97 protein-coding genes and 1 tRNA gene (2 of these 98 cut by a window edge) are annotated in these 115,343 nt (G+C 66.3%); 60 read left to right on the top strand and 38 right to left on the bottom strand.

Going from position 1 to position 115,343, the window contains the following annotated elements; genetic code table 11:
* The 6 genes from AC1PLS_RS07455 to AC1PLS_RS07430 all read right to left on the bottom strand — a co-directional run.
* Nucleotides 1-474, bottom strand: partial view of an NADPH-dependent FMN reductase gene (locus tag AC1PLS_RS07455; protein ID WP_054591582.1) — the 5' portion only. It extends 81 nt beyond the left edge of the window; the window shows 474 of its 555 coding nt (coding positions 1-474); its start codon is at nt 472-474; the stop codon falls past the left edge of the window.
* 76 nt (nt 475-550) lie between these two features.
* Nucleotides 551-2,491: an asparagine synthase (glutamine-hydrolyzing) gene (gene asnB / locus AC1PLS_RS07450; RefSeq protein WP_481104307.1), complete on the bottom strand. Its 1,941-nt coding sequence runs from the start codon at nt 2,489-2,491 to the stop codon at nt 551-553.
* Between the two features lie 31 nt (nt 2,492-2,522).
* Nucleotides 2,523-3,167 (bottom strand): glutathione S-transferase family protein, encoded by a 645-nt coding sequence (locus tag AC1PLS_RS07445; RefSeq protein WP_180968761.1) that lies wholly within the window; start codon nt 3,165-3,167, stop codon nt 2,523-2,525.
* A gap of 124 nt (nt 3,168-3,291) precedes the next feature.
* Entirely contained in the window at nt 3,292-5,862 is a 2,571-nt protein-coding gene (locus AC1PLS_RS07440) for a DUF3857 domain-containing transglutaminase family protein (RefSeq protein ID WP_481104481.1), read from the bottom strand.
* A gap of 58 nt (nt 5,863-5,920) precedes the next feature.
* Nucleotides 5,921-7,096 carry an acyl-CoA dehydrogenase family protein gene (locus AC1PLS_RS07435; protein ID WP_016902712.1) on the bottom strand — a complete coding sequence of 392 codons (1,176 nt, stop codon included), beginning with the start codon at nt 7,094-7,096 and terminating at the stop codon, nt 5,921-5,923.
* Nucleotides 7,097-7,255: 159 nt separating this feature from the next.
* On the bottom strand, nt 7,256-8,047 hold the full coding sequence (locus tag AC1PLS_RS07430) for a glycine zipper 2TM domain-containing protein (protein ID WP_006451921.1): 792 nt from the start codon (nt 8,045-8,047) through the stop codon (nt 7,256-7,258).
* A 145-nt stretch (nt 8,048-8,192) separates the two neighbouring features.
* Between AC1PLS_RS07430 and AC1PLS_RS07425 the strand changes: the two genes are divergently transcribed.
* Together AC1PLS_RS07425 and AC1PLS_RS07420 are read left to right on the top strand one after the other, a co-directional pair.
* Complete coding sequence (locus AC1PLS_RS07425) at nt 8,193-8,408, top strand: DUF6116 family protein (protein WP_039528164.1); 216 nt, start codon at nt 8,193-8,195, stop codon at nt 8,406-8,408.
* The gene (locus AC1PLS_RS07420; protein ID WP_054591586.1) at nt 8,408-9,175 is read left to right on the top strand and encodes a TatD family hydrolase; all 768 of its coding nucleotides are present in this window, start codon (nt 8,408-8,410) and stop codon (nt 9,173-9,175) included. The genes AC1PLS_RS07425 and AC1PLS_RS07420 overlap by 1 nt, the downstream gene beginning before the upstream one ends.
* A 38-nt stretch (nt 9,176-9,213) precedes the next feature.
* Here the strand turns inward: AC1PLS_RS07420 and AC1PLS_RS07415 are convergent, their stop codons facing one another.
* Nucleotides 9,214-10,044 carry a tRNA threonylcarbamoyladenosine dehydratase gene (locus AC1PLS_RS07415; RefSeq protein WP_054591587.1) on the bottom strand — a complete coding sequence of 277 codons (831 nt, stop codon included), beginning with the start codon at nt 10,042-10,044 and terminating at the stop codon, nt 9,214-9,216.
* A 73-nt stretch (nt 10,045-10,117) separates the two neighbouring features.
* Here AC1PLS_RS07415 and AC1PLS_RS07410 point away from each other — a divergent pair, with 73 nt between their 5' ends.
* Entirely contained in the window at nt 10,118-10,546 is a 429-nt protein-coding gene (locus AC1PLS_RS07410) for a hypothetical protein (RefSeq protein ID WP_054591588.1), read from the top strand.
* A gap of 167 nt (nt 10,547-10,713) precedes the next feature.
* The gene (locus tag AC1PLS_RS07405; RefSeq protein ID WP_016902706.1) at nt 10,714-11,196 is read left to right on the top strand and encodes a glycine zipper 2TM domain-containing protein; all 483 of its coding nucleotides are present in this window, start codon (nt 10,714-10,716) and stop codon (nt 11,194-11,196) included.
* A 221-nt stretch (nt 11,197-11,417) separates the two neighbouring features.
* On the opposite strand, the gene AC1PLS_RS07400 is transcribed toward AC1PLS_RS07405, so the two are convergent.
* Nucleotides 11,418-11,633 (bottom strand): cold-shock protein, encoded by a 216-nt coding sequence (locus AC1PLS_RS07400; protein WP_003483561.1) that lies wholly within the window; start codon nt 11,631-11,633, stop codon nt 11,418-11,420.
* A 227-nt stretch (nt 11,634-11,860) separates the two neighbouring features.
* On the opposite strand from AC1PLS_RS07400, the gene AC1PLS_RS07395 reads away from it, so the two are divergent.
* Nucleotides 11,861-12,346, top strand: a complete 486-nt coding sequence (locus AC1PLS_RS07395; protein ID WP_046342196.1) for a DUF456 domain-containing protein — start codon at nt 11,861-11,863, stop codon at nt 12,344-12,346.
* A 206-nt stretch (nt 12,347-12,552) separates the two neighbouring features.
* Nucleotides 12,553-13,686 (top strand): phospholipase A, encoded by a 1,134-nt coding sequence (locus AC1PLS_RS07390; RefSeq protein ID WP_102252300.1) that lies wholly within the window; start codon nt 12,553-12,555, stop codon nt 13,684-13,686.
* Nucleotides 13,687-14,023: 337 nt separating this feature from the next.
* On the opposite strand, the gene AC1PLS_RS07385 is transcribed toward AC1PLS_RS07390, so the two are convergent.
* From AC1PLS_RS07385 to AC1PLS_RS07375, 3 genes are all read right to left on the bottom strand, one after another.
* The gene (locus tag AC1PLS_RS07385) at nt 14,024-14,662 is read right to left on the bottom strand and encodes a carbonic anhydrase (RefSeq protein WP_024938923.1); all 639 of its coding nucleotides are present in this window, start codon (nt 14,660-14,662) and stop codon (nt 14,024-14,026) included.
* 187 nt (nt 14,663-14,849) lie between these two features.
* On the bottom strand, nt 14,850-15,485 hold the full coding sequence (locus tag AC1PLS_RS07380; RefSeq protein ID WP_024938922.1) for a glutathione S-transferase family protein: 636 nt from the start codon (nt 15,483-15,485) through the stop codon (nt 14,850-14,852).
* Nucleotides 15,486-15,746: 261 nt separating this feature from the next.
* Complete coding sequence (locus AC1PLS_RS07375) at nt 15,747-17,264, bottom strand: fumarate hydratase (protein WP_024938921.1); 1,518 nt, start codon at nt 17,262-17,264, stop codon at nt 15,747-15,749.
* Nucleotides 17,265-17,515: 251 nt separating this feature from the next.
* Here AC1PLS_RS07375 and AC1PLS_RS07370 point away from each other — a divergent pair, with 251 nt between their 5' ends.
* Together AC1PLS_RS07370 and AC1PLS_RS07365 are read left to right on the top strand one after the other, a co-directional pair.
* Nucleotides 17,516-19,396, top strand: coding sequence for an ABC transporter ATP-binding protein (locus AC1PLS_RS07370; RefSeq protein ID WP_184434059.1), 1,881 nt, complete (start codon nt 17,516-17,518; stop codon nt 19,394-19,396).
* 200 nt (nt 19,397-19,596) lie between these two features.
* Nucleotides 19,597-20,376 (top strand): ferredoxin--NADP reductase, encoded by a 780-nt coding sequence (locus AC1PLS_RS07365; protein ID WP_024938919.1) that lies wholly within the window; start codon nt 19,597-19,599, stop codon nt 20,374-20,376.
* A 131-nt stretch (nt 20,377-20,507) separates the two neighbouring features.
* Here AC1PLS_RS07365 and AC1PLS_RS07360 read toward each other — a convergent pair whose 3' ends face one another.
* Complete coding sequence (locus AC1PLS_RS07360) at nt 20,508-20,996, bottom strand: glutathione peroxidase (protein WP_024938918.1); 489 nt, start codon at nt 20,994-20,996, stop codon at nt 20,508-20,510.
* A gap of 440 nt (nt 20,997-21,436) precedes the next feature.
* Here AC1PLS_RS07360 and AC1PLS_RS07355 point away from each other — a divergent pair, with 440 nt between their 5' ends.
* The gene (locus AC1PLS_RS07355; protein WP_172837930.1) at nt 21,437-23,635 is read left to right on the top strand and encodes a M3 family metallopeptidase; all 2,199 of its coding nucleotides are present in this window, start codon (nt 21,437-21,439) and stop codon (nt 23,633-23,635) included.
* A gap of 97 nt (nt 23,636-23,732) precedes the next feature.
* On the opposite strand, the gene AC1PLS_RS07350 is transcribed toward AC1PLS_RS07355, so the two are convergent.
* The 3 genes from AC1PLS_RS07350 to AC1PLS_RS07340 form a co-directional block, all read right to left on the bottom strand.
* Nucleotides 23,733-24,233: a MarR family winged helix-turn-helix transcriptional regulator gene (locus AC1PLS_RS07350; protein WP_481104306.1), complete on the bottom strand. Its 501-nt coding sequence runs from the start codon at nt 24,231-24,233 to the stop codon at nt 23,733-23,735.
* A 66-nt stretch (nt 24,234-24,299) separates the two neighbouring features.
* Complete coding sequence (locus AC1PLS_RS07345) at nt 24,300-25,145, bottom strand: DUF3298 and DUF4163 domain-containing protein (RefSeq protein ID WP_160954880.1); 846 nt, start codon at nt 25,143-25,145, stop codon at nt 24,300-24,302.
* 48 nt (nt 25,146-25,193) lie between these two features.
* The gene (locus tag AC1PLS_RS07340) at nt 25,194-25,478 is read right to left on the bottom strand and encodes a GNAT family N-acetyltransferase (protein WP_184434053.1); all 285 of its coding nucleotides are present in this window, start codon (nt 25,476-25,478) and stop codon (nt 25,194-25,196) included.
* A gap of 216 nt (nt 25,479-25,694) precedes the next feature.
* Between AC1PLS_RS07340 and AC1PLS_RS07335 the strand changes: the two genes are divergently transcribed.
* Nucleotides 25,695-25,895, top strand: a complete 201-nt coding sequence (locus tag AC1PLS_RS07335; RefSeq protein ID WP_046342190.1) for a hypothetical protein — start codon at nt 25,695-25,697, stop codon at nt 25,893-25,895.
* Nucleotides 25,896-26,038: 143 nt separating this feature from the next.
* Here AC1PLS_RS07335 and AC1PLS_RS07330 read toward each other — a convergent pair whose 3' ends face one another.
* Complete coding sequence (locus tag AC1PLS_RS07330; RefSeq protein ID WP_046342189.1) at nt 26,039-26,647, bottom strand: rhomboid family intramembrane serine protease; 609 nt, start codon at nt 26,645-26,647, stop codon at nt 26,039-26,041.
* Nucleotides 26,648-26,654: 7 nt separating this feature from the next.
* Nucleotides 26,655-28,220, bottom strand: coding sequence for a POT-type proton-dependent oligopeptide transporter (locus tag AC1PLS_RS07325; RefSeq protein WP_167762813.1), 1,566 nt, complete (start codon nt 28,218-28,220; stop codon nt 26,655-26,657).
* A gap of 291 nt (nt 28,221-28,511) precedes the next feature.
* Between AC1PLS_RS07325 and AC1PLS_RS07320 the strand changes: the two genes are divergently transcribed.
* The 4 genes from AC1PLS_RS07320 to AC1PLS_RS07305 all read left to right on the top strand — a co-directional run bounded on the left by AC1PLS_RS07320 (nt 28,512) and on the right by AC1PLS_RS07305 (nt 33,946).
* Complete coding sequence (locus AC1PLS_RS07320) at nt 28,512-30,281, top strand: M14 family metallopeptidase (RefSeq protein WP_184379989.1); 1,770 nt, start codon at nt 28,512-28,514, stop codon at nt 30,279-30,281.
* A 122-nt stretch (nt 30,282-30,403) separates the two neighbouring features.
* Nucleotides 30,404-32,641 carry a beta-glucosidase family protein gene (locus AC1PLS_RS07315; protein WP_126965544.1) on the top strand — a complete coding sequence of 746 codons (2,238 nt, stop codon included), beginning with the start codon at nt 30,404-30,406 and terminating at the stop codon, nt 32,639-32,641.
* 142 nt (nt 32,642-32,783) lie between these two features.
* A tRNA-Leu gene (locus tag AC1PLS_RS07310) sits at nt 32,784-32,870 on the top strand.
* 203 nt (nt 32,871-33,073) lie between these two features.
* Complete coding sequence (locus tag AC1PLS_RS07305; protein WP_184434050.1) at nt 33,074-33,946, top strand: DUF2884 family protein; 873 nt, start codon at nt 33,074-33,076, stop codon at nt 33,944-33,946.
* Nucleotides 33,947-33,967: 21 nt separating this feature from the next.
* Here the strand turns inward: AC1PLS_RS07305 and AC1PLS_RS07300 are convergent, their stop codons facing one another.
* From AC1PLS_RS07300 to AC1PLS_RS07280, 5 genes are all read right to left on the bottom strand, one after another.
* A complete protein-coding gene (locus tag AC1PLS_RS07300) occupies nt 33,968-34,144 on the bottom strand; it encodes a hypothetical protein (protein WP_167708700.1) in 177 nt (58 codons plus the stop codon).
* 281 nt (nt 34,145-34,425) lie between these two features.
* A complete protein-coding gene (locus AC1PLS_RS07295; RefSeq protein ID WP_024938907.1) occupies nt 34,426-36,006 on the bottom strand; it encodes a DHA2 family efflux MFS transporter permease subunit in 1,581 nt (526 codons plus the stop codon).
* 6 nt (nt 36,007-36,012) lie between these two features.
* Complete coding sequence (locus AC1PLS_RS07290) at nt 36,013-37,206, bottom strand: HlyD/EmrA/EmrK family protein (protein WP_024938906.1); 1,194 nt, start codon at nt 37,204-37,206, stop codon at nt 36,013-36,015.
* A 10-nt stretch (nt 37,207-37,216) separates the two neighbouring features.
* Nucleotides 37,217-38,704 (bottom strand): AdeC/AdeK/OprM family multidrug efflux complex outer membrane factor, encoded by a 1,488-nt coding sequence (locus AC1PLS_RS07285; protein WP_311736855.1) that lies wholly within the window; start codon nt 38,702-38,704, stop codon nt 37,217-37,219.
* 23 nt (nt 38,705-38,727) lie between these two features.
* On the bottom strand, nt 38,728-39,168 hold the full coding sequence (locus AC1PLS_RS07280) for a MarR family winged helix-turn-helix transcriptional regulator (protein WP_016904051.1): 441 nt from the start codon (nt 39,166-39,168) through the stop codon (nt 38,728-38,730).
* 123 nt (nt 39,169-39,291) lie between these two features.
* Between AC1PLS_RS07280 and AC1PLS_RS07275 the strand changes: the two genes are divergently transcribed.
* From AC1PLS_RS07275 to AC1PLS_RS07265, 3 genes are all read left to right on the top strand, one after another.
* The gene (locus AC1PLS_RS07275; RefSeq protein ID WP_047124219.1) at nt 39,292-40,143 is read left to right on the top strand and encodes an AraC family transcriptional regulator; all 852 of its coding nucleotides are present in this window, start codon (nt 39,292-39,294) and stop codon (nt 40,141-40,143) included.
* A 60-nt stretch (nt 40,144-40,203) separates the two neighbouring features.
* Nucleotides 40,204-42,447 (top strand): DNA topoisomerase IV subunit A, encoded by a 2,244-nt coding sequence (gene parC, locus AC1PLS_RS07270; protein ID WP_184434045.1) that lies wholly within the window; start codon nt 40,204-40,206, stop codon nt 42,445-42,447.
* Nucleotides 42,448-43,017: 570 nt separating this feature from the next.
* Nucleotides 43,018-43,674, top strand: coding sequence for a thiopurine S-methyltransferase (locus AC1PLS_RS07265; RefSeq protein WP_184434042.1), 657 nt, complete (start codon nt 43,018-43,020; stop codon nt 43,672-43,674).
* Nucleotides 43,675-43,949: 275 nt separating this feature from the next.
* Here the strand turns inward: AC1PLS_RS07265 and bfr are convergent, their stop codons facing one another.
* Nucleotides 43,950-44,435, bottom strand: a complete 486-nt coding sequence (gene bfr, locus AC1PLS_RS07260; protein WP_039511630.1) for a bacterioferritin — start codon at nt 44,433-44,435, stop codon at nt 43,950-43,952.
* 146 nt (nt 44,436-44,581) lie between these two features.
* On the opposite strand from bfr, the gene AC1PLS_RS07255 reads away from it, so the two are divergent.
* The 3 genes from AC1PLS_RS07255 to hpaM all read left to right on the top strand — a co-directional run bounded on the left by AC1PLS_RS07255 (nt 44,582) and on the right by hpaM (nt 50,633).
* A complete protein-coding gene (locus AC1PLS_RS07255; RefSeq protein ID WP_184434039.1) occupies nt 44,582-46,975 on the top strand; it encodes a penicillin acylase family protein in 2,394 nt (797 codons plus the stop codon).
* A 222-nt stretch (nt 46,976-47,197) separates the two neighbouring features.
* Entirely contained in the window at nt 47,198-49,342 is a 2,145-nt protein-coding gene (locus AC1PLS_RS07250; protein ID WP_184434036.1) for a TonB-dependent siderophore receptor, read from the top strand.
* Nucleotides 49,343-49,583: 241 nt separating this feature from the next.
* Nucleotides 49,584-50,633, top strand: coding sequence for a type III secretion-associated outer membrane-bound protein HpaM (gene hpaM / locus AC1PLS_RS07245; protein WP_065031783.1), 1,050 nt, complete (start codon nt 49,584-49,586; stop codon nt 50,631-50,633).
* A 68-nt stretch (nt 50,634-50,701) separates the two neighbouring features.
* Here the strand turns inward: hpaM and asnB (AC1PLS_RS07240) are convergent, their stop codons facing one another.
* The 7 genes from asnB (AC1PLS_RS07240) to map all read right to left on the bottom strand — a co-directional run bounded on the left by asnB (AC1PLS_RS07240) (nt 50,702) and on the right by map (nt 59,330).
* The gene (gene asnB / locus AC1PLS_RS07240; RefSeq protein WP_184434033.1) at nt 50,702-52,396 is read right to left on the bottom strand and encodes an asparagine synthase B; all 1,695 of its coding nucleotides are present in this window, start codon (nt 52,394-52,396) and stop codon (nt 50,702-50,704) included.
* Between the two features lie 295 nt (nt 52,397-52,691).
* The gene (gene dapE, locus AC1PLS_RS07235) at nt 52,692-53,825 is read right to left on the bottom strand and encodes a succinyl-diaminopimelate desuccinylase (RefSeq protein WP_184434030.1); all 1,134 of its coding nucleotides are present in this window, start codon (nt 53,823-53,825) and stop codon (nt 52,692-52,694) included.
* Nucleotides 53,826-53,935: 110 nt separating this feature from the next.
* Nucleotides 53,936-54,292, bottom strand: coding sequence for an arsenate reductase (locus tag AC1PLS_RS07230; protein WP_104608003.1), 357 nt, complete (start codon nt 54,290-54,292; stop codon nt 53,936-53,938).
* Complete coding sequence (locus AC1PLS_RS07225; protein WP_104608002.1) at nt 54,289-54,762, bottom strand: hypothetical protein; 474 nt, start codon at nt 54,760-54,762, stop codon at nt 54,289-54,291. Before AC1PLS_RS07225 ends, AC1PLS_RS07230 begins: the two co-directional genes overlap by 4 nt.
* Entirely contained in the window at nt 54,759-55,925 is a 1,167-nt protein-coding gene (gene dapD, locus AC1PLS_RS07220) for a 2,3,4,5-tetrahydropyridine-2,6-dicarboxylate N-succinyltransferase (RefSeq protein WP_104608001.1), read from the bottom strand. The genes AC1PLS_RS07225 and dapD overlap by 4 nt, the downstream gene beginning before the upstream one ends.
* Before the next feature lie 22 nt (nt 55,926-55,947).
* Nucleotides 55,948-58,557 (bottom strand): [protein-PII] uridylyltransferase, encoded by a 2,610-nt coding sequence (locus AC1PLS_RS07215; protein ID WP_184434027.1) that lies wholly within the window; start codon nt 58,555-58,557, stop codon nt 55,948-55,950.
* A complete protein-coding gene (gene map / locus AC1PLS_RS07210; protein WP_039520326.1) occupies nt 58,554-59,330 on the bottom strand; it encodes a type I methionyl aminopeptidase in 777 nt (258 codons plus the stop codon). The genes AC1PLS_RS07215 and map overlap by 4 nt, the downstream gene beginning before the upstream one ends.
* 318 nt (nt 59,331-59,648) lie before the next feature.
* Here map and AC1PLS_RS07205 point away from each other — a divergent pair, with 318 nt between their 5' ends.
* From AC1PLS_RS07205 to bamA, 16 genes are all read left to right on the top strand, one after another.
* The gene (locus AC1PLS_RS07205; RefSeq protein ID WP_039530071.1) at nt 59,649-60,173 is read left to right on the top strand and encodes a Csu type fimbrial protein; all 525 of its coding nucleotides are present in this window, start codon (nt 59,649-59,651) and stop codon (nt 60,171-60,173) included.
* A gap of 8 nt (nt 60,174-60,181) precedes the next feature.
* Nucleotides 60,182-60,952, top strand: coding sequence for a fimbrial biogenesis chaperone (locus AC1PLS_RS07200; protein WP_104577344.1), 771 nt, complete (start codon nt 60,182-60,184; stop codon nt 60,950-60,952).
* A gap of 16 nt (nt 60,953-60,968) precedes the next feature.
* Nucleotides 60,969-63,320 carry a fimbria/pilus outer membrane usher protein gene (locus AC1PLS_RS07195; RefSeq protein WP_184434025.1) on the top strand — a complete coding sequence of 784 codons (2,352 nt, stop codon included), beginning with the start codon at nt 60,969-60,971 and terminating at the stop codon, nt 63,318-63,320.
* The gene (locus AC1PLS_RS07190) at nt 63,317-64,351 is read left to right on the top strand and encodes a Csu type fimbrial protein (RefSeq protein ID WP_054591607.1); all 1,035 of its coding nucleotides are present in this window, start codon (nt 63,317-63,319) and stop codon (nt 64,349-64,351) included. The genes AC1PLS_RS07195 and AC1PLS_RS07190 overlap by 4 nt, the downstream gene beginning before the upstream one ends.
* A 48-nt stretch (nt 64,352-64,399) precedes the next feature.
* Nucleotides 64,400-64,732 (top strand): hypothetical protein, encoded by a 333-nt coding sequence (locus tag AC1PLS_RS07185; RefSeq protein WP_046342169.1) that lies wholly within the window; start codon nt 64,400-64,402, stop codon nt 64,730-64,732.
* Nucleotides 64,733-64,734: 2 nt separating this feature from the next.
* Nucleotides 64,735-65,442, top strand: a complete 708-nt coding sequence (locus tag AC1PLS_RS07180; RefSeq protein WP_046342168.1) for a fimbrial biogenesis chaperone — start codon at nt 64,735-64,737, stop codon at nt 65,440-65,442.
* A gap of 413 nt (nt 65,443-65,855) precedes the next feature.
* Nucleotides 65,856-66,677, top strand: coding sequence for a 30S ribosomal protein S2 (gene rpsB / locus AC1PLS_RS07175; RefSeq protein WP_026064294.1), 822 nt, complete (start codon nt 65,856-65,858; stop codon nt 66,675-66,677).
* A gap of 169 nt (nt 66,678-66,846) precedes the next feature.
* Nucleotides 66,847-67,725 (top strand): translation elongation factor Ts, encoded by an 879-nt coding sequence (gene tsf / locus AC1PLS_RS07170; RefSeq protein WP_184434023.1) that lies wholly within the window; start codon nt 66,847-66,849, stop codon nt 67,723-67,725.
* A gap of 283 nt (nt 67,726-68,008) precedes the next feature.
* A complete protein-coding gene (locus AC1PLS_RS07165) occupies nt 68,009-69,532 on the top strand; it encodes a sensor domain-containing diguanylate cyclase (RefSeq protein WP_024940373.1) in 1,524 nt (507 codons plus the stop codon).
* Nucleotides 69,533-69,638: 106 nt separating this feature from the next.
* Complete coding sequence (gene pyrH, locus AC1PLS_RS07160; protein WP_024940374.1) at nt 69,639-70,361, top strand: UMP kinase; 723 nt, start codon at nt 69,639-69,641, stop codon at nt 70,359-70,361.
* Between the two features lie 197 nt (nt 70,362-70,558).
* Nucleotides 70,559-71,116 (top strand): ribosome recycling factor, encoded by a 558-nt coding sequence (gene frr, locus AC1PLS_RS07155; protein ID WP_016902392.1) that lies wholly within the window; start codon nt 70,559-70,561, stop codon nt 71,114-71,116.
* Between the two features lie 17 nt (nt 71,117-71,133).
* Nucleotides 71,134-71,895, top strand: a complete 762-nt coding sequence (uppS, locus tag AC1PLS_RS07150; protein ID WP_024940375.1) for a polyprenyl diphosphate synthase — start codon at nt 71,134-71,136, stop codon at nt 71,893-71,895.
* Nucleotides 71,892-72,719 carry a phosphatidate cytidylyltransferase gene (locus tag AC1PLS_RS07145; protein WP_016902394.1) on the top strand — a complete coding sequence of 276 codons (828 nt, stop codon included), beginning with the start codon at nt 71,892-71,894 and terminating at the stop codon, nt 72,717-72,719. The genes uppS and AC1PLS_RS07145 overlap by 4 nt, the downstream gene beginning before the upstream one ends.
* A 2-nt stretch (nt 72,720-72,721) precedes the next feature.
* Complete coding sequence (locus AC1PLS_RS07140) at nt 72,722-73,912, top strand: 1-deoxy-D-xylulose-5-phosphate reductoisomerase (RefSeq protein ID WP_184434021.1); 1,191 nt, start codon at nt 72,722-72,724, stop codon at nt 73,910-73,912.
* A gap of 26 nt (nt 73,913-73,938) precedes the next feature.
* Nucleotides 73,939-75,285, top strand: coding sequence for an RIP metalloprotease RseP (rseP, locus tag AC1PLS_RS07135; RefSeq protein ID WP_481104305.1), 1,347 nt, complete (start codon nt 73,939-73,941; stop codon nt 75,283-75,285).
* Between the two features lie 83 nt (nt 75,286-75,368).
* Nucleotides 75,369-77,735 (top strand): outer membrane protein assembly factor BamA, encoded by a 2,367-nt coding sequence (gene bamA, locus AC1PLS_RS07130; protein WP_481104304.1) that lies wholly within the window; start codon nt 75,369-75,371, stop codon nt 77,733-77,735.
* 71 nt (nt 77,736-77,806) lie between these two features.
* Here the strand turns inward: bamA and AC1PLS_RS07125 are convergent, their stop codons facing one another.
* The gene (locus tag AC1PLS_RS07125; protein ID WP_046342163.1) at nt 77,807-78,001 is read right to left on the bottom strand and encodes a hypothetical protein; all 195 of its coding nucleotides are present in this window, start codon (nt 77,999-78,001) and stop codon (nt 77,807-77,809) included.
* 128 nt (nt 78,002-78,129) lie between these two features.
* Here AC1PLS_RS07125 and lpxD point away from each other — a divergent pair, with 128 nt between their 5' ends.
* The 8 genes from lpxD (at nt 78,130) to AC1PLS_RS07085 (ending at nt 88,292) form a co-directional block, all read left to right on the top strand.
* Nucleotides 78,130-79,143, top strand: coding sequence for a UDP-3-O-(3-hydroxymyristoyl)glucosamine N-acyltransferase (lpxD, locus tag AC1PLS_RS07120; RefSeq protein ID WP_046342162.1), 1,014 nt, complete (start codon nt 78,130-78,132; stop codon nt 79,141-79,143).
* Nucleotides 79,140-79,601 (top strand): 3-hydroxyacyl-ACP dehydratase FabZ, encoded by a 462-nt coding sequence (gene fabZ, locus AC1PLS_RS07115; protein WP_016902400.1) that lies wholly within the window; start codon nt 79,140-79,142, stop codon nt 79,599-79,601. The genes lpxD and fabZ overlap by 4 nt, the downstream gene beginning before the upstream one ends.
* A 21-nt stretch (nt 79,602-79,622) precedes the next feature.
* Nucleotides 79,623-80,414, top strand: coding sequence for an acyl-ACP--UDP-N-acetylglucosamine O-acyltransferase (gene lpxA / locus AC1PLS_RS07110; protein WP_054591616.1), 792 nt, complete (start codon nt 79,623-79,625; stop codon nt 80,412-80,414).
* Between the two features lie 29 nt (nt 80,415-80,443).
* Nucleotides 80,444-81,715, top strand: coding sequence for a lipid-A-disaccharide synthase (gene lpxB, locus AC1PLS_RS07105; RefSeq protein ID WP_065031796.1), 1,272 nt, complete (start codon nt 80,444-80,446; stop codon nt 81,713-81,715).
* The gene (locus tag AC1PLS_RS07100; RefSeq protein ID WP_065031797.1) at nt 81,712-82,434 is read left to right on the top strand and encodes a ribonuclease HII; all 723 of its coding nucleotides are present in this window, start codon (nt 81,712-81,714) and stop codon (nt 82,432-82,434) included. The genes lpxB and AC1PLS_RS07100 overlap by 4 nt, the downstream gene beginning before the upstream one ends.
* Nucleotides 82,435-82,723: 289 nt before the next feature.
* On the top strand, nt 82,724-86,311 hold the full coding sequence (gene dnaE / locus AC1PLS_RS07095) for a DNA polymerase III subunit alpha (protein WP_065031798.1): 3,588 nt from the start codon (nt 82,724-82,726) through the stop codon (nt 86,309-86,311).
* Between the two features lie 180 nt (nt 86,312-86,491).
* Nucleotides 86,492-87,451, top strand: coding sequence for an acetyl-CoA carboxylase carboxyltransferase subunit alpha (locus AC1PLS_RS07090; RefSeq protein ID WP_016902405.1), 960 nt, complete (start codon nt 86,492-86,494; stop codon nt 87,449-87,451).
* Nucleotides 87,452-87,536: 85 nt separating this feature from the next.
* Nucleotides 87,537-88,292: a tetratricopeptide repeat protein gene (locus AC1PLS_RS07085; RefSeq protein WP_167762836.1), complete on the top strand. Its 756-nt coding sequence runs from the start codon at nt 87,537-87,539 to the stop codon at nt 88,290-88,292.
* Between the two features lie 288 nt (nt 88,293-88,580).
* Here the strand turns inward: AC1PLS_RS07085 and AC1PLS_RS07080 are convergent, their stop codons facing one another.
* On the bottom strand, nt 88,581-89,027 hold the full coding sequence (locus AC1PLS_RS07080) for a CopD family protein (RefSeq protein ID WP_016902407.1): 447 nt from the start codon (nt 89,025-89,027) through the stop codon (nt 88,581-88,583).
* Between the two features lie 74 nt (nt 89,028-89,101).
* On the opposite strand from AC1PLS_RS07080, the gene AC1PLS_RS07075 reads away from it, so the two are divergent.
* Both AC1PLS_RS07075 and AC1PLS_RS07070 read left to right on the top strand, forming a co-directional pair.
* Nucleotides 89,102-89,704 carry a methyltransferase gene (locus AC1PLS_RS07075; RefSeq protein ID WP_039530076.1) on the top strand — a complete coding sequence of 201 codons (603 nt, stop codon included), beginning with the start codon at nt 89,102-89,104 and terminating at the stop codon, nt 89,702-89,704.
* Nucleotides 89,705-90,192: 488 nt separating this feature from the next.
* Complete coding sequence (locus AC1PLS_RS07070) at nt 90,193-91,500, top strand: polyhydroxyalkanoate depolymerase (protein WP_065050133.1); 1,308 nt, start codon at nt 90,193-90,195, stop codon at nt 91,498-91,500.
* Between the two features lie 843 nt (nt 91,501-92,343).
* On the opposite strand, the gene AC1PLS_RS07065 is transcribed toward AC1PLS_RS07070, so the two are convergent.
* Nucleotides 92,344-93,255 carry a sensor domain-containing protein gene (locus tag AC1PLS_RS07065; protein WP_440584358.1) on the bottom strand — a complete coding sequence of 304 codons (912 nt, stop codon included), beginning with the start codon at nt 93,253-93,255 and terminating at the stop codon, nt 92,344-92,346.
* Nucleotides 93,252-93,614 (bottom strand): PadR family transcriptional regulator, encoded by a 363-nt coding sequence (locus AC1PLS_RS07060; RefSeq protein ID WP_016904272.1) that lies wholly within the window; start codon nt 93,612-93,614, stop codon nt 93,252-93,254. The genes AC1PLS_RS07065 and AC1PLS_RS07060 overlap by 4 nt, the downstream gene beginning before the upstream one ends.
* Nucleotides 93,615-93,999: 385 nt before the next feature.
* On the opposite strand from AC1PLS_RS07060, the gene AC1PLS_RS07055 reads away from it, so the two are divergent.
* Nucleotides 94,000-95,559 carry an alginate export family protein gene (locus AC1PLS_RS07055; RefSeq protein WP_180968785.1) on the top strand — a complete coding sequence of 520 codons (1,560 nt, stop codon included), beginning with the start codon at nt 94,000-94,002 and terminating at the stop codon, nt 95,557-95,559.
* A 128-nt stretch (nt 95,560-95,687) separates the two neighbouring features.
* Here AC1PLS_RS07055 and AC1PLS_RS07050 read toward each other — a convergent pair whose 3' ends face one another.
* On the bottom strand, nt 95,688-97,046 hold the full coding sequence (locus AC1PLS_RS07050) for a hypothetical protein (RefSeq protein ID WP_434982509.1): 1,359 nt from the start codon (nt 97,044-97,046) through the stop codon (nt 95,688-95,690).
* 154 nt (nt 97,047-97,200) lie between these two features.
* On the opposite strand from AC1PLS_RS07050, the gene AC1PLS_RS07045 reads away from it, so the two are divergent.
* The 3 genes from AC1PLS_RS07045 (at nt 97,201) to AC1PLS_RS07035 (ending at nt 99,479) form a co-directional block, all read left to right on the top strand.
* Nucleotides 97,201-97,875, top strand: a complete 675-nt coding sequence (locus AC1PLS_RS07045; protein WP_024940643.1) for a DUF502 domain-containing protein — start codon at nt 97,201-97,203, stop codon at nt 97,873-97,875.
* A gap of 4 nt (nt 97,876-97,879) precedes the next feature.
* Nucleotides 97,880-98,656, top strand: coding sequence for a queuosine precursor transporter (locus tag AC1PLS_RS07040; protein ID WP_024940642.1), 777 nt, complete (start codon nt 97,880-97,882; stop codon nt 98,654-98,656).
* 220 nt (nt 98,657-98,876) lie between these two features.
* Nucleotides 98,877-99,479 carry a LysE family translocator gene (locus AC1PLS_RS07035; RefSeq protein WP_481104303.1) on the top strand — a complete coding sequence of 201 codons (603 nt, stop codon included), beginning with the start codon at nt 98,877-98,879 and terminating at the stop codon, nt 99,477-99,479.
* On the opposite strand, the gene AC1PLS_RS07030 is transcribed toward AC1PLS_RS07035, so the two are convergent.
* Nucleotides 99,443-100,240, bottom strand: coding sequence for an AraC family transcriptional regulator (locus AC1PLS_RS07030; RefSeq protein WP_172454423.1), 798 nt, complete (start codon nt 100,238-100,240; stop codon nt 99,443-99,445). The genes AC1PLS_RS07035 and AC1PLS_RS07030 overlap by 37 nt on opposite strands.
* A gap of 226 nt (nt 100,241-100,466) precedes the next feature.
* On the opposite strand from AC1PLS_RS07030, the gene AC1PLS_RS07025 reads away from it, so the two are divergent.
* Nucleotides 100,467-102,407, top strand: a complete 1,941-nt coding sequence (locus tag AC1PLS_RS07025) for a DUF885 domain-containing protein (RefSeq protein WP_481104302.1) — start codon at nt 100,467-100,469, stop codon at nt 102,405-102,407.
* Nucleotides 102,408-102,413: 6 nt separating this feature from the next.
* On the opposite strand, the gene mmuM is transcribed toward AC1PLS_RS07025, so the two are convergent.
* Both mmuM and mmuP read right to left on the bottom strand, forming a co-directional pair.
* Entirely contained in the window at nt 102,414-103,376 is a 963-nt protein-coding gene (gene mmuM / locus AC1PLS_RS07020) for a homocysteine S-methyltransferase (RefSeq protein WP_481104301.1), read from the bottom strand.
* Complete coding sequence (mmuP, locus tag AC1PLS_RS07015; RefSeq protein WP_481104300.1) at nt 103,373-104,770, bottom strand: S-methylmethionine permease; 1,398 nt, start codon at nt 104,768-104,770, stop codon at nt 103,373-103,375. Before mmuP ends, mmuM begins: the two co-directional genes overlap by 4 nt.
* 305 nt (nt 104,771-105,075) lie before the next feature.
* Here mmuP and gloA2 point away from each other — a divergent pair, with 305 nt between their 5' ends.
* The 9 genes from gloA2 to AC1PLS_RS06970 all read left to right on the top strand — a co-directional run.
* Entirely contained in the window at nt 105,076-105,465 is a 390-nt protein-coding gene (gloA2, locus tag AC1PLS_RS07010; protein ID WP_024940636.1) for an SMU1112c/YaeR family gloxylase I-like metalloprotein, read from the top strand.
* Nucleotides 105,466-105,608: 143 nt separating this feature from the next.
* The gene (locus AC1PLS_RS07005) at nt 105,609-106,502 is read left to right on the top strand and encodes an ABC transporter ATP-binding protein (RefSeq protein ID WP_184434000.1); all 894 of its coding nucleotides are present in this window, start codon (nt 105,609-105,611) and stop codon (nt 106,500-106,502) included.
* Nucleotides 106,503-106,514: 12 nt separating this feature from the next.
* Nucleotides 106,515-110,105, top strand: a complete 3,591-nt coding sequence (locus AC1PLS_RS07000) for an ABC transporter permease/M1 family aminopeptidase (RefSeq protein WP_481104299.1) — start codon at nt 106,515-106,517, stop codon at nt 110,103-110,105.
* Between the two features lie 105 nt (nt 110,106-110,210).
* On the top strand, nt 110,211-110,660 hold the full coding sequence (locus AC1PLS_RS06995; RefSeq protein WP_016904108.1) for a DUF2147 domain-containing protein: 450 nt from the start codon (nt 110,211-110,213) through the stop codon (nt 110,658-110,660).
* A 233-nt stretch (nt 110,661-110,893) separates the two neighbouring features.
* Nucleotides 110,894-112,981, top strand: a complete 2,088-nt coding sequence (metG, locus tag AC1PLS_RS06990) for a methionine--tRNA ligase (protein WP_184379937.1) — start codon at nt 110,894-110,896, stop codon at nt 112,979-112,981.
* A 197-nt stretch (nt 112,982-113,178) separates the two neighbouring features.
* A complete protein-coding gene (locus tag AC1PLS_RS06985; RefSeq protein ID WP_184379935.1) occupies nt 113,179-113,769 on the top strand; it encodes an HAD family hydrolase in 591 nt (196 codons plus the stop codon).
* A gap of 1 nt (nt 113,770) precedes the next feature.
* Complete coding sequence (rnfB, locus tag AC1PLS_RS06980; RefSeq protein WP_049818222.1) at nt 113,771-114,202, top strand: Rnf electron transport complex subunit RnfB; 432 nt, start codon at nt 113,771-113,773, stop codon at nt 114,200-114,202.
* Between the two features lie 195 nt (nt 114,203-114,397).
* The gene (locus tag AC1PLS_RS06975) at nt 114,398-115,186 is read left to right on the top strand and encodes a hypothetical protein (protein ID WP_184379932.1); all 789 of its coding nucleotides are present in this window, start codon (nt 114,398-114,400) and stop codon (nt 115,184-115,186) included.
* A gap of 85 nt (nt 115,187-115,271) precedes the next feature.
* On the top strand, nt 115,272-115,343 hold the 5' end (the start) of the coding sequence (locus tag AC1PLS_RS06970; protein WP_024940530.1) for a DUF4345 family protein. It continues 297 nt past the right edge of the window; only the first 72 of its 369 coding nucleotides appear in the window; it begins with the start codon at nt 115,272-115,274; its stop codon lies beyond the right edge, outside the window.

Raw genomic sequence — 115,343 nt, 5'->3', positions numbered from 1 at the left:
CTGGTCGTCGGCGCCGAACAGGCCGTCCTTGTACTGCAGGAAGACTTCCGGCTGGCCAAGCACCCGCATGTCCAGATACGACAGCACATTACGCAGGTGCTGCTGCGCGGTGGCGGTGCCGATCGCCCCGACCGAGATGCCGACCACGGCGGCCGGCTTGCCCGCAAACGCGCTGTCGCCGTAGGGGCGCGAGCCGGTATCGAGGGCGTTCTTGAGCACGCCGGGAATCGAGCGGTTGTACTCCGGGGTGACGAACAGCACCGCGTCAGCCGACCGGATCTGTTGCTTCAGCCGCGTGCCCTCAGCCGGGTAATCGCCATCATGGTCCTGGTTGTACAGCGGGATGTCGCCGATCTCCACATACTCGAACACGGCCTTGTCGCCGGCCAGATGCTCCAGCGCATGCGCCAGTTGGCGGTTGTAGGACGCGGCACGCAGGCTGCCGACCAGCACGGCGATGGTGATCTTGCTCATGGGGAACGCTCCATTGGGGGAATCAGCGCCCGACTCTAGTGAGCCTGGCGCTCAGACCCGGTGAAGCGCGCCTGCCTCAGCGGCCGATCGCGGCGCGTTGGGCGCGCCAATGCACCTGCCAGGCCTGGAACATCAGCACCGTCCACAGGTGCGTATGCCATTTGCGCTCGCCGCCGTTGAAGTCCCGCCACAGCCCGGCCACGGTGTCGGCGGCGAACACGCCGTCGCGCTCCAGCGTGGCGTGCGCCAGCAGATCGTCGGCCCAGCCGTGCAGGTCGCCACGCAGCCAGGCACTGACCGGCGCGCCGAACCCGCGCTTGCCGCGGTAGACCATCGGGTCGGGCAGATAGCGGCACAGCACGCGCTTGAGCAGGTACTTGCTGACCCCGTCGCGGTACTTCAGCGACAGCGGCAGCGACCAGGCGAACTCGGCCACCCGCCAGTCCAGCAGCGGCGCGCGCGCTTCCAGCCCCACCGCCATCGTGGTGCGGTCCACCTTGCACAGCAGATCGTCGGGCAGATAGGCGGCAAAGTCGGCCAGCATCATCGCGTCGGCCGGCGTGCCGGAACCGTGCAGCGGGTCGGCCAGGCTGTAGAAACTGTCTGGCTCGGTCGCGCCCAGCACCACCGCGGCCGGATCGCGCCAGCGCGAGATGCGGTTGCGGTAGATGTCGCCGATGCCGCGTGCGCCGGCCTCGGCCACCAGCGCGGCCAGGCCGCCAGTGCGCGAAGACTCGCCGTTGCGGCGTGCCGCCAGCGCCATCAGCCGCCGCAGCGGCCCCGGCACCAGCCCATGCATGCGCCAGTTGCGCAGCGCACGCTGGTACCGGCCGTAGCCGAAGAACAATTCGTCGCCGCCATCGCCGGACAGCGCCACCGTCACCCCGCCGCGCGCCAGCCGTGCGACCAGCGCGGTCGGCACCTGCGAGGCATCGGCGAAGGGCTCGTCGAACATGCCCGGCAGGGTCGGCACCACCGCCAGCGCGTCGGCGCCGCTGACATACAGCTCGGTGTGGTCGGTGTGCAGATGCGTGGCCACTTCGCGCGCCAGCGGCGCTTCGTCGTGATGCGAACCTTCGAAGCCGATGCTGAAGGTGTGCACCGGCTGGGTGCTCTGCGCCTGCATCATCGCGGTGACGATCGACGAATCGGTGCCGCCGGACAGGAACACGCCCACCGGCACGTCGGCCACCATGCGCAACGCCACCGCATCGCGCAGCAATGCGTCGAGCTGTTCCTCGGCCTGTGCATCGCTGCCGGTGAACGGCGCCGCCAGCGCGCGCTGCATCGCCTCGCGCGCGTTCCAGAACGGCTGCTGCGCCTGGTCCGGCCGATGCGCCGCCGCGCCGGCCGCCACCATCTGCGCATCCAGCCGCAGCACCCGCCCTGGCATCAACTTGAAGGTGCGCTCGTGGATGCAGGCCGGCGCCGGGATGTAGCCCAGCCGCAGCAGCAAGGTCAGCGCATTGCGATCGACCCCATTATCGAAGTCCGGGTGCTGCCACAGCGCCTTGAGTTCGGACCCGAACACCAGGGTGTCGCCGGCCCAGCCGTAGTACAGCGGCTTCTTGCCGACGCGGTCGCGGGCCAGATACAGGCAATTGTCGCGCTCGTCCCACAACGCCAGCGCGAACATGCCGTTGCAGCGGGTCAGGGTGTCGTCCAGCCCCCACTCCACCACCGCCGCCAGCAGCACTTCGGTATCGGAATGACCACGGAAGCGGTGCCCGAGTGCGGACAGCGCCGCGCGCAGTTGCGCGAAGTTGTAGATCTCGCCGTTGTAGGCCAGCACATAACGGCCATCGGCCGAGCGCATCGGCTGATGGCCCAGCGGAGACAGATCCAGGATGCTCAGGCGTTGATGCGCCAGCGCCACGCCGGCCTGCGCATCGCACCAGGTGCCGGCATCGTCGGGGCCGCGATGACGCAAGGCCGCGCCCATCGGCCGCACCAGCGCATCGAGTTGTTCGCCATGCATGCGTGGCGAGGCCAGCAGCAGTCCAGCCAATCCGCACATCGTCAGTGCTCCTGCCGGCAGCGCATGCCGCTCATGCCGTCACCGCGCCGGGCGCAGGCGCCGGCATCGCGATAAAACCGGGTACTGCCTGCACGCGCTGCAGCCAGGCACCGATCGCCGGCCAGCGCTCCAGATCGAAGCCGCCGTCCTCGGCGCAATGGGTGTAGGCAAACAGCGCGATATCGGCGATGCCGTAGTCGCTGCCGGTAAACCAGCGGTGCTGCTGCAGATGCTGCTCCATCACGGCCAGCGCCTGCTCGCCGCGGGCGCGCAGCTGCGGCAGTTCGGCGCGGCGCGCGGCATCGCGCGGCGTCCACAGGCTGATGAACCGCGCCACCGCGACATACGGCTCATGGCTGTATTGCTCGAAGAACATCCAGCTCAAGGCCTGCGCGCGCTGCCACGCGTCGGTGGGCAGATACGGAGTGCCTTCGGCCAGCCAGAACAGGATCGCGTTGGATTCGGTCAGCACGCGGCCGTCGTCGCGCTCCACCATCGGCACCTTGCCGTTGGGATTCTTGGCCAGATACGCGGGCGTGCGGGTTCCGCCGGCGACGCTGTCGACCTCGACCCAGTGATAGCGGCTGCCCAGTTGCTCCAGCAGCAGGCGCACCTTGTAGCAGTTGCCGGAACTGGACATGCCATGGACGGTCAACGGGGGACGCACGGTCGACATCAAGCTGGCTCCGCGGCAGCAACGAGGGGCTGGCAGTGTCACAGCCCCGGGGGCCTTTGCAAAGCCCTGCACCGATTCTGCTGCAAGGCGTGGCCGCGGTTGCGTGCGCTGCCGGCAGCGCGGCTCAGCGCATCACCACCAGCGCCACCGGCACACCCAGCACGGCGACCAGCATGCCCAGCACCGACAACGTCAATGCCAGCGCACCGAAGGCCCGCGCGCGTGCGCAGCCGGTCGCACCGGCAACCGCCTGGACCGCAGCGATCGACCACCACAGCCCGCCCAGCAGCAGCATCAGCACCGCCATGGTCACCTGCGCCAGCCCGGCCGGATCGTGCACACCGGTTCCGAACAGGACGATATCGCCGCCAACCGCGGCCAGTGCCGCCAGCAGGCAGACCAGCCATGGCAAGGCACTGCCCAGCAGCGCCGGCAGCAACACCGCAAACTCCGCAGTGCCGCCCATCCAGCGCAGCATCCACTGCAACAGCACGCAGCCCGCCAGCGCGATGGCCAGCATGATCGCCACGGCGATGGCGTGCACCCACAACGGCTGCGGAGACACCCACATCCAGCTCGAGAGCACCAGGATCAGGCCGAACACGCACCACGCGCTCCAGCGCGCGCCGGCCTGCGTGTGCAGGCGCTGCGCAACGGTGTGCGGATCGAACAGCATCCCGCCCAAGCCGCCGCCGCGCCACCAGGCCAGGCATGCCAGCACCAGCACGATCAGCGCCAGCAGCGCGGCCAGCGGATAGACGAAGAAGTGCATCTCCAGCGGCTGTCTGCGCGGCTGCGGCTTGAGGTCGTGATTGAAGTACAGCAGGTCGCGGGCACGCTCCATGTCGGCGGCTGCACGCTTCACGCCGCTGGCGGGAATGCGGTCGGACAGCCGCTGCCACTCGCCGACGATGACGATGCGTCCTTCGTGCGTGGAGACCGTGCGCGAGAACCGGAACCACGGGTTGGCGACCACCTGCGTATCGGCTTGCACCCGTACCGCCGGGTCGACCCGCACCCGCACCGTCTGCCGCGCCAGCCGCGGGCCGCCCAGCGCCAGCGGGCTCTTGCGCGCCGCCGTGGGCAGGGCGTCCATCCATTCGCCGAGCTGGAACAGCGGAAAGCCCAGCTCGTCGCCCTCGTCGGTCGGCCACTCCAGGCGGTAGGCCTCGTGCGTACGCACGTTCAACACATCGGCCGCGTCGATGGTCGGCACGCCGACCTGGGTCAGCGCGGTGTAGTACTGCTGCATGAATTCCAGGTAGTGCTCGCCGACCGCCTGCGCACCGTTGTCGTCGAAGCTGGTCGCCACGCGCTCGCCGCGTCCCTGGCGATACGTGGTGTCCACGGTGAAGGTCGCCACGCGCTGCGGCTTGCGCAGCGAGATCACGACCTCCTCGTCCACCTCGACCTGCGGCAGCGTCGGCATCGGCGATGGCACCGCCACCAGATCGCGCTGCCCGGCCGCGACCGGCAGGCCACGCACGAACGGCAACGGCCGGCGTTGCGCCAGCGGGCCCTCTTCGCGGTCGCGCGTGGCATCCACCCATAACTCGCCCTGCGGCAGGTGCGCGCGCACCACCACGTGGTCGAACGCGTAGGGACTGGGCAAGCGCAGATCCAGCCCGTGGCCCTTGTCGCTGCTGACCAGCACCGGCTCGGCGCGGATGCCGGCCAGCTGCAGCAGCGCGATCAACAGCGTCGCCTTGTCCTTGCAGTCGCCGTAGCGATTGCGCAGCGTCACTTCCGGTGTATGCGGCGCGTGGGAGTTCTCGCCCATGTCCAGGCCGACGTAGCGGATCTCGCCCTGCACGAAGGCCACTGCACGCAGCAGTGCACCCTGCGGGTCGTCGCGGCGCAGCTGCAGGTTCTGCACCATCCCGTCGGCAACGCGCGCGTCCTTGAACGCGTGCGGATACAACTGCGCTGCCCATGCCGCCACTGCCGCCCAGTTGCCGGCAGTGGAGACTTCGATCCGGCCATACGGATCGACATCCTCCGGGGTGTCCTTTTCCTCCTGCACGGCGGGCAGGTCGCGTGCGGAGATGTCCAGTGTCGCCACATCGCCGGTGCGGCTGACGTTGCGGCTGAAGCCGGGCGCAGTCACCCGCCACTGCAATCCCATGCCGGCCGGATGCCGCACCCGCACCCGGCGCTCGCCCAGCGCTACGCCATAGCGCGCATCGAACACGTCGTAATAGCCCTTGCCGAACACCGGATTGCTGCCGGTGATGGTCACGCCGTAATCGACCCGGTCGCCCACGCGCAGGTCCGGCAAGGTGATCGACAGCGTCAGCGCGCCATCGATCAGACCGTCTTCCAGTCCGCTTTCGCGGCGCAACCGGGCGTAGTGCGCCTGTTTGCGCATGTCGATACGCTTGCCGTCGCGCCAGACCTCCAGGCTGTTGAGCGCCAGCTGCTGGTACTGCGGCTGGTAATCGATGGAGATCTGCCCGGCCTCGTCCAGACTTTTCGCACGCTGCACGGTGTAACTGAGGCGGCGATACGCCTGCGGCGCCGCGCCGGTCAGATCAACCTGGTCGGATACCAGCTCATAGCGCAGCCCGCTGGCACCGGGCACCTTGTCGGGCACCGCATCGGCGATGACCCAGTCCGGTGGCGGCGCCATGCGCGGCGCCTCGCTGGCCTGTGCCGGTGCGATCACGCTCGCAACCACGGCCAGCACGCAACTCATCCAGAACACGCCACGCAGGCGTCGCCTCCCATCCCTGTCGATCAACACCCACTCCTCGTCAAAACGCATTGAGTCCCGTCAGCGCACGCCCGACCACCAACTGATGCACGGTCTCGGTCCCCTCGTAGGTGATCACCGATTCCAGATTCAGCGCATGCCGGATCGCCACATGTTCGGTGGTGATGCCGGCCGCGCCCAGCAGATCGCGGCACTCGCGCGCCACATCCAGGGCCATGCGGCAATTATTCCACTTTGCCAGAGAGATCTGTTCCGGCCGCAGCTGGCCGGCCTGCTTCAGGCGCCCGAGCTGCAGCGCCAGCAGCTGCGCGGTGGAAATCCGCCGCGCCATGTCGGCCAGCTTGATCTGCGCGCTCTGCGTGGCTGCCAGCGGCCGGCCGAACAGGATGCGTTGCCCGCTGTAGGCCAGCGCCTCGCGCAGGCACGCCACCGCCGCACCGATCGCGCCCCAGGCGATGCCATACCGCGCCTGATTGAGGCACCCCAGCGGCGCCTTCAGACCGGCCGCGTTCGGCAGGCGCATCTGCTCCGGCACGTAGACGTTGTCCAGGAACAAGCCCGAGGTCACCGATGCGCGCAGGCTCATCTTGTGCGCAATGTCCTGCGCACTGAAGCCGGCGCTGCCGGTCTCCACCAGAAAGCCGCACACGCCGTCATCGGTATGCGCCCAGATGATCGCCAGGCCGGCAATGCTGCCGTTGGTGATCCACATCTTGGCCCCGTTCAAGCGCCAGCCGTCGCCCTGCCGTACCGCGCGTGTGGTCATCGCGGCCGGATCCGAGCCGCCCTGCGCTTCGCTCAGCCCGAAACAGCCGATCAGGCGGCCGGCGGCCATCTCCGGCAACCAGCGCTGGCGCTGCTCGTCGCTGCCGTAGGCATGGATCGGGTACATGCACAGCGAGGACTGCACGCTGACGAAGCTGCGCAGGCCGCTGTCGCCGCGCTCCAGTTCCTGGCAGATCAATCCGTACGCCACCGCGCCCAGGCCCGCGCCGCCATCGCGGACCGGCAGGCTGGCGCCCAGCAGGCCGAGCTCCGCCAGTTCCGGTACCCATTCGCGCGGAAAGCGCCCTGCATCGAAGGCATCACCGATCGCCGGCAGCACCCGCGTATCGGTGAAGCGCGCCACCGCATCCTGCACTGCCCGCTCTTCGTCGGTCAGCAGCGCACGCACATCGAACAGATCATCGGGGCGCACCGGCATGTCGGCTTCCACTCCAGGAGAAGTGGCGATTATCAGCCAGTTGCCGGCCGAACATGGCGGCGACCTGTTCAGCGCACGGACCTCGTCACCAGCGCCTGAAAACGAAAAGAGCCGGCAATGCCGGCTCCTTTCCTGCCAACCAGCGATCCTGGGCGGATCGCTGCCAGCGGTTTACTGACGCGTGCTGCCCGCATCCACACGAACGCCCCTGTCACCGGCGGTCGAAGCGGTCTGGGTCACCAGCTGACCGTCGACCACCGGCAGGCGATCGCTGGCCGGCTTGTCGTTCATGCGCACGGTCTTCTCGAAACCGTCGTAGCGGTAGGTCACGTCGTAGGCCACCACGTTGTCCGCATCGCCCAGCGAGATGCGCTCGCCCGGCTTGCTGTCCATGCGCATGGTGCCGGTGGTGCCGTCGGCATTGCGGTAGGTCACGTCATAGCCGACCACGCGCGAGGACTGCGAATTGGCATTTTCGGTATGGCACTGGCGCTCGGTGCGATCCACCACGCGGCCGCCGACATGGTTGCGGTCCACCCGGTTACCGACCATGCCGCCACCGACCGCACCGGCCACCGTGGCCAGCTTGCGGCCGTTGCCGCCGCCGACCTGGTTGCCGAGCAGACCGCCGATCACCGCACCGGCGACGGTGCCGCCGACGTTGCCATCGCGCTCGGGCAGACGTTCCTGCACCACCACGTCTCGGCAGACTTCGCGCGGCGAGGAGCTGGTGGTGGTTTCGCGGATGGCCGCGCTGTTGACGACCTGCGCGTACTGCGGCTCGCGCTCGGTGATCGGGGCGACCTTGACCACGTCGGCATATTCCAGACCACGCGGTGCCGGCTCGCCGTTGGCGACGAAATCGCCGGACGACGGGCGATTGTTCATGAAGGCGGCCGTGGCCACGCCTCCAACCAGCAACGCACCAGCAGCGACCAGTATAGTTGTCGTATTGCTCTTCATGATCCAGCTCCGTGCGGACACGCCGCGTTGTTGACGGCGTGATTCCAGCACGCGAACCCTGAACAAAAACGCCCTCGCTCATGAACGCCGCAGTTAAGTTCAGCTAGCGGTTATTTCATGCACTTCTAACAGCCGGAGCATCCGCATGCGCAATCCCGTCACCTCGCGCGCCCTGGAGTGGGCCAGCACCCTGCGCTACCCCACCTTGTTCAAGCTGGCGGCGGCGCTGTTTCTTGTCGACCTGGTGATGCCCGATCCGATCCCGTTCCTGGACGAGCTGCTGTTCGGCCTGACCACGCTGCTGCTGGCCAACTGGAAGACCCGCAAGGCACCGCTGCCAGCGCCGGTGCGCCGCGATTGATGCAGTTGGTCGATAGCCACTGCCATCTGGATGCCGGCGAGTTCGACCACGACCGCGCCGCGGTGATCGCACGCGCGCGGGCAGCCGGTGTCGTACAGCAGGTGATCCCGGCGATCACCGCCGCCAGCTGGCCGGCGCTGCGCTCCGTCTGCACCCAGGCCCCCGGGTTGCACCCCGCCTACGGGCTGCACCCGATCTTTCTCGATCAGCACCGCCCCGAGCATCTGGAGCTGCTGGCTGAGTGGATCGAGCGCGAGCGGCCCTGCGCCATCGGCGAGTGCGGGCTGGACTTCTATCTGGACGGGCTGGACGAGCAGATGCAGCGCGATTATTTCGACGGGCAACTGCAGCTGGCCAAGCGCTTCGAGCTGCCGCTGATCGTGCATGCGCGGCGCGCCACCGAAGAAGTCATCGCCCGCATCAAGGCCGTGGGCGGCCTGCGTGGTGTGGTGCACAGCTTTGCCGGCAGCCCCGAACAGGCGCAGCAATTGTGGAAGCTGGATTTCATGATCGGCTTGGGCGGCCCGGTGACCTACCCGCGTGCCAATCGCCTGCGCGGCCTGGCTGCAACGATGCCGCTGGACTGGCTGCTGCTGGAAACCGATGCACCGGATCAGCCCGACGCCAGCATCCGTGGCCAACGCAACGAGCCGGCCTACCTGCGCACGGTGCTGGACTGCATCGCACAGCTACGCGGCGAGGCGGCCGAGCACATCGCCGCGCAGACCACCGCCAACGCACGGCGGTTGTTCGGGTTGCCGGGCTGAGCGCACTGCCCGTTGCCGCATGACACGGCAACGCGCACTCACCCCGCCGAGGCAGCCTCGGCAACAGGTCTGGCAGCAGCCACCTTCGGCTTGAGCAACATCTCCAGCGCCTTGCCCACCGCGACAAACGCAAAGGTGCCGGTGATATGCGTGGCTGCGCCCAGCCCGGCCCCGCAATCCAGCTTGAGCGTGGCGTCGGCATCCAGCTGCGGGCGGATGCCGCAGACGCTGCCATCGGCCTGCGGGTATTTGACGTTCTCCAGCGAGTACACCGCCGGCACGCCGAAATAGCGCTGCGGATTCTTGGGGAAATTGAACTCGCTGCGCAGCTTCTTGCGGATCAGCGCCAGCATCGCGTCGTGTTCGGTGCGCGAGACATCGCGTACCCGCACCAGGGTGGGATCGGTGCGCCCGCCAGCGGCGCCCACCGTCAGCAAGGGCAACTTGCGTCGGCGACACCAGGCGATGGTTTCCACCTTCACCCGGAAGCTGTCGCAGGCATCGATCACCAGGTCGAACGTATCGCCGAGCAGCTGTTCGATATTGCCGGCGGTGAGGAACGACTCCACCGCATCGGCGTCGATTTCCGGGTTGATCGCCACGCAGCGTTCGGCCATCGCGCGCGCCTTGTTACGTCCGTACTGCCCGGCCAGCGCCGGCAGCTGCCGGTTGGTGTTGGACACACACAGGTCGTCGGCATCGATCAGGCGGATATGGCCGACGCCGGTACGCGCCAGCGCCTCGACCACCCACGAGCCCACGCCGCCCATCCCCACCACCGCCACGCGGCAGGCAGCCAGCCGCTCGACCGTGCCGACTCCGTACAGCCGGTCGATACCGGCAAAGCGTTCACGCCATTGTGCTTTCATCGGCCTATTTTACGCGCGCCGCTCAGCGCGCGCCCATCGACCTATTGAAGCCCGCGTCCACGGAGGTCCGTCCATGCCCGCCCCGCCCACCGAACAATCGCGCGCGTCCCGCTATGCCTTCCTGCTGGTGCTGGGCATCCTGATCGGGCTGGTGTGCACGGTGATGGTGGCGCGCGTGCTGCAGGCCAGACGCAACCCGGTGCCGGACAGCCTGATGCAGGTGATGGCTTACCAGCTGCGCGCCCTGCAAGCCGATACCGATGGTGGCTGCAACTCCACACGCCAGCGAGCGCGACTGCAATCGTTGCGCCTGCTTGCCGGCGAACTGGAGCCGGCCTTTCCGGACATCGGCGAGGACCGCCGCTTCGGCGAGCATGCCAGCGCCCTGCGCACGGTCCTGGACCAGGCACAGCGCACGCCGCCGGCGGATTGCGCCGCGCTTGCCGCACTCAGGCCACAGATCAATGACGCCTGCGAGGCCTGTCATCGCGACTTCCGCTGACCCGCCATCGCACCGCCGCATCGATGCGCACGGCGGCGGTGGTGAACAGGACGCTCGGGTTTCGTTAAGCCTGGAGTGATCCAGTTGGCAGACCGTTCACCCTGACCAACCCAGGATGACGTCGCCGCGGCCCTGACCGCTTTTTCGAACCACCCCGGAGAGACCTCATGAAGACCCGACTGCTCGTCATTGGCCTGGCTGCAACCGCGACGCTGGTTGGCTGCGCCACCTCCCAGCCCCAGTACGGCAGCTACCGCGGCGACCGCGGCTACGACCAGGGCTATTCGCAGCCGCAGGCACGCTGCGTGGATTGCGGGATCGTGACCCGCATCGATGAAGTCGGCCCGACCCGCAGCGCTCCCACCGGCACCGGTGCGGTGCTCGGCGGCATCGTCGGCGCGGTGGCCGGTCGCCAGATCTCCAAGGAGACCGGTGGCAGCAAGGGCAACAAGAACGTCTCGGCCGTGGCCGGTGCCGCCGCCGGCGCGCTGGCGGGCAATGCGATCCAGAACAACGTCACCAGCGACAGCTTCGATGTGCAGGTGCGCATGGACGACGGCCGCGTGATCGTGGTGAACCAGCGCGACCTGGCTGGCGTGCGCGAAAATGCCTATGTGCGCGTGGTCAACGGCAAGGTCGTGCTGCGCTGATCGGCGCACTTACCAGTAGCAGTCAGGAAAACCACTGCGCTCACCGCTAGGACCGCGCAGTCGGCACCCGGAATCGACATGCATCCACGTGTACTTCGATTTCTTCGTGCCCGCCTGACGACTGCTCGCTACGTTCGATGCGCCAGTGTTGGCGAATGACAGAAAGGCCCGGCGACGGGCCTTTCTGCTGTCTGCACGATGGCCGCGGTGTTGCGCCGCGCTCAGACCACCTGCACCGCATCGGCCTGCAGGCCCTTCTGTCCCTGTACCACGGTGAAGCTGACCTTCTGGCCTTCCTTGAGACTCTTGAAGCCCTGGATCTGGATCGCACGGAAGTGGACGAAGACGTCCTCGCCGTTTTCGCGACTGATGAAGCCAAAACCCTTGGCGTCGTTGAACCACTTCACGACACCATTCTCGCGTTCGATATTGGACATCTCGGCTGACTCCCTACGACACTGTGATGGACTGACGGTGGTGGCTGTGATTGCAAGGAGGAAGCGAGGTACAAGGATGTAGCGGATCGAACGATCTACCGCATCAGGCCACGATTCACGGTGACCGTTGCAAACAGCAGCGCTGGCAACTTAACCCGCACCAAACGAATTTTCAAGCACCTCTTGCGCAATTTTGTCAAGCCTGAAACAGGACATTTTTAAACATCATGGACATCACCGTCGTCTACTACATCCTGGCTGGCGTGCTGGTCCTGATCGGCCTTGCCGGGGTCGTCCTGCCGGCGCTGCCAGGCCTGCCACTGGTGTTCGCGGGACTGCTGGTGGCCGCCTGGGCCGATGGCTTTGCCCATGTCGGTTGGGTGGCGCTGGTGATTCTGGGCTTGATGACGGCGTTGTCGTTTGCGATCGACTTCCTCGCCACCGTGTACGGCGCCCAGCGGGTCGGCGCCAGCAAGGCGGCACTGTGGGGCTCGGTGATCGGCTCGGTCGTCGGCATCTTCTTCATGCCGATCGGCTTGTTCGTCGGGCCGTTCGCCGGCGCGTGGCTAGGCGAGTATTGGCAGACCCGCAAATCCGACCAGGCCACCAAGGTCGGCTTCGGCACCTGGCTGGGCATCGTGTTCGGCACCGCGACCAAGCTGGCACTGGGCCTGTGCATGCTGGGCGTGTTCGCCATTGCCTGGTTTTTCTAGCGGATCTCCGGCGTTCACAGACGGTGATTGGGTCGACTTGTCTCCCGGACACTGACGACGCAGGCACCCACGCGGTTACAGACAGCTGCCGATTGCAGGCGTCGCCCGGATGTTATGCCACCGTGTACACACCGCGTATGCAGGCGCGACCGTTAAGCTTCGCATCTGACGCGCCTGCCTGGCGCCTTTATTCGGCCAGACTGCCCATGTCCAAGCACCGCACCCGTCCCTTGATGCTGATTGCCCTGGCGGCGGCGCCACTGGCGCACGCACAGGAAATCGCCCCCACCCCCGCTTCGCCGCAGGCCTGCACCTCCGTCACCTCGGACGCGGCACGCCTGGCCTGCTACGACCAGGCGCTGGGCTATACCCCACAGCTGACCGCCGAAGCCGATGCCGCCGCGCAGATCGCCAAGCAGAAAGAGTCCAAGCCGCAGGACGAACGCGCCATCAGCCGCGTCGGCGACTTCTTCCGTGCCGACGGCCAGGATCAGCCCAAGGCCGAGGCGGTCGCCAATGCCGGCCGCGGTTCGTTGCTGGACCGCCGTTGGGAGCTGGCCAAGGACTCCAAGCTGGGCACCTTCCAGTTGCGCGGCTACAAGCCGGTGTATCTGCTGCCGGCATTCTGGACCAGCGACTCCAACCGTACCCCGCAGTCGCCGAACCCGGCCAACTCGGTGTCCACCCCGCAGCAACTGGACAGCACCGAACTGAAGTTCCAGCTCAGCTTCAAGACCAAGGTGGTCGAGGATCTGTTCGGCGACAACGGCGACATCTGGATGGGCTACACCCAGAGCTCGCGCTGGCAGGCCTACAACACCGATGCCTCGCGCCCGTTCCGCGAAACCAATTACGAGCCGGAAGCGATGCTGGTGTTCCGCAACAACTACAGCCTGTTCGGCTGGAAGGGCCGCATGAGCGGCATCAGCATCAACCACATGTCCAACGGCCGCGAAGATCCGCTGTCGCGCTCCTGGAACCGGGTCATCCTCAACATCGGGCTGGACCGCGAGAACTGGGCACTGACGCTGCGCCCGTGGTTCCGCATCAAGGAAGACCGCGCCGACGACAATAATCCCGATATCGAGGATTACATGGGCCGTGGCGACGCCACCCTGGTCTACAACAAGGACGGGCACGAAGTGGCGTTGATTGCGCGGCATTCGCTGCGCGGCGGCGACCGCTCGCATGGCTCGGTGCAGCTGGATTACGGCTTCCCGATCACCAACCTGCTGCGCGGCCACGTGCAGGTGTTCGACGGCTACGGCGAAAGCCTGATCGACTACAACCACAAGGCCACCTACATCGGCGTGGGCGTGTCGTTGCTGGAGTGGTTCTAAGCACATCGCACCGCTGCGCTGAGCAACGTCGAGACCATTGAAAAGCCGGCATGCGCGCATGCCGGCTTTTTCGCGTCCGGATTGCAGGCCTGGAGCGGTAGACGTGGCAGGCAGTCGTCAGCTCGGCGCGCAGGAATTGCAGCGCATGCCGATTCCGGACATGGCCCACGCCTGCCTGGCGGTGAAAGCAGCAGCTTGATAGCCGCTTCTGGTTCCGCAGCGCTGACGATCACGCTGCCCCGCGCATATATAGGCTGCTCCGCACCCTCCGCACATATAAAAAAGACAGCGCAGGAGATCATCCTGCGCTGTCTTCATGAAACGGTTTTGGCAGCGATCAGACGTCGAAGAAATCGACCTTGCCGTCCTTCAAGGTGTAGTACGCACCGACGACGCGGACATTGCCCGCGCGCAGCGGTTCGAGCAGCGCCGGCTCGGACGCGCCGCGCAGGCGGTCGACGGTGCGCTTGACGTTGGCTTTGACCGAGGCCGCCAGCAGGTCGTCGCCGCCCTTGCTCTTGGCGGTCAGCACGGCCGGGACGATCGGCTCGATCATCGCGCCGATCGCGCCCGGGAAGAATGCGTTCTTTTCCACCACCGACACCGCCGCGGCGACCGCGCCACAGCTCTCGTGGCCCATCACCACCACCAGCGGCACGCCAAGCTGGCTGACCGCGTATTCGATCGAGCCCAATGCCGTGGTGTCGACGGTATTGCCGGCATTGCGGACGATGAACATCTCGCCCAGGCCGCGCCCGAACAGCAGCTCCGGCGGCACGCGCGAATCCGAGCACGACACCAGAATCACGAACGGGGTCTGCCCCAGCGCCAGTTCCAGACGGCGCTTGCTGTCGGAAATGACCTTCTTGGGGCGGTTTTCCACGAAGGCGGCGTTGCCGTCACGCAGCACCTGCAATGCCTGCTCGGCATTGAGATCGGTCTTCTTCGACGGCGCCGCACCGACGGCGAACGGCAGTGACGCGGCGGCGGCCGCGATCGGCGCACAACAGGCACATTGCAGCAGTTTTCGACGGGATGCGGAATGCGACATGGACGAGCCCCTGCTCTCTGGTTGTGGCGCGATCGTACACCGCGGCAGGCGCGGCACCACGGCGTGGCTGGAGCTTATGTCGACACGATTTCGCAGCCCGCGCCCCCCGGGTTCAGGTCCAGTCCGTCAGCCCCTCGCGGCGATAGGTTTCCTGAAATGCCGGGCGGGCTTTCATTCGCTGCGCATGCGCCTGCAAGGCCGGCCAGCTATCGCTGGGACGGGGCATGTTGCGCGACCAACGCATCATCATGGTCAGCATGAAATCGGCCGCCGACAGGGTCTGCCCGAGCAGATACGGGCCGTTGGCCTGCAGGTGCGTATCGACCCGGGCCCAGGCCGCCTCCAGTCTGGCGCGCGCCTGGGATTGCGCGGCTTCGGCGTGCGCGGCACCGGCCGGCTCGTCCGGATAGAACCAGGCCCGGTACGCCGGCTGCAAGGTGTTGGCGCAGAAGAACATCCACTGGTAGTACGCCGCGCGCTCGGGAGTACCGAGCGGCGGTGCCAGCCCAGCCTGCGGATGCAGGTCGGCCAGATGCAGCACGATCGCGGCCGCCTCGGTCAGCACGTGTCCGTCGAGCACCAGCGTCGGCACCACGCCGGCCGGATTCAGCGCCAGATACTGCGGCGATTTTTGCTCGGCGCGTTCGAAATCCAGCGGATGCAGTACGTGCGGTACGTCGAGTTCGATCAGCAGCCAATGCACGACCAGGGCTGCGGTGCTGGGGGTGTGGTACAGCGTGGCGCTCATACGGATTCCTGAGTCGGTTGGTGCAGGCGAGCTTACGTGGTTCACAGCGATTGTCCTCGCCCTGGTGGATGCCATCGAAGACCCGCGCGAGGGCAGTTGGCCCGCTGCGACGGATTCCGTACATCGTCGCAGCGGTTTCAGCGCGGCGCCACCGCGGCGCTGCACCTGCGCTCGCCGGCCCAGTCGGTGCGGCATTGCCTGGCACTCTGGTTGCACTGCGCGATGCAACAGCCCGCACTGCGGGCGCGCTGGCTGGCGCCCTTATTCCACCACCACCGGAATCTTGCCGATGCGCGATTGCCATTGCCGCGGGCCGGTCTTGTGCACCGATTCGCCGGTGGAATCCACCGCGACGGTGACCGGCATGTCCTTGACCTCGAATTCGTAGATCGCCTCCATGCCGAGGTCTTCGAATGCCAGCACGCGTGCGGCCTTGATCGCCTTGGACACCAGATAGGCCGAGCCGCCGACCGCCATCAGGTACACGGCCTTGTTGTCGCGGATCGCCTCGATCGCCGCATCGCCGCGCTCGGACTTGCCGACCATGCCCAGCAGGCCGGTCTGCTCCAGCATCTGGCGGGTGAACTTGTCCATGCGTGTGGCGGTGGTCGGGCCGGCCGGGCCGACCACTTCATCGCGCACCGGGTCGACCGGGCCGACGTAGTAGATGAAGCGGTTGGTGAAGTCGACCGGCAAGGTTTCGCCCTTGTTGAGCATGTCGATCATGCGCTTGTGCGCTGCGTCGCGGCCGGTCAGCAGCTTGCCGTTGAGCAGCACCACCTCGCCCGGCTTGAAGCTGGCCACTTCCTCACGGGTGATGGTGTCCAGGTTGACCCGGCGCGCATTGGTCGGGTTGTAGGTGAGCTTGGGCCAGTCTTCCAGCGACGGCGGGTCCAGCATCACCGGGCCGCTGCCGTCCAGGGTGAAGTGCGCATGGCGGGTGGCCGCGCAGTTGGGAATCAGCGCCACCGGCAGGTTGGCGGCGTGGGTCGGGTAATCCTTGACCTTGATGTCCAGCACCGTGGTCAGGCCGCCCAGGCCTTGGGCGCCGATGCCGAGCGCGTTGACCTTTTCGTAGAGTTCCAGCCGCAGCTCTTCGGCGCGATTGGAGGCGCCGCGCGCCTGCAGATCGACGATGTCGATCGGCTCCATCAGCGCTTCCTTGGCCAGCAGCATGGCCTTTTCGGCAGTGCCGCCGATGCCGATGCCGAGCATGCCCGGCGGGCACCAGCCGGCGCCCATGGTCGGCACGGTCTTGAGCACCCAGTCGACGATGGAGTCGGACGGGTTGAGCATGGCGAACTTGCTCTTGGCCTCCGAACCGCCGCCCTTGGCCGCGACGATCACTTCGACATGGTGGCCAGGCACGATCTTGGTGTTGACCACCGCCGGGGTATTGTCGCGGGTGTTGCTGCGCTTGCCGGCCGGGTCGGCCAGCACGCTGGCGCGCAGCTTGTTGTCGGGGTGGTTGTAGGCGCGGCGCACGCCTTCGTTGACCATATCTTCCACGCCCATCGTGGCGTCGTCCCAGCGCACCTGCATGCCGATCTCCAGGAACACGGTGACGATGCCGGTGTCCTGGCAGATCGGGCGATGGCCTTCGGCGCACATGCGCGAGTTGATCAGGATCTGCGCGATGGCGTCCTTGGCCGCCGGCGACTCTTCGCGCTCGTAGGCAGCGGACAGGTTCCTGATGTAGTCGACCGGGTGGTAGTAGCTGATGTACTGCAACGCGTCGGCGACGGACTGGATGAGGTCTTCCTGCTTGATCGAGGTCACGGCTGGCTCTACGGCTGGCGGGGGCAATCCGGCCATTTTAGTCGAAACTCCCGGCGTGTCCGGGCGTCGCGTCAATCGGGGCGATTGATCGGGCCTGCGATCGCGCGCGTAGCTGCCCCGCAGTATGGGCACGCTGCAGGCCATCGACCGCATTGCCTTGCACGCGTGCAGTCGGCAGCGCACGCAGTCCGCCGTAGGCGCGGCGCACCTCCAACACCCCGCGCCGACGCGTGGCGCTGCACACTAAGCCGATGTCAGCCTCCCGTTCCGGCGCCCCTGCGCCTGCCGCTCCCCGTACCGGCCCCACCCTGCGCGAGCGCCTGGATGCGCTGCGCAACCTGCCGCCCTTCCTGCGCCAGATCTGGCAGACCAGCCGCTGGCTGAGCGCCAGCAGCATTGGCTTGCGCGTACTGCGCGCGTTGATGCCGGTGGCCTCGTTGTATATCGGCAAACTGATCATCGACGAGGCCATCCACCTGGTCGGTCAACCGCCGGCCTTCGACTCGCTGGCGCAGGCGCTGGGCAGCGGCCGGCTGAACCGGCTGCTGGAATTGCTGGCGCTGGAACTGGCCCTGGCGATCGGCTCGGACCTGCTCGGCCGGCTGGTCGGCTACGCCGATGCCTTGTTGTCGGAGCTGTTCAACAACGCCGCCAGCGTGCGCCTGATGGAGCACGCCGCGCAGCTGGATCTGGAGGACTTCGAGGACCCCGACCGGCAGGACAAGCTGGATCGCGCGCGGCGCCAGACCATGAACCGCATGAACCTGATGAGCCAGCTATTCGGCCAGGTGCAGGACGCCATCACCGTGGTCAGCCTGGCGGTGGGCCTGGTGGTGTACGCGCCGTGGTTGATCCTGCTGCTGGCGATCGCGCTGATCCCGGCCTTCATCGGCGAGGCGCATTTCAATGCGCTGGGCTATTCGCTCAACTTCCAGTGGACACCGGAGCGGCGCCAGCTCGACTACCTGCGCCAGGTCGGCGCGAGCGTCGAGACCGCCAAGGAAGTCAAGATCCTCAACCTGCACCGCTTCCTGATCGCACGCTATCGCCGGCTGGCCGACAAGTTCTTCCAGGCCAATCGCGCGCTGGCGCGCAAGCGTGCGCTGTGGGGCGCATTGCTGGCTGCGCTGGGCACCCTGGGCTACTACATGGCCTATGGCTACATCGCCTGGCGCACCGTGCGCGGCGATTTCAGCATCGGCGACCTGACCTTCCTGGCCGGCAGTTTCCTGCGCCTGCGCCAGTTGCTCGAAGGCCTGCTGATCGGGTTCTCGCAGGTCGCCGGCCAGGCCTTGTATCTGGACGATCTGTATTCGTTCTTCAACATCGTGCCGGAGATCCGCTCGCGCCCGAACGCGCTGCCGGTGCCGCGACCGATCCGCCAGGGCTTCGTGTTCGAGGACGTGGGCTTCCGCTACCCGGATGCCGAACAGTGGACGGTGCGGCATCTGGATTTCGAACTGCATGCCGGCGAAGTGCTGGCGCTGGTCGGCGAAAACGGCGCCGGCAAGACCACCCTGGTCAAGCTGCTGGCGCGGCTGTACGACCCGGACGAGGGCCGCATCCTGCTCGATGGCCGCGACCTGCGCGACTACGACCTGGACGATGTGCGCGCCAACCTGGGCGTGATCTTTCAGGACTTCGTGCGCTATCACCTGAGCGTGGGCGAGAACATCGGTGTCGGCCAGGTCGATGCGATGGACGATGCGCCACGCATCCGCGCCGCTGCGCAGCGTGCGATGGCCGGCGAGCTGATCGACAGCCTGCCCGATGGCTACGACCAACTGGTCGGGCGCCGCTTCAAGAACAGCGTGGACCTGTCCGGCGGGCAATGGCAGAAGATCGCCATCGCACGCGCCTACATGCGCGATGCGCAGCTGATGATCCTGGACGAACCCACCGCCGCCCTGGACGCGCGCAGCGAGTTCGAGGTGTTCCAGCGCTTCAAGGAGCTGTCGGACAACCGCACCGCGGTGCTGATCTCGCACCGCTTCTCCAGCGTGCGCATGGCCGACCGCATCCTGGTGCTGGCCGCGGGCCGCATCGAGGCCAACGGCACCCATGCCGAACTGATGGCCCAGGGCGGGCGCTATGCGGAGCTGTTCGAATTGCAGGCGGCGGGGTATCGGTGAGGCCGGGGATTGGGCATTCGGGATTGGGGATTGGTAAGAGCTGCCGGCTCATCCGCGAGCCCGATGCGTCCAGAACCCAGGATCTGCTCTTGCGAATCCCCAATCCCGACTCCCCAATCCCGGCACCCAAATGAGAGCCCCTCTCATTTGGCCGGCTTGAGGTAGAATTGCCGGGTACTCTTCCCACGACACTTACCGGTATGTCTTCCGCTTTCGGCGCCGAAACGGTGCTTGAGGTCCGTCACTGGACCGATGCCTACTTCAGCTTCACCACCACCCGCGATGCCGGCTTCCGCTTCGAGAACGGGCAGTTCGTGATGATCGGTCTGGAGACCGAGACGCGGCCGCTGCTGCGCGCTTACTCGATCGCCAGCGCCAACTGGGAAGAACACCTGGAGTTCTTCAGCATCAAGGTGCCGGACGGCCCGCTGACCTCGCGGCTGCAGCACATCCAGCCGGGCGACAAGGTACTGGTCGGCAAGAAGCCCACCGGCACGCTGCTGATCAGCGACCTGCACCCGGGCCGCAACCTGTACCTGCTGGGCACCGGTACCGGTCTGGCGCCGTGGTTGTCGGTGATCAAGGACCCGGAAACCTACGAGCGTTTCGACAAGGTGATCCTGACCCAGGGCGTGCGCTTCGTGCAGGATCTGGCCTATCGCGATTACTTCGAGCGCGAGCTGCCGCAGCACGAATTCCTCGGCGACATCCTGCGCGAGAAATTGCTGTACTACCCGGCGGTGACGCGTGAGGCGTTTGCCAACCAGGGCCGCCTGACCGAGCTGATGGCCGACGGCCGCATGCAGCAGACGCTCGGGTTGCCGCCGCTGGATCCGGCCAACGACCGCTTCATGATCTGCGGCAGCCCGCAGATGCTGGCCGACCTGCGCAGCCTGCTGGATGCACGTGGCTTCCAGACCTCGCCGCGCATCGGCACGCCGGGGCATTACGTGTTCGAGCGCGCCTTCGTCGAGAAGTGATGCGGCGCGCGTGAGCCCTCAGGGCGAGGCGGCGTTTACGCAGACCGCGACGCCGGCATGCACTATCGTAGGAGCGCACCCGGGCGCGACGAAGCGTTCCCGGGAAGGCTTCATCGCGCCCAGGTGCGCTCCTACGATTCAACTAGCGCGCGCTCGATGTCCGCAGCCAGCGCGTCCGGTTTGGTGGTCGGGGCGTAACGCTCCAGCACCGTGCCATCTCGGCCGATCAGGAACTTGGTGAAATTCCACTTGATCGCCTCCGATCCCAGCACGCCGCGCTGTTCGCGCTTGAGCCATTGCCACAACGGATGCGCACCGCTGCCATTGACCTCGACCTTCTCGGCCAGCGGAAAATCCACCGCGTAATCGAGCGAGCAGAACTGGCGGATCTGCGCGGCATCGCCCGGCTCCTGATGACCGAACTGATCGCAGGGAAACCCGATCACCACCAGACCACGCTCGCGATAGCGCTGCCACAGCGCCTGCAGGCCTGCGTACTGCGGAGTAAATCCGCATTTCGAAGCGACATTGACCACCAGCACCACCTTGCCGGCGTAATCGCGCATCGAGCGGGGCCGGCCTTCCAGGTCGGTGAATGCGAACGTGGAGATATCGCTCATGGCTGCCCTGAAGTGTGCGAGACGGGCAGCGTAACCCAGCAGCCGGCAGCGTCGCATCGCGGTCGCCGAGCGCGTCATCCGGAAGAGGCGTTTTTCAACGGATGCGTCGCCGCAGCCATCTGGCCCTTCCTGCTGGTCCCGACCGTTGCCGGACGCTACCACGGCGCGCTATCGGCCAGCATCCGTCAGGCGGACCGATCGAAACATCGCTGCCCGCCGAGCAGCCGGAATGCAGCCTGGTGGAACACGCCGCACCGTAGACAGGCAGCGCCCGCCCGGCGGCGGCACGCGCATGGTGTCATCGGTCGTGTGCCCACAAGACCAGCACCGCTCGTGCCCGCCTGATGGCATCGTAATGACCGTGCAGCCATGCCTTTTGTCACACGCCTGTCCGGCCCGGCTGGGGTAGCCTCGGCGGTTCGCACTTTGGAGCCATCCTCTTGACCACCCGTCTCGCTTTTGCCCTGGCCGCCTCCCTGGGACTTGCCATGCCGTCCTACAGCATCGCCGCACCCGCCACCACGCAGGCCGCCACCCAAGCCAACCCCTTCTTTGCCGACAGCACGCTGCCGCTGCACTACCCGCAGTTCGACAAGATCAAGGACAGCGATTTCGCACCCGCCTTCGACGCCGGCATGACCGAGCAGTTGAAGGAAGTGGAAAAGATCGCCAACCAGAAGGCCAAGCCGAGCTTCGACAACACCCTCATCGCGCTGGAAAAAAGCGGCGCCACGCTGGATCGCGCCACCACGGTGTTCTTCAACCTGGTCGGTGCCGACACCAACGACGCGCGCAAGAAACTGCAGGCCGACTATTCGGCGAAGTTCGCCGCGCACCGTGATGCGATCTCGCTCAATGGCAAGCTGTTCGCGCGTATCCAGACCCTGTACGACCAACGCAGCAAGCTGGGCCTGGACGCCCAGGGCGTGCGCCTGGTCGAGAAGTACTACAGCGATTTCGTACGCGACGGCGCCAAGCTCTCCGATGCCGACAAGACCACGCTCAAGGCGATGAATGCCGAGCTGGCCAACCTGGGCACCACCTTCAGCCAGAACGTGCTGGCGGAAGTGAATGCCGCCGCCGTTGTCGTCGATGACGTCAAGCAGCTCGATGGCCTGTCCGAAGAGCAGATTGCCGCTGCCGCCGAAGCCGCCAAGGCGCGCAAGCTCGACGGCAAGTACGTGATCGCGCTGCTCAACACCACCGGCCAGCCGCCGCTGACGCAGCTGAAGAATCGCGAACTACGCAAGAAGATCTACGACGCCTCGGTGTCGCGTGGCAGCCACGGTGGCCAGTACGACAACACCGCACTGGTGGCGCGCATCATGAAGCTGCGTGCCGACAAGGCCAAGCTGCTCGGCTTCCCGACCTACGCTGCCTATTCGCTCGAAAACCAGACCGCCAAGACACCGGAGGCGGTCAACGCGATGCTGGGCAAGCTGGCGCCGGCGGCGGTGGCCAATGCCAAGCGCGAGGCGGCCGATCTGCAGGCGATGATCGACAAGGAGCAGAAGGCCGCGCGCAAGCCGACGTTCAAGCTCGAAGCCTGGGACTGGGCCTACTACAGCGAGAAGGTGCGCCAGGCCAAGTACAACTTCGACGAATCCCAGCTCAAGCCGTACTTCGAGCTGAAGAACGTGCTGGAAAACGGCGTGTTCTATGCGGCCAATCAGGAATACGGCCTGACCTTCAAGCAGCGCACCGACCTGCCGACCTACCGCGACGACATCACCGTCTATGACGTGTTCGACGCCGACGGCAAGCAGCTGGCGATCTTCATCGCCGACATGTATGCACGCGAATCCAAGCGCGGCGGTGCCTGGATGAACTCCTACGTGTCGCAGTCGGCGCTGACCGGTTTCAAGCCGGTGGTCGCCAATCACCTCAACATCCCCAAGCCGCCGGCCGGCCAGCCGACGCTGCTGACCTGGGACGAGGTGACCACCATGTTCCATGAGTTCGGCCATGCGCTGCACGGCATGTTCTCGGACGTCAAATACCCGTATTTCTCCGGCACCAGCGTGCCGCGCGACTTCGTCGAGTTCCCCTCGCAGGTCAACGAGATGTGGGCCGACGAGCCGTCGATCCTGAAGAACTACGCCAAGCATTACCAGAACGGCACGCCGATGCCACAGGCGCTGCTGGACAAGGTGATTGCCGCCTCCAAGTTCAACCAGGGCTTTGCCACCACCGAGTATCTGGGTGCGGCCATGCTCGATCAGAACTGGCACCAGATCAGCGCCAGCCAGGTGCCCGACGCAGCAGGCGTGATGGCATTCGAAGCCAAGGCCCTGCAGCAGGACGGCATCGCCTACGCGCCGGTACCGCCGCGCTACAAGACCCCGTATTTCAGCCACATCATGGGCGGCTACGCGGCCGGCTATTACGCCTACATCTGGTCGGAAGTGCTCGACGCCAACACCCAGCAGTGGTTCAAGCAGCACGGCGGGCTGAGCCGCGCCAACGGCGACCGCTTCCGTCAGACCCTGCTCTCGCGCGGCGGCAGCGTCGATGCGATGGAACTGTTCCAGAACTTTGCCGGCCATGCGCCGCAGATCGAGCCCCTGCTCGAGAAGCGCGGCCTGAGTGCGCAAGGTGGCGATGGCGCCACGCCGGAAGCGCCACAGTCCAAGCCGTAATCGCACTGCGTTGAAACCAAGACGCCGCCCGGAGCGATCCGGGCGGCGTTTTTGATGGTCGCGATGAAGCGGGCTGCGCGAGCCGCAGACGCTGTGCTCAGAGCTCGACCGAATCCACGCCGTCGAGCAATTTCCTCAACAGCTTTTCCAGCCGCACCTGCTCGGCATCACTGATGCTGGAGGTCTCTGCATTGAGCAGCGTGCAGGCGTCGGGAAGCAGGCTGTTGATCAACGCCAGGCCTGCCGGCTGCAAGGTCAGCATGATCTTGCGCCGATCGTCCGGGCTGCTGCCACGCGCGATCAGGCCCTTCTCGCACAACTGGTCGGTGAGCCGGGTGATGTTGGCCGGCTTTTCGCTGGCGGCTTCGGCCACTTCGGTGGGCGTGATCGCCTGCTCCGGGGTGCCGTAGAGCATCATCAGAATCTCGTATTCCGGCGGGCTGATGCCGTATGGCTTCAACCGCGCGCACCCCTGCGTATGCAGTCGCTTGTAGAGGTGCTTGATCATCCGCACCAGGACGGCCGGTTCACGCGGAAACGCCGGATAGCGCACACAGGTGTGGTCCACGCGACTTGCGGTTGGATCGAAACTACTCATATCACCCGTTTGCTTACATTACTGAATGGCCAAGCCATTCAATCACATCATCTGTGGGGTGACACCTCAGCGTGCGAAGAGATGTACATATTCCGGCGCGACCGAGGCCAACACTGTCGAGGCAGCGACCTCGGCCGTTTGCGTCCCATCCGAATACGGCCCCACCTGATATGGCGGAAACACGAACCGAAGCGCGGTGATCTGCCCTGCCGGATTGAGCACCGGTACGAACTGGGCAAAGTTGTCGACCTGCGCGGCAGTGCCTTCGGCAATCATGCGATCGGCAGAGGCCAGCTGCTCGGCCTGTTCTTCGACCGGCACGCGATCGGCCTCCACGCGCTGGCTGGCGGCGTTGTGCAATTGCACGGCCACCTCGCGCCCGATCCTTTCCCAGCCTGCCGGATCCGGAATCAAGGCCTGCGCGGTCAATTGCTTGCGCTCCTTGACCAGCCAGACGAAGCGCGCCACCAACGGCTCGCCATGTGCACCACCGGTATAGCGGCTGCCGTCGGCGGATACGACGATCAGGTCCGGTGTCTGCAACACGGTCTCGAACGCCAGCGACAACTCGTAGGGTGCGGCCGGCTTGTCGTTGCCGAGCCCGGAGACCGCTTCCATGAGCTCGGTACGTGCTGCCTGCGCATAGCTGCGGATCAGTGCGGTCAGCTCGGGAAACGCGTCCAGCCCGCGCGGATAACTGATACCCACCATATAGGCGGGCGCGTGCTCGATCACATCCTCCAGCGGGCCGCTTTGCACCAGCACGGGCTCGGCCGGCGGTGCCGCGGCGGCGGCGGCGTCAGCGGCCGGCTGTGCCGATTCGGCCGTCGTCGGCTCGCGCTGCGTACATCCTGCCAACACGGCCAGCACCAGCAAGCCCCGGACTGCGTTCACTCCTGACAACCGCCCCATTCCCACCTGCTCCCCATCGATACATCTGCAAAGACACGCTGCCGGCGATCAGGCCAGCAGATCCTGAAACTGTTGGTGCCGCCGGATATACGCCTCGGCGTAACTGCAGGCAGGCACGACCTTGTAGCCCTGCTGGCGCGCATGTGCCAAGGCAGCCTCCACCAGCACTGCGGCAATGCCGCGTCCACCGATCGCGTCAGGCACATGCGTATGCGTGATGGTCATGTGCTCACCTTCCAGACGGTATGCCAGTTCGGCATGCTGTCCATCGGTGTCTACGCTGAAGCGCTGCTGCGTGGAATCGTGGTCTGCCTGCACTGTCGCTGCCTCCATGGTGGTCTGCACGAGGCAGTGACGATGGCGAGCAGTGTGACCAGCGTGGCGCGGCGCCTGCGTGAAAATGAATCGATGCTGTGAACGCCCGCGCAGCCTGCCGAACTGGCACTTAAGTTCGCTCGCGCCGCGCCGATAGCTCAGCCGAAGGCGCCCGTTGCAAGCCGGGCCGGCGCGACCGCCGATGCCTTCGCCTTATCTACGAGGAGTCACCGCATGCACAACGATTCGGCAGGACACGGCGCAGACAGCGATAGCTCGCTGCTGGAAGGCCTGTTCCAGTTCGCCATCAAGGGCGACACCCACAACCCCGACTTCGCGCAGCTCAACGACACGGTGTACCAGCGCCTGCAGCAGGCCTACGGGTCGGTGCCCACCGGCAGCGTCGCCGGCGACCAGAACCGCGACGCGGCCTGAGCCGGCATCGCATCACTCGCCAGGACCGCTCGCGCACTCGCCGCGATGGTCCTGGTCCGGTCGCCGAAGGCGACCCGCTCATCCCGACACCTTTGACCTAACCGCACGTGCCACCGGCGACCGGCGCTCGGTTTGCCAACCGGTCAGCCGAAACGCGGATGGGACAGCTGCTCCAGGAATACCTGCAGCACGCGCGGCTCCATGATCAGCATGAACATCACGCCGAACGCGGCACCGGCCAGGTGCGCGCTGTGGTTGATGCGATCGCCGCCGCGGCGGTCCATCCACAGGCTGTAGCCGACATAGAACACCGCATAGATGATCGCCGGCGCCGGAATGAACAACACCAGGATGATGGTCCACGGCTGCAGCAGGATGAAGGCAAACAGCACCGCCGACACCGCGCCGGAGGCACCCAGGCTGAGATAGTTCGGGTTCTTCTGGTTCTTCAGATAGCTGGGCAGGATCGAGACCACCAGCGCCGCCAGATAGAACAGCGGATAGGTCAGCACGCTGCCGGTCAGCTGGGTCATCACGTTTTCGATCACCCGGCCAAAGAAGAACAGCGTGATCATGTTGAAGACCAGGTGGCCCAGGTCGGCATGGATGAAACCGTAGGTGACCAGGCGGTCGTACTGCTTGTGCTTGTCCAGCGCCGGCGGCCACAGGATCAGGCGGTCGGCCAGCTTGCGGTTGTTGAACGCCATCCACGAGACGATGCCGGTGATGGCGATCAGGATCAGGGTAATCATGCGGACCTCAGGCAGAACGGTAATTGTCGACCATGCGATACCCGCGCGCGTACAGGCCGAAGGCCAGTGCCGCCAGGAACGCGAAGGCCGCGAAGAAGAACATCAAAAATGCCGCTTCGCTGAGCCCAGTATCGGCGATGTGGGAGGTCACCGTGGCGTTGCGCACTGCCACGTTCGACAGCAGCACCCATAGATTGCCCACCGTGGTGGTCAGATACCAGAAGCTCATCACCACGCCCTTCATGGACGGCGGCGCCTGGCTGTAGGCGAACTCGATCCCGGTGGCCGACACCAGCACCTCGCCGAAGGTCAGCAGCGCATAGGGCAGGATCTGCCAGGCGATATGCATCGGCTCGCCGCCGTCCATGCTGATCTGGATGGCACCGACCGCGATCCAGGCCAGGCCGCTGAACGCGATGCCGCAGGTCATGCGGCGCAGCGCGGTGGGCTCCCAGCCGCCACGCCGCAGCAGCGGGTACAGCACCAGATTGTTGAACGGGATCAGCAGCATCACCAGCAGCGGATTGAGCGCCTGCATCTGCGAGGCGGTGAACCAGGCCGGCATCGTCATCTCGCGCCCCTGCAGGACCCAGGTCGAGGCCTTCTGGTCGAACAGTGAAAAGAACGGCGTCACCAGCGCGAAGATCACCAACACCCGCAGCAGCGCGCGCACGCCTTCGACCGCGGTATCGGGATGGATGCCGCGCGCGCGCTCCAGCTGCCACCAGGTGCCGCCGCCGATGCCGGCCAGCAACAGCACCAGCGCCATGCACAGGCAGATGACGATGCCGAGCTGGTCGACCAGCGCAAAGCAGGCCAGCGCCAGCAGTACCGACAGCACTGCCAGCAGCAGGCCCGGGCGGCCCTGCCCCGGCGTCTGTGTCAGCAGTGCGGTGCGCACCACCGCACCGAAGCCGTGCGGGTCCTTCGGCGGCAACGGCACCCGCACATAGCGCCTGCGGCCCAGCCAGAACACCAGCGTGGCCACGAACATCAGGATGCCGGGAATGCCGAATGCCCACGCCGGGCCCAGGTTCTTCAGCGCCAGCGGGATCAACAACGAGGCGAACAACGAGCCGAAGTTTATGATCCAGTAGAAGCCGTCAAACACCACCTTGGCCAGGTGCTTATTGGACTGGTCGAACTGGTCGCCCATGAACGAGGCCACCAACGGCTTGATGCCGCCCGCACCCAGCGCGATCAGGCCCAGCCCGAGGAAGAAGCCGTTGCGGCTGCCTTCGAACAGCGCCAGGCAGGCATGCCCGGCGCAATACACCAGGCTGAACCACAGGATGGTGTTGTATTTGCCGAAGAAGCGATCGGCCAACCAACCGCCGAGCAACGGGAAGAAAAACACCCCGATCATGAAGCTGTGCAGGATGTGCTTGGCCTCGGCCTCGCGGCCGGGTCCGCTGACCTCCTGCAACAGCAGCGAGGTGATCAGGAACTGCACCAGGATGTTGCGCATCCCGTAGAAGCTGAAACGCTCGCAGGCTTCGTTGCCGATGATGAAGGGTATCTGGCGCGGCAGCCGCGCACCGGCAGTGGGGCCCGGCAAGGTGGAAGTGGTCAAGGGCAGTCCGGTCGAGCAGAAAACACGCGCTATCGTACCGGCGGCCGCCGGTTGGCCGCCATCGCGACCATGGGATAAGGCCTTGGATGCGCGCTGCATGCATCGACGCCGCTGCGCTCGTTGCCGCCGTTGCGGTGCGCCTGACACGTCGTCCGGCCCAGGCGTGCCAAAAAAACCTGTCGGTACGCCGCAACCACGCCGATCACACGCAAGTCATGACGCAGTGCAGATTGGCCTGCTGCGCCGGCTCGGCTACATTGCAAACGTTTTCCTGGAACACTGGACCGCTGGATGCCCCGCTTCACCCGCCTGGCCCTGAGCCTGTTGCTGCTGACCACCGCCCCTGCCGCACTGGCCGCCGAACCGCTGACCACCCAGGCCGAGCGCAGCGGGTTTGTGCAAACCGGACGCTACGATGAAGTCATCGCGCTCTGCGATGCCTTTGCGCAGCGCTACCCGCAGGCGGTGCGCTGCATCGAGTTCGGTACCACCCCGGAAGGCCGGCCGATGAAGGCGCTGATCGTCTCCACCAGCGGCGCACTGGATGCCGACAGCGCTGCGCAGCGCAAGTTGCCGGTAGTGCTGGTGCAAGGCGGCATCCATGCCGGCGAGATCGACGGCAAGGACGCGGGCTTTCTGGCCTTGCGTGAATTGCTGGACGGCAAAACCGGCAAAGGTGTGCTCGACAAACTGGTCTGGGTGTTCGTGCCTGTGTTCAACGTCGACGGCCATGAGCGCTTCGGCGCCTGGAACCGGCCCAATCAACGTGGCCCCGAGCAGATGGGCTGGCGCACCACCGCGCAGAACCTCAATCTCAATCGCGACTACCTCAAGGCCGACGCGCCGGAAATGCAGGCGATGCTGCGGCTGGTGCAGCAGTGGGATCCGTTGATGTACGTGGACCTGCACGTCACCGATGGCGCCAAGTTCGAGCACGACGTGTCGGTGCAGGTGGAGCCCGTGCACGCCGGCGATGCCACGCTGCAACGCGACGGCACGCGCTGGCGCGATGCGGTGATTGCCGACCTGTCCAGACAGGGCTCGCTGCCGCTGCCGTATTACCCCTCGTTCGTGCACGAGGACGACCCGACCTCGGGTTTTGCCGACGACGTGTCGCCGCCGCGGTTTTCGCATGGCTATTTCCTGCTGCGCAACCGCTTCGGCATGCTGGTGGAAACGCACTCGTGGAAAACCTACCCGGTGCGCGTACGCGTCACCCGCAACGCCATCGTGTCGGTGCTGCAGCAGGCCGCGCGCAACGGCGCCCGCTGGCGCGCCGATGCGCTGGCGGCCGATCAGCGCGCCACCAGGCTGGCCGGCGAAATGGAGCCGTTGAGCTTCGCTGCCGGCCCGGCCGCACGCACCGTGGCCTTCCGTGGTTACGCCTACACGCGGACGCCCTCGCCGATTTCCGGCGCGTTGATGACGCGCTACGACGAGACCAGGCCACAACTCTGGAAGGTGCCGTTACGCGATCAGATCAAGCCGGACGTGGTGGTCGATGCGCCACGCGGCGGCTACCTGGTGCCTGCCGCGCAAGCGGCGCTGGTGGCGGAGAAACTGCGCCTGCACGGCATCGCCTTCGACACCATCGCCACCACTGCCGCCCATCCGGTGCAGAGCTTCCGTGCCGACAAGGCAACGTTTGCCGCGCGCTCCAACGAAGGCCACCAGAACCTGGAGATCACCGGGCAATGGCGCGATGAAACCCGCACCGTGCCGGCCGGCTCCTTGTTTGTGCCGATCGCCCAGGCCAGGTCGCGCCTGGTGATGGCGATGCTGGAACCGCAGGCGCCGGATTCGCTGCTGCAGTGGGGCCTGTTCAACACCGCATTCGAGCGCAAGGAATACATGGAGGACTACGTCGCCGAAGAGGTCGCGCGCGACATGCTCGAGCGCGACCCGGCAGTGAAGGCGCAATTCGAACAGCGTCTGGCCAGCGATGCGGCCTTCGCGGCCGACCCGAAGGCACGCCTGGAATTCTTCGCGCGCCTGCACGCCTCCTGGGACGAGCGCTACCGCCTGTATCCGGTGCTACGCACGGCACAGACCCAGTTCTGAGCCGGCGCCCGCTTCCGGCAAACACCTGATTCGGCGCGCACGCGCGCCTTTCGAACCCGGGCACCGCGGTGCCCTCCCTGATTGCAACCGCACCACAAGGACCACCCGTGCCACATCTCGATATGAAACCGTTTACACACTCCAGTCCACGCCGTCTTGCGTTGGCCATCGCCCTTGGCGTCAGCACCGCGTTTGCCGCCCCGCTCGGCGCACAGACCGCCGCCGCAGCGCAGCCGTGGATGGACACCGCGCTGACCGCGGACCAGCGCGCCGACCGTCTGCTCGCGCAGATGAGCGAGGACGAAAAATTCCAGATGCTGCGCAGCTACTTCGGCCTGGGCACCGACAAGATTCCCAAGCCCGAGGGCGCGCTGGGCTCGGCCGGCTATGTCCCCGGCGTCCCACGGCTGGGCATCCCGGCGCAGCAACTGGCCGATGCCGGCGTGGGCGTGACCAACCCCGGCGGCATCCGCAAGGGCGACTTCGCCACCGCGATGCCGTCCGGCCCCTCGACCGCGTCGAGCTGGAATCCACAGCTGGCCTATGCCGGCGGCAAGACCATGGGCCGTGAATCCTGGCAGCAGGGCTTCAATGTGCTGCTGGCTGGCAGCGTCAACCTGCAGCGCGACCCGCGCAACGGACGCAATTTCGAATATGCCGGCGAAGACCCGCTGCTGGCCGGCACCATGGTCGGCGAGTCGATCCGCGGCGTGCAGAGCGAGCACGTGCTGTCGACGATGAAGCACTACGCGCTCAACGACATGGAGACGCGCCGCAATTTCCACAGCGCCGAGATTGGCGAGCAGGCGATGCACGAATCGGACCTGCTGGCGTTCGAGATCGCCTTGAAGATCGGCGACCCGGCCTCGGTGATGTGCTCCTACAACAAGATCAACGGCATCTACGGCTGCGAGCACGATTACCTGCTCAACCAGGTGCTCAAGCAGGAATGGAAATACCCCGGCTACGTGATGTCCGACTGGGGCGGCGTGCACAGCGGCTCCAAGGCGGCCCTGGCCGGGCTGGATCAGCAATCGGCTGGCGAAGTGTTCGATGCGGCGGTGTTCTTCGACGCGCCGTTGCGCATGGCGGTGTCGGCCGGCGTGGTGCCGCGCGCGCGCTTTGACGACATGGTCAAGCGCGTGCTGCGCAGCCTGTTCGCGCATGGCGCGTTCGATCATCCCACCCAGCGCCAGCCGATCGATGGCAAGGCCGGGCAGCTGTCCGCGCAGCATGTTGCCGAGGAAGGCAGCGTGCTGCTGCGTAACGAGCAGGCCACCTTGCCGCTATCCAAGGAGGTGCGCCGCATCGCGGTGATCGGTGGGTATGCCGACAAGGGCGTGATGTCCGGCGGCGGTTCCTCGCGTGTGGACTACACCATCAACGGTGGCAACGCCGTACCCGGCCTCAACCCGACCACCTGGCCCGGCCCGGTGATCATCCATCCGTCCTCGCCGCTGCAGGCACTGCGCGCCGCGTTGCCGAACGTGCAGATCGATTATGTCGACGGCAAGGACCGCGCTGCCGCGGCACGCGCGGCCAAGGCCGCCGATGTGGCGATCGTGTTCGCCACCCAATGGTCGGCCGAATCGGTGGACCTGCCAGACATGCAATTACCCGACAACCAGGATGCCTTGATCGAGGCGGTGGCCAAGGCCAACCCCAAGACCACCGTGGTGCTGGAAACCAACGGCCCGGTGCGCATGCCCTGGGCCGAGCGCGTGCCGGCGGTATTGCAGGCGTGGTATCCGGGCATCGGCGGCGGTGAGGCGATCGCCAACCTGCTGACCGGCGCGGTCAATCCGTCCGGCCATCTGCCGGTGACCTGGCCGGTGGACGAATCGCAGCTGCCGCGTCCCTCGATCCCGGGCCTGGGCTTCAAGCCGGCCAAGCCGGGCGAAGACAGCATCGACTACGCCATCGAAGGCGCCAACGTCGGCTACAAGTGGTTTGCCGCCCGCAAGCTGACCCCGCGTTATCCATTCGGCCATGGCCTGTCGTACACGCAGTTCCGCATGGGCGGGCTGCGCGTGGAAGCCAACGGCAGCCAGCTCACGGCGAACTTCGAGGTGGAAAACATCGGCCAGCGCGAAGGCGCCGCCGTGCCGCAGCTCTACGTCACCCTGCCCGACGGCCATGCCACCCCGCTGCGCCTGATCGGCTGGCAGAAGCTCACGCTCAAGCCGGGCGAAAAGCGCGCCGTGCAGGTGATCGCCGAACCCAAGACGCTGGCCGACTTCGATGCCAAGGCGCGTCACTGGACGATTGCCGCCGGCACCTATCGCGTGCAGCTGGCACGTTCGGCAGGCGAACCGGTGCAGAGTGCGGAGGTCAGCTTGCAGGCGGCGCAGCTGCCGTAATCCGGTGTGGTGGCGGGCATGCAGTGCGCATGTCCGCCACGCTGTCTTCTCCCGTCGCCGGCAGGCACCGGCCACCACGAAAAATTTGTGCCGGATGCGTTGACAGCGTCGCGCGCAACTTGCACAATTCGCGTCCTGAGTCGCCCAGGTGGCGGAATTGGTAGACGCACTAGCTTCAGGTGCTAGCGGGGGCAACTTCGTGGAGGTTCGAGTCCTCTCCTGGGCACCACGACTCACGGTAGATCGTAAAAAACCCCGCTCTGGCGGGGTTTTTTGCGTCTGGGCCATACGATTGCACGATGGTGTGCGGCATCGGTGATGTCTGCAGATCGGCAGCGTCGCAAGGGCGCGGCGTCAGTGACTTTCGACACGCGACCACCTGTTGCCGCTGTGGCGACCATGCGCAACGCCTCCACGACGGCAGCACGCCCCATGCGCATCCTCCTCTGGCTTGCCCTGCTGCCGGCCGTTGTCAGTCCGCATGCACAGGCACAGCAGACCGACAAACGGGATGCCGCGCGCCATCGCGCGCAGGTGTCTTCGCAGCAATGCGGTCTCGGCACGTCGTTCAACGTGCTCGCCGACAGCGGCGGCATCTGGCTTTACCGCGATAGCGATTGGCCACGCGAAATTTTCTTCCACGGCGGCGAACTGAGCATCGACCACAAGCTGCAGCAGACCAGCACGGCCGATGCACGACGCCTCTGGGAGATGGAACAGCGCACCCGCGCACTGATGCCGCACGTTGCCGGCATTGCCTATCAGGTGATCGACCTCAGTTACGACGCACTCGGCGGTGTCATCGAGGTCATGACCGGCAGTGCGCTCAACGCCCGCAAGATCGAACGGCTGCGCAAACGCGCACGCGCGTATGTCGACGGCACCCTGGGCAAGGGGCGTTGGGAGCAGAAGGCCTTCAACGGCAACTTCGCAAACTACGTCGAACACGAAACCGAGCAATTCAAGGGCAGCATCGCGCGCCACATGCTCTGGCAAATCGTCACCGGGCGTTCGGACGGAATCGACAAACGCGCCCAACAGATGGAGGGCCAACTGGATGCAAGGCTGGATGCCCAGGCGTCCACCATCGAGGCCAGCGCCAACGCGCTGTGCACCCAGGTGCAGGCACTGCGTCAGTTAGAGGACGCGCTCGAGTTCCGTTACCAGGGCAAGCGGCTGCAACTGCTCGCACCCCTGCAGGACGACACGCCGCGCCATGACACCGAACATGCCGAACCGAAGTCCGACAGCGGCGACGCACCACCGAGCCGCGCAGTCGGGCTGCAACCAGCAACAAACAGCTGAGGCCTCACGCCCTCGGTCGAATCACTGTCTCCCGGGCGGGGCGGGCATGTCCTTGATGCCCTGCCGGATGGCGCTCGAACGGGCGAGATCTCCGCTTGCCTCATACGCCTCGGCAAGGCTGTCCAGCGCATTGCGGGACGCCGGAAACAGCAACACATTGAGCGCGAACACACGAATCGCCGCATCTGCGTCGGTCAAGGCTGCAGCGCCCTCACCGCTCCAAACGGTTTGCTGGTTGCTCTGCGAAGCGCTACGCACACCGACCATCCCGACTGGCTCTTGCCCGCCCACCGTCGCGGGACTTTACGCGGCATGGATGCCGCGTAAGCGCCTACAAGAACGTAGTTGCGGCGTGTCCCGCGAGGGTGGGCGGGCAAGAGCCCTGCAGCCAAGTCGCAGATCACCCGCTCTGCAGTAGACCGGCTTGAAGTCGTGGTCTTAGCCGATGTTAGAGCGGCCAAGCACCTTGTCACCCGCGCTCAATGCCCACCCGCCGCCGCTGCGCCACCGGCGCCCGCACCGAACGGCGGCTTGGCCAGCCACAGGAAGAAGATGATCGCCAGGAAGGTCCAGCCGAGCAGGTAGAAGATGTCGTTGAAGCCCATCTGCGAGGCCTGGTGGTTGATCATGTTGTTGAGCGAGGCCGCGCCGCGTTGCAGGTCGCCCTGCCCCATCGCGGTGACCTGCTCCTGCATGCCCGGGGTGTACACCGAGATGTGTTCGGTGATGTGCGCGTGGTGCACCTGGGTGCGGCGTGCCCACAGATAGGTGGTCAACGATGCGGCAAAGCTACCGCCCAGGGTACGCAGGAAGGTGGCCAGGCCGGAACCTGCCGCGATCTCGCGACCATCCAGGTCCGAGAGCAGAATCTGCAGCACCGGCATGAAGAACAAGGCCACACCCACGCCCATCACCAGCTGCACGGTGGCCACATGGCTGAAGTCCACCTGCAGGTTGAAGTTGGAGCGCAGGAAGCTGGTGAACGACAGGAAGATGAAGGCGACGGTGGCGAGCATGCGCAGGTCGAAACGCAGCGCGTACTTGCCCACGAATGGCGTCATCAGCACCGGCAGGATGCCGATCGGCGCGGTGGCAAGGCCGGCCCAGATCGCGGTGTAGCCCATGTCGCGTTGCAGCCATTGCGGAATCAGCAGGCTCACGCTGAAAAACGCCGCATAGGCCACCACCATCGCCAGCGTGCCGGCGCGGAAGTTGCGATGCCGGAACAGCTTGAGATCGACGATGGGATCCTTGTCGGTGAGTTCCCAGATCACGAACACCACCAGCGCCACGGCAGCGACGCAAGCCAGCACCACGATCTTGTCGGAAGAGAACCAGTCCTCGTCGTTGCCCAGGTCCAGCACCAGCTGCAGCGCACCGACGCCGACCACCAGCAGGATCAGGCCGATGTAGTCCATGCGCGGCTTTTCCAGCTGCTCGGGGCGATGGCGCAACTGCGAACCCACGATACTGCTGGCGATGATGCCCAGCGGTACGTTGATCAGGAAGATCCATTCCCAGCTGTAGTTGTCGGTGATCCAGCCACCCAGGATCGGCCCGGCGATCGGTGCCACCACGGTGATCATCGCCAACAGGGCGAGCGCCTGCCCGCGTTTTTCGCGCGGGTAGATCGACACCAGCAGGCTCTGGGTGATCGGGTACATCGGCCCGGCAACAAACCCCTGCAGCGCGCGCGACACCACCAGCATGCCCATGCTCTGGGCCAGGCCGCACAGCAACGAGGCCACGGTGAAGGCCAGCGTCGACCACACGAACAACTTGGTCTCACCGAAGCGGCGGCTCAGCCAGCCGGTCAGCGGCAGGGCGATCGCGGTGCTGACCGCGAACGAGGTGATGACCCAGGTGGCCTGCTGCGAGCTGGCGCCGAGATTGCCGGCGATGGTCGGCAACGAGACGTTGGCGATCGTGGTGTCCAGCACCTGCATGAACGAGGCCATCGCCAGGCCCACGGTGCACAGCGCCACGCTCGCCGGACGAAAGCCGGCGGCGGGCGCAGGTGCCGAGGGACCGCCTGGCGCGGTGGGAGCTTGCGAAGACATGCTGGCTTAGCCCGCCTTGGACGCAGCCTGCGCAGGCAGGTTGTCCTGGATGATGCGTTGGATGTCCGCGTCGGCGGCCTGCAACTGCTGCGCATACACGTCGGTGGAGAACACCGCGCCATTGGCGAACTTGGTCGGCAGCACGCTGCCCTGCTGGTCGTGCAGGTTGACGTCGACCTTCATCGACAAACCGATGCGCAGCGGATTACCGGCCAGTTGCTTGGCATCGACCGCAATGCGCACCGGCACGCGCTGCACGATCTTGATCCAATTGCCGCTGGCGTTTTGCGCCGGCAACAGCGAGAACGCGCTGCCGGTGCCCAGGCCCAGGCTTTCGATGCGGCCGGTGTAGTCCACGCCGCCGCCGTACAGATCCGAATGCAGTTCCACTTCCTGGCCCAGGCGCATGTGCTTGAGCTGGGTTTCCTTGAAGTTGGCTTCCACCCACACCTGCTCCAGCGGCACCACTGCCATCAGCACGCTGCCGGGCTGCACACGCTGGCCCAGCTGCGCCGAGCGACGCGCCACGTAGCCGGACACCGGCGCGATGACACCGGTGCGCGCATGGTTGAGATAGGCCTGACGTAGCTGCGCGGCGGCAGTCTGCACGTCCGGCTGGTTGGCCACCGCACTGTCGTCCACCAGTGCGCGGTTGCGTTCGAAGCTCTCGCGCGAACCGCTCACCGCCGCTTCGGCAGCGGCCAGTTCCTCGCGGGCATGCGCCAGTTCTTCATTGGAGATCGCGCCGCTGGCGGCCAGATCCTTGCGGCGTGCGAAGTCGGCACGTGCGCTGCGCAGGCTCACCTCGCGCGAGGACAGTTCGGCCTGCGCGCCTTCCACGCTACGGTACAGACCACGCACCTGGCGCACGGTCTTGGCCAGATTGGCCTCGGCCTGCTGCAATGCGACTGCGGTGTCGGCCGGGTCCAGCTGCACCAGCAACTGGCCGCGCTCCACGCGCATGCCGTCTTCGGCGCCAATGCTGACCACGGTGCCGCCGACCATCGGGGTGATCTGCACCTGGTTGCCCTGCACGTAGGCGTCGTCGGTGTCCTCGTGCCAGCGGCCGACCAGGAAGTACCACACCACAAGACCGATGATCGCCAGGATCACCACAATGGCCACGATGCGCAGCGCCGCACGGCGCTTGCTGGGCGCGGCCGGCGCAGGTTGGGAAGAAGTTGGAGTCGTCTGGCTCATCGTCGCTGTCTCAGGAATTCGGTTGTGCGGAAGTGGTCGCGGCGTGTGCGGTATCGCGCGCAGGTTCCGGCGTGAATCCGCCGCCCAGGGCACGCTGCAACCTCACCGAGGCCAACAGTTGTTGCGATTGCAGGCTGGCCATGCGCTGGCGTGCGAGCAGCAATTGCTCCTGCACGCTGAGCACTTCCAGGTAGCTGCCGATGCCGGCGCGGTAGCGCTGCTGCGCCAGTTCGAAGGCGGCGGTCACGGTCTGCACGGCGTCGTCCTGCGCGCGCGCACGCTGCTCCAGCGAACGCACGGCGTTGACCTGGTCGGCTACCTCGCGCAGGGCGTCGATCACCTTCTGGTTGTAATCGGCCACCGCCAGGTCGTATTGCGCATCGCTGCCGGCCAGATTGGCGCGCAGCTTGCCGCCATCGAAGATCGGCAGGCTCAGCGCCGGCGCAACCACGCCGAACACCGAGGCGCTTTCCAGCAACTGGCCGACATCGCGATTCACCACACCGCCCAGCGCCGTGATGTTGAAACTGGGGTAGAAGCGGGTCTTGGCGGCGGCGATATCCTGATCGGCGGCCTCCACGCGCCAGCGCGCGGCGACCACGTCGGGGCGGCGGCCCAACAGGTCGGCAGGCAGGTTGCTCGGCAGCTGCGTGGCGATGGCCGCCCCCAGCGTCGGGCGCGCAATCTCCAGCCCGCGATCCGGGCCCTGCCCGGCCAGCGCGGCCAGGGCGTTGCGGGCCTCGTCGATCTGCTGCTGCGCGGACTGCAGCTGCTGCTGCGCCGACGGTACGCGGGCCTGCGCCTGGCGCACCTGCAGATCGCTGTCGATGCCGGCGCCGCGGCGTTGCCGGGTGAGCTCCAGGGTCTTCTGCACGCGGGTCAACTCATCGTTGGCCACGTCGTGCAGGCGCCATGCGTAGTCGAGCTGCGCATAGGCTTCGGCGATCGCCGCCGACAGGTTCAGGCGTGCCGCCTGTGCGTCCACCTCGGCCGCATGCGCCTGGTCCACCGCCGCTTCCCAGGTGGCGCGCTTGCCGCCCCACAGGTCCACGCCATAGCGGAAGTCCAGCACCAGTTGGCCGTTGCCGCCGAACTTGCCGCCGCGCTCATCGCCCACCATCGATTCAGGCAACTGCACGCCCGCATAGCCACCGGACACCGACAGGCTGGGGCCGCGATCGGCCTGCGCGCTACCGATGCGTGCCTGCGCCTGACGCAGGCGCGCATCGGCCGCCGCCAGGCTGGGACTGTGCTGCAGGCCTTCGGCAATCAGCACGTTCAATTGCGCATCGCCCAGGGCGCGCCACCAGTCGCTGGCCGGCCAGGCGGCCGGGCTCAGGTTGGCCTGCGCGAGGGTGCGCTCGGCATGCACTGCGCCCGGCTCCAGCATGGTGCCCTGCGGGGCAAGCCCGCGGCTGCTGGCGCAGGCGGCCAGCGCCAGCGTCAGCGCAGTGAGGACGAGCGGCCGCGCAAGCTGCGTGGAGCGCAGGCGCAGTATCTGGATCGGGGAACTAGCAGCGTTCATGAGTTGAGTGCATCGCGGACACGGATGAGAAGAGAGGTGAGTTGCTCGCGCTCGGGCGGGGCCAGATCGCGCAAGCCATGCTCGATGGCGCGCTCGCCGCGCAGCTTCAGGCGCTCCCACAGCGCCACGCCCTGTTCGGTCATGACGATCTGCAGCGCGCGCCGGTCCTGCGCGTGTGGCTCGCGTCGCACCGCACCGAGCGCTTCGAGCTTGTCGAGCAGGCGGGTGACCGCGCTCGGGGTCTGGTCCAGCGCCAGCGCCAGTTCGTTGGCCGTGCAGGGCGAGCGCACCGCCAGGATCTTCAGGCCGACGTAGTGGCTGAAGCCGAAGTCCGGCAGCTCGCCCTTCATTTCGGCATCGAGCTGACGCATCAGCGCATCGCGCACCTGGCGCAACAGCAGGCCGAACGACGGCGAGGCGGTGGAGAGGTCATTCATGGCGGGCTATTTTCTTCCGAAAAATATATTTGTCAACGCAAATATTTCTAACGGGATTAAACCGCCGGCAAGGATCGCCACCTTACGCGCCTGTGCCCCTGGCCTGGTAATACAATTGCGCCAATGACTGTCGAAAACCCGCCAACCACGGTCGATGCCCTGCCACCCGGTGTGCGCGCCAGCTTCGAATGGGCCGACGGACCGGAGGTGATCGCGTTCCTGGCCGATCTGCGCGCCGTATGGGCGCCGGAGACGGTTCGGCATGCGCATGTCCGCGGGCAGCTGATGTATGTGGAGCACGGCGTGCTGACGGTGCACACCGAGCAGGGAACCCTGTCGCTACCGCCGGGCTGCGCCGGCTGGATGCCGCCCGGCCAGCAGCACACCGTGGAACTGGCTGGACCGCTGCGCGGCTGGGGCGTGGTGGTCCGGCCGGACGCCTGCGCCGCGTTGCCCGCGCAAGGCGGGGTGATCCGCCTGACCGGGCTCGCCCGCGAGGTGATCATGCGCGCGGCCGACTGGCCGCTGGGCCAGCCGCTCGACCCCGCCCGGCAACGCCTGGCCGCGGTGCTGCTGGACGAATTGCATCAGGTGCAGATCGACCACCTGCACCTGCCGATGCCGGCCGACCGGCGGCTGCTGCGCATCGCCCGGCAGTTGCTCGATACCCCGGCCGACCCGCGCCCGCTGGACGCCTGGGCCGACTGGGGCGGGCTGTCGGCGCGCAGCCTGAGCCGGCATTTCCGCAGCGAGACCGGGCTGAGTTTCGCGCAGTGGCGGCAGCAGGCCCGGCTGGCAGAGGCGCTGCGGCGGCTCAGCCAGGGCAGCCCGGTCGCCCAGGTCGCCGACCAGCTCGGATACAGCAGCCCCAGCGCCTTCGTCAGTGTGTTCCACCGCCATTTCGGCGCTCCACCCACGCGTTATCTGGCCGGCACGCATGCGCGCGGCTTGGCATCCCCCGCCGCATCCGGATAATCGGCGCTCTTCGAGCTCGCGCCACGGCGCGGGCTCCTCTTTCGTAGGACCTGGCTTTACATGACCGATCTGACCCGCCCCACCTTCCACGGCTTCGAGCAGCTGCCGCTGCGCGAGTACGCCGAACGCGCTTATCTCGACTATTCGATGTACGTGGTGCTCGACCGCGCCCTGCCGTTCCTGGGTGACGGCCTGAAGCCGGTGCAGCGGCGCATCATCTTCGCGATGAGCGAGCTGGGCCTGAATGCCGCTGCCAAGCCGAAGAAATCTGCGCGCACCGTGGGTGATGTGATCGGTAAGTACCATCCGCACGGCGACAGCGCCTGCTACGAAGCACTGGTGCTGATGGCGCAGCCGTTCTCGTATCGCTACCCGCTGATCGAGGGCCAGGGCAACTTCGGCTCCACCGACGACCCCAAGTCGTTCGCGGCGATGCGCTACACCGAATCCAAGCTGACCCCGATCGCCGAGGTACTGCTGGGCGAAATCGGCCAGGGCACCACCGATTGGGCGCCCAACTTCGACGGAACCTTGGAAGAGCCGACCTGGCTGCCGGCGCGCCTGCCGCACCTGCTGCTCAACGGCACCACCGGCATCGCGGTGGGCATGGCCACCGACGTGCCGCCGCATAACCTCAACGAGATCGTCAGCGCGCTGCTGCGCCTGCTCGACAACCCCGATGCCACGGTCGCCGAGCTGTGCGAACACGTGCTCGGCCCGGACTACCCGACCACCGCCGAGATCATCACCCCGGCGGCCGATCTGCGCGCAATCTACGAGACCGGCCACGGCAGCGTGCGCGCACGCGCCACCTACAAGAAAGAACACGCCAACATCGTCATCGATGCGTTGCCGTACCAGGTCTCGCCGTCCAAGGTGATCGAACAGATCGCCCAGCAGATGCGCGCCAAGAAGCTGCCATGGCTGGAAGACATCCGCGACGAGTCCGACCACACCAGCCCGGTGCGGGTGGTGCTGGTGCCCCGCTCCAACCGTGTCGATGCCGAGCAGCTGATGGGGCACCTGTTCGTCACCACCGACCTTGAGCGCAGCTACCGCGTCAATCTCAACGTGATCGGCCTGGATGGCCGCCCGCAGGTCAAGAACCTCAGGCATTTGCTGAGCGAGTGGCTGAGCTTCCGCAGCGACACAGTCACCCGCCGCCTCAACCATCGCCTGCAGAAGGTCGAGCGCCGCCTGCACCTGTTGGAAGGCTTGCTGATCGCCTTCCTCAACCTGGACGAAGTGATTCGCATCGTCCGCAGCGAGGACGAACCCAAGCCGGTGTTGATCGCGCGCTTCGCGCTCAGCGAGGAACAGGCCGAATACATCCTGGAAACCAAGCTGCGCCAGCTGGCGCGCCTGGAAGAAATGAAGATCCGGGGCGAGCAGGAAGCGCTGGCCAAGGAACGCGCGCAGATCCTGGCCATCCTGGAAAGCAAGACCAAGCTGAAGAAGTTGATCAAGGACGAGCTGACCGCCGACGCCAAGAAGTTTGGCGACGCACGCCGCTCGCCGCTGGTGCAGCGTGGCGCCGCGCAGGCGATCGACGAAACCGAGATGGTCGCCAGCGAACCGATGACCGTGGTGCTGTCGGAGAAGGGCTGGGTACGCGCGGCCAAGGGCCACGAGGTGGACCCGGCCGGCATGTCCTACCGCGAAGGCGACAGCCTGCTGGCGGCGGTGCGCAGCCGCAGCACCCATCAGGTGGCGTTCCTGGATTCGGAAGGCCGCGCCTATTCGACCGCGGTGCATACCCTGCCCTCGGCACGCGGCAATGGCGAACCGTTGACCGGACGTTTCTCGCCGGCCTCGGGCGCGGCGTTCCAGGCCATGGCCAGCGCCGACAACGCCACCCGCTTCGTGCTGGCGTCATCGCACGGCTATGGCTTCGTCACCCGCTTCGAAAACCTCACCGGCCGCAACAAGGCCGGCAAGGCGATGCTCAACCTGACCACCGGCGCGCATGTGCTGACGCCTGCGCAGGTGACCAATCCGCAGAGCGACCGCATCGTCGCTGTCACCAGTGCCGGCAATCTGCTGGCGGTGACCGCCAGCGATGTGCCCGAGCTGGACAAGGGCAAAGGCAACAAGATCATCGACATCCCCAAGGCCAAGCTCGGCACCGAGCGCGTGGTCGCGGTGGTGGCGGTGGCTCCGGGCAATACGCTGCTGGTGCGCAGCGGCGCACGCACCATGAGCCTGTCGTTCAAGGATCTGGATAGCTATGTGGGCGCGCGTGCGAGTCGCGGTGCATTGTTGCCGCGAGGGTGGCAAAAGGTGGACGGGCTGGAAGTGCAGTAACGGCTGTTCACCGACGTGGCGCGCAGCGGCGCGTTCGACGCTGCCGCTGCCTCGATTTACTGAGGCGCGGCAAAAGGTGGACGGGCTGGAAGTGCAGTAACGGTGATTCGCTGACGCACCGCGCGATGGCGCGTTTGCCGTGCGGTTTTGAGCGACCCACAAAACTACCGCCAGCTGGACGCTGCCGGCATTACGGCATCGTGCCCTCGGCCAGGTTGGCTTGCAACGGCGAGGCTACGCTAGGCTCAAGCTCTGCATCGCCTTGAGAGGTAATCGAACGGTGCGGATGCGTCGGCTGTAGAGCGAGAGACTGCGGCCTTGCTGCGGGGCCCTTGCCCGCCCACCCTCGCTGGACACGCCGCAAGTACGTCCCTGTAGGCTCTTACGCGACGGTGGGCGGACAAGGACCGGTCGAGATGGTCGGTATGGGTGGTTGCGAGCGCGGCGTGCGTGGTTGTGCGCAGTGCATGTCGCGCGGCGGTGCGGTGTGAGCGGCTCCTTTCGATCTGCAGTGTCAGTGCCATTGGCTGCATCACGGCACTCGTCAACGCAAACCAACAAGACAACATCATGGACACAGATTTCTGGCTGCAGCGTTGGCAGAACGGTCAGACCGGCTTCCATCAGGACCAGGTGATGCCGTTGCTGCAAAAGCACTGGCCGGCGTTGCAGCTGCCGAAGGCTGCCCGCGTGCTGGTGCCGTTATGCGGCAAGACGCTGGACCTGCACTGGTTGGCCGCACAAGGCCATCGCGTGCTGGGCGTGGAGATATCGCCGCTGGCGGTGACGCAATTCTTCGCTGATGCCGGCCTGCAACCGCAGCGCCACAGCAGCCGCGCGGGCGAGCACTTTATCGCCGGCCCGATCGAAATCATCTGCGGCGACGCGTTTGCACTGGAGCCAAGCGTGCTGGCCGATTGCAGCGCCGTCTACGACCGCGCCGCATTGATCGCCCTGCCGGCCGGCTTGCGCCAGCAGTATCTGCACACCACGTACGCGCGCCTGCCTGCGGGATGCCGCGGGCTGTTGATCACCCTGGAATATCCGCAGGCCGAAAAGGCCGGGCCGCCGTTTTCGGTGGACGCTGCCGCGGTGCACGCACTGTTCGACACGCAATGGCGGGTGCAGCCACTGGAACGCCGCGACATCCTCGATCAGGAGCCGCGCTTCCGTGCCGATGGCGTTACTGCCCTGTCGACCGGCGTCTATCGTCTGCAACGCAACTGACGGTCACGGGCGAACTTTGTCATCGACGATCGCTGCCGCCGCCCCAGTCGGGCACAGCAGGCGTTGCACAGCTAGCGCCGCGCGAGCCGCTCAGGACCGCGCGGCGTTGCGCCACGCGCTGGTTCGCACAACAGCGCAAGGCGCCGAGCAACACCGCCGCAGACCGCCGGCAGCTGACGCAGACCACGCAGCAAGGCGATGCCCCGCGCGGCACCTGCCGATTCCAAATCTGTGCTGCGCACACTCAGCGGCTACGCAGCGCCCAGTCACCGGGCTCAGCCGGCGACGTGGCCCTTGTCGATCTTCGAGGTCTGGTACAGCTCCAGGCCGATCCGCTTGATCAGGCCCAACTGCTGCTCCAGCCACCAGGCGTGGTCTTCTTCGGTGTCCTGCAGCTGCTTGAGCAGGATGTCGCGGCTGACGTAATCGCCGTGTTCTTCGCACAGCTTCATGCCGGCGGCGAGATTGGCGCGCACTTCGTATTCCACCACCAGATCGCGCTCGAGCATCTCCACCACGGTCTTGCCTGGCGCAAACTCGGCCGGCCGCATGTCCGGGTCGCCTTCCAGGAACAGGATGCGCCGCAGCAGCGCATCGGCGTGCTCGGTCTCCTCTTCCATTTCGTGGTTGATGCGCTCGTACAGCGCCATCAGGCCCTGGTCCTCGTAACGGCGCGAGTGCAGGAAATACTGGTCGCGTGCCGCCAGTTCGCCGCGCAGCAGCTGCTTGAGGTAGTCGACGACTTCGGGATGGCCTTTCATGATGTGCTCCAGCGACGCAATGCGCGCATGGTGCCCTAAGCCGCGGCGCAATGATCTAATCGGAATCACTTTCAGTTGCGCTTGCGGCCAGACCCGCCATGGTCATGAGCGGCCGCCACACTGTGACCGAACTCAAGGACTCGACAATGCGCAAATGGCTGGGCCGGCTGCTGCTGGCAATCGTGGTGTTGATCGTGGCGGCCGTGCTGGCCGTGTATCTGCTGATGCGTGGCAGCCTGCCGCAGCTGGATGGCAACAGCGCATTGCAGGGCCTGGCGGCACCGGTCAGCGTGCAACGCGACCGGCGTGGTGTGGTCACCATCGATGCGGCCAGCCAGGTCGATGCCATGCGCGCACTCGGCTATGTGCACGCGCAGGAGCGCTACTTCGAGATGGACCTGATGCGCCGCGCACCGGCCGGCGAGTTGTCCGAGCTGTTCGGCGCCGCAGCGCTGGACCTGGACAAACGCAATCGCGTGCACCGGCTGCGCGCCCGCGTGCATGCCAGCCTGGATGTCGCCGCCGGCAGCCAGCGCGCCGCGCTGCAGGCCTATACCGAGGGCGTCAATGCCGGGCTGGCTGCACTGCGCGTGCGCCCTTGGCCGTACCTGTTGCTGCGGCAGACACCGCGCGCGTGGACGCTGGACGACTCCATCCTCACCGGCATGGCGATGTATGCCGACCTGCAGGACAACGACAACCAGACCGAACTGGCAGCCGCCCGCATCCGTGCGGTGGTGCCGGCGGCGCTGGCGGCATTGCTCGACCATCAAGGCTCCAGCTGGGATGCGCCGCTGTTCGGCCCCGCGCAAGGCGACGCCGTGCTGCCCGACGCCGCCACGCTGGATCTGCGCCGCCTGCCGCATGCAGCCGCCACCGCAGGCGCCGAGTCGCCGACGCCGGGCAGCAACAACTTCGCCGTGGACGGCAGCCTCACCAGCGACGGCCGCGCCATCGTCGCCGACGACATGCACCTGGGCCTGCGCGCGCCCAACATCTGGTTCCGCGCACGCCTGCGTTACCCGGACACCAGTGCGCCCGACGGCAAGGTGGACGTCACCGGTTTCACCCTGCCCGGCTTGCCGGCGGTGGTGGTCGGCAGCAACGGGCATGTGGCCTGGGCCTTTACCAACAGCTACATCGACACCGCCGACTTTGCGCGGATTGCGCCGGCCACGCCGGGTCATCCGCAAGTACTCACCACCCATGTCGAGACCATTCGCGTGGCCGGCGCCGCGCCGGTGCGTTTTGCGGTGCGCGAGAGCGCCTGGGGCCCGGTCCTGCACGACAACGCCGATGGCAGCCTGCTCGCGCTACGCTGGGCCGCGCAGCTGCCCGGCGCGATCCGGCTGGACTTTGCGCAGATGAGTACGGCGGCCGACGTGCAGGCCGCCTTTGCAGTGGCCGATCGCTCGGGCATTCCGGCACAGAACCTGTTGCTGGCCGATCGCAGCGGGCGCATCGCCTGGCGGTTGATCGGTGCGCGCCCGGTGCGCAACGCCGGCTGTGGCCCGAGCGGCATCGCCGAACTGGCAAGCTCGGCGCAGGGTGCGGACGCGGCATCGCCTTCGGTTGCGGCATCGGCGCAGGGCGGCTGCCTGCCCTGGCCGGTGCGCAGCGACGCTGCCCCCGCCCTGATCGATCCTCCGTCGCACCGGCTCTGGACCGCCAACAGCCGCGTCGTCGATGCGCAGCAGTTGGCCACGCTCGGCAATGCCGGCTACGACCTGGGTGCGCGTGCGCAGCAGATCCGCGACGACTTGTTCGCCAGGCAGCGTTTCAACGAGCTGGACCTGCTCGCCATCCAGCTCGACGATCGCGCCGTGCTGCTCACGCGGTGGTGGCAGTTGTTGCGCAGCGTGGTCGAGCACAGCAAGGACCCGGCCTTGCAGCAGATCGAAGCCGCCACCCGGCAGTGGGACGGGCACGCATCCACCCGCTCGACCAGCTACCGCATCGTGCGCGGCTTTCGCGGCATGACCATCGACGCAGTGGAAGCCGGCCTGCTGGCGCCGGCAAAAGCCGCCCTTGGCAAGGACTTCCTGCCGCCGCGTCGCGCGCAGCTGGAAGGCATCGTCTGGCCGTTGCTGCAGCAGCGCCCGGCGCATCTGCTGCCGCCCGCCTACGCGAACTGGGATCAGCTGCTTGCCGCGGCTGCACGCAATGCGCAGACCGATCTCGCTGCGCAGGACGGCGCCTTGAGCGAACGCACCTGGGGCGAACGCAACACCGCCGCCATCTGCCACCCGATCGCCCGGGCATTGCCTGCGCTCGCCAAGCGCTGGCTGTGCATGCCGCCCGACCAACTGCCAGGCGATCGCGACATGCCGCGCGTGCAAGGCCCGGCCTTCGGTGCCTCCGAACGCATGGTGGTGTCGCCCGGCCACGAACAGGACGGCATCGTGCACATGCCGGGCGGCCAGAGCGGACACCCGTTGTCGCCGTTCTGGGGCGCAGGGCACGACGATTGGGTACACGGCCGGCCAACCCCATTCCTGCCGACCGCAACCCGCTACACGCTGCAATTGCAGCCGAAATAGGCGTGGTCATTGCTGTCTCGTCTGTCGACACAGGTTTCGACAGTCGTTGGGGGCTGGACGAACGCAAAATCGGTGTCTGCGTTCTGCCGATCGCACCCCGCACCTCGCACCTCGCACATCTATATACCCAAGTATCCGCAGCCACGCCCACCCACCGATCTGCCCAATCAAGCGAGCACAACATGCTAAGATGCATTTGATAACCATTCCCATTAGTAACCAATGCGCCCCACGCTCCTTGTCACCGCGCTCGCCGCTGTCTTGGCGTCACCCTCGCCCCGCGCCTTCGCCCAACAACACACCAGCACCCCGGCAACCGTCACCGACCTCGATGGCGTCGACGTCGTCGGCCGTGCGCAGACGCTGTACAAATCCGACGACGCCGCGGTGGCCACACGCACCGATACGCCGTTGTCGCTGGTGCCGCAGTCGGTGCAGGTGCTGCCGCGCGAACTGATCGACGACCAGGCCGCGCGCCAGATCACCGATCTGTATCGCAGCATCAGCGGCATCAGTTTCTTCAGCTATGCCGGCGTCACCCTGCGCGGATTCCGCCAGGAGAACGTGCTGTACGACGGATTGCGTGGCGATCCGTATGCCGGCTTCTCGGTGCCGCAGCTGTTCAATATCGAACGCGTGGAAGTGCTCAAGGGCCCGGCCGGTGCGTTGTACGGCGGCGGCGAACCCGGTGGCGTCATCAATTACGTCACCCGCAAGCCCGGCCATCAGGCCGCGCGTCGGGTCGAGCTGCAGGTGGGCAATCAATCCTTTGGGGCGGCCTCGTTCGAGGCCACCGGGCCGGCACGCGAAGACGGGCGCATTCGCTACCGCATCGGCGCCTATGCCGATGGCGAGGATGGCTTTCGCCGCAACACCGATAGCCAGAGCCAGATCGGCGATGCGTCGGTGGCGTTCGACATCGGCCAGACCGGCGAGCTCACGCTGCAGTACACCGACATCACCCAGAACCTGGGCGGCAATCGCCTGCGCGGCGTGCCGGTGGACGACGACGGCAACTTCCTCACCGACCGTCGCTGGAACCACAACGAGCCCACCGATTTCCTCGACATGCGCGCCAAGGTGGCGTTCGCGCAATATCGTTTTGCGCCATCGGATGCGTGGGATGTGGACATGGCGATGCGCTGGTTCAAGAACGACGAGCATCAGATCTATCACGAGCCGATGGGCCTGATCGACCGCGATGGCGACGGCACCGCCGAATGGATGACGCGGCAGCTGCGCAACCAGTTCCGCGACAACGATGCGATCTCCAGCAACGTCAACGCGGTGTTCCGCACCCGCATCGGCGCGATCGAGCACAAGCTGCTGATGGGCGCGGACTACTATCGGCTGGATGCGGATTTCCGCGCGCAGACCGCCAACACCGCAGACACCGGCCGCGTGCGTGGGCCGGTGCCGGGCATCGACCTGTTCAACCCGGTGTATGGCCGCAGCGGCTTCTACGACTACGGCCTGGGCAGCCTGCCCTGGCGCGCCACCAGTACCCGCAGCCAGCGCTATGGGGCGTATCTGCAGGACGAACTCACGCTGACGCCGCGCTGGTTTGCGATGGCCGGACTGCGTTGGGATGGCTTCAAGGACGACAACCGTCTGGACGGCTCGCGCGTCACCGGCAACGATCTCAGCTGGCGTGTGGGCAGCACCTTCGTGCTGCGCGATGGCATCAACGCGTACGCGAGTTATGCCAGCGGCTTCCTGCCGCAGGATGCGGCCAATCAGGACAGCAGCGTCGGCGGGCCGTTCGATCCCGAACGCAGCACGCAGTGGGAAGTGGGCCTGAAGACCGCGCTCAACGATGGCGGGCTGACGCTCAACACCGCGCTGTATCGCATCGAACGCAGCAATATCGTGCAGGCCAACGGCAGTATCGTCGATGGCGTCAATCAGCTCTCCGCGCTCGGCCTGGTACGCAGCGAAGGCCTGGAGGTGGATCTGCTGGCCGACCTCACCGAACGCTGGGTGCTCAACCTGACGTACGCCTACAACGATGCACGCGTGCTCGATGCCGGCACCAACGGCATCACCAATGCGTCCGGCGACCGCTTCGCCAATGCACCGCGCAACACCTTCGGTCTGTGGACGCGCTACGACCTGCCGGCCTGGAATTCGGCAATTGCCTTCGGTGCCGACTACGTGGGCGAGCGGGTCAGCCTGGAAGGCCAGCGCGTCAAGCCGTACGCCATCTTCGACATCAGCTGGCAGACGCAGTGGGATGCCTGGAAACTGCAGGTCAACGTCAAGAACCTGTTCGACAAGGTCTACGCCGCCAGCGGGTTCACCGAACGCACCGGGCACTTTCCTGGCGAACCGCGCCGTATCTACGCGCAGCTGGCCTACAGTTTTTAAGCGGGGCGAACGGGCGCCTGCCCGAGCCTTGAGCAATGCTGCAACTGTGACGCTGGTCGGCCAAAGCGGCCACTGCACGCACAGTTGCGGCCCTGACCAAGGCAGTGCAATGAACCTGCGCCGAATCAGGCAGGCCGGAATCAGCCAGACTTTAACGTCCGGTGGGACACACTAGAGGCCGTCGCGATCTGCAGCGTATTTGCGCACGATCGCCCTCCTCCCCCCACTGACCGGAATCCGCATGCCTCAGCTTGCCCGCTCCGTTTCCGCCCTGTTGCCCCTGCTCGTTGCCACTGCCTGCTCGGCAGCGCCGCCCGCCAAATCCGGCCCGCCGGATGCGCCGGTCGCCGCCTGTACCGCCAAGCTGCGCCCCGGGCAGGATCTGCAGAAAGCCATCGACAAGCTCCCGCAAGGCGATGCGCCTGCGGTGCTGTGCCTGGAAAAAGGCGAATTTCCGCTCAATGGGCTGGTCTCGATCCACCGCGGCAATCTCGTCTTGCGCGGCAAGGGCCCGACCACGGTACTGCGCATGGCCGATGGCGTGCAGCAACCGGCGCTGGTGGTCGGCGACTACGAAAACCAGCAGCCGACCGGCGTGATCCGCAATGTCAGCATCGAAGACATGCAGATCGTCGCCAGCACCGGCGACAAGGAATTCATGCCCGAGCGTCCGTACCTGAGCAATAGCGCGGTGGTGGTGCGTTCCGGCCAGGGCATCCGGCTGGCCGGCCTGCAGGTCAACAAGTGCCGCAGCGCCTGCCTGCTGAGCGAGTACGACACCCGCGAGATCACCATCGAAAACAACGATGTGTCCGGCGCGATCTGGGACGGCGTGTCGTTCAACCGCACCGCCAAGGTCACCATGGTCAACAACTACATCCACGACAACGTGGCTGCAGGCCTGACCACCGAGCATCTGGAAGACAGCGAGATCCGCAACAACCGCTTCGAGCGCAACGGCAGCCAGGGCATCTATCTGTCCGACGCGCGCCGCAACCGCTTCAGCAACAATCAGTTCGACGGCAACAAGGTCGCCGGCGTGTTCCTGGCCTGCGCCATCCGCTATCGCACACCGGAAATACTGTGCTGGGACAACAGCATGAGCCAGGACAACGTGTTCGAGAACAACAGCTTCTCCAATACGCCGTTCACCTACACCATCGGTGTGGACCGCGCTGCCAACTGCACGGCGGCCGACTTCAAGCCGAATCTGTGGCGCAACAACCAGGCCGACGTGGCAGGCGTGGATATCGAGCCACAACGCTACGGATACTGCGTGCGCCACGAGTGATCGCAGCAGCGGCCGGCAGCGCGTGAGCGCATGCCGGCCGCTGGAGTTTCAACTTCGATGCAGCAGCGTTACGACGCCAAGGCCTGTTCGTGCACGCCGGCAATCGCACGGCCGGATGGGTCGGCCATCGCGGCGAAGCTGGCATCCCAGGCGATCGCGGTCGGCGACGAACACGCGATCGACTTGCCGCCCGGCACCGTCTCCGCAGCCGCCTGGCTGGGAAAGAACTGCTCGAACAGCGTGCGATAGAAATAGGCTTCCTTGGTCTGCGGCGGATTGACCGGAAAGCGCTTGGAGGCGGCAGCCAGTTCGCGGTCGCTGACATGCGCGGCGGCGTGCGCCTTGAGTCCATCGATCCAGCCATAGCCCACACCATCGCTGAACTGCTCTTTCTGCCGCCACAGGATCGATTCGGGCAGATAGCCGGCAAACGCTTCGCGCAACACGCCCTTTTCCATCCGCGTGGCGCCGCTGCTGGTCTTGTCGATCATCTTGAAACTGGCGTCCATGCGCATGGCCACGTCCAGGAACTCGCGATCCAGGAACGGCACGCGTGGCTCCACGCCCCAGGCCATCATCGACTTGTTGGCGCGCAGGCAATCGTAGCTGTTGAGTGCATCCAGTTTGCGTACCAGTTCCTCGTGGAATTCGCGTGCGTTGGGTGCCTTGTGGAAATACAGGTAGCCGCCGAAGATTTCGTCGCTGCCTTCGCCCGACAGCACCATCTTCACGCCCATCGCCTTGATGCGTCGCGCCAGCAGGAACATCGGCGTGGACGCGCGAATGGTGGTGACGTCATAGGTCTCGATGTGGCGGATGACCTCCGGCAGCGCATCCAAGCCCTCCTCGAAGCTGTACTCGAAGCCGTGATGCACGGTTCCCAGTGCGGCGGCGGCGACTTCGGCGGCGGCCAAGTCCGGCGAGCCTTTCAAGCCGATCGCGAACGAATGCAGGCGTGGCCACCAGGCTTCGGTGGTGTCGTTCTCCTCGATGCGATGGCGTGCATAGCGTGCCGCCACCGCCGCGACCAGCGACGAATCCAGCCCGCCGGACAGCAGCACGCCGTACGGCACATCGGTCATCAACTGACGGTGCACTGCGCGCTCGAAGGCCTCGCGCAACTCCTGCAACTGCACCTGCACGCCTTCCACCTCGGCGTATTCGCGCCAGGAGCGCTCGTAATAGCGACTCAGCGCACCGGTGGCGCTGTCGTACCAGTGGCCGGGCGGAAACTGCGCCGCATCGGCGCAATCGTCCACCAGCGACTTCAGTTCCGAGGCCACCCGCAGCCGGCCTTCGCGGTCATGGCCCCAGTACAGCGGCACCACGCCGATCGGGTCGCGCGCGATGAGCACCCGCCCGGCCGCCTTGTCCCATAGCGCGAACGCAAAGATGCCATTGAGGCGGTTGAGGTAGGAGGCCGGCGCATCCTCGCGGTACAGCGCATTGATCACCTCGCAATCGGAGCCGGTCTGGAAGGCGTATGCCTGCACCAGCTCCTGCTTGAGCTCGCGATGGTTGTAAATCTCGCCATTCACCGCGAGCGCAAGCGCGCCATCTTCTGACAACAAGGGCTGCGAGCCGCCAGCCGGATCGACGATGGCCAGCCGCTCGTGCACCAGGATCGCACCGGCGTCGACATAGACGCCGCTCCAGTCCGGGCCGCGGTGACGCTGCCGCTGCGAACATTCCAGCGCCTGCCGGCGCAATACCTGCAGATCGTCACCGGGTTGCAGGCCGAAAATACCGAAGATGGAACACATGGAAACACTCCTGGATGAAACTGCGGGGGTTGGCGGCCGGTGGAAGAGCGTGCTGCACGAGAATGACACCCATAAAAAAACCCGCATCGGCCGATGCGGGTTCTCTGATTCCTGGGCGTTTGGTTTTACTTCGCCTAGTCGCAGACCCGCATCGGCCGCGCACGATTGTTCGCGCGCAGAGTGTTGCGGTTGGCGTTATTGAGGTTGGCGAGCTGGAAGACCATGTGACCGACGCTAACCGTTCGTTTTCGATGGCGCAACTGTTTCAGCGGCAACGACGGCGGCAACTGCTCCGTCAATCGACCAGCAGCCGCTCGATCAGCGTGCGATACAACGCCGGCAGCGCTTCCAGATCGGCCACGCGCACATGCTCGTCGACCTGATGGATGCTGGCGTTGACCGGGCCGACCTCGATGCATTGCGCGCCCAGCGGCGCGATGAAGCGGGCATCGGAGGTGCCGCCGCCGGTGCTTTCTTCCGGCGGTGCGCCGGCGAACTGGCCCAGCACCTCGCGTGCGACGCTGCGCAGGCGGCCTTCCGGGGTGTAGAACGGCTCGCCGCTGCGATGCCAGCGCAGCGCATAGTCCAGCCCGTGGCGATCCAGCAATGCGGTGATTTCCGCTTCCAGCCGCGGCGCATCCCACAGCGGGGTGTAGCGCAGATTGAAGGCCACCTGCAGCTCGCCCGGAATCACGTTATTGGCGCCGGTGCCGGCATGGATGTTCGACACCTGCAGGCTGGTCGGCGGAAAACTTTCGAAGCCCTCGTCCCACTGCCGCGCCACCAGCTCGGCCAAGGCCGGCGCGGCCAGATGGATCGGATTGCGCGCTTTATGCGGATACGCCACGTGCCCCTGCACGCCTTTCACCGTCAGCGTGCCGGACAGACTGCCGCGGCGGCCCACGCGCAGCAGGTCGCCCAGCCGTTCGGTGGACGACGGCTCGCCAGTGATGCACCAGTCGATCGCCTGCCCGCGCGCACGGAAAAGCTCGGCCACGCGCCGCACGCCGTCGATGGCATCGCCTTCTTCATCGGAGGTCAGCAACACCGCCAGCGTGCCGGCATGCTGCGGATGGGCGGCGACGAACTGTTCGGCAGCGATCGCGAAGGCGGCCACGCTGCCCTTCATGTCGGCCGTGCCGCGTCCGTACAGCACACCATCGCGGATCTGCGGATCAAACGGATCGCTGGTCCAGGCCTCGCGCGGCCCCGGCGGCACCACATCGGTGTGGCCAAGCAGCACCAGCACCGGCGCACCGCTGCCATGCGTGGCCCACAGATTGTCGACCTGGCCCAGGCGCAGATGCTCGCAAGCGAATCCGGCAGCCTCCAGGCGCTGTGCAAGCAGCACCTGGCAGCCGGCGTCGTCCGGTGTGACCGAGGCACGTGCGATCAGCTCGCAGGTCAGTTGCAGTACGTCGCTGGTCATGTTCGTCCTTCCGGTAAAGATGCAGCTGGGCCGCGGGCATCAGCAGCTCGCCTGCCGTCCACGCGCCCGCCCCGCACAGGCCTGTGCCAACCGATGGCGCGGTGGCGCCATCAGGCGATGTTGAAGCGTGCCTTGAACCCGTTGTCGGAGAAGCCCTGGCTGAGCGCGCCATCGTCGCTCACCACCACCGGGCGGCGGATCAATTGCGGGTATTCGCGCAGCAGCAGCTTCCATTCGGCGTCCGAACCCGGCGTCTTCTTGTTGTCGGGCAACTGGCGCCAGGTGGTCGAGGACTTGTTGATCAAGGCCTCGAATCCGCCGGCCTTGCCGGCCCAATCCAGCAACGTCTCCGGCGTGGGCGTGTGCTCGCGATAATCGACGAAGCTGTAGGCCACGCCGAAGCGGTCCAGCCACTTGGTCGCCTTCTTGCAAGTGTCGCAGTTCTTCAATCCGTAGAGCGTGGTCATGTCGTCGCCTTTTCGACTCCGCGGCGCGCGTTTGCACGCGCCAACAGGGTGGTTACCAGTTGATCGTGTTCCTGCCCGTGTGCGGGCAGGAACACTACATCGGCGCGTGTGCCGTGGAATTTCAGCGCCATCCGCCGCGGCGGGATCAGCGATGCCGCATCGACCGAGCGCAACTCGGCCAGGTCCACACGCTGCGATCGTCCCTGCTGCACGATCTCCAGCGCATCGCCCGCATCGCGGACCTGCGCCCAACGGGAGGATGCCCATGCCAGACGCAGGGTCATCAGCACCACCAGCACAGGCGCCAGCCACCGCAGGACCTCCAGCTGCTGCGGCACGCCATCGCGCGCCAGCGAGCCGGCCACGTAGAGCGCTACCCATCCCAACCACAGGGCCGGGATGCCCCAACGGACCCAGCCACTGAGCGGACGCGACAGCATGGTGCCGCGCGCAGGCTGCGCAGTGCTCAATCGGCCAGGCCGCGCAGCAGCTCGTTGACGCTGGTCTTGCTGCGCGTCTTGGCATCCACCTGCTTGACGATCACCGCGCAATACAGCGAGTGCGAGCCATCTTTCGACGGCAGCTGGCCGGACACCACCACGCTGTAAGGCGGCACGTAGCCATAGGAAATCTCGCCGGTGGCGCGGTTGTAGATGCGCGTGCTCTGGCTGATGAACACGCCCATGCCGATCACGCTGTGGTGCCCGATGACCACGCCTTCGACCACTTCCGACCGCGCACCGATGAAGCAATGATCCTCGATGATGGTCGGGCTGGCCTGCAGCGGTTCGAGCACGCCGCCGATGCCGGCGCCGCCGGACAGATGGCAGTGCGCGCCGATCTGCGCACACGACCCCACCGTGGCCCAGGTATCGACCATGGTGCCTTCGCCCACATACGCGCCGATATTGGTGAAGCTCGGCATCAGCACTACGTCCTTGCCGAAATAGCTGCCGCGCCGCGCCACCGCACCCGGCACCACGCGCACGCCGGCCTTGCGGAACTCGGCTTCGCCGAAGCCGGCAAAACGCGACTCCACCTTGTCCCAGAACGGTGCCGGCTGCGCGTCGATCACGGCCATCTCGTTGACCCGGAAATACAGCAGTACGGCCTTCTTCAACCACTCGTTGACGCTCCAGCCGCCCTGACCGTCCGGCTCGGCGACGCGGAACTCGCCGCTTTCCAGGCCGTCGATGACGCGGGCGACGATGGCACGGGTGGAGCCGTCGATCTCGTCGACGGTCAGGCTGGCGCGGCGCTCGAAGGCGCTTTCGATGCCGAACTTGAGTTCGTCAGTACCCACCGGCGTTGCAGCGCCGCGCACGGTCTTTTCGGCGATCGGCAGTTTCTTCGCGGCTGCAGCCTTCTTGGCGGCCGGTGCGGACACCACGCTGGCCGGCTGCTTGGCCACGCGCGGGGCCGCACTGGTCGCCGGCTTGGTGGCGCTTTTCCTGGTCACCTGCTTGGTAACGCTTTTGCTGGCGGCCACGGGCTTAGCAGCCGCCGTGGTGGCCTTGCGCTTGTCGACGGCCGGCGCCTGGGGCGCCTTGCCGCTCTTGCTCGGCGCGCGCTTGGGCGCTGCGCCGGTGGGGGTCGCGCCCTGCTTGCGCGCGGTCTTCTTGCTGGTGGCCATGGGGGGTCTCCGAACGGACTACTCAGGTGGGATCGAGGCAGGCGCACAGCGCATCGCGCAGCGCCTGCCGGGCGGATTCGGGCAACGGGCGGTCGTGCTCGTCGGTGATCTGGAACTGGTCTTCGGCGCGCTCGCCGAAGGTGGCGATGCGCGCATCGTGCACACGCAGGTGTTGCAGGCGCAGCACATTGGCCACATCGGCCAGCAGGCCGGGGCGATCGGGCGCGACCAGACTGATGCGGGTGCGGCGGCCACCGGCGCTTTCGCTGAACTCCACGCGCGGCGCAAAGCGGAAGTGGCGCAGCTGGCGCGGCACCGCACGCCGCGAGGGCCGCACCTTGTGCAGGTCGCCGGCCAGCACCTGGCGCAAGGCCGCTGCCAGGCGCTGCGGGTCGCCATCGGCGGAACTGTCCTGCGGCAGCACCTCGAACACGTCGAAGATCGCATCGTGCGGCGCATCCAGCACGCGGGCGCGATGGATGCCATACCCCTTGCGATCCAGCGTGGCGACGATCGCGGAGAACAAACCGTCGCGATCGGGCGAATACACGAACACTTCCAGCGCATCGTTATCCGGCACCGCGCGCCGCGCCTTGACCAGGGTCTGGCCGATCTGCACCTCGATCAGCGACACCGCCTGCCAGGCCAGTTGCTCGGGACGGAAGCGCAGGAAGTTTTCATCCGGCATGCCGGCGAACTGGCGGTCGATGGTGGCATCGTCGTGGCCTTGCGCCTGCATCAGCGCGCGGGCGGACTCGCGCGCTTCGCGCAGGCGCTCTTCGCGCGGCGGCGGATGCTCCAGGCCCTCGCGCAGCGCGCGCCGCGCGGCGAAATACAGGTCGGCCAGCAGCCGGTCCTTCCACGCGTTCCACAGCTTGGGACTGGTGCCGGCGATATCGGCGCAGGTCAGCAGATACAGGTAATCCAGGCGCTCGCGCGTGCCGACCAGGGTGGCGAAACGGTGGATCACCTCCGGGTCGGAGATGTCCTGCTTCTGCGCGGTGACCGACATGCGCAGATGCTGCTCGACCAGCCAGGCCACCAGCGCGGTATCGCCTTCGCTGAGCCGATGCGCCTGGCAGAACGCGCGCGCATCCACCGCGCCCAGCTCGGAATGATCGCCGCCGCGGCCCTTGGCGATGTCGTGAAACAGGCCGGCCAGCAGCAGCAATTCCGGCTTGCGCAGGCGCGGCCAGACTTCATGGGTGATCGAAAAACGCTCGTCGGCGCGACCGGCGGCAAACAGCGAGATGTTCCGCAGCACCATCAAGGTGTGCTGGTCCACCGTGTAGACATGGAACAGATCGAACTGCATGCGCCCGGACACGCTGGCGAACGCCGGAATCCACTGGCCCAGCACGCCCAAACGCGCCATGCGGTTGAGCGACTCCACCGCCCGCGGGCCGCGCAGCAGCGCCATGAAGCGGTCGCGCGCGGTCGCATCGGCGACGTCGTAGGCCGGCAACTCGCGCAGCACCTCGGCCAGCGCGCGCGCCGTCAGCGAATGCAGCCCGCGTACCTCGCGATGCGCCGCCCATTGCGCGAACAGCGCAAAGACCTGCAGCACGTCGCCGGCCGGCCAGTCCTCTGCATCCGCAGCCAGATAGCCGCGGCGCAGACTGAAGCCCTCCCCGAGCGGCTCCGGCACCGCCTCGCCGTCGAACTGTTCTTCGAAACGCTGCAGCAAGCGGTCGCTGATGCGGCGGATCAATGCAGCGCTGCGGTAGAAGCGCTGCATCATCTTTTCCACGCCCAGGCTTTCCGGGTCGTCGGCAAAGCCCAGCCGCTCGGCAAGCGTCTTCTGGTAATCGAACCCCAACCGCTCTTCCGGCCGGTTGGCCACCAGGTGCAGGCCGAAGCGCAAGCGCGCCAGCTCCTCGCGCTCGCGCCGCAGCGCTACGGCCTCGTCGAAACCGACATGGCCGAGCCCGACCAGGGCCTCCAGATCCTTGACCCCGAACGCGCGCAGCGCCATCCAGCCCAGCGTCTGCAGATCGCGCAGGCCGCCGGGGCCGTCCTTGATGTCCGGCTCCAGATTGTCGGCGGTATCGCCGAAGCGCTGATGCCGCGCCAGCAGCTCTTCGCGCTTGGCCTGAAAGAATTCGCGCGCCGGCCACACCTGTTGCGGCGAGATCGCTGCCGCCAGCGCGGCGCGCGCCTGGCTGCCGGCCACCAGCGGGCGCGACTCGATCAAGGCGGTCAGCACCGTCTGATCGGCCGCCGCGGCGGTGCACTGCGCCGGCGAGCGCACCGCGTGGCTGATCGGCAGGCCCACATCCCACAGCAAGGCGAACAGCCGCGCCAGGGCCTGCTCGTGCTGTTGCTGCATGCCGGTCTCGCCCAGTACCAGCACATCCACATCCGAGCGCGGGAACAGTTCGCCGCGCCCATAGCCACCCACGGCATGCAACGACAGCCCGGCATCGGCCGGAATGCAGCGCGTCCACGCATTGCGCATCAATTGATCGACCGCGCGGGCGCGCAAGGCCACCAGGCGCTCGATCGGCTCGCCCTGGTCGAAGCGCTTGCACAGGCGCATGTCGGCATGCACCAGCAGCGGGCGCGCTTGCGCGGCCCACTCGGCATCGCCGGCGACACCCGGGTCGGGTCGGTCCGCCGGCGTGGCCGTCATACCGGAGCGGGAGCGTTCGGCGACAGCGTCAGCACATCCACGCCGTCTTCGGTCACCGCGACCATGTGTTCCCACTGCGCGGACAACTTGCGGTCCTTGGTCACCACGGTCCAGCCGTCCGGCAGGGTCTTATGGTGGTAGGTGCCTTCGTTGATCATCGGTTCGATGGTGAAGGTCATGCCGGGCTTGAGCACCAGGCCTTCGCCGGGGCGGCCGTAATGCATTACCTGCGGCTCGTCGTGGTAGACCTTGCCGATGCCATGGCCGCAGTAATCGCGCACCACGCTGAAGCGCTCGGCTTCGGCAAATTTCTGGATCGCGTGGCCGACATCGCCCAGCGTTGCACCCGGCTTGACCGCACGGATGCCGCGCCACATCGCCTCGTAGGTGGTTTCCACCAGCCGCTTGGCCATCACCGACGGCGTGCCGACGTAATACATGCGGCTGGTGTCGCCATGCCAGCCGTCCTTGATGACGGTGACGTCGATATTGACGATGTCGCCGTCCTTCAGGACCTTGGCCGCGCTCGGGATGCCGTGACAGATCACGTTGTTGACCGAGGTGCACACGCTCTTGGGAAAGCCGCGGTAGCCGACGTTGGCAGGAATGGTGCCCTGCACGTTGACGATGTGGTCATGGCAGATGCGGTCCAGCTCGGCCGTGGTCACGCCCGCCTGCACGTACGGCGCCACGACATCGAGCACTTCGGCGGCCAGACGGCCGGCGACGCGCATCAGTTCGATTTCTTCTTTGGTTTTCAGATTGACGCTCATGGCAGCGATTATCGCCGATTCGGGCTGAATCTGAACGACCCGCGCCGTTGTTTTTCATGCCGCAGCCGATCAAGCGCCCAGACGGACCGGGCAGCAGGAATCTGGCGGCACCGCGCATTCATGTGTGACGCACTACCGCGCGCGTCAAAAACTCAATGAACGGGGTCATCCGAGAGACATCGCAATTTCGGGAAAACTCTGAGGATAAACAGCGAGATAGCCAAATCATTCAGGGTAATCTTTGGCACAGCTGATGCATTGGAGGCAGGGCGACGAGTCGTCGCGTCACCAATGACCAGACCGGTCAAGGAAATGTCCATGCGTACTGTCCGCCCTGTCCTGCTGTCCCTCGGCCTGCTCTCGACCATTGGCGTTGCCACCGCAGCAGATACCACCACATTCAACGTCAAGATCGCCGTCACCAAGGCCTGCACCATCACCGCTGCCTCGGCGACGGACGTCGACTTCGGCTCGGTGTTGTCCACCTCCACCGCCAATGCCGACGCCAACGGCAGCGTGACCGCGCAATGCACCGCACTGACGCCGTACAACATTGCGTTGAGCGCGGGCAGCAATGCCGGCACCGCCAACGACGTCACCACCCGCCGCATGAAGAACACCGATGCGCTGGTCACCACCAACAACTTCATCGCCTACCAGCTGTACCAGGATCTGGGCCGCAGCACGGTATGGGGCAGCACCACCGGCACCAATACGCTGAGCCGCACCGCCACCGGCATCAACCAGGTCTATCCGGTCTACGGCCGCGTGACCAACCCGTCGGCCAACAATCCCGCGACCGGTACCTACCAAGACACCATCACCGCCACGATCGTCTACTGAGCGCGCGCATGCCACTGCACCACCGCCTGTCGTACCGGATGCCGGCCTGGCTGGTCACGGCCGGATTGAGCCTGATGCTGGCGCTTGGCAGCGGCGTGCCGTTGCAGCCGGCCCATGCGGCCAGCCTGCAGCTGGCGCCGACCTCGCTGACGCTGAGCGCACAGCAGTCCGCCGACGGGCTCTGGCTGAGCAACAGCGGCAGCGCGCCGGTGCAGGTGCAGACCCGCGCCTATCGCTGGACCCAGCGTGACGGCAAGGATCAACTCGACCCCACCCAGGAACTGCTGGTCAGCCCGCCGATGCGCACGCTGGCCGCCGGCGAGCGCCAGCTGATTCGGGTGATTCGCGCCGGGCCCGCGCCGACCGGCGAGGAAGCCTGCTACCGCATCATCGTCGACGAATTGCCCAACGCCGATGCGGATCGCAAGGGCATGCAGTTCGTGTTGCGCTACTCGGTGCCGATCTTCCTGCTGCCGCCGGGCAAGACCGAATCCACCCCGACCCTGAGCACGCAGGTGATTGCCGGCAGCGACGGCAATGCGCAGATCCAGATCAGCAACACCGGCAATGGGCACGCCCAGGTCGCCGACCTGCAGCATCGGGTCGATGGCACGACCAAGACGGCATTGAACGGGCTGGTGGGTTATGTCCTGCCCGGCCAGACCATGCGCTGGTCGCTGGGGGCACCGCTGGCCCAGTTCGGCCGCGGCACCATCATCGCAAGGATCAATGGTGAGGCGGACGAACGCACCTTGTTGGCCGCGCCAGCAGCGCCGTGATGCGGGCCGGCTGGCGATGACGCTGCTTGCGGCCGCCACCTGCCTGGCACACGCCGCCTCCGGCGATCTGGCCGACATGGCGCCACTGTCCGATCAGGCGCCGCAGAACGTGGCGGCCCTGCCGCAGACGCTGTACCTGGATGTCAGCCTCAACCAGGCCGAGCGCGGCCTGGCACCGTTCGAACTGGTGGACGGCCACCTGCGCGGCTCCGTCGACACGCTGCGCAAGCTGGGTTTCCTCCTGGCCGACCGCCCCGCCAGCGAGCTGGTCGATCTGGATCGCCTGCCCGATGTGGAGGTGCGCTACGACGCTGCGCTGCAACGGCTTGCGTTGCAGGTGCCGCTGGCGCAGCTGTCGCTCTCCACCACGGTACTCAAGGCCGAACAGGTCTCACCGCCCAGCGCCACTGCCTCGCCGGGCATGCTGCTCAATTACGACTTCTATGCCACGCGCAATGCCGGGGCCAGCAGCGTGTCGCTGGCCACCGAAGTGCGCGGCTTCGGCATCGGCCGCGGCATGGTCGACACCACCGCGGTGTTCCTGGCCTACGACCGCCCGCAGGACCAGCGCTGGCGCAGCGAAGCGGTGCGTCTGGACAGCGCCTGGCAGATGGATTTCCCCGACAGCGCCACCAGCCTGACGGTCGGCGATTTCTACAGCGGCTTTGTCGACTGGAGCCGCTCGATCCGCCTGGGCGGGATACAGATCGGCCGCAATTACGCCCTGCAGCCGTACCGCGTGCTCACCCCCACACCAAGCTTCCTGGGCGAGGCGGTGGTGCCGTCGACGGTGGAGCTCTACGTCGATGGGCTGCGCCAGTACAGCGGCCAGGTGCCGGCCGGCCCGTTCCAGCTGGCCGCGCAACCCGGCATCAGCGGCACCGGGCAGGCGCAGATCGTGGTGACCGATGCGTTCGGCCAGGTGCGCCGGCTGGACTTCGCGTTCTATGGCACGCCGCAACTGCTGGCGCGCGGCATTTCCGAATGGTCGGCCGGCATCGGCCATCTGCGCCAGGACTACGGCGTGCGCTCGTTTTCCTACGAGTCGCGCACGGTCGCCAGCGCCACGCTGCGCAAGGGCCTGCGCGATGACTTCACCATCGAAGCGCATACCGAGGCCGGCGGCGGCGTGGTCAATGCCGGTGCCGGCGGCGTGTGGCTGCTCGGCGCGGGCGGCGTGGTCAACGCGGCCTACGCGCATAGCCGGATGGATGCGCTGCGCGGCGGCCAGTACGTGCTGGGGTATGCCTGGAACAACCGTCGCTTCAACTTCACTGTCGGCACCCAGCGCACCCACGGCGACTATCGCGACCTGGGCGCGCTGCAGGGCGCGTTGCCGGCGCGCATCAGCGACCGCGCGGTGTTCGGCGTCAACGTCAATCCGATCGGCTCGCTGGGCACCAGCTATGTGCGGCTGAGCTACCCGCAAGGCGACACCTCGCGGTATGCGAGCCTGTTCTGGTCGCGCAGTTTCGGGCGCAACTGGGCGGCCAATCTGTCCGGCAACCAGAACCTGGATGTGCGCAGCGACCGCAGCCTGTACCTGTCGCTGTCGACCACGTTCGGCGAGTTGCGCCAGGCCAGCGCCTCGATGCAGCGCAACGGCAACCGCACCGGGTTCGTGGCCGATCTGAGCCAGCCGCTGCCCGGCGACGGCGACCTGGGCGGGATCGGTTGGCGCCTGCAGGGGCGTGCCGGCGACGATGCCAACGGCGGCCTGGCCGAGCTGGGGTGGTTGAACCGCATCGGCCGCTACAACTTCGGCGTCGCCAACCAGGATGGCGCCAACTTCGGCTATGCCAGCGCCAGCGGCAGCCTGGTGTGGATGAATGGCCGCGGCTTTGCCGCGCGCGATATCCAGGATGCCTTTGCGGTGGTCTCCACCGACGGCCAGCCCGGCATTCCGGTGCGGCTGGAGAATCGCCTGATCGGCGTCACCGATGCGCGCGGGATGCTGCTGGTCACCCCGCTGCAGTCGTGGCAGCGCAACCAGTTGTCCATCGACACCCTGAACCTGCCGGCGGACCTGCGCGTGGACCGCGTCGATACCGCGGTGACACCGCGCCAGCAGTCCGGGGTGGCGGTGCGCTTCGGCATCACCCGGGTGCGCGCGGCCATGATCGTGCTGCACGACGCCCAGGGCGTGCCGTTGCCGGTCGGCAGCGTGGTGCAACGCGAGGGCAACGCCGAACGCGTGGTGGTCGGCTACGACGGCGAAACCTATCTGGACAATCTGCAGATCAACAACCGCATCCTGGTGGAGCTGCCGGATGGCCGCTGCAGCGCGCGCTTCACCTACCCGATCAACCCCGGCGGCATCCCGCGGGTCGGCCCGCTGCCCTGCGTTCTCGAGCAGCAAACCCCATGAGCCTGCCCGCACTGTGGCGCCTGGTCGTTGCGCTGGCGATCGCAACGTTGTGGCTTGCCCCCTGCCAGGGCGCGCACGCGGACACCACCTGCAGCGTCACCCTCGGTACCCCGCTGGCGTTCGGCAACGTGGCGGCCAACGGCACCACCGATGCGGTGGCAACGCTCAACGTCTCCTGCGCGACCGCAGCGCTCAGCGTGCTCGGCTATGCCCAGGTGAGTCTGTGCCTGGACCTCGGGCCGGGCAGCGCCAGCAACGGGCTGTACGCGCCACGCCGCATGCTCAACCCCACCAGCGACAGCCTGGACTTCCAGATCTACAGCGAGGCCACGCGGACCCAGGTCTGGGGCGCCACCGGGTCGACGACACCCTCGCCGCGCCTGGTGACACTGTCCTACGGCGTTCCGGTGGTCACCGGCGGCTCGCAGACGGCCAGCATTACCCTGTACGGGCGCATTCCGGCCAACCAGACGCTGTCGGTCGGCAACCACAGCAGCAGCTTCGGCGGTGCCGACACCGTGCTGCGCTACTCCTACAACGAAAGCGTCATCGGTATGCCGCCGGCGCCGAGCAGTTGCACGGCCGGCGGCAGCGGTGCCAAGACCGCCAGCAACGCCTTTCCGTTCACGGCCTCGGCCAACGTGCCGGCACGCTGCAGTACCTACGTCACCACCGACCTGGATTTCGGCAGCATCGCCGGCACCATCGATACCGCCATCGACCGCACCTCCACCATCAGCCTGTCATGCACCAACCGCACTGCCTGGAATATCGGGCTGGGCGATGGCATCAATGCCGCCGGCAACGTCCGGCGCATGCGCCACGCCAGCAGTGCCAACTACATCGCCTATGAACTGTATCGGGACGCCGGCCGCGGCAACCGCTGGGGCACCAGCATCGGCGTCGATACGCTCAGCGGCACCGGCAACGGAGTCGCGCAGACGGTGACCGTCTATGGCCGCGCGCCGGCACCGCAACAGCCCATCGCGGGTGCCTACAACGACACGGTGACCGTCTCGATCACTTACTGACAGTTAATAAAGTTCGCATTGGGGGCGTCGCTATTTGTTACGTCTCCAATGCAAACGATTGCCTTCATGACGCTGGTCACTTTGTTGAAGCGCCTGACGCTGGTCGCCCTCGTCTGCAGCGCGAGCTCTACCGCGGCCAACGCGGCCACCGCTCCGGGCCCGGAAAACTTCACCCTGCACATCGGCCTGCGTCTGCTCAGCGGCTGCGAACTGCGCACTGCGCCGCCGCGCGCCAGCTGCTCCAGGGGCACGCCGATGGCGATCGCCCCGCCGGCCGGCAGCGCCGACACCCCAACCGCCGCCAGCACCGGGCAGGATGCCAGCGCACTCGCCGGGCCAACGCCTGCCGGCAACGCGCCCATCACCACGATCGCGTTCTGACCATGGCCGCGTCCCGCTCCTGTCGCGGCCTGCTGGCACTGACACTCGCCGGCCTTGCCATCGGTGGCAGCGCCGTTGCCGCCGAGATCGCCATCGCCCCGACCACCGCCCGCATTCCCGCCGACAGCGACCAGACCACCGTCTGGCTCTACAACCAGGCAGCCCTGCCATGGCGCGCCGAAGCCAAACTCTACCGCTGGCGCCAGGATGGCGACCGCGAACTGCTTGAACCGGCCACCGCCGCCACCGTCAGCCCGGCGCAATTCGAAATTCCTCCGCAAGGCCGGCAATTGCTGCGGGTGATCCGCCTGGGCCCCAGCCCGGTGCAGAGCGAAGACAGCTACCGCCTGGTAGTGACCCAGCATGCCTCCGGTAGCGACACCGCACTGCTGCGTTATTCCACGCCGGTGTTCGCCCTGCCAAGCCAGCCCGGCGACCTTCGCCCGCTGCTGCAGGCCAGCCTGTCCGGCCAGGGCAGCGGCCGCGCGCTGAAGGTCCATAACGCCGGGCTCGGCCATGCCAGGCTGGCCGACCTGGCCTACATCGATGCCGGCGGCACCCGCCGCAGCATCCGCGACGACCTTGCCGGCTATGTGCTTCCCGGCCAGACCCGCCAATGGTCGCTGCCCGCCAACGTGGCCGCCGGCAATGGCCGCTTCGTGGCGCGGATCAACAGCGATATCGAGACGACGCTGGCGCTGGAGCCGTGAGCTCTGGGGATTGGGAATTCGGGATTGGGGATTCGCAAGTGCTGGCGCTTTGACCATCCTGGACCGACAGCGAACAACTGCCGCGACACACGGCCCGCCAATCACGAATCCCGAATCCCTATTCCCCAATCCCGATTCGCCAATTGCGCCCGCCCGCTCAGCCGGCTATACTCCGCCGGCTGTTTTGCGTCTCTTGCGCATTGCGTCGTTCACGTCGGACGTCACCGACGAATTCACACCTGCCGCCGCCATCCGTGCCGGGGTGCCCCGCAAGGGGTTCGTCACGGAGGCGACAGGGAAGCCCAACCCCGGAATCGTTTGTGCGCATCCTTTCGCAAGGGCCCGCACATCCATGCGCGGACTCTTCAAAGTCCAGTCCGCGCACGTAGATTCCGCTATCAGGAGTTACTTCAATGCCCCAAGTCACCATGCGTCAGATGCTGGAAGCCGGCGTCCATTTCGGTCACCAGACCCGCTACTGGAACCCCAAGATGGCGCCGTACATCTTCGGCGCGCGCGGCAAGATCCACATCATCAACCTCGAGAAGACCGTTCCGCTCTTCAATGACGCGATGAACTTCCTCTCCTCGATCGCGCAGAAGCGTGGCACCGTGCTGTTCCTGGGCACCAAGCGCAGCGCGCGCGAGTCCATCAAGGAAGAAGCCGAGCGTTGCGGCATGCCGTTCATGACCCAGCGCTGGCTGGGCGGCACGCTGACCAACTTCCGTACCGTCAAGCAGTCGGTTGCCCGCCTGAAGGAACTGGAGTCGGCCGAGACCGACGGCACCTTCGACAAGCTGGTCAAGCACGAAGTGCTGGGCCTGCGTCGCGAGCGCGAGAAGCTGGACGCCTCGCTGGGCGGCATCAAGGAAATGAACCGTCTGCCCGACGCGATCTTCGTGATCGACATCGGCCATGAAGACATCGCCATCAAGGAAGCCAAGAAGCTCGGCATCCCGGTGATCGCAGTGGTCGACACCAACTACGACCCGGCCCTGGTCGACTACGCCATCCCGGGCAACGACGACGCCATCCGTGCCGTGCAGCTGTATGCACGTGCCGCCGCCGACGCCGTGCTGGAAGGCAAGGCTGCTGCGCCGAACTCCGCTTCGGTCCGCGAAGAAGAGTTCTCGGCCGAATCCGCCGACGAAGGCAAGGGCCGTCGCGCTCCGGCCAAGAAGGGCGACAAGAAGGCTGACGCACCGGCCGACGCTGCCGCTCCGGCTGCCGAGTAATCGGCCTGCAATGCGGCCGCACCATGCTGTGCGGCCGCAGCCCCGACGGGCCCAGCGCGGCCCGTCGCCGAGGCCACTGAACATTTCTACGGGGGCGGCCGGCCTGGCTGCGCCGTCTCCTACTGGCGGAACCCTCCGCCGCACGCATTCGTCCATATGAGGTAATTCCATGGAAATCACTGCTTCCCTGGTCAAGGAACTGCGCGAGCGCACCGGCGCCGGCATGATGGAGTGCAAGAAGGCACTCGTCGAAAACGCAGGCGACATCGACGCCGCTGCCGAATGGCTGCGCAAGTCGGGTCTGGCCAAGGCCGACAAGAAGGCTGACCGCGTTGCCGCCGAAGGCCGCATCGCCACCGCACAGGCCGGCGGCAAGGCCGTGCTGGTCGAAGTCAACTCCGAAACCGACTTCGTCGCCAAGGACGAGAACTTCCTGGCCTTCACCGAGACCGTGGCCACCGCCGCGCTGAACTCGGATGCCGCCGATGCCGAAGCGCTCAAGAGCGTCAAGCTCGACAGCGGCGAGACCATCGAAGAGCGTCGCGCCGCAGTCATCGCCAAGGTCGGCGAGAACCTGCAGGTGCGTCGCCTAGTCCGCATCGACAGCGCCAACAACGTCGCGGCCTACGTGCACGGTGGCCGCATCGGCGTGCTGGTCGAGCTGAAGGGTGGCGACATCGAGCTGGCACGCGGCATCGCCATGCACATCGCCGCGATGAACCCGCCGCACGTCAAGGCCTCCGATGTCCCGGCCGAGTTCGTTGCCAAGGAAAAGGAAATCGAACTGGCCAAGATGTCCGATAAGGACAAGGCCAAGCCGGCCGAGATCCTGGAAAAGATCATCAGCGGCAAGATCAGCAAGATCGTCAACGAAGTGACCCTGTACGGCCAGCCGTACGTGCTGAACACCGACCAGACCGTCGAGCAGGCCGTCAAGGCTGCCGGTGCCGAAGTGGTCGGCTTCCAGCGCCTGGCCGTTGGCGAGGGCATCGAGAAGGTGGTGGAAGACTACGCCGCCGAAGTGATGAAGCAGGCCGGCCTGGCCTGATCCTCGCCACTGCATAGAGAAAGCCGCGGCCTGCCGCGGCTTTTTTTTTGGGCCCGACACTGTCGCGCAGGCCCATGAAAGCGCGAAGCTGAAGCGAACGCATCCGCCGGGCCCGCGACCGGCCTCAACTCTACAGATGTCGTGGCGGTTGCCGCTAGAACTGGATGCCGACCAGGCTTTTCCGCCCCCATCGCGCACGCGTTGCCGCGCGGCGACGGCGGAGCATGGCGTGCCCCATTAACGAGCGCAGCGGTATGCTTGCGCCCACCGTCGGCGATGACCCATGCAACCAGATCTACAGGCCGCCCTGCACTACTGCCGCAACCTGCCATCGCCCCCGGGCGTTGCGCTGCGCGTCATCGAGCTGGCGCAGGACCCCGACGTGGACATGACCACCACGGCCAACGTCATCGGCATGGACATGGCCCTGAGCGCGCGCATGCTGCGGGTTGCCAATTCGCCGCTGTACGCCAGCCGCCGCCGCATCGACAACCTCGGCCAGGCACTGACCATGCTCGGCCTCAACGCGACCCTGAGCCTGGCGCTGGGGTTTTCGATGGTGCATGGCGTGCGCAGCACCTTTACCGCGCATCCGCTGCATGAGCGCATCTGGCGCCGCGCCGGCCTGTGTGCGCTGGCCAGTCGCATCCTCGGCCAGGCCTACGGCATCCGCAAACCCGAAGAACTCATGCTGGCCGGCCTGTTGCAGGACATCGGCAAGCTCGCCCTGCTGCAGGGCGCGCCCGAGCTGTATGCACCACTGCTGGAACAGGCGCCCGACAACGCCGCGCTGATCGAGGCCGAACGCGCGCATCTGGGCGCCACCCATGCCGAAGTCGGCGCCTGGCTCGCGCATCAATGGCAACTGCCGCCGTACCTGCAGAACGCCATCGCGCAGAGCGAGGAAGAGCCCGCCAGCCTGGAGCCGTTCATGGCCTGTGTCGCGCTGTCCGGACGCCTGGCGGACATCTGGCTGTCGGCCAGTGCCGTTGCCGCCACCGAGCACGCGCAGCGCCAGGCGCAGGACGTGCTGGAACTGGATGCCGAACGCTTCGAAAAGGTGATCGAACGCATCGCCGAGTCGCTGCCCGAACTGGAAGCCCTGTTCGACATCCGCGTGCCGCAGCCCGAGCACATCCAGATGATCTTCGAGCAGGCCCGCGAGCTGGCGATGCTGCGCAGCCTGCGCGAGCTGCAGGACGTGGCCGAAGCGCGCCGGCATGCCGACGAATCGGAAAACCGCATGCGCCATCTGGCCGAACAGGCCAGCCGCGATGCATTGACCGGCGTGTTCAACCGCCACCAGCTCGGCACCGCGCTCGCGCACGAGTTCGAGCTGGCATCGCGCCAGAACTGGCCACTGTCGATCGCCTTCATCGATCTGGACGACTTCAAGCGCGTCAACGATGCGCATGGCCATCTGGTCGGCGACGAGGTGCTGCGCAACTTCGCGCAGACGCTGCAGCGCATGGTGCGCACCAGCGACCTGGTCGCCCGCTATGGAGGCGAGGAATTCCTGGTGATCCTGCCCAACACCGCAGCCGAGGCGGCGTTGATGGTGGTCGAGCGCATCCTGGCCGAGACCGCACGCACGCCGATGGCGCAACTGCAGGGCGGCCCGCTGCACATCACCTTCTCGGCGGGACTGGCCACCCACGGCGGTGGCGACCGGCAGTTCGAGAGCATCGAGCATCTGCTGCAGGCCGCCGACAGCACGCTGTATCGCTCCAAACATCGCGGCCGCAACCGCGTCACCGCCTACGATGCGACCGACATGCCGACGCCGCAACCTCCGCGCGCGCACTGAGCAACGCATCACGGCATCGCCAACTACAGAATTTTTACCACGCGCGGTGACAGGCTTCCGCTAGACTTGCCGGCGTTTGCCGATCCCCCACACCGAGGTCTCCCCCATGTCTGAACTTGCCTATCGCCGCATTCTTCTCAAACTTTCCGGGGAGGCGCTGATGGGGGACGGGGATTACGGCATCGATCCCAAGGTCATCAACCGCCTCGCCCATGAAGTGATCGAAGCCCAGCAGGCCGGCGCGCAGGTCGCCCTGGTGATCGGCGGCGGCAACATCTTCCGCGGCGCCGGCCTGGCCGCCAGCGGCATGGACCGCGTCACCGGCGACCACATGGGCATGCTGGCCACCGTGATCAACGCGCTGGCGATGCAGGACGCGCTGGAAAAGCTCGGCGCCAAGGTGCGCGTGATGAGCGCGATCAAGATCAACGATGTCTGCGAGGACTTCATCCGCCGCCGCGCGATCCGCCATCTGGAAAAGGGCCGCATCGCGATCTTCGCCGCCGGTACCGGCAATCCGTTCTTCACCACCGACTCGGGCGCGGCACTGCGCGCGATCGAGATCGGCGCCGACCTGCTGCTCAAGGCAACCAAGGTCGACGGCGTGTACGACAAGGACCCGAAGAAGCATTCTGACGCAGTGCGTTACGACAGCCTGACCTACGACCAGGTCATCCTGCAGGGCCTGGAAGTGATGGACACCGCCGCCTTCGCGCTGGCGCGCGACAGCGACCTGCCGCTGCGCATCTTCGGCATGAGCGAGCCCGGGGTGCTGCTGCGCATCCTGCATGGCGAGCAGATCGGCACGTTGGTGCAGGGCCGGAGTTGAGGCCGGGAGTGGGGAATCGGGATTCGGGAATCGCAAAGGCGCGGTCCCGGAGACTGCGCTGACGCCTGACCGATGGCGATGCCGGGCGTGGAGTGGCACCCCAGGTGAACCGGCTGCGCAGGACTCTGCCGGCCGGCAAGTCTCAAAACGCAGTCCCGGCTATAATCTCCGGATTCAGCTCCACACGGATTCCGGCGATGCTCAACCAGATCAAACAAGACGCGCAGACGCGCATGACCAAGAGCATCGATGCTCTGCGCCATTCCCTGACCACCGTGCGCACCGGCCGCGCCTCTCCGGCGCTGCTGGACGGCATCAAGGTCAAGGCCTACGGCACCGACACCCCCCTCAACCAGGTCGCCAGCATCAGCGTCTCCGAAGGCCGCTCGCTGGTCATCAGCCTGTTCGACAAGGGCATGATCAAGGACGTGGAAAAGGCGATCTACGCCTCGGATCTGGGCCTGACCCCGACCGTGGTCGGCACCGTGATCCGTCTGAACCTGCCGCCGCTGACCGAGGAGCGCCGCAAGGAGCTCAGCAAGGCCGTGCATGGCGAGGGCGAAGACAGCAAGGTGGCCATCCGCAACATCCGTCGCGATGCCAACCAGCAGGTCAAGGACCTGCTCAAGGACAAGGCGGTCACCGAGGACGAGGCACGCAGCGCCGAAGACGACATCCAGAAGCTCACCGACAAGGCCATCAAGGATGTGGATGAGGTCGTCAAGGCCAAGGAACAGGAACTGATGACGGTCTGATCGTGGCATCGCCTGCCATGCATCCAGCACCTTCCGCTGCCGCCGTGCCGCGCCACATTGCCATCATCATGGATGGCAACGGGCGTTGGGCGCAGCGTCGGCGGCGTCCGCGCATGATCGGTCATCGCGCCGGCGCGCGTGCGGTCAATCGCACCATCGATTTCTGCCTGGAAAAAGGCGTCTCGGCGCTTACCCTGTTCGCGTTTTCCAGTGAAAACTGGGGCCGTCCGCAGGAGGAAGTCGATGCGCTGATGAAGCTGTTCCTGCATGCGCTCGATCGCGAGGTCGACGAACTGCAGCGGCGCGGCGTGCAGGTGCGCTTCATCGGCGATCGCAGCCGTTTCGCTACGCCGCTGCGCGAACGCATGGCCGCCGCCGAGCGCGTCACCGCCGCCAATGCGCGGCTGGTGCTGAGCATCGCCGCCAGCTATGGCGGCCGCCAGGACATTGCGCTGGCCGCGCGGGCATTGGCCGAAGAAGTGGCCGCCGGCCGCCTGCAGCCGCAGCAGATCGACGAAGCGCTGCTGGCCAGCCGCGTCGCGCTGGCCGATCTGCCGGCGCCGGACCTGTTCATCCGTACCGGCGGCGACACCCGCATCAGCAATTTCCTGCTGTGGCAGCTGGCTTATACCGAACTGTGGTTCACCGAAACCCTGTGGCCGGAGTTCGATGCCGGCGTACTGCAGCAGGCACTGGATGACTATGCCGGGCGCGAACGTCGCTTCGGCCTGACCAGCGCCCAGATCGCCGACAAGGCGACGGAGAGCTCCTCCGCATGACCAAGACCCGCGTGATTGCCGCGCTGATCATGGCGCCGCTCGCCATCTGCGCGATCGTGCTGCTGCCCACGCAATGGCTGGCGGCGCTGGCGGCGATCCTGTTCCTGACCGGCCTGTGGGAGTGGCTCAAGCTCTCCGGCATCGACGACAGCCTGCCGCGTACCGTGCTGCTGATGCTCAATCTGCTGCTGATGGTGCTGATGGTGTGGGCCTCGGCCGGCTCCATGGTGCTGTTCCAGATCGCCGCCCTGGTGGGGGTGGTCTGGTGGCTGCTGGCGCTGCTGTGGCTGCGCTTTTTCACCTTCGGTGCCGATCACGGCAACGGCCAGGCGCGCGCGCTCAAGCTCGCCGCCGGCACCCTGGCGGTCCTGCCGGCGTGGGCTGCGCTGGTGCTGCTGCACGCCAACCCGGACAAGGGCAACCTGTGGCTGCTGACCGCGCTGACCATGGTGTGGGCGGCCGATTCGGGCGCCTATTTCGCCGGCCGCGCGTTCGGCAAGCACAAGCTGGCGCCGCGGGTCAGCCCCAACAAGACCATCGAAGGCCTGCTCGGCGGCATGGTCGCCGGCATCGTGGTCGCCTGCGCATTCGGCTGGCTGGCCGGGCTGACCCTGGCGCACGTGCCGCAGCTGGTGCTGGTCTCGGCGGTGGCGGTGCTGGCCTCGGTGCTGGGCGATCTGTTCGAGAGCCTGCTCAAGCGCCACGCCGGCGCCAAGGACTCGGGTGCGGTGATTCCGGGCCATGGCGGCGTGCTGGATCGTATCGACGGCGTGCTCGCCGCCCTGCCGGTGTTCGCACTCGGCAAGGAAATTCTCGGATTCTAGGCATGGCTGGCTCCCCTCTCCGTCAGGTCGCCGTGTTCGGCGCTACCGGCTCGATCGGTGCGTCGGCACTGGATGTGATCGCCCGTCATCCGCAGCGGCTGCGCGCCAGCGTGCTGTCGGCCGGCAGCAAGGTCGACGAGCTGCTGGCGCTCTGCGTCACCCATCGCCCTGCGCACGCGGTGATCGCCGACCCATCCCTGTATCCGGCACTGCGCGACGGTCTGCGCGCGGCCGGATTGGCCACCCAGGCGCACGCCGGCTCCGACGCCCTGGACGCGCTGGCTGCCAGCGATGCCTGCGACACCGTGGTCGCGGCGATCGTGGGAGCGGCCGGCCTGCCCTCCACGCTTGCCGCGGCCCGCGCCGGCAAGCGCCTGCTGCTGGCCAACAAGGAATCGCTGGTACTGGCCGGCGAGCTGCTGACCCGCACCGCGGCGGCGGCCGGCGCCGAGATCATCCCGATCGACAGCGAACACAGCGCGATCTTCCAGTGTCTGCGGTCCTGCGACGCCAGTCGCGGCGTGCGCCGGGTGATCCTGACCGCGTCCGGCGGGCCGTTCCGCGGCTGGGACCGCGCCGTGCTGAGCGCTGTCACCCCCGCGCAGGCGGTCGCCCATCCCAAATGGTCGATGGGGCCGAAGATCTCGGTGGATTCGGCGACGCTGATGAACAAGGGCCTGGAAGTGATCGAAGCGCATCACCTGTTCGGCCTGCCCGGTGCGCAGATCGATGTGCTGGTGCACCCGCAGAGCCTGGTGCACTCGCTGGTGGAATTCGTCGACGGTTCCACCCTGGCCCAGCTGGGCCTGCCGGACATGCGCACCACGCTGGCGGTCGGCCTGGCGTGGCCGGAGCGGGTCGAGTCCGGGGTTGCCGGGCTGGACCTGCTGACCCAGGGGCGGCTGGATTTCGAGGCGCCGGACACCGCCGCATTTCCGTGCCTGCGCCTGGCCTGGGAGGCGCTGGAGGCCGGTGGAACCGCGCCTGCGATCCTGAACGCGGCCAATGAAGTGGCTGTTTCAGCGTTTCTTCAGGGCCAGGTGGGTTTCCTAGCGATTCCCGCGTTGGTCGAACACACACTGACAACGCTCCCACGGCACAATGCCGACTCCCTCGACACCCTGCTTTCTGCCGATGCGCAAGCGCGGCAGATCACCGAACGCGCCCTCGCCCATCACCGCCTTCATGCCTGATCGATTTACGCAGACGAGTTGCATCCATGGGTGATTTCATCGGTTCGGTCTGGTGGATGATCGTCAGCCTGGGCGTGTTGGTGACCTTCCACGAATTCGGCCACTTCTGGGTCGCGCGCCGCTGCGGCGTCAAGGTGCTGCGCTTTTCGGTGGGCTTCGGCAAACCCCTGTGGATGCGGCGCGACCGTCACGGCACCGAGTTCGTGGTGGCGGCCATCCCGCTGGGCGGCTATGTCAGGATGCTCGACGAGCGCGAAGGCGACGTGCATCCGGCCGAGCAGGACCAGGCCTTCAACCGCAAGACGGTATGGCAGCGCATCGCCATCGTGGCGGCCGGCCCGATCGCCAACCTGCTGCTGTGCATGGCGATGCTGTGGGCGATGTTCGTGGTCGGCAAACAGGATTACTCGGCCACCGTCGGCCGTGCCGATGGCCTGGCCGCCGAAGCCGGCCTGACCCCGGGCGAGCGCATCGTGCGCATCGATGGGCGCGATGTCAGCAGCTGGAGCGATGCCAGCATGCAGCTCACCACCGCGGCGATGGACAAGCGCGATATCCGCGTGCTGACCGCCACCGACGGCGCCGGCAACCGCGAGCACACGCTGCGGCTGTCGCAGCTGCCGGCCGGCTTTGACGAGCGCCGCGTGGCCTCGCTGGCCGGCATCGGCTGGCAGTTCATGCTGCAGCCGCCGGTGGTGGGCCAGGTGGTCGCCGGCTCCGCGGCGCAGGGGCTGCTGCAGCCGGGCGACCGCATCGTGGCCATCGACGGCCAGCCGATCCGCTCGGCCGACGAGATTCCGGCCCAGCTGCAGGCACTGGGCGCGCAGGGCGGTACCGGCATGATCGAGGTCGCGCGCGGCGAAGACCGGCTGGCGCTGGAAATCGCCCCGCGCCGGTCGCCGCAGGGCCAGTGGCTGCTGGGCGTGGGATTTGCGGCGGCGCAGGCGCCGGCCTACGACAGCCGCCAGCAGTACGGCGTGTTCGCCGCGGTGCCGGCGGCGATCCGTGAAACCGGCCGGATGACCGCCGATTCGCTGGGCATGATGAAGCGCATGCTGACCGGCCAGGCCTCGGTCAAGAACATCTCCGGACCGGTCACGATCTCGCGCGCGGCCAACGCCTCGGCCGAACGCGGGCTCGACTGGTTCCTGTATTTCCTCGGATTGCTGTCGCTCAGCCTGGCGATCATCAACCTGATGCCGATCCCGATCTTGGACGGTGGGCATCTGCTGTATTACCTTATCGAGTTGGTCAAGGGCAGCCCGATCAGCGAACGGGCCATGATTGCCGGGCAATATGTCGGCCTGGCGGTCCTGGCCGGGCTGATGGGACTGGCGTTCTACAACGACATCCTCGGCCTGGTTCCACGATGAAGCTGCTCCACTCTTTCCGCCTGTTGTCGTCGTCATACGTCGGCATCCAGCAACACCCGAAATCGACTCCAACCGGATGTGACATGACGCGTCTTCCCACTCGCCGCCTGCTTGCCCTCGCTCTTGCCGCCGGCCTCAGCCTGCCAGTCGTTGCCCTGGCCGCAGAGCCGTTCGTTGCCAGCGACATCCGCGTCGACGGCCTGCAGCGCATCGCCTCCGGCACCGTGTTCACCTATCTGCCGGTGAACCGCGGCGACACCGTGGACGATGCCAAGGTCGCCGACTCGATCCGTGCGCTGTACCGCACCGGCTTCTTCGAGGACGTGCAGCTGGATCGCCAGGGCAACATCCTGGTGATCACCGTGAAGGAGCGTCCGGCGATCAACAAGCTCACCGTGACCGGCAACAAGGACATCAAGTCCGAGGAGCTGCTCAAGGGCCTGGGCGACATCGGCCTGACCGAAGGCGGCACCTTCGATCGCCTGAGCCTGGACCGCGTGACCCAGGAACTGACCCGCCAGTACAACAACCGCGGCAAGTACAACGTCGAGATCACCCCGACGGTGAGCCCGCTGGACCGTAACCGCGTGGATGTGGCGATCGCGATCAAGGAAGGCAAGGCGGCCAAGATCCGCCACGTCAACCTGATCGGCACCGAGAAGTTCGCCAACGAGGACATCCTGGAGAACTGGGAGTCCAAGGAGCACAACTGGGCCTCGTGGTACCGCCGCGACGACCAGTACTCCAAGGAAAAGATGTCCGGCGACCTGGAGAAGCTCAACTCCTGGTACCTGGACCGCGGCTACGTGGACTTCAGCATCGACTCCACCCAGGTGTCGATCAGCCCCGACAAGCGCGACATGTTCGTCAGCGCCGGCGTCACCGAGGGCGAGCAGTACAAGATTTCCGAGATCAAGGTCACCGGCGACACCGTGCTGCCGCAGGCGGACATCGAGCGTCTGGTCATCCCCAAGGCCGGCGACATCTTCTCGCGTGCGCTGCTGGAGTACACCTCCGATGCGATCACCAACACGCTGAGCAACGTCGGTTACGCGTTCGCCAAGGTCAACCCGATCCCGACCCCGAACCGCGAGGACCGCACCGTTGCGGTGAACCTGCAGGTGGTGCCGGGCCCGCGCGTGACCGTGCGCCGCATCCTGTACAAGGGCAATAGCCGCACCTCCGATGAGGTGTTGCGCCGCGAAATGCGCCAGTTCGAAAATACCTGGTACTCGCAGGCGGCGATCGACCGTTCCAAGATCCGCCTGCAGCGCCTGGGCTACTTCGAGAGCGTGGACGTGGAAACGCCGGCGGTGCCGGGCAGCAACGACCAGGTCGACGTGGTCTACAACGTCAAGGAAACCACCTCCGGCAGCTTCGTGTTCGGCCTGGGTTATTCGCAGAGCTTCGGTGTGACCACCTCGGTGCAGTTGTCGCAGAACAACTTCCTCGGCGGCGGCAACCGGGTGGCGGTGGAAGCCTCGCGCAGTAGCTACCAGCAGCGCTACGCGTTCTCCTATACCAACCCGTTCTTTACCGACGACGGCGTGTCGCTGGGCTACAACCTGTCGTGGCGCTCGCTGGACTACTCGGACTTCAACACCGCGCAGTACAACAGCAAGAATGGCTCGGCGCAGGTGGTGTTCGGCGTGCCGATCACCGAGAACGACACCGTCTCGGCGATGGTCGGCATCGACAGCAACCAGATCAACACGTTCCAGGGCCAGACCCCGCAGGCGATCATCGACTACATCGATGCGGTCGGCACACGCACCTTCCATGCCTGGCGCACCGAGCTGGGTTGGGCACGCGACACCCGCAACGACTTCTTCATGCCGACCCGCGGCATGTACCAGCGCGTCGGCCTGGAGACTACCCTGCCCGGCTCCACGGTCGAGTACTACAAGCTCAACTACCAGATCTCCAACTATTGGCCGATCATCCCGGCGATCGTGTTGAACACCCGCTTCGAGCTGGGCTATGGCGACAGCTACGGCAATGACAGCACGCGCGTGGTGACCGACGCCAATGGCGTGTCGCGCACCATCACCGCCACCGGCCTGCCGTTCTACGAGAACTTCTACGCCGGCGGTACCAATTCGGTACGCGGCTTCGAGGACAACACGCTGGGTCCGCGTTCGGAACGGACGGTGAACTATTCGCGCGGCCAGCCGCTGGGTGGTTCGTTCAAGACCGTCGGTTCGGTGGAAATGTATTTCCCGAAGCTGTTCGACAGCCCGTCGGCACGCGTATCGGCGTTCTTCGACTTCGGTAACGTCTACAACGGCGTGGACAACTTCAAGGCCAACGAGCTGCGTGCGTCCACCGGCGTGGCGCTGTTGTGGCGCGCACCGGTCGGCCCCATCTCGATCAGCTACGCGTTCCCGCTGAAGAAGGAAGACAACGACGAGATCGAACGTCTGCAGTTCACCTTCGGCGGCCAGTTCTAACAGCCAACGGCAACAAAAAGGCGGCCCGCGCGTGCGGGCCGCCCGTGTATCGCAGGTGGAGTGTCGGCCGGTCAGAACCAGCTGTCGAACCAGGTGGACACGGTGTTGGACAGGCAGCTGGCGATGTCGCCGGCAGGCAGGCTGAGACACTGCAGCTGCTGCTCACCGATCGCCTTGCCCTGCTCGATATCGAAGGATTGGGCCGATGCACTCGCGACCGCGCCCATCATGACCAGACCACCAAGGATGGAAAGAACGGTTTTCATATGCTTGCTCCTGGATTCGCCGCTTGATTGCGACAGGACCCTAGATACGCAGGCTTTGTTGGGAACTGTTTAATGGTGTTTTTTCCCCGTTAAAGCGGCGCTCCCACATTTACAAGAGGTTCACCCCGATGCGCTTGACCGCCAGTGCAATTGCCGAACAATTTGGGTTGACCGTCGTTGGCGATGGCGCCGTCGAAGTCAGTGGCGTCGCCACCCTGGCGCATGCCGGCGCCGGGCAACTGAGCTTTTTGTCCAATCCGCGCTACCGGCCGCAACTGGGCCAGAGCCAGGCGGCCGTGGTGGTCCTGCGCGCCGACGATGCGGCGGATGCACGCGGCACCGCGCTGGTCGCCAAGGATCCCTATACCGCCTTTGCCAAGATCGCGGCCTTGTTCGACGTGGCGCCGGTGCGCGAACCGGGGATCCACCCTTCCGCGGTGATCGATCCCAGCGCACAGGTTTCGCCGAACGCCCACGTCGGCCCGTTCGTCAGCATCGGTGCGCGCAGCCGCGTGGGCGATGGCTGCGTGATCGGCACCGGCAGCATCATCGGCGAAGACTGCGTGGTCGAGGACGGCAGCGAGCTGCTCGCCCGCGTCACCCTGGTCACCCGGGTGCGCCTGGGCAAGCGCGTGCGTATCCATCCCGGTGCGGTGATCGGCGCCGACGGCTTCGGCCTGGCGATGGATGCCGGGCACTGGATCAAGGTCCCGCAACTGGGCGGCGTGGTGATCGGCGACGACTGCGAGATCGGCGCCAACACCTGCATCGACCGCGGTGCACTGGAAGACACCGTGCTGGAAGAAGACGTGCGCGTGGATAACCTGGTGCAGATCGCGCACAACTGCCACATCGGCGCGCATAGCGCCATCGCCGGCTGTACCGGGATCGCCGGCAGCGCCAAGATCGGTCGTTACTGCCTGCTCGGCGGGCATGTCGGCGTGGTCGGGCATCTGGAGATCTGCGACAAGGTGGTGATCACCGGCAAGTCGGTAGTGCGCAATTCCATCCATGAGCCGGGCGAGTATTCGTCCGGCACCCCTCTCACCGACAATCGCACGTGGCGCAAGAATGCCGCGCGCTTCAAACAACTCGATGTGCTGGCAAGGCGCATCCTGGCTGTGGGCAAGGAGAAAGAATGAGTCACCCCACTTACGAGCTGCCGATCGACGTCAACCAGATCCAGACGCTGATCCCGCACCGCTACCCGTTCCTGCTGATCGACCGGGTCATCGAGCTCGACCTGGATGCCAAGCGCATCGTCGGGCAGAAGAACGTCAGCATCAACGAGCCATTTTTTCAGGGCCATTTCCCCACCCGCCCGGTGATGCCCGGCGTGCTGATCATCGAGGCACTGGCGCAGGCCGGTGGCGTGATGACCCAGCTCGGCCTGGGGCGCGACGCGCTGTCCAAGCTGTTCTACATGGTCAAGGTCGACAACGCCCGCTTCAACAAGCAGGTGGTGCCGGGCGACGTGCTGATGCTGGAAGTGCAGATGAAGCGCCTGATCCGCAACATGGGATGCTATTACGGCGAGGCCAAGGTCAACGGCGAAGTCGTGGCCAGTGCCGAAGTCATGTGCGCCGGCGCCAAGGAATAACCGTTTTGGAGGTGAGACACGATGCGTGATCAAGCACCCTTGATTCATCCCACCGCCGTCATCGATCCGTCGGCGCAACTGGCCAGCGATGTGCGCGTGGGCGCGTTTTCGCTGATCGGCGCCGATGTGCAGATCGATGCGGGCACTGAGGTGGGGCCGCATTGCTCGATCCACGGCCCGACCCGGATCGGCCGCAACAACCGTTTCATCGGCCACGCCGCGATCGGCGGCGAACCGCAGGACAAGAAGTACGCCGGCGAGCGCACCGAACTGGTGATCGGCGACGGCAACGTGATCCGCGAATTCGTCACCATCAATCGCGGCACTGGTGGCGGCGGTGGCATCACCGTGGTTGGCAACGACAACTGGATGCTGGCCTACACCCACGTGGCGCACGACTGCCATGTCGGCAACCACTGCGTGTTCTCCAACAACACCACGCTGGCCGGCCACGTCACCGTGGGCGACTACGTGATCATCAGCGGCTTTGCCGGCGCGCATCAGTTCTGCCGGATCGGCGCGCACGCCTTCCTGGGCATGGGCGCGCTGACCAACGGCGACGTGCCGCCGTTCACCATGGTCGGCAGCGAATCGCTGGGCCGCCCGCGCGGCATCAACAGCGAAGGGCTCAAGCGGCGCGGCTTCGATGCCGAGCGCATCACTGCGATCAAGCGCGCCTACCGCACGCTATACGTCGCCGGCCTGCCGCTGGCCGAAGCCAAACTGCAACTGGCCGAACAGGCCAAGAGCAGCGAAGACGTGCGCGGACTACTCGAGTTCATCGAGGCGGCGGAAAGGCCGTTGTTGCGATGACGGCCGGGATTCGGGATTCGGGATTGGGGATGCAAAGCGTCCACACCACACCGGGCGAAGTCGTGCACGACGCGCTGGCCAATCCCCAATCCCCAATCCCCAATCTCCGCTCTCCACGCATTGCGCTGATCGCCGGCGAAGCCTCCGGCGACATCCTGGGTGCGGGCCTGATCGAACAGCTGCGGCGCCGCTATCCGGGTGCTGAATTCGTCGGCATCGGTGGCGATGCGATGCGTGGTGCCGGCTGCCAGACCTGGTTCGATGCCAGCGAACTGGCGGTGATGGGGCTGACCGAAGTGCTGCAGCATCTGCCGCGGCTGTTGAAGCTGCGCCGCGCCTTCCGCGAGCGGGTGCTGGCGTGGAAGCCGGACGTGTTCATCGGCATCGACGCACCCGATTTCAATCTGTCGGTCGAGCGCTGGCTCAAGCAGCGCGGCGTGCGCACCGTGCATTACGTCAGCCCGTCGGTCTGGGCCTGGCGCGAGAAGCGTGCGGAAAAGATCGGCGCCAGCGCCGACCTGGTGCTGTGCCTGTTTCCGATGGAACCGCCGATCTATGCCAGGCACGGCATCGATGCGCGCTTTGTCGGCCACCCGATGGCCGACGACATCGCCTACCAGGCCGATCGCGCAGCCGCACGCGCCAAGCTGGGCCTGTCCGCTTCCAGCACGGTGCTGGCGGTGTTGCCCGGCAGCCGGCATGGTGAAATCAGCAAGCTCGGCGATACCTTCTTCCAGGCGGCCTGGCTGGTGTCCGAGCACCTGCCCAACCTGCACGTGCTGGTGCCCGCGGCCAACCCCGGCTGCAAGCAGCTGCTGGCCGAACAGTTGTCGCGGTCGTCGCTGCCGGTGCTGCGTTCGCACCTGCTCGATGGCCAGGCGCGCACCGCGATGCTGGCCGCCGACGTGGTGCTGCTGGCGTCGGGCACCGCCACGCTGGAGGCGATGCTGGTCAAGCGCCCGATGGTGGTCGGCTACAAGGTCGCCCCGCTCACCTACCGCATCGTCAAGACGCTGGGCCTGCTCAAGGTCAACCGCTACGCGCTACCCAACATCCTGGCCAACGACGATCTCGCCCCCGAGCTGATGCAGGACGACTGCACCCCGGAACGGCTGTGCGTGGCCCTGCTGGACTGGTTCAAGCACCCGGAAAAGGTCGCCGCCCTGCAACCGCGCTATCTCGCCCTGCACGCCGAACTGCGCCGCGACGCATCGGCACGCGCAGCCGATGCGGTGGCTGGGCTGCTGGAGGGCCGGGATTCGGGAGTGGGGATTGGGGATTCGGCAGGAGCAAAAGCGTGAAGATCATCGCTGCGGGCGCTCAAGCCGAGGCGCGCCAGTCGCCCTTGTTCGGCCAATCCCAAATCCCGAATGCCGAATCCCGGCGTTTGATCGCCGGTGTCGACGAAGCGGGCCGCGGCCCGCTTGCCGGGCCGGTGGCGGTGGCGGCGGTGGTGTTCGACCCGAGCAAGCCGCGCATCAACGGGCTGGACGATTCCAAGCAGCTGAGCGCGCAGCGGCGCGAGCAGTTGTATGCGCGCATCGTCGATCGGGCGCTGGCGTGGTCGGTGGTGCTGATCGACAGCGAGGAGATCGACCGCATCAACATCTACCAGGCGACCATGCTGGGCATGCGGCGTGCGGTGGAGGGCGTGGCGCATGTGGCCGGGTTTGCGCGCATCGACGGCAACCGGGTGCCCAAGGGCCTGCCCTGCCCGGCCGAGGCATTGATCGGCGGCGATGCGCTCGATCGCGCCATCATGGCCGCCTCGATCGTGGCCAAGGTCACCCGCGACCGCCTGATGCACGCCCTGCACGCCCAGCATCCGGAATACCGCTTCGACCAGCACAAGGGCTACGCCACGCCAGTGCATCTGGCCGCGCTGCGCAGCCACGGACCCTGCCCGCAGCACCGCCGCAGCTTCGCCCCGGTGCGGCGTGCGTTGGGCATCGAGGCGACGCAGTCGCCGTGGGACGTGCCCTGCGCGGCCCCGGCCGATGACCTGCTGCTGGCCGACTGACCGACCGCCCTCCAGGTGAACCTGGAACGGTAATGGCGTCCTCCCATCGCTTGGCGCGCATGCCGCCGCTGCGGCCATGGCCTGGAGCGTCGCGTCCCGCACACGCAGCCCCGCACGCCTGCCGATCCGCGCAATCGCCACCGTCGCGCTGCGCGCAGCTAGCCAAAGCCTGAATCGGCCGCACCGCCCAGCCCCCGTGGCAGCTGGCCGCGGCCCTGCGCCGGCGCTGTCAAGCCTTGTTCGACCCGACCACGCTCGCTACCCTGACCACGCATTATTCCGGTCTCGCATGTCCACTTCCCGCTTCGTCCATCTGCACGTCCACACCGAGTTCTCGCTGGCGGATTCCACCATCCGTGTGCCCGAGAAACCGGATCAGGCTGACCCGAAAAAGGCCAAGCAGGCCAACCTGCTGAGCCGCGCGGTCGAACTCGACATGCCCGCGCTGGCAGTCACCGACCTCAACAACCTGTTCGCGCTGGTCAAGTTCTACAAGGCCGCTGAAGGCGTGGGCATCAAGCCGATCGCCGGCGCCGACGTGATGATCGCCACCCCGGACATGACGCCCTGGCGCATGACCCTGCTGTGCCGGGACCGCGAAGGCTACCTGAGCCTGTCGCGCCTGCTGACCCGCGCCTGGATGGAAGGCCACCGCCCCGAAGGCGGCGTGGCGATCCACCCGGAGTGGCTGCAGAGCGGCCACGCCAACCTGTTCGCCCTGGCCGGGCGCGACAGCCTGGCCGGGCGCCTGTTCGGCGAGGGCCGCGCCGACCTGGCCGAGCAGCAACTGGCCGACTGGCAGCGCGTGTTCGGCGATGGCCTGCACCTGGAACTGACCCGCACCGGGCGCGAAGGCGAGGAACGCTTCAACCAGTTCGCGCTGCATGCGGCCGGTGTGCGCGGCCTGCCGGTGGTGGCTAGCAACGATGTGCGCTTCCTGTACGCCAGCGACTTCAATGCCCACGAGGCGCGGGTGTGCATTTCCTCCGGCCGCGTGCTCGACGATCCCAAACGTCCGCGCGAGTACAGCGACCAGCAATACCTGAAGTCCGGCGACGAAATGGCCGCGCTGTTCGCCGACGTGCCCGACGCGATCGACAACACGCTGGCGCTGGCACAGCGCTGCAACATCGAGATGCGCCTGGGCACCTACTTCCTGCCCGCCTACCCGGTGCCGGAAGACGAGACGCTGGACAGCTGGATCCGCAGCCAGTCGCGCGCGGGCCTGGCCGCACGCCTGGAAAAGAACCCGATCGCGCCCGGCAAGACCCGCCAGGACTATGTCGACCGGCTGGAATTCGAGCTGGACACCATCATCAAGATGGGCTTCCCCGGCTACTTCCTGATCGTGGCCGACTTCATCCAGTGGGGCAAGAACCAGGGCATTCCGATCGGCCCGGGCCGCGGTTCCGGTGCCGGCTCGCTGGTGGCCTGGGCGCTGCAGATCACCGATCTGGATCCGCTGCCGTACAACCTGCTGTTCGAGCGCTTCCTCAACCCGGAACGCGTGTCGATGCCCGACTTCGACATCGACTTCTGCATGGATCGCCGCGACGAGGTGATCGACTACGTGGCGCGCAAGTACGGCCGCGACCGGGTCAGCCAGATCATCACCTACGGCACCATGGCGGCCAAGGCGGTGGTGCGCGACGCCGGACGCGTGCTCGGCTTCAGCTACGGTCTGGTCGACAGCGTCGCCAAGCTGATCCCCAACATCCTGGGCATCACCCTCAAGGATGCGATGGGCGAAGGCAAGGACTCGGAGATGGCCTCGCCGGACCTGATCCAGCGCTACCAGGTCGAAGACGACGTACGCGACCTGATGGATCTGGCCCGTCAGCTCGAGGACCTCACCCGCAACGCCGGCAAGCACGCCGGCGGCGTGGTGATCGCGCCCGAGCCGCTCTCCGAGTTCTGCCCGCTGTTCGCCGAACACGACCAGGACGGACGCGGCAAGAACCAGGTCACCCAGTTCGACAAGGACGACGTCGAAGCGGTCGGCCTGGTCAAGTTCGACTTCCTCGGCCTGCGCACGCTGACCATCATCGACTGGGCGGTCAAGGCGATCAACGTGCGCCACGCACGCGCCGGCATCGACCCGGTCGACATCAGCGCCATTCCGCTCGACGATGCCCCCACCTACAAGGGCGTATTCGCCTCGGGCAATACCGGCGCGGTGTTCCAGTTCGAATCCTCGGGCATGCGCCGCCTGCTCAAGGACGCGCGCCCGGACCGTTTCGAAGACCTGATCGCGCTGGTGTCGCTGTACCGCCCCGGCCCGATGGACCTGATCCCGGACTTCAACGCGCGCAAGCACGGCCAGCAGGAGATCGTCTACCCGGATCCGCGCACCGAAGTCATCCTCAAGGACACCTACGGCATCATGGTGTACCAGGAGCAGGTGATGCAGATGGCGCAGATCGTCGGCGATTATTCGCTGGGCGGCGCCGACCTGCTGCGCCGCGCGATGGGCAAGAAGGTGCCGGCCGAAATGGCCAAGCACCGCGAGATCTTCCGCGAAGGCGCGGCCAAGGGCGGAGTGAGCGCGGCCAAGGCCGACGAAATCTTCGACCTGATGGAGAAGTTCGCCGGCTACGGCTTCAACAAGTCGCACGCCGCCGCCTACGCGCTGGTCAGCTACCAGACCGCCTGGCTGAAACGGCATTACCCGGCCGAATTCATGGCCGCGACGCTGTCCTCGGACATGGACAACACCGACAAGGTGGTGGGCTTTCTCGACGAGGTGCGCAATCTTGGCCTGACCGTCAAGCCACCGCGCGTCAACGAGTCGGCCTACATGTTCGAGGCCGCCAGCCCGGACACCATCCAGTACGGCCTGGGCGCGATCAAGGGTGTCGGCCAGGGCGCCTGCGAGGCGATCGTCGAAGAACGCCAGCGCGGCGGCCCCTACACCACCTTGCTGGATTTCTGCACGCGCGTGGGCACCGCCAAGCTCAACCGGCGCACGCTGGAAGCGATGATCAACGCCGGCGCGATGGACGGGCTGGGCAAGAACCGCGCCTCGCTGATGCTGCAGCTGCCGGAAGTGGTCAAGGCCACCGAGCAGCTGGCGCGCGAACGCGCCTCGGGCCAGAACTCGCTGTTCGGCGGGCCGGACCCGAGCGCGCCGGCGCTGCGTCTGGACCTGCCCGAAAGCAAGGAATGGCCGCTGGGCCAGTTGCTCACCGGCGAGCGCGAAACGCTGGGCTTCTATCTCAGCGGTCACCCGTTCGACCCGCACCGCGACGAAGTGCGCGAGCTGGTCGGCTGCGACCTGGGCGCGCTGGAGAAGATCCTCGCCTCGCAACAACGCGGCGGTGGCGGCGGTGGCGATGGCGAAAAGCGCGCCTGGCGCCCGGAAGTCAGCGCGATCCTGGCCGGCCAGGTGATCGGCGTGCGGCGCAAGGGCGACAGCCAGGTATTCGTGCAGCTCGAAGACGGCCGTGGCCGGGTCGAATGCAGCGCGTTCTCCGATGCGATGGCCGAGTTCGGGCATCTGCTCACCCGCGACCGCATCCTGATCGTCAAGGGCGGCCTGCGCGAGGACGAATTCAACGGCGGCTACAGCCTGCGCATCCGCCAATGCTGGGACTACGAGCAGATCTGCGCCGACCACGCGCAGCGCCTGTCGCTGCGCCTGGACCTGCGCGAGAAACAGGCCTGGAAGCGCATCGACGCGCTGCTGGCCAAGCACCGCCCCGGCAAGACCCCCCTGCGCCTGGACCTGCTGCTGCGCGCCCCGACCGGCGGCGTGGCCGGCATGCTCGACCTCAACGGCAGCCACTCGGTGCGGATCGACCAGCAGCTGATGGACAACCTGCGCGCCGACCCCGCGGTGCGGACCTTGAAGATCAAGTACAGCCCTCCGTGGGCTTGAGGGGCGGGGATTGGACATTCGGGATTCGGGGTTGGCAACAGCAGCCCGGACGCAGCAGCGCCGCTGTTGCCAATCCCGAATCCCCACTCCCGAATCCCTGCCGTGCATCCGAACGGCCCCGTACGGGTCGAAGGCAGCGCTTCAGCTACACTCCCCGCCTTACGTCGACGACACCACTGCATGAATCCTAACTACCTCGACTTCGAGCAACCCATCGCCGATCTGGAAGCAAAGATCCAGGAACTGCGCAAGGCCAGCACCGGTCCTGCAGTCAACGTGGACACCGAGGTGCGTGCGCTGCGCGACAAGCTGCGCGTGCGTACCGCACAGATCTTCCGCGACCTGTCGGCCTGGCAGGTCTCGCAGCTGGCGCGCCATCCGCAGCGCCCGTACACGCTGGACTACATCAACACCATCTGCGACGAATTCCAGGAACTGGCCGGCGACCGCGCCTATGCCGACGACAAGGCGATCGTCGGTGGCCTGGGCCGTATCGATGGCCGCGCGGTGGTGATCATCGGCCATCAGAAGGGCCGCGACACCAAGAGCAAGGTCGCCCGCAATTTCGGCATGCCGCGCCCGGAGGGCTACCGCAAGGCGCTGCGCCTGATGAAGCTGGCCGAGCGTTTCCGCCTGCCGCTGCTGACCTTCATCGACACCCCGGGCGCCTACCCGGGCATCGGCGCCGAAGAGCGCGGCCAGTCCGAAGCGATCGCGCGCAACCTGCTGGAGATGGCCGAACTGAAGATCCCGGTGATCTGCACCGTGATCGGCGAAGGCGGCTCCGGCGGCGCGCTGGCGATCGGCGTGGGCGACCGCACCTTGATGCTGGAATACGGCACCTATTCGGTGATTTCGCCCGAAGGCTGCGCCTCGATCCTGTGGAAGGACGCGGCCAAGGCCAAGGACGCGGCCGAGCAGCTCGGCTTGACCGCCAAGCGCCTGAAAGGCCTGGGCCTGGTCGACAAGGTGATCCGCGAACCCACCGGCGGCGCGCATCGCAATCCCGAGCAGATGGGCAAGCGCCTCAAGGCGGTGCTGCTCAACGAGCTGGAAGCGCTGGAAAAGCTGCCGGTCGAGGGCCTGCTGCAGCGTCGTTACGAGCGCCTGCGCAGCTACGGCGCCTACGAAGGCAACTGATCGGAGGTCTGCCGGGGCGATGGTGCTGCACGCAGCATTGCCAGCCAGCAAGACGATTGCCCACCATGGAAGGACCTGTTCGGATATGAGCCCGCTACTTCTGCTGTCGCTGGTATTGCAGGCCGCCTGCTGCGTACACGTGGTGCGCAGCGGCCGCCCGCTGTACTGGATCTTCATCCTGCTGGCGTTTTCGTTGCTGGCGGTCCTGGTCTACGTGTGCGTGGCGGTGATCCCGGACCTGCGCAACGACCCGACGGCGCGCCGTGGCCTGCGCAAGGTGCGTCAGCGCATCGATCCGCAACGCGAACAACGCGACGCATCGCGCCAGCTGGATGTGGCCGACACTCCCGAGAATCGCCGTCGCCTCGCGCAGACGCTGCTGGAACAGGGTGACTACGCGCGTGCCGCCGAGCTGTATCAGGGCGCGCTGCGCGGCATCTACCAGGACGATCCGGACCTGATGCTGGGCCTGGCCAAGGCCCAATACGGGCTGGGCCAGGCCGCAGACACACGCAAGACGTTGGACGCGTTGATCACGGCCAATCCGAATTTCCGTTCGCACGACGGGCACCTGCTGTACGCGCGCGCAGTCGAAGACAGCGGCAGCATCGACGAGGCGCTGCACGAATACGAGACGCTTGCGCAAGGCTATCCGGGCGAAGAAGCACGCGTGCGTTATGCGCAGCTGTTGTTGCGCGCCGCGCGCCCGCAAGACGCCAGGGCCGTCTTCGAGCAGGTGCTGCGCCACGCAGCCGCCTCCCCCAAGCATTACCAGCGCGAGCAGCGCGCCTGGATCGACCTGGCGCGCAAGGGGCTGAGCGAGCTCGGCGCCCAGGCGTGATCGCCGCCTGACGCGATACTCAAGCGGTGAAACACGGATGGTGAGAGCACCGTGTTCCCAGAAGACTGGTACGCAACGATAGAGTGCCGCGATGCCCAGAAAGCCTGGGATGGCGTCAAGCCTGAAGGCCCGGATCGATCACCTGCTGCAATCGTCGATGCAGCCGTTTCGCAATCGCGCCCTGGCGGAAATCCCTCGACCATCCGCGCCACATCACCGCCGTGCTGCGCAAACACGCCAGCGACGACCGGCGCATCCGGCAAGCGCAGGCACTGCCCGAGTGTTGTGTCAGAACGGCTTGGCCAGCACCAGCCAGATCACCCCGACCAGCAACACCACCGGCACTTCATTGAACAGCCGCAATGCGCGGCCGCTGGGCAGGCTGCGGCCCTGATCCACGCCCTTCAACCAGCGCCCGGCCACGATGTAATGCGCCAGGATCAAGGCCACCGCAAACAGTTTTGCGTGCAGCCAGCCTCCGGCCACCATCGTCGGGAAATCCGGAATCACCCGATAGCCCTGCCACAGCACCGCGCCCAGCAGCAGCGCCAGCCCCAGCATGCTGTGGCCGAATTTGTAGAGGCGGCGCCCCATCAGCACCAGGCGCGTGCGCACCGCAGGCTCGGCACCGGCTTCGGCGATATTGACCAGGATGCGTGGCAGGTAGAACACCGCCGCCATCCACGCAGTGACGAACAACAGATGGAAGGTCTTGATCCACAGGTACAGGGTCATGTGCTGGCTTCGCTGGCTGGCGTAGGATGGCCCGCATTTTCACCTATCCGCCGACGCGAAAGCACCTGACGTCCATGTCCGAACCCGACGACAAGCAGTACGACGCCCACTATTTCCGCCGCTGGTACCGGGATGCCGGGCTGGCCGACCCTGCGCGCCTGCGACGCAAGGTCGCACTGGCGGTGAGCCAGGCCGAGTACTACCTGGAGCGCCCGGTCCGCAGCGTGCTGGATATCGGCTGCGGCGAGGCGGCCTGGCGCGCGCCATTGCTGGCGTTACGCCCCAAGCTGAGCTATCTGGGCTTCGACAGCAGCGCCTATGCGGTGCAGCGTTACGGACGCAGCCGGCAGATCCACCCTGCCCGCTTCGGCGATTTCGCCTGGCTGCGCCCGTGCGCGCCGGTGGATCTGCTGATCTGCTCGGACGTGCTGCATTACGTGCCCACGCGCGAGTTCAACCAGGGCCTGCCGGGGTTGGCCGAGATGTGCGCGGGCGTGGCGTTTCTGGAGACCTTCGCCGAAGAGGATGCCTTCGAAGGCGACCACGATGGTTTTCAGGCGCGGCCGGCGCGCTGGTATCGGCGCCGCTTCGCCAGCGTGGGGTTTGCTGCGCTCGGCTCGCACTGCTGGTTGTCGCCGCAGTTGGCCGATGAGGCGGCTGCGCTGGAGCGCGGCTGAGCAGGACGCTGGCCGGTTGAGGCACGCACGGCGAGTGGCTTCGCCGCGTCTCCTCACCCCCCCCCTCTCCCGCAGGAGAGGGGCTTTAGTTCACGCATCCCTCTGCGCAGGCTGAGCGGCTTCATTCCCTTCTCCCGCCGGGAGAGGGTGCCCCGTAGGGGCGGATGAGGGTACGTGCGAAGCCTGGTGGAGATCGAGCGCTGATGAGGGTTGAGTGCACTGGGCTTTGCCGCGCACCTCACCCATCCCTGCCCTGCAGGAAAGAGGACGCGTCCAGCAGCCATAGGGTTCTGCGACGAACGCGCGCTTTCGGCTCGCGCAGCCATCCAAAGAATTATCACCAACGGCACACCAAATGGCAGCAAATCAGGCCGCTGACGCCTGCCATAAGTCGTATGACAGCCTCTACCGTCCGCAGCCCCATTAAGGTGCAAATGCGCCAAAGGGGGTATGCTGCGCGGCAGCAAAGAGCCGCACGGATGGGTGGAATGCTTTATCAACTGCACGAGCTGACCCGCAATCTGCTAGCCCCTTGGGTGCACCAGGCCCAGGCGAACGCCAAGATGTTCTCCGACCCCGACAGTCTGTGGGCCTCGCTCCCGGGCGCCGAACGCATGGCGGCCAGCAATGAGCTGTTCCATCGCCTGGGCAAGGAATACGAAAAGCCGGCCTGGGCGCTCGACGATGTCGAGGTCGACGGCCATTCGTTGCCGATCATCGAACGCGAGGTGCTGAGCAAGCCTTTCTGCCGTCTGCTGCGCTTCAAGCGTTTCAGCGACCATGTCGAGCTGATCGGCACGATGAAGCAGCAGCCGGCCGTGCTGGTGGTGGCGCCCTTGTCCGGCCACCACGCCACCCTGTTGCGCGACACCGTGCGCACCCTGCTGCGCAACCACAAGGTCTATGTCACCGACTGGGTCGATGCGCGCATGGTGCCGCTGGAAGCCGGCGCCTTCCGGCTCGAGGACTACATCAGCTACATCCAGGAGTTCATCCGTCACATCGGCGCCGAGCGCCTGCATGTGGTGAGCGTGTGTCAGCCCACCGTGCCGGTGCTTGCGGCGGTGTCGCTGATGGCCTCCAACGACGAACCCACGCCGCGCTCGCTGGTGATGATGGGCGGGCCGATCGATGCGCGCCGCAGTCCGACCCAGGTCAACAACCTGGCCACCGAAAATGGCATCGAGTGGTTCCAGAACAACCTGATCCACACCGTGCCGTTCCCGTATCCGGGCCACGGCCGGCAGGTGTATCCGGGCTTCCTGCAGCATGCCGGCTTCCTGTCGATGAACCCCAACCGGCACGTGATGTCGCATTGGGATTTCTACACGGATCTGGTCAAGGGCGACCTGCAGGACGCGCAGGCGCATCGGCAGTTCTACGACGAATACAACGCCGTGCTCGACATGCCGGCCGAGTATTACCTGGACACCATTCGCGTGGTGTTCCAGGACTTCCTGCTGCCGCAGGGCAAGTGGAAAGTGGATGGCCAGCTGGTCAAGCCGTCGGCGATCCGCAATACCGCACTGCTCAGCATCGAAGGCGAACTGGACGATATCGCCGGCCTTGGTCAGACCGAAGCGGTGCACGATCTGTGCACCGGGATCGACGCGGCGCATCGTCGTCATCTGGTGGTGGAAGGTGCCGGTCACTACGGCATCTTCAGCGGCCGTCGCTGGCGCGAAGTGGTGTATCCGCAGGTGCGCGAATTCATCGCTCGCTACGATGCCGACCCGGTCGGCAGCCGCGACCCCGCCACCGTCACCCCGATCCGCAAGCGCGGCAAGCGCGCCTGATCGGCCGACAAAAACGCCCCTTGATCGAGACCGATCAAGGGGCGTTTTTTTATGCGCGGATTTTTGGTTCGCGTAAAGACAGCGCACTGCGTGGCAAGGTGCGTGGCGCCCGCACAAGACAGTTTGCCGGTCGCTTTATTGAAACTGCTTGCCACCACACACACCGACCATCTTCGATGGTCCTTGCCTGCTCACCGTCGCGGGACCTTACGCGGCACGGATGCCGCGTAAGAGCCTACACGGACGTACTTGCGGCGTGTCCTGCGATGGTGGGCGGGCAAGGGCCTGCAGCCAAGCTGCAGATCAAACGCTACGCGGCTAACACCAGGCCTTCGCGCAGCAACGTCGGTCGAGTGCAGTCAAACGCTCGGTTCGTCGAGCGCGCGGTGCCCTCGCCGCTCGCGGGACACGCCGTGAATCCGTCCCTGGAGGCTCCTCAGCGGCATCCATGCCGCTGAGGGTCCCGCAACCGGCGAGCACACCGCACCAGAGAGCTGGTCGGTTGCTTTGTTTAAAACCATGCACACCGACCATCTCCACTGGTCCTTGCCCGCTCACCGTCGCGGGACCTTACGCGGCATGGATGCCGCGTAAGAGCCTACAAGGACGTACTTGCGGCGTGTCCTGCGAGGGTGGGTGGGCAAGGGCCCTGCAGCCAAGCCACAGAGCAGCCGCCCTGCAACCGCTCCATCCGCACTGTCCAACCACCTACACGACTACGGGACTTCAAGTCGTTGCGTCTTTCAGACCTTTCACTACAGACCACGTGACACTGCAGCGATCGCAGCCGCGTGCCGCGTGCCGCACAACCGGCAACCGGCAACCGGCAATCACACGGTGCACTCAGCCTTCACCGTTCTTGACCAGCAGGTGCTTGGCGAACATGCCGTGCAGCTTGCCGAAGGCGCGTGCCAGGTGCAGCGTGACGAACAGCAGCAGCACGCCCACGACGAACAACGGCAGCGTCAGCCAAGCGCTGGTGACATCCACGCCATCCCAGGTCAGCACCGCCGTGTTGTCGAACAGCAGCACCAGCGGTGAAGCGGCCAGGCCCAGCGCCAACGACAACAAGGTGGTGAACACGCTGAAGTAGACGATGCCCAGCGGCAGCATCAGCAGGAAGTACAGCATCGTGCTCCAGGTCCGCGCATCGGTGAACATCGCGCCGATGCGTTGCAGCCAGCCGCCTTGCGCCCCCGGATGGGCGGGACGACGCGGCATGCGCACGCCCAGCAGCGTCTCCACCACGCGGCCTTCCACCAGCGACAGCACCCGCACCGATCCGAAGAACAGCACCAGCAACGGCACGCCAATGATCAGGATCATCAAGCCGGCCGACAGACTCGCACCGGTAATCACCCAGGTGAAATAGAACACGCCGGTGACCAACGACAACAACATGTAGAACAGCGCGCCGTAGCTGCGTGGATCGGCAGCCACGCCGAAGAACCTGCCGAACCATGTGCTGCGTCTGCGCGGCAGCGGCGGGCGCAGTGCACGTGTCACTGTCACTTCGGTTTCGCGATAGATCTCGGCCACTTCATCCGGTGCACCATAGCTGCCTGCCACGCCGGCGATCACCTCCGCTTCGCTCTTGCCGGCCTGCTCGGCCAGTTCGGCGCGTAAGTACTCTTCGGCGTCGTAGAGCGCGTCCTGGATCATCGCCGGGTCCGCGCCGGCCAGGGCCTGGCGCAATTGCGCCAGGTAATCGGGAATGGTGGTCGGCAACGGGCGTGCCTGCGCAACGGTCGTCATGAGTGGGTCCCCTCCAGCACTGAGTCAACGGAATCGCGGGTGGCGCGCCAGGCGGCGGTCCAGTCGCGCAGGCAATCACGCCCGGTTTGGGTGATGCGGTAATAGCGCCGCGGTGGGCCGGACGCCGACGGCTCGACATGGCTTTGCAGTAACCCTGCCCCCTCCAGATTGCGCAGCACCGGATACAACGCGCTCTGCTTGCCGCTCAGCACGCCGTCCAGCCGCTCCATGCGCTTGGCGATCAGATAGCCGTACAGCGGCTCCTCGGCCTGCGCCAGCACCGCCAGCAAGGCCAGCGACACCGTGCCGGCACTCAGCTCTTTCTGAAATTTCCGCAGGTAGGCATCGGGTTCGCTCATCGGCCATCTCCGCTAGGTCGAAGGCAATGCTATTGCGAAGTTGGGTATAGTGGATGTGCCGGTAGTCATGAGGCGGGGATTGGGGATTGGGGATTGGGGATTGGGGATTGGGGATTGGGGATTGGGGATTGGGGATTGGGGATTGGGGATTCGCCGAGCATTCCGGCCGAGAATTTCCTTGCGTTGACTCAAGCGGACTGAAGAAGAACTGACGCATCACTTGCACGCCTGCTTTTGCAAATCCCCAATCACGACTCCCCAATCCCCGCTCATGTGCTTAGAACCATTGGGTTACTCCCTTTGCGGCAGCGCTCCACTACAGTCAGTGCCCACTGAGCCGATACCACTCGCTCAGACGACTCACTTTTTTCGATAGGGCGACACGATGCGACTAGCACGCTTGGCACAGCCGGCCATGGCTGAAACTTCCTTTGGTGCCACCCGGCGCCTGTGCTTGGCGATCGGGTTGTCACTGCCGGGACTGGGGTTTGCGCAGGCGCAGACCGCGCCGGTCAACGCCGAGCAGACCCAGCCGGAGCCTGCAAAGGCTGCGCCCGCCGCTCCGGCAGCGCCCGCTGCCGCGAAGGGTTATCCCCTGGAAGCGCAGGGTTGGGGCGCCAAGCAGGGCGGCAACATGTGGCAGGTGCGTTGGGCCGAAGACTGGTCGTATCTGAAGGATCCGTCCAAGCGCAAGAGTCCGTTCGATCCGCTCAAGTACATCCCGTTCAATGAATCGGGCGATGTATATGTCTCGCTCAGCAATGAATTGCGCGTGCGCAGCAACACCATCACCAATCCCGGTTTGATTCCCGGCAGCCACTCGCAGCAGCAGTATCTGTTGCGCGCGTTCTTCGGCGCCGACTTCCATGTCGGCGAGCATTTCCGTCTGTATACGGAACTGGCGCACGGCAGCCTGGATGGACGCAACGAAGGTACCAAGACCGGCACGCAGGAAAACAACGCGATCCTGCAGCAGGTGTTCTTCGATGTGAAAGGACGCGTCAAAGATGCCGACCTCGGCCTGCGAGTCGGTCGTCAGGTGTTTGTCGATGGCCCCACCACGCTGATGGCATTGCGCGACAACACCGATATCTTCGTGACCTTCAACGGTGTGCGCGCCTGGGCGATCGGCGAAAAGACCCGTGTGGACCTGTTCGATTTCAACTTCAACCTCGATGGCACCGAAGGCCTGGGCGACGATCGCATCGACCGCTCGCGGCATTTCCGCGGCGTGGTCGGCGGCTATCGCATGCCGACCGCCAAGCCGATGTACCTGGAGCCGTTCTTCTATCAGTTCCGCAACGACAATCAGGTCTGGGGCCGGCAGACCGCCGAAGAAAACCGCAACTATTACGGCCTGCGCCTGTGGGGCAATGTGGGCAAGCTGCGCACCGACTCGTTCGTGACCGTGCAGCGCGGCAGCTACGGCGGGCGCGATCTGCGTGCCTACATGGCCAGCACCTCCAATGCCTGGACGCTGAGCGAATCGGGCTGGAAACCGCGGCTGGGCTTCCATAGCGAAATCGCTTCCGGCGGCGGTGGCACCTCCGGCACCGGTACGCTGCGCAACAACAACTTCCTGTACGGCAATACGATCTACTTCAGCTGGGCCACGTTCTTCGGCCCGGTCAACCTGGTCACCGCCGCGCCCACGTTCACCTTCTCGCCCACTTCCAAGATCACCGTGAACCTGGAATGGGAAACCCTGTGGCGGCAGACCACCAGCGATGCGATCTACAACAACCAGGCACGCGCCTACGCCCGCACGCAGAGCACCGGCGAGCGCCGCATCGGCACCATGCCGCGCATCAACGCCACCTGGAACATCGACCCGAACTGGTCGGTGACCTTCCGCGCCGAACACCTGATGGCCGGGCCCGCGCTCGAAAAGGCCGGTTACGGCGATTCGACCTTCGTGATGGGCTGGTTGAACTTCCGGTTCTAAGTAGGGGCATCACGCTGATGTAGTGCCTGACAACGCCACCCGGGATCCGTTCCTGGGTGGCGTTGCCCGTTATGCAATCAGCGACGCGTGCTTGCCTGCCCTGGTGTCGCCTTCTGCAGCCGCAAGTGTCACGGCTTGCCCTGCATCGCTGCTGCCTGTGCCACCTTGCTTGCCGCCAATGGCATCTGCAGGTTGGCGTGATCGCTGCGCGCGTAACGCGGCAGTTCTAGCGTCTTTCCATCTTTTACAGCGGTGATGTCGCGCCCTGGTCGGATCAGCGTGGCGGGCAGTTGATCCAGGCGCTGCGCCAGCGTCTGTTGCTCGGCAGGATGCGCACGTAGCCACAGCACTGCCGAGGTCAGCCGCGTTGTCGCGGCCAGATCCTGCAACTGCCATTGATACTGCGCGCTATCCATATGCTCCACGTCGGCGAATAGGCAGCCGATTGCGTTAGCGATACAGGCGAAGGTCACTGTTGGCGCGGCAGGTATGGCGCTGGTCGCCACCTTGCGGTCCTGCTCCAGCTGCGTAAGCACGTCGGTGTGGCAGGCCCAGGTGTAATACGGCGCGGTCAGTGCACGGGTTCGTTCAACGTCCAGCAGCGGCGGCACCAACCTGTCGTACCAGCGCCGCTGCTCGCCGCCGGCTTCGACGACCGCGCGGTAATTGGCGCTGACCAAGCGTGCTTCGCCGCGTAGCCCCCCACACAGGCTGGTCTCATCCATCGTCAACGGCGCAAATGCCGCTTGGCAATGCGCAGGTAATGGCTGGGTGGACGGCAGTTCGCTCAGCATGCCGGTGAACAGCTCGGCGTTACCGCGCAACATGGCTGCCCCGATCATCGTCGCGATCAGTGTGTCCTGACCGCGCAACAGCACGCGCGCCACCTGTGCGTCCGCACACACACCAGACAACGCAGCCTGCTGGCGGCCCTGGACGAAGTCCAGCGCGTGCTGGGTCATCGGCACACTCAACCCCTGCAACTCCGGCAGCGGTGTGTCGGCACGGGTCGGAAACAGATTGCGGTAATAGTCACGCGATGACAGCGTGGCGGCGCGCTGCAACAGCGGTGCCTGTGACATCAGCGCATCGGCATAGGCCTGGGGCTGAGCGCGCACCTTGTCCAGGCAGTCTGGAGTGGACCAGTTGCACTTGGGCGGTGCGGCGGCTGGCCACGGCGGCGTGCGCGGATAGCGCGCTGCGTCGCTGACAAAACCGGTCGCAGTCCTGGCGTTCGCAAACCTTTGCAGATCGCGTGCCATCACGACGTCCTGTTCGGTAGCCGGCACGGCATACGGCAGCAACCAGAGTGCAGCAAATAGATTCGAGCCTGCCGGCGGTGCGGCTGGTGGTTGATCGATCTGCGCCAACGCCTGGCGCTGCGCGCCAGGAATCGGCCAGCGCGCGGAGATCGCGTACAGGGCCACCAGCAGGGCGATCAGGATGCATAGCCCCAGCAGGGCCGACTTGAGGAATTTCGCGAGCATGCGGGGGCAACCGTCCGTGGATGAGCTGTGTCATCTTAGAGCGGCCCGGACAGAGCCGCGAGTGGCATACGCCGATGCGCACTTGCCGTCTCCCCGGCGAACAAGGCGCACCGCGCGCCTGCACCGGACGCGGCCGAATGCCTACAATGCGCGTATGTCCGAATCCCCCACTCCGCCCACCCGCCCTTCCCTGCAACGCGTCTTTCTGACCGGTTTGCTCACCCTGCTGCCGGTCTGGTTGACCTGGGTGGTGGTGAAGTTCGTGTTCTCGCTGTTGTCGGGCATCAGCAGCCCATGGGTGGTGCCGTTGTCCGAACGCATCGCTGCCTCGTTCCCCGACTATCTGGGCTGGATCAAGGCACTGTGGGTGCAGAACACCATCGCGCTGATCGCCACCGTGGGCGCGATCCTGTTTGTCGGCATCCTGAGCCGGCGGGTGATCGGCCAGCGTCTGCTGCGCTGGTTCGAGGCGATCATGCGGCGCATCCCGCTGGCGAGCGTGGTGTACGACAGCGCGCGCAAATTGCTCGACATCCTGCAGACCCAGCCCGGCAGCACCCAGCGCGTGGTGCTGATCGACTTCCCGCACCGGGACATGAAGTCGGTCGGTCTGGTCACGCGGGTGATCAAGGAACAGGGCACCGGCCGCGAGCTGGCAGCGGTGTACGTGCCGACCACACCCAACCCGACCTCCGGCTATCTGGAGATCGTGCCGGTGGAGCTGCTCACGCCGACCGACTGGAGCGTGGACCAGGCGATGAGCTTCATCATCTCCGGCGGCGCAGTGGCGCCCGAATCGGTTCCCTTTACCCGTACCGCGGATCGCTAACGCCATGACACAGGTGCGCACCCTCGACGATCGTGCGGTTCGCCTGTTCATTGCGCTGGCCGCGTTCTTCTGCGTCAACGCGGCATTGGCCGAGTTCATCGGGGTCAAGATCTTCGCGCTGGAAGACACCCTCGGCATCGCGCCGCTGAACTGGAACCTGTTCGGCCAGACCGGCTCGCTCAGCTTCACCGCCGGCACCTTGCTGTGGCCGGTGGTGTTCATCATGACCGACACCATCAACGAGTTCTTCGGCAGCCGCGGGGTGCGTTTCATCTCGTGGGTGGCGGTGGCGCTGATCGGCTACGGCTTCGTGTTCGCGTTCGCCGCCATCGCACTGGCGCCGGCGGCTTGGTGGGTCACGGCGGCGCAGAGCCAGGGCGTGCCCGACTACCAGGCCGCCTTTGCAGCGGTGTTCGGCCAGGGGCTGTGGACGATCGGCGGCTCGCTGGTGGCCTTCCTGTTCGGCCAGTTGATCGATGTGTCGGTGTTCCATCGCATCCGCCGCGCCACCGGCGAAAAGCACGTGTGGCTGCGCGCCACCGGCTCCACGGCGGTGTCGCAGTTGGTGGACAGCTTCGTGGTGATCTACATCGCCTTCGTGCTCGGCCCGCAGCATTGGTCCACCGACCAGTTCCTGGCTGTGAGCACGCTCAACTACGTCTACAAGATGGGCTTTGCGATCGCACTGATCCCGCTGCTGTATCTGGCGCGCCGCGCCATCGGCGCATACCTGGGCGCCGAGCGCGCCGAGCAACTGCGCGAAGAAGCCGCCGCCGGCTGACAACGCAAGACCTGCCGACCGCAGCACTGCCAGGCGAGGACCCGCACCCGTGGCGTTGGCTCGCACTCGGCCTCATCGGTCCTGCATGTCGCCTGCTTGACGACCGCTGGCTGCGTTTACCGATCATGCAACGCCCGCAGCGACCGCCCATCGAAATTTTGTTCAATCCGTCGCCGCGCTCGCTGGCCATGCTGTTGCGCCCCGCTATGGATTCCGTGCCATGGACCATCTTGTCGCAATGGCCAGCTTCGCGCTGGTGTGCTCGATTTCGCCCGGGCCGGTCAACCTGGTCGCGCTGAGCACCGGCGCCAGCGCCGGCGCGCGTGCCGGGCACGGCCATGTGATCGGCGCCACCGTCGGCTTCGTCGCGCTGCTGTTGCTGGTGGGCACGGGACTGCAGCAGGTGCTGCTGCGCTGGCCGCTGCTCGGCCGTGCATTGCATCTGGCCGGGGTGGCGTTTCTGCTCTATATGGCCTGGCGCCTGCTGCGCGACGATGGCGTCATCCAGACCACCGGGACGCGCCCGGCGGCCTCGTTCTGGACCGGTGCGGCGATGCAGTGGCTCAACCCCAAGGCCTGGTTGGCGGCGACCTCCGGCGTTGCCCTGTATGCGACCGCAGGCACCACGCAGCTGGCGGGTTTTGCGGCGTTGTATGCGCTGATCTGCTATCCCTCGCTGGGGTGCTGGTTGCTGGCCGGCGCCGTGCTGCGGCGGCATGTGCAGGTGCCAAGGCAGCTGCGGCGGTTGAACCGGGTGTTGGCGGCGCTGCTGGTGCTGAGCGCGGTCTATCTGCTGACCGAATGGGGCACGGCATTGCGGTAACGCCCTGGCGTCACCGCCCAGGCACGTTTGAAGCTGCGCTGCAGATGCGCCTGGTCGGCGTAGCCATGCGCGTAGGCGACCTCGGCAATGTCACCGCCGCGCCGCAAGGCCTCGCGCGCACGCTGGAAACGGCAATCCAGCAGATACGCATGCGGGGTCAGCCCGTGCGCCTGACGGAAGCCGCGAATCAAGCGCGGCGCTGGCATCCCGGCCAGCGTGCACAGCTCGCGTAGCGAGACCGCACGTGCATGATGGGTCTGCAGATACTCGGCCACCCGCTGCATCGGCCCGGTATCGACCGCAAGCGCACGACTGATCGGCTCCACATGCAGATGCAGCCGCGCCACGAACGCGATCAACGCACTCTCGCGTGCCAGCGCATCGGCGTTGCCATCGGTCAACACGGCATGCATGCGCTCGAACGCGGCATAGGCAGCCGGGGTCTGGCACAGCGGCGCTGCCAGCATGTGCACATCCGCATTGGCGGCCAGGCCGAGTGCGCGTTGTTGTTCGCGCAGCCACGCCACGTCCAGATACAGCATGCGGAACGACCAGTCCTGCTGCTGATCCGGATTGCAGGCATGCACATCGCCAGGGTTGATCAGGGTCAGCGACCGCGCCCCCACCTGCGCTTGCATGCGTCCATTGCGATAGCGCGCCAGCCCGCGATCGATCGCGCCCACCGACCATTGCTCATGCGTATGCGCGGCATAACACAGGCTGCGGCTGTTGATCACCTGGCGCAGTTCGACGAAGGGCAACGCCGGATCGCGCCAGAAGCCCTGCCCACCCTGCACGGGCAGCTGCGTCCCGCATGTCGATTCATCCCTTGGCATGTGCGCAAGCCTATCGCACTGCAACATGCCTGCGTGCTGCAGGCGCGCGCAGCGGGCTTCATGAATTCCAGGCGCCCCCCGTGTGCCGGATGGGTGGCCGGAACGGTGCGGATCGGGCAAGCTCCCCGCTCGCTTGTTCCCGGAGCCGGTAATGCCCCTCAGCTTTTCCCGCCTGCTGTCCCTGGCCCTGGCCGCCGTGCTGAGCCTGTCAGTGGCAGCGCCCGCCGACGCGGCCAAGAAGAAAACCGGCAAGGCACAGACCACGCAAACCCGCGCCAAGGCGAGCAAGGGCAAGAAGACCGTCAAGCCGGCGGCCAAGACCACCAGGGCCGCCAGGGGTGGCAAAGCCGCCAAGCCCAGGCCGCGTGCCGTGGCCGCACCGGTGGTGCTGACCAAGGCGCAGCAGCTCAATTTGCTCTACGACCAGTACTGGGATGCCTCGCTCAAGCTCAACCCGCTGCAGGCCACCTTCCAGGGCGAGACCCGCTACAACGACCAGTTGCCCAACTTCCTGTCGCCGGCGTTCCGGCAGCAGTCGCACGACTTCACCGTGCTGTGGCTGGGCAAGGCCGAGGCGCTGGGGCCGGACGGGCTGAGCGGGCAGGACCTGCTGAGCTACCAGATCTTCGTGCGCGATGCGCGCAGCGCACTGGCGGCCGAGCAGTTCCCCAGCTGGATGCTGCCGATCAACCAGTTCTACAACATCGCCAGCATCGCGGTGGTGCTGGGCTCGGGCACCGGCGCGCAGCCGTTCAAGACGGTCAAGGACTATGACAACTGGTCGCGGCGCGCGGTGGGCATCCCGGAGCTGTTCGACCAGGCCATCACCAACATGCGGGCGGGCATGCAGGCCGGCGTGGTGCAGCCGAAGGTATTGATGCAGAAGGTGCTGCCGCAGCTGGACGCGATCATCGCGCGCAATGCCGAAGACAGCCTGTTCTGGGGTCCGGTGCGCAACCTGCCGGCAGACATGCCCGAGGCCGACAAGCAGCGCATCACCGCCGAGTACAAGCGGCTGATCGAAGTGCGGATCATGCCGGCGTACCGGGCACTGCGCGGCTTCATCGCCACCGAGTACCTGCCAGCCTGCCGCGACACCGACGGCCTGACCGCGCTGCCCAATGGCGCGGCCTGGTACGCCTACGATGTGCGCCAGAGCACCACCTCCGAGCTGACCCCGGAGCAGATCCATCAGATCGGGCTGGACGAGGTCGCGCGCCTGCAGGCAGAGATCGCCACGCTGGCCAAGCAGGTCAGGTTCCGCGGCAACCTGCCCAAGTTCTACAAGTTCATGCAGACCGACAGGCGCTTTGCGTTCCGCAGCGAAACCGAACTGCTGGGCTACTACCGCGGCCTGCAGGGACGCGTACAGGCTGCGGTGCCGCGCCTGTTCAATGTGCAGGGCATGCCGGCGCTGGAAGTGCGCGTGGTGGAACCGCAGCGTGCGCAGTCGGCTGCCAGCGGCTCGTACATGCGTCCCAGCGGCGACGGCAGCACACCGGGCGTGTTCTACGTCAACACCTCCGATCTGGACACACGCCGGACCTGGGAGACCGAGAGCCTGTATCTGCACGAGGCCATCCCCGGCCACCATTTCCAGCTCGGGCTGCAGCAGCAGCTGACCGACCTGCCCAAGTTCCGCCGCCTGGGCGGCGAGACCGCCTATATCGAGGGCTGGGGGCTGTATGCCGAATCGCTGGGCCGCGAACTGGGCCTGTATCAGGACCCGTACAACTACTACGGCTATCTTCAGAATGCGTTGTGGCGCGCAATTCGCCTGGTCACCGACACCGGCCTGCACAGCAAGGGCTGGACCCGCACCCAGGCGATCGACTACATGCTCAACAACTCGGCCATGACCCGGACCGATGCCGAGGCCGAGGTGGACCGCTACATGGCCATCCCCGGCCAGGCGTTGGCCTACAAGGTCGGCGAGATGAAGATCGCGCAGTTGCGTGAGCAGGCGCAACGCGAACTGGGCCCGCGCTTCGATGTGCGCGCCTTCCACACCGAAGTGCTCAAGGACGGCTCGGTGCCGCTGGATATCCTGCAGGACAAGATCCAGCGCTGGATCGCCACGCAGAAGGGCTGAGGCAGCTCAGCCCGCCACCCGCGCACGCGCCAGCGCGGCGATGTCGCGTGGTGTGGTGCGGCAGCAACCGCCGATCAGCCGCGCACCGGCCGCCAGCCACTGCGCATGCTGGTCGGCCAGGGTGCAGGCGGTCGTGCTGCCGGCGTGCCACTGTTTTGCGCCGGCATCGTAGTGCTCGCCGGAATTGGGGTACACCACCAGCGGCAGCGTCGTCAGTGCGGACAATGTCTGCAACGCGGCGGTGACCTGCTCCAGCGCAATGCAGTTGATGCCCACCGCGATCACCTGCGCGCAGGCATCCAGCGCGGGTACGACCTGCGCCAGCGCGGTGCCATCGCTCAAATGTGCCGCATCGCGCAAGGTGAACGAGAACCACGCATGCAGCTGCGGGAACTCCTCCAGCAGCAGGCACAGCGCGACGATCTCGTTGGCCGACGGCAGCGTCTCGCAGGCCAGCACATCCACCCCCGCCTCGGCCAACGCGGCGATGCGCGGGCGATGGAAGTCCATCAGTTGCGCCAGCGGCAGGGCGTAGTCGCCGCGGTACTCCGAGCCATCGGCCAGGTAGGCGCCATACGGCCCGACCGACCCGGCCACCCATAACGGCGCGTCATGTGGTTGCGCCTGCAGATGATCGACACGCGCCTGTGCGGCCAGGGCCACGCTGCGTGCGATCAGCGCCTGCGATTGCGCCAGGTCCAGCCCGCGCGCGGCAAAGCCCAGCGGCGTGGCCTGGTAGCTCGCGGTGATGGCGCACTGCGCGCCGGCAGCGAAATAGTCGCGATGCACCTGATAGATCAGCTCCGGCTGCTCCATCAGCACGCGCGCCGACCACAGCGCATCGTTGAGATCGCAACCGCGCTGCTCCAGTTCGGTGGCGAGCGCGCCATCCAGCAGCACATAGCCGTCATGCTGCAGCGCCTGGCTGAAAGGCGCACCGGCACGCGGCTGGCGCGGAAGAATCGTCATGCGGGTTGCCTCCTGCTCGCAAGCCATTGGGTGAGTGCATAGGCGCCATAGCACAGCGCTACAAACGGGATGCCGCACCACAGCGCAAAGCGCTGCTGCGGATCGAATGCCAGGCCGATGCAGGCCAGCAGACAGAGTGCAAAGCCCAGCAGCGGCGTCCACGGATACCACGGTGCGCGATAGGCCAGGCTCTTCGGCGTGATGCCATCGCGCAGCAACTGGCGACGGAAACGGTAGTGCGAGGCGCAGATGCTCAGCCACACCACCACCACCGCAAAGCCGGACACCGCCGAAATCGCCACGAACACGGTGTCGGCCGCATAGACGCCGGTGAGCAGCGCCAACAGGCCGCCCAGCATGCTCAGTATCAAGGCCGGCAACGGGATGCCGCGCCGGGTCAGGCCTGCGAGCCGCGCCGGCAGCGTGCCCTCGTTGGCCAGCGACCACAGCATGCGCGCGGCCGCATACAGACCGGAATCGGCCGCCGACAGGATCGCCGTCAGGATCACCGCATTCAAGACATCGGCCGCATACGGGATGCCCAGCAACTCGAACGCGCGCACGAACGGGCTGGTGTCCACGGCCGCCTGCTCGGCCGGCAGCAACGCGGCCAGCACCAGCACGGTGCCGACGAACAACACCACCAGCCGCACCAGCGTGGTACGGATTGCCAGCGGAATCGCACGCGCCGGCTGCGCGGTTTCGCCAGCGGCCACGCCGATCAACTCGGTGCCGGAAAAGGCGAAGTTCACTGCCACCATCGTCATCAGGATCGGCAGCGTGCCTTGCGCAAACCAGCCGTCGGCGCGCAGGTGGCGCAATCCGGGTGCTGGCGACCCATCGGCCAACGGCAGCACGCCGATCACCGCCGCGCCGCCAAGCACGATGAACAGCACGATCGTGATCACCTTGATCAGCGAGAACCAGAATTCGCCTTCGGCAAACCAGCGCGCCGACACCGTGTTCAGGCCGAAGATCAGCGCGCAGAACAGCAGGCACCACGGCCATGCCGATGTGTGCGGGAACCAGTACTGCATGCAGAACGCCGCCGCAGTCAGGCTCGAGCCCAGCGCCACCGTCCAGGTGAGCCAGTACAACCACGCCACCACGTACCCGGTGGCCGGGCCGAGATAACGCGCGGCATACACATGAAAGGCGCCGGTCTGCGGCATCGCCACCGCCAGCTCGCCCAGGCACTGCATCACCAGATACACCACCAGCGCGCCGATCAGATAGGCGATCACCGTGCCAAGCGCGCCGGTGCTGGCGATGATGTAGCCGGTATTGAAGAACAGGCCGGTGCCGATGACCCCACCCAGCGACAACATCACCAGGTGGCGCACCTGCATGCTGCGCTGGAATTGCGGTGCGGCGGTGGACGGCGGCTCGGGCATCGGCGTGTCTGATCGGTGGCAACGCATCCTGCCATGCGCGGCCAGGCGAGCACAGCCATGCGATGGCAAGCTGTGACGGTGCACCAGCGTGCAACGGCCCGCGGGTATGCTTGCGTACTGTTCACCTGGAAGGTCGCCATGCCGCACGCCCTGCAACCACCCATGCATGCGAAGACGTCTCGCTCGACCAGCGCGGCGGTGCCCGCACGCGCACCACGTGACACCGCCGCTGCGCGCAACGCACCAGCGCTCGCCGACAGTCTGGGCGCGTCGCAGCCGATCGCGCAGCGCTTGCGAGGTGCCGCATGAAGCTTGCCGGCATCCACCATGTGGCGATCATCGCCGGCGACTACGCGGTGTCCAAACGGTTCTACTGCGACATCCTGGGCCTGCGCGTGCTCGATGAGCATTACCGGCAGGCGCGCGATTCCTGGAAGCTGGACCTGGCACTGCCCGATGGCGGCCAGATCGAGCTGTTCTCGTTTCCCGCCGCACCGCTGCGCCCCAGCCGCCCGGAAGCACGCGGCCTGCGCCATCTTGCCTTCCGCGTCGAGGATCTGGACGCGGCCGTGGCGCATCTCACTGCGCATGGCGTGGTCACCGAAGACATCCGCATCGACGAGTACACCGGCCGCCGCTTCACCTTCTTCGCCGACCCGGATGACCTGCCACTGGAGCTGTACGAAGTGGGTTGAGCGCAGCATCCCCTGCGGGTTCGGTCACATCCGCCGCACGGTCATGTCGAGCAGGCGTAGTCGATCGTCTCAGTGACTTTCGGCGCATGCGGCACTGCGGTCACGCCGTGAAGATCAGGCCACCCAGGACACAGGAACCGTCCATGCTGCAGATCCGTGCGCTGTCCAAGACCTACGCCAACGGCGTGCATGCGCTGCAAGGCATCACGCTCGACATCCCGCGCGGCATGTTCGGCTTGCTGGGGCCAAACGGCGCCGGCAAGTCGTCGCTGATGCGCACGCTGGCCACGCTGCAGGAACCCGACTCGGGTAGCGTCAGCCTGACCGACGCCGATGGCAGCAGCATCGACGTACTCGCCGACAAGGACGCATTGCGACGCCGGCTGGGCTATCTGCCGCAGGATTTCGGCGTGTACCCGAAGGTGAGCGCGCTGGACATGCTCGATCACTTCGCCGTGCTCAAGGGGCTCACCGATCGCGGCCAACGCAAGGAGGTGGTCGAGCGACTATTGCAGCAGGTCAACCTGTGGGACGCGCGCAAGCGCAAGCTCGGCACCTATTCCGGCGGCATGCGGCAACGCTTCGGCATTGCGCAGGCGCTGCTGGGCAATCCGCAACTGGTCATCGTCGACGAGCCCACCGCCGGGCTGGATCCGGAGGAGCGCAATCGTTTTCTCAATCTGCTGGCCGAAATCGGCGAAAACGTGGTGGTGATCCTGTCCACCCATATCGTCGAAGACGTCACCGACCTGTGCCCGACGATGGCCATCATGAACAAGGGCCAGGTGCTGCTGAGTGGGCGGCCCGCCGATGCGATCGACATGCTGCATCAGCAGGTCTGGCGCAAACAGGTCAGCAAGCAGGCATTGCCCGATTACCAGGCGCGCTTCACCGTGCTGTCCACGCGCCTGATTGCCGGCCACCCGGTGATCCACGTGTTCAGTGCCGACTGCCCGGAGCCGGGGTTCGAACAGGTCGCTCCCGATCTTGAGGATGTCTATTTCCAGCGCCTGCGCAAGCAAGCGCTGGCCGCCTGACGGAGCGCGGCGATGATCATGGCGTTCCTGCGCTTCGAGCTGCGCGAACAACTGCGCTCGCCCTTGCTGTGGCTGCTGGCCGCGCTGTACGCGTTGCTGGCGTTTGCCGCGCTGTCCAGCGATGCGGTGCAGATCGGCGGCGGCATCGGCAACGTGCTGCGCAATGCGCCTACGGTGATCGCCACGCTGCTGGGGCTTTTCAGCCTGCTTGGCCTGCTGGTGATCACCCTGTTCGTCAGCAATGCCCTGCTGCGCGACTTTGACCTGGGCACTGCCGAGCTGGTGTTTTCCACACCGATACGGCGGCGCGACTACCTGCTCGGCCGCATCGGTGCTGCACTGATCGCCGGCATGCTGATGTATGTGGTGATCGCGCTGGGCATGTTCGCCGCGCAGTTCATGCCGTGGATCGATCAGGCGCGGCTCGGGCCGGTCGCGGTGCTGCCCTATCTGTGGTCGCTGCTGGTGCTGGTGCTGCCCAACCTGCTGTTCACCACCGCGCTGCTGTCGGTGCTGGCAGTGACCACGCGCAGCATCCTGTGGGTCTACATCGGCGTGATCGTGTTCTTCGTGCTGTACGGCGTGAGCCGTGCGCTGATGGCCGACCTGGACAATGTGTGGATTGCCACGCTGGCCGACCCGCTCGGCATTCGCGCGCTATCGCAGACGCTGCGCTACTGGTCGGTGGAACAGCGCAACCACCAGCTACCGCCGCTGACCGGCTACCTGCTCGCCAATCGCGCGGTGTGGCTGGGCATGAGCGGTGTGTTGTTTGCCGCCACCTTCGCGCTGTTCCGTACCGAGCGCAGCGGGACGCGGCGGCGCCGTGGTGTGGCGTCGGTTACGCCCGCTGATGCACCTCCCGCCAGCGCGCGCGTCAGCACGACACGCCTGACGGTCACCCCGCGCTTCGGCGCGGCCACTGCATGGCGGCAACTGCTGCGCCAGATCCGCTTCGACACGCTGGGCGTGCTGCGCAGCGCGCCGTTCGTGGTGCTGCTGATGCTGGGCCTGGCCAACTTCATTCCGACCGCGCTGTTCAAAGCGCGCTATTACGGCACTGCCGTGCTGCCGGTGACCTCGTTGATGCTGGAGGCGCTGCAGAACAGCTACAGCTTTCTGCTGATCATCGTGGTGCTGTTCTATGCCGGCGAACTGGTGTGGAAGGAGCGCAGCAACCGCATCGACGGCATCACCGACGCGATGCCGGTCCCCGATTGGGTGCCGCTGCTCGGCAAGTTCGTCGCCTTGCTGGCGGTGATCGCCAGCTTCCAGGCCGCCGGTGCGTTGACCTCGATCGCGCTGCAGCTGGGCCGTGGCTATACCAGCATCGAGCCGCTGCTGTATCTCAAGACGCTGGCGCTGGGCTCGGTGCTGTACGTGCTGATGGGCGGCATGGCGCTGGCGCTGCAGGTGCTGAGCAACAACAAGTTCGTCGGCTATGCGCTGCTGATGCTGGTGTTGATCGGGCAATCGGTGCTGTCGATGCTCGACTACACCCAGAACCTCTACACCTTCGGCGGTTGGCCCAACGCGCCGTATTCGGACATGAACGGCTACGGGCACTTCCTGCCCGGCCAGTTGTGGTTCCAGGGCTACTGGGGCGTGTTCCTGCTGGCGCTGCTCCTGCTGTCCTCGGCATTCTGGCCGCGCGGCGTGGGCCATGACCTGCGCCAGCGCGTGCGGCTGGCGTTACGGCGCCTGCGCAGCCCGACCGGTGCGGCCCTGGCGATCACCCTGCTCGGCTTCGCGGCGATCGGCGGCTGGCTGTACTGGAACACCAACGTCTACAACAGCTTCCTGTCGCCGGAACAACAGCTGGACCTGCAGGCACGCTACGAGCGCGATTACCGCAGGTACAAGGATCTGCCGCAGCCGCGCATCGTCGCCGTCGACAACCACGTCGACCTGCATCCGGAAACCCAGTCGGTCGTGGTCGATGCCACCTGGACGGTGCGCAACACCCACCCCACACCGATCAGCGAAGTGCACATCGGCATGCAGGACCGCACTGGCGACCGCAGCCTGGTCAAGGTGGATCTGGGCGGGCAGACGCTGACCACGCACGATATCCCGGCCGGCTATCGCATCTATCGCCTGCAGACACCACTGCAACCCGGGCAGGAGCGCGTGTTCCGCTTCCGCGTGGACCAGCATCCGCATGGCCTCACCGCCGAGCAGGCGCAAACCGAACTGGTCGCCAACGGCAGCTTCTTCAACACCACCCGGCTGCCCTGGTTCGGCTACAACACGCAGGCCGAGATCAGCGACCGCAACGAGCGCCGCAAGCGCGGCCTGGGCGAACCCACCCGCATGCCCAAGCTCGAAGACCAGGCCGCGCGCGCCAACACCTACGTCAGCAACGATGCCGACTGGCTCGCTTTTGCCAGCACCGTCTGCACTGCGCCGGACCAGATCGGGCTGGCGCCGGGCTATCTGCAACAGGAATTCCAACGCAATGGCAGGCGCTGCTTCCGCTACGTGATGGATCGCCCCATGCTCAATTTCTACGCCTACCTGTCGGCACGCTGGGAAGTTCGCAAGGCGCGTTACAAGAACATCCCGATCGAGATCTATTACGACCCCAAGCATCCGTACAACGTGCAGCGCATGATCGAGGGCGTGCAGAAATCGCTGGCCTATTACGAAGCCAACTTCAGCCCGTATCAGCATCATCAGGTGCGCATCATCGAGTTCCCCGGCTACGCGCGGTTTGCGCAGTCGTTCGCCAATACCATTCCCTACTCCGAGTCGATCGGCTTCATCGCCGACCTGCGCGACAAGGACGACATCGACTACGTGTTCTATGTCACCGCGCACGAAGTGGCGCACCAGTGGTGGGCGCACCAGGTGATCGGTGCGAACGTGCAGGGCGCCACCCTGCTGTCCGAATCGCTGGCGCAGTATTCGGCGTTGATGGTGATGGAGCGCGAGTACGGACGCGCGCATATGCGCCGTTTCCTCCGCTACGAGCTGGATCGCTACCTGGAAGGCCGTGGTGGCGAAACCATCGAGGAGTTGCCGCTGTATCGGGTGGAGGATCAGCAATACATCCACTACCGCAAGGGGTCGCTGGCGTTCTATCGGCTACGCGAGGACATCGGTGAGCAGGCGCTCAATCGCGCATTGCAGCGCTTTCTGGCGGCCAAGGCGTTTCAACAACCGCCTTACACCACCTCGGCCGAGTTGCTGCAGGCCATTCGGGCCGAGGCACGCCCGGACCAGCAAGGGCTGATCACCGACCTGTTCGAGAAGATCACCTTCTACGACAACCGCGTGGTCAGCGCGCAGGCACGCAAACGCCCCGATGGCCGCTTCGAGGTGACCGTGCAAGCGCAGGCGGCCAAGCTGCAGGCCGATGGCAAGGGCAAGGAGCATGCAGTGCCGCTGGACGACTGGATCGAAGTGGCGATCTACGGCGCTCCGGCCGGCAAGGACGCGCAAGCGCCGGTGCTGGCCTTGCAACGGCAACACGTCACCAGCGCCGCGCCCAGTTTCAGCATGACCGTGGACCGCCTGCCGGTCGAAGCCGGCTTCGATCCGGACAACAAGCTGATCGACCGCGTGCCGGCGGACAACCGCAAGCAGGTCACACTGCAGTAGCCGAATGAACGCATTCCGCAGCGCGTCTTTCCGCCACCATACTCCACGGTATACATTCCGGTCAGGCCGTCGACGGCGGCCATAGCAATCCCTGGGAGGGGACACATGCGCAAGACCTTCAAGACCCTGATGCTGGCCCTGCCGCTGGCCGCTGCCTCGCTGCTGGCCCAGGCCGCCGATTCGCCGGTGGGCCGCTGGAAGACCATCGACGACGAGACCGGCAAGCCCAAGTCGGTGGTGCAGATCGAACAGCTCGGCAACGGCACGCTGAGCGGCAAGGTGGTCGACATCCTGCAGTCCAACCACGGGCCCAACCCGACCTGCGACAAGTGCGATGGCGCGCTCAAGGGCAAGCCGATCAAGGGCATGACCATCCTGTGGGGCCTCAAGCCGGACGGCACCGCGGTGTGGAGCGGCGGCTCGGTGCTCGACCCGGCCAAGGGCAAGACCTACAAGGCCAAGGTCACCCTGACCGATGGCGGCAAGAAGCTGCAGATGCGCGGCTATGTGGGCATCGAGGCGTTGGGCCGGACCCAGACCTGGATTCGCGAATAGCCGGGAATCGGGAATCGGGATTGGGGAATCGGTAAGAGCAGGCGCCCGTGAGGGCGCCTTTTTTGTGCGCTTCCATCCTGACGCTACATGCGCGGCCAAACACCGGCGCGCCTCGACAACACGGCTGCATGACCCTGCTTTGACCGATTCCCCAATCCCGATTCCCGATTCCCAGCCCCAATCCCTGCTCTCGACTAATGCGATAATCGGTTGTCCCCCGCATTACGCCTGCCATGACCCGCACCGCACTCGTCACCACCGCCCTGCCCTACGCCAACGGGCCGCTGCATCTTGGCCATCTGGTCGGCTATATCCAGGCCGACATCTGGGTGCGCGCGCGCCGGCTGCGCGGCGACAAGACCTGGTTCGTCTGCGCCGACGACACCCACGGCACGCCGATCATGCTCGCCGCCGAGAAGGCCGGGGTCACCCCGGAAGCCTTCATCGCCAACATTCAGGCCAGCCATGAGCGCGATTTCGCCGCATTCGGGGTGACCTTCGATCATTACGATTCGACCAATTCGCCGGTCAATCGCGCGCTCACCGAGGCGTTCTACACAAAGCTGGAGGCCGCCGGCCACATCAGCCGTCGCTCGGTGGCGCAGTTCTACGACCCGGCCAAGGGCATGTTCCTGCCGGATCGCTACATCAAGGGCATCTGCCCCAACTGCGGCAGCGCCGACCAGTACGGCGACAACTGCGAGGTCTGCGGCGCCACCTACGCGCCGACCGAGCTGAAGGAGCCCAAATCGGTGATCTCCGGCGCCACGCCCGAACTGCGCGACTCGGAGCATTTCTTCTTCGAAGTGGGCCATTTCGACGGATTTTTGCGCGAGTGGCTGGCCGGCGATGTGGCGCTGCCCGGGGTCAAGGCCAAGCTCAAGGAATGGCTGGACACCGAAGGCGGCCTGCGCGCCTGGGACATCTCGCGCGATGCGCCGTATTTCGGCTTCCAGATTCCCGGCCAGCCGGGCAAGTATTTCTACGTGTGGCTGGACGCGCCGATCGGCTACCTGTGCAGCTTCAAGACGCTGTGCGCGCAGATGGGCGAAGACTTCGATGCGCATCTGGTGGCCGGCACGCAGACCGAGCTGCATCACTTCATCGGCAAGGACATCGTCAATTTCCACGGCCTGTTCTGGCCGGCGGTGCTGCACGGCACCGGCCATCGCGCACCGACCCGGCTGCACGTCAACGGCTATCTCACCGTGGACGGCGCCAAGATGTCCAAGTCGCGCGGCACCTTCGTGATGGCGCGGACCTTCCTGGACGTGGGCCTGGAACCGGAGGCGCTGCGCTACTACTTCGCGGCCAAGTCTTCCGGCGGCGTGGACGACCTGGACCTCAACCTGGGCGATTTCATCGCGCGGGTGAATGCGGATTTGGTCGGCAAGTTCGTCAACCTGGCCAGCCGCTGCGCCGGCTTCATCGGCAAGCGCTTCGACGGCAAGCTGGCCGACGCCCTGCCCGACCCGGCGCAATACGACCGCTTCGTCGCCGCGCTGGCGCCGATCCGCGAGGCCTACGAGCGCAACGATGCGGCCAGCGCGATCCGCCAGACCATGGCGCTGGCCGACGAGGCCAACAAGTACATCGACGACACCAAGCCGTGGGTGATCGCCAAGCAGGACGGCGCCGATGCGCAACTGCAATCGGTATGCACGCAGGGCCTGAACCTGTTCCGGATCCTGGTGGCCGCGCTCAAGCCGATCCTGCCGCGCACCTGTGCCGAGGCCGAAGCCTTCCTGTCGGCACCGATGACCAGCTGGGAAGACGTCGCCCGCCCGCTGACCGCCCACGTGATCCAGCCCTACACCGCCCTGTTCACCCGTATCGACCCCAAACTGATCGACGCCATGACCGACGCTTCAAAAGACACCATGGCCGCACCTGCGGCACCCGCTGTCACTACCGCCAAGCCCGCCCCGTCCAAGGCCGAGACGACGCCGGCGGCCGTTGCCAATCCCCAATCCCCGACCGCCACTCCCAGCCTCATCGGCATCGACGATTTCGCCAAGCTCGACCTGCGCATCGGCAAGGTGCTGGTGTGCGAATTCGTGGAAGGCTCAGACAAGCTGCTGCGCTTCGAACTGGATGCCGGCGAACTGGGCAAGCGCCAGATCTTCTCGGGCATCCGCGCCAGCTATGGCGAACCGGAAGCGCTGGTCGGCCGCAGCGTGGTGTTCATCGCCAACCTGGCCCCGCGCAAGATGCGCTTCGGCATCAGCGAAGGCATGATCCTGTCGGCCGGCTTCGACGGCGGCGCGCTGGCACTGCTGGACGCCGATGGTGGTGCGCAGCCGGGGATGCCGGTGCGGTGAGGCGGGATTGGGGGCGGGAATCGGGAATTGGGAATTGGGAATCGTAGAAGCTACAGCTGATTGTTGAGGAAGACCTGACACGCGTGCCTGGCCCGACCCCTCATCCGCCCCTGCGGGGCACCTTCTCCCGAGGGGAGAAGGAACAGACACTACGCCTCCAACCAATCCCCACTCCCAACTCCCCAATCCCAGCCCCCATGCACCTGGCCCTGTTCGACTTCGACCACACCATCACCACCTGCGACAGCTATGCGCGCTTCCTGCGCAAGGTGGCAACGCCTGCGCAGCTGGCGACGGCGAAGTGGCAGGCCGGTCCCTGGGTGTTCGGCTATCGGGTCGGGCTGGTCTCCGCACACGCCTTGCGTGCGCGCGTCACGCGCCTGGTCTTCAGTGGTCGCTCGCTGGACGAGATGGCCGCCCATGGGGCTGACCATGCACGCAACGCATTGCCCGGGATGGTGCGCGCCGAGATGATGCGACGCATCGACTGGCATCAAGCACAGGGGCATGAAGTCGTGCTGGTGTCGGCATCGCTGGACCTGTATCTGCAGCCGTGGTGCGCCCAGCATGGCCTGTCGTTGATCTGCAACAAGCTGGAACACCACGCCGGCGTGCTGAGCGGGCGCTATGCAGACGGCGATTGCGGCCCGCACAAGGCTGCGCAGATCCGCCTGCGCTACGAACTGTCGCACTACGCATGCGTGCATGCCTACGGCGACAGCCGCGAGGACAAGCCGATGCTGGCGCTGGCGCAGCAGCGCTGGTATCGCGGCAACCTGCTGCACTGACATGCACATCGCAACGCCCGCCTCATCGCCCGATCTGGTCGAACGCCTCGACCGCCTGCTGCCGCAGACCCAGTGCGGCCAGTGCGGCTACGACGGCTGTCGCCCGTATGCGCACGCCATGGCCAACGGCCAGGCCGATGTCGATCACTGCCCGCCCGGCGGCGACGCCGGGGCACGCGCGTTGGCGCACGTGCTGCAGCGTCCTGCACGCCCGTACGACCGCAGCCGTGGCAGCCACACGCCGCCGCAGGTGGCCTGGATCGTGGAGGCCGACTGCATCGGCTGCACCAAATGCATCCAGGCCTGCCCGGTGGACGCCATCGTCGGCGGCGCCAAGCACATGCATACGGTGATCGCCGCGCTGTGCACCGGTTGCGAGCTGTGCCTGCCGGCCTGCCCGGTGGACTGCATCGCGCTGCACCCAGGCAGCTGAGCGGCTGGCGAGGCGGCATGCCGCGTCAAACGCAACGCCTGCCAGCGTTGCGCGCATCTCACCGCGACGCGATCCCTGACCAACGGCACCGGCCGCCAACGACGCCCTGTTTGTCAGGAACGTCCTGACGCGTCCGGCGCATCCGTGTTGCGGATGCGCTCGTATTGGTAGGCACTCCCATCGAGGAATCCGCCGATGCGCCCATTCGCCGCCGCCGTTGCCGCGCTCGCCACCGTCTGCCGGCCGATTCCGCCGTTGCTGCTGCTGGTGCTGGGCGGCCTGCCGCTGAGTGCGGCTGCGGTCACCCGCGTAGATGGCGATGCCTTCGATGGCGACAGCGGCGCGTTGCGCTATCGCGAGTCGCACTGGCTGCTCGACGATGGCGGACGCGTGGTGCTGTATCGCTGCCCGGATGGGCGCCCGTTCGCGCGCAAGCAGGTCGATGGCGGCGGCAGCTCGCCCGACTTCAGCCTGATCGACGGCCGCGACGGCTATCGCCAGGGCGTGCGGCAACGCAACGGCGTGCGCGAGATGTTCCAGCAGGAGCCCGGCAAGGCCGAGCAGCGCACGCCACTGCCGGCCGACGACGGCCCACGCGTGATCGATGCCGGCTTCGATGCCTACCTGCGCAACAACTGGGAGGCGCTCGCCAGCGCGCCGCAACGCGTGGACTTCGTGCTGCCCAGCCTGCAACGCCAGTTGGCGTTTCGTGTCGAGCGTATCGGCGATACCGGCGGCGAGCGGCGGTTTCGCTTGAGCCTGGATGCCTGGTACGGCGCGGCGGTGCCCTCGCTCGAAGTGCGTTATTCCATCGCCGACAAGCGCCTGCTGCAGTTCCGTGGCGTGGGCAACCTGCGCGACGCGCGTGGCCGCTATCCGCACGTACGCATCGTTTTTCCGGACACCGCTGCGCGTGCCGTCGGCGCCGATGAACTGCGCCAGGCGCGCGAGCAGCCGCTGGCCAAGAGCTGCAGCGCCCCGTGAACCAGACACCTGCCATCTTCACGTTCGACCACACGCGGTTGCGTACAACGGCCCGGTCACTTCTTCCTCATACAGGACCATCGCCATGGCCAAGGCCTACCTCTGGATCAACGCAGTGCTCTACGTCGTCCTGGCAATCTGGTGCACGCTCTCGCCG

It is taken from the genome of Xanthomonas sp. NCPPB 3218 (assembly GCF_056725185.1).
This window is presented reverse-complemented; position numbering and strand designations above follow the sequence as displayed.

Excerpts from the sequence above, each read along its gene's own strand:
- asnB (WP_481104307.1), bottom strand. The coding sequence starts at position 2,491 with ATGTGCGGATTGGCTGGACTGCTGCTGGCCTCGCCACGCATGCATGGC.
- AC1PLS_RS07445 (WP_180968761.1), bottom strand. The coding sequence starts at position 3,167 with ATGTCGACCGTGCGTCCCCCGTTGACCGTCCATGGCATGTCCAGTTCC.
- AC1PLS_RS07440 (WP_481104481.1), bottom strand. The coding sequence starts at position 5,862 with ATGAGTTGCGTGCTGGCCGTGGTTGCGAGCGTGATCGCACCGGCACAG.
- AC1PLS_RS07430 (WP_006451921.1), bottom strand. The coding sequence starts at position 8,047 with ATGAAGAGCAATACGACAACTATACTGGTCGCTGCTGGTGCGTTGCTG.
- AC1PLS_RS07425 (WP_039528164.1), top strand. The coding sequence starts at position 8,193 with ATGCGCAATCCCGTCACCTCGCGCGCCCTGGAGTGGGCCAGCACCCTG.
- AC1PLS_RS07420 (WP_054591586.1), top strand. The coding sequence starts at position 8,408 with ATGCAGTTGGTCGATAGCCACTGCCATCTGGATGCCGGCGAGTTCGAC.
- AC1PLS_RS07415 (WP_054591587.1), bottom strand. The coding sequence starts at position 10,044 with ATGAAAGCACAATGGCGTGAACGCTTTGCCGGTATCGACCGGCTGTAC.
- AC1PLS_RS07410 (WP_054591588.1), top strand. The coding sequence starts at position 10,118 with ATGCCCGCCCCGCCCACCGAACAATCGCGCGCGTCCCGCTATGCCTTC.
- AC1PLS_RS07405 (WP_016902706.1), top strand. The coding sequence starts at position 10,714 with ATGAAGACCCGACTGCTCGTCATTGGCCTGGCTGCAACCGCGACGCTG.
- AC1PLS_RS07400 (WP_003483561.1), bottom strand. The coding sequence starts at position 11,633 with ATGTCCAATATCGAACGCGAGAATGGTGTCGTGAAGTGGTTCAACGAC.
- AC1PLS_RS07395 (WP_046342196.1), top strand. The coding sequence starts at position 11,861 with ATGGACATCACCGTCGTCTACTACATCCTGGCTGGCGTGCTGGTCCTG.
- AC1PLS_RS07390 (WP_102252300.1), top strand. The coding sequence starts at position 12,553 with ATGTCCAAGCACCGCACCCGTCCCTTGATGCTGATTGCCCTGGCGGCG.
- AC1PLS_RS07380 (WP_024938922.1), bottom strand. The coding sequence starts at position 15,485 with ATGAGCGCCACGCTGTACCACACCCCCAGCACCGCAGCCCTGGTCGTG.
- AC1PLS_RS07370 (WP_184434059.1), top strand. The coding sequence starts at position 17,516 with ATGTCAGCCTCCCGTTCCGGCGCCCCTGCGCCTGCCGCTCCCCGTACC.
- AC1PLS_RS07365 (WP_024938919.1), top strand. The coding sequence starts at position 19,597 with ATGTCTTCCGCTTTCGGCGCCGAAACGGTGCTTGAGGTCCGTCACTGG.
- AC1PLS_RS07360 (WP_024938918.1), bottom strand. The coding sequence starts at position 20,996 with ATGAGCGATATCTCCACGTTCGCATTCACCGACCTGGAAGGCCGGCCC.
- AC1PLS_RS07350 (WP_481104306.1), bottom strand. The coding sequence starts at position 24,233 with ATGAGTAGTTTCGATCCAACCGCAAGTCGCGTGGACCACACCTGTGTG.
- AC1PLS_RS07345 (WP_160954880.1), bottom strand. The coding sequence starts at position 25,145 with ATGGGGCGGTTGTCAGGAGTGAACGCAGTCCGGGGCTTGCTGGTGCTG.
- AC1PLS_RS07340 (WP_184434053.1), bottom strand. The coding sequence starts at position 25,478 with ATGGAGGCAGCGACAGTGCAGGCAGACCACGATTCCACGCAGCAGCGC.
- AC1PLS_RS07335 (WP_046342190.1), top strand. The coding sequence starts at position 25,695 with ATGCACAACGATTCGGCAGGACACGGCGCAGACAGCGATAGCTCGCTG.
- AC1PLS_RS07330 (WP_046342189.1), bottom strand. The coding sequence starts at position 26,647 with ATGATTACCCTGATCCTGATCGCCATCACCGGCATCGTCTCGTGGATG.
- AC1PLS_RS07320 (WP_184379989.1), top strand. The coding sequence starts at position 28,512 with ATGCCCCGCTTCACCCGCCTGGCCCTGAGCCTGTTGCTGCTGACCACC.
- AC1PLS_RS07315 (WP_126965544.1), top strand. The coding sequence starts at position 30,404 with ATGAAACCGTTTACACACTCCAGTCCACGCCGTCTTGCGTTGGCCATC.
- AC1PLS_RS07305 (WP_184434050.1), top strand. The coding sequence starts at position 33,074 with ATGCGCATCCTCCTCTGGCTTGCCCTGCTGCCGGCCGTTGTCAGTCCG.
- AC1PLS_RS07295 (WP_024938907.1), bottom strand. The coding sequence starts at position 36,006 with ATGTCTTCGCAAGCTCCCACCGCGCCAGGCGGTCCCTCGGCACCTGCG.
- AC1PLS_RS07290 (WP_024938906.1), bottom strand. The coding sequence starts at position 37,206 with ATGAGCCAGACGACTCCAACTTCTTCCCAACCTGCGCCGGCCGCGCCC.
- AC1PLS_RS07280 (WP_016904051.1), bottom strand. The coding sequence starts at position 39,168 with ATGAATGACCTCTCCACCGCCTCGCCGTCGTTCGGCCTGCTGTTGCGC.
- AC1PLS_RS07275 (WP_047124219.1), top strand. The coding sequence starts at position 39,292 with ATGACTGTCGAAAACCCGCCAACCACGGTCGATGCCCTGCCACCCGGT.
- parC (WP_184434045.1), top strand. The coding sequence starts at position 40,204 with ATGACCGATCTGACCCGCCCCACCTTCCACGGCTTCGAGCAGCTGCCG.
- AC1PLS_RS07265 (WP_184434042.1), top strand. The coding sequence starts at position 43,018 with ATGGACACAGATTTCTGGCTGCAGCGTTGGCAGAACGGTCAGACCGGC.
- bfr (WP_039511630.1), bottom strand. The coding sequence starts at position 44,435 with ATGAAAGGCCATCCCGAAGTCGTCGACTACCTCAAGCAGCTGCTGCGC.
- AC1PLS_RS07255 (WP_184434039.1), top strand. The coding sequence starts at position 44,582 with ATGCGCAAATGGCTGGGCCGGCTGCTGCTGGCAATCGTGGTGTTGATC.
- AC1PLS_RS07250 (WP_184434036.1), top strand. The coding sequence starts at position 47,198 with ATGCGCCCCACGCTCCTTGTCACCGCGCTCGCCGCTGTCTTGGCGTCA.
- hpaM (WP_065031783.1), top strand. The coding sequence starts at position 49,584 with ATGCCTCAGCTTGCCCGCTCCGTTTCCGCCCTGTTGCCCCTGCTCGTT.
- asnB (WP_184434033.1), bottom strand. The coding sequence starts at position 52,396 with ATGTGTTCCATCTTCGGTATTTTCGGCCTGCAACCCGGTGACGATCTG.
- dapE (WP_184434030.1), bottom strand. The coding sequence starts at position 53,825 with ATGACCAGCGACGTACTGCAACTGACCTGCGAGCTGATCGCACGTGCC.
- AC1PLS_RS07230 (WP_104608003.1), bottom strand. The coding sequence starts at position 54,292 with ATGACCACGCTCTACGGATTGAAGAACTGCGACACTTGCAAGAAGGCG.
- dapD (WP_104608001.1), bottom strand. The coding sequence starts at position 55,925 with ATGGCCACCAGCAAGAAGACCGCGCGCAAGCAGGGCGCGACCCCCACC.
- AC1PLS_RS07215 (WP_184434027.1), bottom strand. The coding sequence starts at position 58,557 with ATGACGGCCACGCCGGCGGACCGACCCGACCCGGGTGTCGCCGGCGAT.
- map (WP_039520326.1), bottom strand. The coding sequence starts at position 59,330 with ATGAGCGTCAATCTGAAAACCAAAGAAGAAATCGAACTGATGCGCGTC.
- AC1PLS_RS07205 (WP_039530071.1), top strand. The coding sequence starts at position 59,649 with ATGCGTACTGTCCGCCCTGTCCTGCTGTCCCTCGGCCTGCTCTCGACC.
- AC1PLS_RS07200 (WP_104577344.1), top strand. The coding sequence starts at position 60,182 with ATGCCACTGCACCACCGCCTGTCGTACCGGATGCCGGCCTGGCTGGTC.
- AC1PLS_RS07195 (WP_184434025.1), top strand. The coding sequence starts at position 60,969 with ATGACGCTGCTTGCGGCCGCCACCTGCCTGGCACACGCCGCCTCCGGC.
- AC1PLS_RS07190 (WP_054591607.1), top strand. The coding sequence starts at position 63,317 with ATGAGCCTGCCCGCACTGTGGCGCCTGGTCGTTGCGCTGGCGATCGCA.
- AC1PLS_RS07185 (WP_046342169.1), top strand. The coding sequence starts at position 64,400 with ATGCAAACGATTGCCTTCATGACGCTGGTCACTTTGTTGAAGCGCCTG.
- AC1PLS_RS07180 (WP_046342168.1), top strand. The coding sequence starts at position 64,735 with ATGGCCGCGTCCCGCTCCTGTCGCGGCCTGCTGGCACTGACACTCGCC.
- rpsB (WP_026064294.1), top strand. The coding sequence starts at position 65,856 with ATGCCCCAAGTCACCATGCGTCAGATGCTGGAAGCCGGCGTCCATTTC.
- tsf (WP_184434023.1), top strand. The coding sequence starts at position 66,847 with ATGGAAATCACTGCTTCCCTGGTCAAGGAACTGCGCGAGCGCACCGGC.
- AC1PLS_RS07165 (WP_024940373.1), top strand. The coding sequence starts at position 68,009 with ATGCAACCAGATCTACAGGCCGCCCTGCACTACTGCCGCAACCTGCCA.
- pyrH (WP_024940374.1), top strand. The coding sequence starts at position 69,639 with ATGTCTGAACTTGCCTATCGCCGCATTCTTCTCAAACTTTCCGGGGAG.
- frr (WP_016902392.1), top strand. The coding sequence starts at position 70,559 with ATGCTCAACCAGATCAAACAAGACGCGCAGACGCGCATGACCAAGAGC.
- uppS (WP_024940375.1), top strand. The coding sequence starts at position 71,134 with ATGCATCCAGCACCTTCCGCTGCCGCCGTGCCGCGCCACATTGCCATC.
- AC1PLS_RS07145 (WP_016902394.1), top strand. The coding sequence starts at position 71,892 with ATGACCAAGACCCGCGTGATTGCCGCGCTGATCATGGCGCCGCTCGCC.
- AC1PLS_RS07140 (WP_184434021.1), top strand. The coding sequence starts at position 72,722 with ATGGCTGGCTCCCCTCTCCGTCAGGTCGCCGTGTTCGGCGCTACCGGC.
- rseP (WP_481104305.1), top strand. The coding sequence starts at position 73,939 with ATGGGTGATTTCATCGGTTCGGTCTGGTGGATGATCGTCAGCCTGGGC.
- bamA (WP_481104304.1), top strand. The coding sequence starts at position 75,369 with ATGACGCGTCTTCCCACTCGCCGCCTGCTTGCCCTCGCTCTTGCCGCC.
- AC1PLS_RS07125 (WP_046342163.1), bottom strand. The coding sequence starts at position 78,001 with ATGAAAACCGTTCTTTCCATCCTTGGTGGTCTGGTCATGATGGGCGCG.
- lpxD (WP_046342162.1), top strand. The coding sequence starts at position 78,130 with ATGCGCTTGACCGCCAGTGCAATTGCCGAACAATTTGGGTTGACCGTC.
- fabZ (WP_016902400.1), top strand. The coding sequence starts at position 79,140 with ATGAGTCACCCCACTTACGAGCTGCCGATCGACGTCAACCAGATCCAG.
- lpxA (WP_054591616.1), top strand. The coding sequence starts at position 79,623 with ATGCGTGATCAAGCACCCTTGATTCATCCCACCGCCGTCATCGATCCG.
- lpxB (WP_065031796.1), top strand. The coding sequence starts at position 80,444 with ATGCAAAGCGTCCACACCACACCGGGCGAAGTCGTGCACGACGCGCTG.
- dnaE (WP_065031798.1), top strand. The coding sequence starts at position 82,724 with ATGTCCACTTCCCGCTTCGTCCATCTGCACGTCCACACCGAGTTCTCG.
- AC1PLS_RS07090 (WP_016902405.1), top strand. The coding sequence starts at position 86,492 with ATGAATCCTAACTACCTCGACTTCGAGCAACCCATCGCCGATCTGGAA.
- AC1PLS_RS07085 (WP_167762836.1), top strand. The coding sequence starts at position 87,537 with ATGAGCCCGCTACTTCTGCTGTCGCTGGTATTGCAGGCCGCCTGCTGC.
- AC1PLS_RS07080 (WP_016902407.1), bottom strand. The coding sequence starts at position 89,027 with ATGACCCTGTACCTGTGGATCAAGACCTTCCATCTGTTGTTCGTCACT.
- AC1PLS_RS07075 (WP_039530076.1), top strand. The coding sequence starts at position 89,102 with ATGTCCGAACCCGACGACAAGCAGTACGACGCCCACTATTTCCGCCGC.
- AC1PLS_RS07070 (WP_065050133.1), top strand. The coding sequence starts at position 90,193 with ATGCTTTATCAACTGCACGAGCTGACCCGCAATCTGCTAGCCCCTTGG.
- AC1PLS_RS07065 (WP_440584358.1), bottom strand. The coding sequence starts at position 93,255 with ATGACGACCGTTGCGCAGGCACGCCCGTTGCCGACCACCATTCCCGAT.
- AC1PLS_RS07060 (WP_016904272.1), bottom strand. The coding sequence starts at position 93,614 with ATGAGCGAACCCGATGCCTACCTGCGGAAATTTCAGAAAGAGCTGAGT.
- AC1PLS_RS07055 (WP_180968785.1), top strand. The coding sequence starts at position 94,000 with ATGCGACTAGCACGCTTGGCACAGCCGGCCATGGCTGAAACTTCCTTT.
- AC1PLS_RS07050 (WP_434982509.1), bottom strand. The coding sequence starts at position 97,046 with ATGCTCGCGAAATTCCTCAAGTCGGCCCTGCTGGGGCTATGCATCCTG.
- AC1PLS_RS07045 (WP_024940643.1), top strand. The coding sequence starts at position 97,201 with ATGTCCGAATCCCCCACTCCGCCCACCCGCCCTTCCCTGCAACGCGTC.
- AC1PLS_RS07040 (WP_024940642.1), top strand. The coding sequence starts at position 97,880 with ATGACACAGGTGCGCACCCTCGACGATCGTGCGGTTCGCCTGTTCATT.
- AC1PLS_RS07035 (WP_481104303.1), top strand. The coding sequence starts at position 98,877 with ATGGACCATCTTGTCGCAATGGCCAGCTTCGCGCTGGTGTGCTCGATT.
- AC1PLS_RS07025 (WP_481104302.1), top strand. The coding sequence starts at position 100,467 with ATGCCCCTCAGCTTTTCCCGCCTGCTGTCCCTGGCCCTGGCCGCCGTG.
- mmuM (WP_481104301.1), bottom strand. The coding sequence starts at position 103,376 with ATGACGATTCTTCCGCGCCAGCCGCGTGCCGGTGCGCCTTTCAGCCAG.
- mmuP (WP_481104300.1), bottom strand. The coding sequence starts at position 104,770 with ATGCCCGAGCCGCCGTCCACCGCCGCACCGCAATTCCAGCGCAGCATG.
- gloA2 (WP_024940636.1), top strand. The coding sequence starts at position 105,076 with ATGAAGCTTGCCGGCATCCACCATGTGGCGATCATCGCCGGCGACTAC.
- AC1PLS_RS07005 (WP_184434000.1), top strand. The coding sequence starts at position 105,609 with ATGCTGCAGATCCGTGCGCTGTCCAAGACCTACGCCAACGGCGTGCAT.
- AC1PLS_RS07000 (WP_481104299.1), top strand. The coding sequence starts at position 106,515 with ATGATCATGGCGTTCCTGCGCTTCGAGCTGCGCGAACAACTGCGCTCG.
- AC1PLS_RS06995 (WP_016904108.1), top strand. The coding sequence starts at position 110,211 with ATGCGCAAGACCTTCAAGACCCTGATGCTGGCCCTGCCGCTGGCCGCT.
- metG (WP_184379937.1), top strand. The coding sequence starts at position 110,894 with ATGACCCGCACCGCACTCGTCACCACCGCCCTGCCCTACGCCAACGGG.
- AC1PLS_RS06985 (WP_184379935.1), top strand. The coding sequence starts at position 113,179 with ATGCACCTGGCCCTGTTCGACTTCGACCACACCATCACCACCTGCGAC.
- rnfB (WP_049818222.1), top strand. The coding sequence starts at position 113,771 with ATGCACATCGCAACGCCCGCCTCATCGCCCGATCTGGTCGAACGCCTC.
- AC1PLS_RS06975 (WP_184379932.1), top strand. The coding sequence starts at position 114,398 with ATGCGCCCATTCGCCGCCGCCGTTGCCGCGCTCGCCACCGTCTGCCGG.